100 protein-coding genes, 1 tRNA gene, 3 pseudogenes and 1 riboswitch (2 of these 105 only partly in view) are annotated in these 115,343 nt (G+C 66.9%); of the genes and pseudogenes, 42 read left to right on the top strand and 62 right to left on the bottom strand.

Annotation, left to right across the window (positions count from 1 at the left end; translation table 11 throughout):
* A protein-coding gene (locus G6N08_RS15085; RefSeq protein ID WP_163758578.1) for a universal stress protein crosses the window boundary here: on the bottom strand, positions 1–255 show its 5' portion. It extends 189 nt beyond the left edge of the window; 255 of the gene's 444 nt are visible here — the first part of the coding sequence; the start codon lies at positions 253–255; the stop codon falls past the left edge of the window.
* A gap of 310 nt (positions 256–565) precedes the next feature.
* Between G6N08_RS15085 and G6N08_RS15080 the strand changes: the two genes are divergently transcribed.
* Positions 566–2,143, top strand: a complete 1,578-nt coding sequence (locus G6N08_RS15080; RefSeq protein WP_163758577.1) for a mannosyltransferase — start codon at positions 566–568, stop codon at positions 2,141–2,143.
* A 24-nt stretch (positions 2,144–2,167) separates the two neighbouring features.
* On the opposite strand, the gene G6N08_RS15075 is transcribed toward G6N08_RS15080, so the two are convergent.
* Both G6N08_RS15075 and uvrB read right to left on the bottom strand, forming a co-directional pair.
* Positions 2,168–3,037 (bottom strand): SCO6745 family protein, encoded by an 870-nt coding sequence (locus tag G6N08_RS15075; RefSeq protein WP_163758575.1) that lies wholly within the window; start codon positions 3,035–3,037, stop codon positions 2,168–2,170.
* A 175-nt stretch (positions 3,038–3,212) separates the two neighbouring features.
* Positions 3,213–5,378, bottom strand: coding sequence for an excinuclease ABC subunit UvrB (gene uvrB / locus G6N08_RS15070; protein WP_176601044.1), 2,166 nt, complete (start codon positions 5,376–5,378; stop codon positions 3,213–3,215).
* A 156-nt stretch (positions 5,379–5,534) separates the two neighbouring features.
* Between uvrB and G6N08_RS15065 the strand changes: the two genes are divergently transcribed.
* Positions 5,535–5,993, top strand: coding sequence for a ribonuclease FAU-1 family protein (locus G6N08_RS15065; protein ID WP_163758573.1), 459 nt, complete (start codon positions 5,535–5,537; stop codon positions 5,991–5,993).
* A gap of 369 nt (positions 5,994–6,362) precedes the next feature.
* Positions 6,363–6,788, top strand: coding sequence for a hypothetical protein (locus tag G6N08_RS15060; protein ID WP_163758572.1), 426 nt, complete (start codon positions 6,363–6,365; stop codon positions 6,786–6,788).
* Between the two features lie 13 nt (positions 6,789–6,801).
* Here the strand turns inward: G6N08_RS15060 and coaE are convergent, their stop codons facing one another.
* The 3 genes from coaE to polA form a co-directional block, all read right to left on the bottom strand.
* Complete coding sequence (gene coaE / locus G6N08_RS15055; protein WP_163758570.1) at positions 6,802–8,019, bottom strand: dephospho-CoA kinase; 1,218 nt, start codon at positions 8,017–8,019, stop codon at positions 6,802–6,804.
* A gap of 10 nt (positions 8,020–8,029) precedes the next feature.
* On the bottom strand, positions 8,030–9,475 hold the full coding sequence (gene rpsA / locus G6N08_RS15050) for a 30S ribosomal protein S1 (protein WP_163758568.1): 1,446 nt from the start codon (positions 9,473–9,475) through the stop codon (positions 8,030–8,032).
* A gap of 175 nt (positions 9,476–9,650) precedes the next feature.
* Complete coding sequence (polA, locus tag G6N08_RS15045) at positions 9,651–12,377, bottom strand: DNA polymerase I (protein WP_163760696.1); 2,727 nt, start codon at positions 12,375–12,377, stop codon at positions 9,651–9,653.
* 127 nt (positions 12,378–12,504) lie between these two features.
* On the opposite strand from polA, the gene G6N08_RS15040 reads away from it, so the two are divergent.
* Together G6N08_RS15040 and G6N08_RS15035 are read left to right on the top strand one after the other, a co-directional pair.
* Positions 12,505–12,939, top strand: a complete 435-nt coding sequence (locus G6N08_RS15040; protein WP_163758566.1) for a Zn-ribbon domain-containing OB-fold protein — start codon at positions 12,505–12,507, stop codon at positions 12,937–12,939.
* Between the two features lie 29 nt (positions 12,940–12,968).
* Positions 12,969–14,132 carry a lipid-transfer protein gene (locus G6N08_RS15035; protein WP_163760694.1) on the top strand — a complete coding sequence of 388 codons (1,164 nt, stop codon included), beginning with the start codon at positions 12,969–12,971 and terminating at the stop codon, positions 14,130–14,132.
* A gap of 103 nt (positions 14,133–14,235) precedes the next feature.
* On the opposite strand, the gene G6N08_RS15030 is transcribed toward G6N08_RS15035, so the two are convergent.
* Complete coding sequence (locus G6N08_RS15030) at positions 14,236–14,862, bottom strand: ANTAR domain-containing response regulator (RefSeq protein ID WP_163758564.1); 627 nt, start codon at positions 14,860–14,862, stop codon at positions 14,236–14,238.
* A 104-nt stretch (positions 14,863–14,966) separates the two neighbouring features.
* Here G6N08_RS15030 and G6N08_RS15025 point away from each other — a divergent pair.
* From G6N08_RS15025 to G6N08_RS14985, 9 genes are all read left to right on the top strand, one after another.
* Positions 14,967–15,040: transfer RNA gene (locus G6N08_RS15025), tRNA-Leu, on the top strand.
* 44 nt (positions 15,041–15,084) lie between these two features.
* Positions 15,085–15,591 carry a DUF488 domain-containing protein gene (locus G6N08_RS15020; protein WP_163758562.1) on the top strand — a complete coding sequence of 169 codons (507 nt, stop codon included), beginning with the start codon at positions 15,085–15,087 and terminating at the stop codon, positions 15,589–15,591.
* 42 nt (positions 15,592–15,633) lie between these two features.
* Positions 15,634–16,965 (top strand): adenylate/guanylate cyclase domain-containing protein, encoded by a 1,332-nt coding sequence (locus G6N08_RS15015; protein WP_163758560.1) that lies wholly within the window; start codon positions 15,634–15,636, stop codon positions 16,963–16,965.
* Between the two features lie 72 nt (positions 16,966–17,037).
* On the top strand, positions 17,038–17,610 hold the full coding sequence (locus tag G6N08_RS15010; RefSeq protein WP_163758558.1) for an HdeD family acid-resistance protein: 573 nt from the start codon (positions 17,038–17,040) through the stop codon (positions 17,608–17,610).
* Between the two features lie 97 nt (positions 17,611–17,707).
* A complete protein-coding gene (locus G6N08_RS15005) occupies positions 17,708–19,180 on the top strand; it encodes a cytochrome ubiquinol oxidase subunit I (protein ID WP_163760692.1) in 1,473 nt (490 codons plus the stop codon).
* 16 nt (positions 19,181–19,196) lie between these two features.
* On the top strand, positions 19,197–20,237 hold the full coding sequence (cydB, locus tag G6N08_RS15000; RefSeq protein WP_163758556.1) for a cytochrome d ubiquinol oxidase subunit II: 1,041 nt from the start codon (positions 19,197–19,199) through the stop codon (positions 20,235–20,237).
* 32 nt (positions 20,238–20,269) lie between these two features.
* On the top strand, positions 20,270–21,898 hold the full coding sequence (cydD, locus tag G6N08_RS14995; RefSeq protein WP_163760690.1) for a thiol reductant ABC exporter subunit CydD: 1,629 nt from the start codon (positions 20,270–20,272) through the stop codon (positions 21,896–21,898).
* A complete protein-coding gene (gene cydC, locus G6N08_RS14990; protein WP_371869064.1) occupies positions 21,885–23,609 on the top strand; it encodes a thiol reductant ABC exporter subunit CydC in 1,725 nt (574 codons plus the stop codon). The genes cydD and cydC overlap by 14 nt, the downstream gene beginning before the upstream one ends.
* A complete protein-coding gene (locus G6N08_RS14985) occupies positions 23,593–24,180 on the top strand; it encodes a DUF4190 domain-containing protein (RefSeq protein ID WP_163758552.1) in 588 nt (195 codons plus the stop codon). The genes cydC and G6N08_RS14985 overlap by 17 nt, the downstream gene beginning before the upstream one ends.
* A 34-nt stretch (positions 24,181–24,214) precedes the next feature.
* Here G6N08_RS14985 and G6N08_RS14980 read toward each other — a convergent pair whose 3' ends face one another.
* From G6N08_RS14980 to G6N08_RS14930, 11 genes are all read right to left on the bottom strand, one after another.
* On the bottom strand, positions 24,215–25,654 hold the full coding sequence (locus G6N08_RS14980) for a bifunctional lysylphosphatidylglycerol flippase/synthetase MprF (protein ID WP_163758550.1): 1,440 nt from the start codon (positions 25,652–25,654) through the stop codon (positions 24,215–24,217).
* A 163-nt stretch (positions 25,655–25,817) separates the two neighbouring features.
* Positions 25,818–26,681, bottom strand: a complete 864-nt coding sequence (locus tag G6N08_RS14975; RefSeq protein ID WP_163758547.1) for an acyl-CoA thioesterase II — start codon at positions 26,679–26,681, stop codon at positions 25,818–25,820.
* Positions 26,682–26,750: 69 nt separating this feature from the next.
* Positions 26,751–28,169 carry a pyruvate kinase gene (gene pyk / locus G6N08_RS14970; RefSeq protein WP_163758545.1) on the bottom strand — a complete coding sequence of 473 codons (1,419 nt, stop codon included), beginning with the start codon at positions 28,167–28,169 and terminating at the stop codon, positions 26,751–26,753.
* A 243-nt stretch (positions 28,170–28,412) separates the two neighbouring features.
* The gene (locus G6N08_RS14965) at positions 28,413–29,858 is read right to left on the bottom strand and encodes a glycoside hydrolase family 183 protein (protein ID WP_163758543.1); all 1,446 of its coding nucleotides are present in this window, start codon (positions 29,856–29,858) and stop codon (positions 28,413–28,415) included.
* Positions 29,859–30,104: 246 nt separating this feature from the next.
* On the bottom strand, positions 30,105–30,545 hold the full coding sequence (locus G6N08_RS14960) for a DUF2752 domain-containing protein (protein WP_163758541.1): 441 nt from the start codon (positions 30,543–30,545) through the stop codon (positions 30,105–30,107).
* 42 nt (positions 30,546–30,587) lie between these two features.
* Complete coding sequence (gene lgt / locus G6N08_RS14955) at positions 30,588–32,090, bottom strand: prolipoprotein diacylglyceryl transferase (protein ID WP_163758539.1); 1,503 nt, start codon at positions 32,088–32,090, stop codon at positions 30,588–30,590.
* Positions 32,087–32,899: a tryptophan synthase subunit alpha gene (gene trpA / locus G6N08_RS14950; protein WP_371869035.1), complete on the bottom strand. Its 813-nt coding sequence runs from the start codon at positions 32,897–32,899 to the stop codon at positions 32,087–32,089. The genes lgt and trpA overlap by 4 nt, the downstream gene beginning before the upstream one ends.
* Complete coding sequence (gene trpB / locus G6N08_RS14945) at positions 32,896–34,155, bottom strand: tryptophan synthase subunit beta (RefSeq protein WP_163758537.1); 1,260 nt, start codon at positions 34,153–34,155, stop codon at positions 32,896–32,898. The genes trpA and trpB overlap by 4 nt, the downstream gene beginning before the upstream one ends.
* A 66-nt stretch (positions 34,156–34,221) precedes the next feature.
* On the bottom strand, positions 34,222–35,040 hold the full coding sequence (gene trpC, locus G6N08_RS14940) for an indole-3-glycerol phosphate synthase TrpC (RefSeq protein WP_163758535.1): 819 nt from the start codon (positions 35,038–35,040) through the stop codon (positions 34,222–34,224).
* Between the two features lie 74 nt (positions 35,041–35,114).
* Positions 35,115–35,729 (bottom strand): TIGR02234 family membrane protein, encoded by a 615-nt coding sequence (locus G6N08_RS14935; protein WP_163760687.1) that lies wholly within the window; start codon positions 35,727–35,729, stop codon positions 35,115–35,117.
* A 28-nt stretch (positions 35,730–35,757) separates the two neighbouring features.
* Positions 35,758–37,296, bottom strand: a complete 1,539-nt coding sequence (locus G6N08_RS14930) for an anthranilate synthase component I (RefSeq protein WP_163758531.1) — start codon at positions 37,294–37,296, stop codon at positions 35,758–35,760.
* Between the two features lie 51 nt (positions 37,297–37,347).
* Between G6N08_RS14930 and G6N08_RS14925 the strand changes: the two genes are divergently transcribed.
* The 5 genes from G6N08_RS14925 to G6N08_RS14905 all read left to right on the top strand — a co-directional run bounded on the left by G6N08_RS14925 (position 37,348) and on the right by G6N08_RS14905 (position 42,713).
* Complete coding sequence (locus G6N08_RS14925) at positions 37,348–37,806, top strand: peroxiredoxin (protein WP_163758529.1); 459 nt, start codon at positions 37,348–37,350, stop codon at positions 37,804–37,806.
* Between the two features lie 149 nt (positions 37,807–37,955).
* Positions 37,956–38,759 carry an SDR family NAD(P)-dependent oxidoreductase gene (locus G6N08_RS14920; protein ID WP_163758527.1) on the top strand — a complete coding sequence of 268 codons (804 nt, stop codon included), beginning with the start codon at positions 37,956–37,958 and terminating at the stop codon, positions 38,757–38,759.
* On the top strand, positions 38,755–39,987 hold the full coding sequence (locus G6N08_RS14915) for a CaiB/BaiF CoA transferase family protein (RefSeq protein ID WP_281352792.1): 1,233 nt from the start codon (positions 38,755–38,757) through the stop codon (positions 39,985–39,987). Before G6N08_RS14920 ends, G6N08_RS14915 begins: the two co-directional genes overlap by 5 nt.
* A complete protein-coding gene (locus G6N08_RS14910; protein ID WP_174813299.1) occupies positions 39,984–41,213 on the top strand; it encodes a cytochrome P450 in 1,230 nt (409 codons plus the stop codon). The genes G6N08_RS14915 and G6N08_RS14910 overlap by 4 nt, the downstream gene beginning before the upstream one ends.
* 9 nt (positions 41,214–41,222) lie before the next feature.
* Positions 41,223–42,713: a serine/threonine-protein kinase gene (locus G6N08_RS14905; protein WP_163758523.1), complete on the top strand. Its 1,491-nt coding sequence runs from the start codon at positions 41,223–41,225 to the stop codon at positions 42,711–42,713.
* Between the two features lie 197 nt (positions 42,714–42,910).
* Here G6N08_RS14905 and hisI read toward each other — a convergent pair whose 3' ends face one another.
* The 8 genes and pseudogenes from hisI to hisD all read right to left on the bottom strand — a co-directional run bounded on the left by hisI (position 42,911) and on the right by hisD (position 49,336).
* A complete protein-coding gene (hisI, locus tag G6N08_RS14900) occupies positions 42,911–43,258 on the bottom strand; it encodes a phosphoribosyl-AMP cyclohydrolase (protein ID WP_163758521.1) in 348 nt (115 codons plus the stop codon).
* Positions 43,255–44,040, bottom strand: a complete 786-nt coding sequence (gene hisF, locus G6N08_RS14895) for an imidazole glycerol phosphate synthase subunit HisF (protein WP_163758519.1) — start codon at positions 44,038–44,040, stop codon at positions 43,255–43,257. The genes hisI and hisF overlap by 4 nt, the downstream gene beginning before the upstream one ends.
* Position 44,041: 1 nt before the next feature.
* Positions 44,042–44,857: an inositol monophosphatase family protein gene (locus tag G6N08_RS14890; RefSeq protein WP_163758517.1), complete on the bottom strand. Its 816-nt coding sequence runs from the start codon at positions 44,855–44,857 to the stop codon at positions 44,042–44,044.
* The gene (gene priA / locus G6N08_RS14885) at positions 44,854–45,585 is read right to left on the bottom strand and encodes a bifunctional 1-(5-phosphoribosyl)-5-((5-phosphoribosylamino)methylideneamino)imidazole-4-carboxamide isomerase/phosphoribosylanthranilate isomerase PriA (RefSeq protein ID WP_163758515.1); all 732 of its coding nucleotides are present in this window, start codon (positions 45,583–45,585) and stop codon (positions 44,854–44,856) included. Before priA ends, G6N08_RS14890 begins: the two co-directional genes overlap by 4 nt.
* A gap of 82 nt (positions 45,586–45,667) precedes the next feature.
* Positions 45,668–46,288: an imidazole glycerol phosphate synthase subunit HisH gene (gene hisH / locus G6N08_RS14880; RefSeq protein ID WP_163758513.1), complete on the bottom strand. Its 621-nt coding sequence runs from the start codon at positions 46,286–46,288 to the stop codon at positions 45,668–45,670.
* On the bottom strand, positions 46,285–46,908 hold the full coding sequence (hisB, locus tag G6N08_RS14875; RefSeq protein WP_163758511.1) for an imidazoleglycerol-phosphate dehydratase HisB: 624 nt from the start codon (positions 46,906–46,908) through the stop codon (positions 46,285–46,287). The genes hisH and hisB overlap by 4 nt, the downstream gene beginning before the upstream one ends.
* Positions 46,906–48,023: pseudogene (locus tag G6N08_RS14870) on the bottom strand (histidinol-phosphate transaminase); the annotation flags it as partial. The gene hisB and the pseudogene G6N08_RS14870, both read right to left, overlap by 3 nt.
* Entirely contained in the window at positions 48,020–49,336 is a 1,317-nt protein-coding gene (gene hisD / locus G6N08_RS14865; RefSeq protein ID WP_163760683.1) for a histidinol dehydrogenase, read from the bottom strand. The gene hisD and the pseudogene G6N08_RS14870, both read right to left, overlap by 4 nt.
* A gap of 113 nt (positions 49,337–49,449) precedes the next feature.
* On the opposite strand from hisD, the gene G6N08_RS14860 reads away from it, so the two are divergent.
* From G6N08_RS14860 to G6N08_RS14850, 3 genes are all read left to right on the top strand, one after another.
* The gene (locus tag G6N08_RS14860; protein WP_163758506.1) at positions 49,450–49,860 is read left to right on the top strand and encodes a nitroreductase family deazaflavin-dependent oxidoreductase; all 411 of its coding nucleotides are present in this window, start codon (positions 49,450–49,452) and stop codon (positions 49,858–49,860) included.
* Positions 49,861–49,935: 75 nt separating this feature from the next.
* On the top strand, positions 49,936–50,247 hold the full coding sequence (locus G6N08_RS14855) for a hypothetical protein (protein ID WP_163758504.1): 312 nt from the start codon (positions 49,936–49,938) through the stop codon (positions 50,245–50,247).
* Between the two features lie 14 nt (positions 50,248–50,261).
* Complete coding sequence (locus G6N08_RS14850) at positions 50,262–51,329, top strand: hypothetical protein (protein ID WP_163758502.1); 1,068 nt, start codon at positions 50,262–50,264, stop codon at positions 51,327–51,329.
* 76 nt (positions 51,330–51,405) lie between these two features.
* Here the strand turns inward: G6N08_RS14850 and nadC are convergent, their stop codons facing one another.
* Genes nadC through nadA form a run of 3 tightly spaced genes read right to left on the bottom strand, consistent with a single transcriptional unit; the run spans position 51,406 to position 54,962 of the window.
* Positions 51,406–52,275: a carboxylating nicotinate-nucleotide diphosphorylase gene (gene nadC / locus G6N08_RS14845; protein WP_163758500.1), complete on the bottom strand. Its 870-nt coding sequence runs from the start codon at positions 52,273–52,275 to the stop codon at positions 51,406–51,408.
* A 51-nt stretch (positions 52,276–52,326) separates the two neighbouring features.
* Positions 52,327–53,904, bottom strand: a complete 1,578-nt coding sequence (locus G6N08_RS14840) for an L-aspartate oxidase (RefSeq protein ID WP_163758498.1) — start codon at positions 53,902–53,904, stop codon at positions 52,327–52,329.
* Positions 53,901–54,962, bottom strand: a complete 1,062-nt coding sequence (gene nadA, locus G6N08_RS14835) for a quinolinate synthase NadA (protein ID WP_163758496.1) — start codon at positions 54,960–54,962, stop codon at positions 53,901–53,903. The genes G6N08_RS14840 and nadA overlap by 4 nt, the downstream gene beginning before the upstream one ends.
* 47 nt (positions 54,963–55,009) lie before the next feature.
* Here nadA and G6N08_RS14830 point away from each other — a divergent pair, with 47 nt between their 5' ends.
* On the top strand, positions 55,010–55,714 hold the full coding sequence (locus G6N08_RS14830; RefSeq protein ID WP_163758494.1) for an NUDIX hydrolase: 705 nt from the start codon (positions 55,010–55,012) through the stop codon (positions 55,712–55,714).
* Positions 55,715–55,785: 71 nt separating this feature from the next.
* Positions 55,786–57,123 (top strand): lipase family protein, encoded by a 1,338-nt coding sequence (locus tag G6N08_RS14825; protein ID WP_163758492.1) that lies wholly within the window; start codon positions 55,786–55,788, stop codon positions 57,121–57,123.
* A gap of 2 nt (positions 57,124–57,125) precedes the next feature.
* Here G6N08_RS14825 and G6N08_RS14820 read toward each other — a convergent pair whose 3' ends face one another.
* The 7 genes from G6N08_RS14820 to G6N08_RS14790 all read right to left on the bottom strand — a co-directional run bounded on the left by G6N08_RS14820 (position 57,126) and on the right by G6N08_RS14790 (position 62,929).
* Positions 57,126–57,767, bottom strand: coding sequence for a DUF2567 domain-containing protein (locus tag G6N08_RS14820; protein WP_163758489.1), 642 nt, complete (start codon positions 57,765–57,767; stop codon positions 57,126–57,128).
* Positions 57,764–57,991, bottom strand: a complete 228-nt coding sequence (gene bsaP / locus G6N08_RS14815; RefSeq protein WP_163758487.1) for a biotin synthase auxiliary protein BsaP — start codon at positions 57,989–57,991, stop codon at positions 57,764–57,766. The genes G6N08_RS14820 and bsaP overlap by 4 nt, the downstream gene beginning before the upstream one ends.
* A gap of 14 nt (positions 57,992–58,005) precedes the next feature.
* Complete coding sequence (gene bioB / locus G6N08_RS14810) at positions 58,006–59,040, bottom strand: biotin synthase BioB (protein ID WP_371869034.1); 1,035 nt, start codon at positions 59,038–59,040, stop codon at positions 58,006–58,008.
* A 207-nt stretch (positions 59,041–59,247) separates the two neighbouring features.
* A complete protein-coding gene (locus G6N08_RS14805; RefSeq protein WP_163758485.1) occupies positions 59,248–59,757 on the bottom strand; it encodes a 2'-5' RNA ligase family protein in 510 nt (169 codons plus the stop codon).
* Entirely contained in the window at positions 59,757–60,437 is a 681-nt protein-coding gene (gene bioD / locus G6N08_RS14800; RefSeq protein WP_163758482.1) for a dethiobiotin synthase, read from the bottom strand. Before bioD ends, G6N08_RS14805 begins: the two co-directional genes overlap by 1 nt.
* Positions 60,434–61,600 carry an 8-amino-7-oxononanoate synthase gene (locus tag G6N08_RS14795; RefSeq protein ID WP_163758481.1) on the bottom strand — a complete coding sequence of 389 codons (1,167 nt, stop codon included), beginning with the start codon at positions 61,598–61,600 and terminating at the stop codon, positions 60,434–60,436. The genes bioD and G6N08_RS14795 overlap by 4 nt, the downstream gene beginning before the upstream one ends.
* A gap of 6 nt (positions 61,601–61,606) precedes the next feature.
* The gene (locus G6N08_RS14790; RefSeq protein WP_163758479.1) at positions 61,607–62,929 is read right to left on the bottom strand and encodes an adenosylmethionine--8-amino-7-oxononanoate transaminase; all 1,323 of its coding nucleotides are present in this window, start codon (positions 62,927–62,929) and stop codon (positions 61,607–61,609) included.
* 290 nt (positions 62,930–63,219) lie between these two features.
* On the opposite strand from G6N08_RS14790, the pseudogene ripD reads away from it, so the two are divergent.
* The 5 genes and pseudogenes from ripD to treZ all read left to right on the top strand — a co-directional run.
* Positions 63,220–63,708, top strand: a pseudogene (ripD, locus tag G6N08_RS14785) (NlpC/P60 family peptidoglycan-binding protein RipD); the annotation flags it as partial.
* 89 nt (positions 63,709–63,797) lie between these two features.
* Positions 63,798–65,957: an acetyltransferase SucT gene (sucT, locus tag G6N08_RS14780; RefSeq protein WP_163758475.1), complete on the top strand. Its 2,160-nt coding sequence runs from the start codon at positions 63,798–63,800 to the stop codon at positions 65,955–65,957.
* A gap of 24 nt (positions 65,958–65,981) precedes the next feature.
* Positions 65,982–68,153, top strand: a complete 2,172-nt coding sequence (gene glgX, locus G6N08_RS14775) for a glycogen debranching protein GlgX (RefSeq protein ID WP_163758473.1) — start codon at positions 65,982–65,984, stop codon at positions 68,151–68,153.
* A 3-nt stretch (positions 68,154–68,156) separates the two neighbouring features.
* Positions 68,157–70,454 carry a malto-oligosyltrehalose synthase gene (treY, locus tag G6N08_RS14770; protein ID WP_163758470.1) on the top strand — a complete coding sequence of 766 codons (2,298 nt, stop codon included), beginning with the start codon at positions 68,157–68,159 and terminating at the stop codon, positions 70,452–70,454.
* Complete coding sequence (treZ, locus tag G6N08_RS14765) at positions 70,447–72,177, top strand: malto-oligosyltrehalose trehalohydrolase (RefSeq protein ID WP_163758468.1); 1,731 nt, start codon at positions 70,447–70,449, stop codon at positions 72,175–72,177. The genes treY and treZ overlap by 8 nt, the downstream gene beginning before the upstream one ends.
* A 94-nt stretch (positions 72,178–72,271) precedes the next feature.
* On the opposite strand, the gene G6N08_RS14760 is transcribed toward treZ, so the two are convergent.
* On the bottom strand, positions 72,272–72,655 hold the full coding sequence (locus G6N08_RS14760) for a PIN domain-containing protein (RefSeq protein WP_163758466.1): 384 nt from the start codon (positions 72,653–72,655) through the stop codon (positions 72,272–72,274).
* A 10-nt stretch (positions 72,656–72,665) separates the two neighbouring features.
* On the bottom strand, positions 72,666–72,902 hold the full coding sequence (locus tag G6N08_RS14755; RefSeq protein WP_163758464.1) for a CopG family ribbon-helix-helix protein: 237 nt from the start codon (positions 72,900–72,902) through the stop codon (positions 72,666–72,668).
* A 133-nt stretch (positions 72,903–73,035) separates the two neighbouring features.
* On the opposite strand from G6N08_RS14755, the gene G6N08_RS14750 reads away from it, so the two are divergent.
* The gene (locus G6N08_RS14750) at positions 73,036–73,275 is read left to right on the top strand and encodes a hypothetical protein (protein ID WP_163758463.1); all 240 of its coding nucleotides are present in this window, start codon (positions 73,036–73,038) and stop codon (positions 73,273–73,275) included.
* Positions 73,262–73,594 carry a PIN domain-containing protein gene (locus tag G6N08_RS14745; protein ID WP_218033383.1) on the top strand — a complete coding sequence of 111 codons (333 nt, stop codon included), beginning with the start codon at positions 73,262–73,264 and terminating at the stop codon, positions 73,592–73,594. The genes G6N08_RS14750 and G6N08_RS14745 overlap by 14 nt, the downstream gene beginning before the upstream one ends.
* A gap of 75 nt (positions 73,595–73,669) precedes the next feature.
* On the opposite strand, the gene ilvA is transcribed toward G6N08_RS14745, so the two are convergent.
* From ilvA to fadD11, 3 genes are read right to left on the bottom strand one after another with little or no spacing between them, the layout of a single operon-like run.
* Positions 73,670–74,959, bottom strand: a complete 1,290-nt coding sequence (gene ilvA, locus G6N08_RS14740) for a threonine ammonia-lyase (RefSeq protein ID WP_163758462.1) — start codon at positions 74,957–74,959, stop codon at positions 73,670–73,672.
* 28 nt (positions 74,960–74,987) lie between these two features.
* Positions 74,988–75,425: a nitroreductase family deazaflavin-dependent oxidoreductase gene (locus G6N08_RS14735; protein WP_163758461.1), complete on the bottom strand. Its 438-nt coding sequence runs from the start codon at positions 75,423–75,425 to the stop codon at positions 74,988–74,990.
* Between the two features lie 35 nt (positions 75,426–75,460).
* The gene (gene fadD11, locus G6N08_RS14730; RefSeq protein ID WP_163758459.1) at positions 75,461–77,278 is read right to left on the bottom strand and encodes a fatty acid--CoA ligase FadD11; all 1,818 of its coding nucleotides are present in this window, start codon (positions 77,276–77,278) and stop codon (positions 75,461–75,463) included.
* A gap of 131 nt (positions 77,279–77,409) precedes the next feature.
* Here fadD11 and G6N08_RS14725 point away from each other — a divergent pair, with 131 nt between their 5' ends.
* A complete protein-coding gene (locus tag G6N08_RS14725; RefSeq protein ID WP_163758458.1) occupies positions 77,410–78,663 on the top strand; it encodes a metal-dependent hydrolase family protein in 1,254 nt (417 codons plus the stop codon).
* A gap of 146 nt (positions 78,664–78,809) precedes the next feature.
* Entirely contained in the window at positions 78,810–80,594 is a 1,785-nt protein-coding gene (locus G6N08_RS14720) for a beta strand repeat-containing protein (RefSeq protein ID WP_246216768.1), read from the top strand.
* A gap of 252 nt (positions 80,595–80,846) precedes the next feature.
* Here G6N08_RS14720 and dnaE read toward each other — a convergent pair whose 3' ends face one another.
* On the bottom strand, positions 80,847–84,389 hold the full coding sequence (dnaE, locus tag G6N08_RS14715) for a DNA polymerase III subunit alpha (protein WP_163758455.1): 3,543 nt from the start codon (positions 84,387–84,389) through the stop codon (positions 80,847–80,849).
* A gap of 66 nt (positions 84,390–84,455) precedes the next feature.
* Between dnaE and G6N08_RS21355 the strand changes: the two are divergent.
* A pseudogene (locus G6N08_RS21355) lies at positions 84,456–84,590 on the top strand (hypothetical protein); the annotation flags it as partial.
* Positions 84,591–84,764: 174 nt separating this feature from the next.
* Positions 84,765–85,520, top strand: a complete 756-nt coding sequence (locus G6N08_RS14710; RefSeq protein ID WP_163758454.1) for a class I SAM-dependent methyltransferase — start codon at positions 84,765–84,767, stop codon at positions 85,518–85,520.
* A gap of 21 nt (positions 85,521–85,541) precedes the next feature.
* Here the strand turns inward: G6N08_RS14710 and G6N08_RS14705 are convergent, their stop codons facing one another.
* A complete protein-coding gene (locus G6N08_RS14705) occupies positions 85,542–86,468 on the bottom strand; it encodes an RluA family pseudouridine synthase (protein WP_163758449.1) in 927 nt (308 codons plus the stop codon).
* Complete coding sequence (gene lspA / locus G6N08_RS14700; protein ID WP_163758446.1) at positions 86,468–87,070, bottom strand: signal peptidase II; 603 nt, start codon at positions 87,068–87,070, stop codon at positions 86,468–86,470. Before lspA ends, G6N08_RS14705 begins: the two co-directional genes overlap by 1 nt.
* A gap of 42 nt (positions 87,071–87,112) precedes the next feature.
* On the opposite strand from lspA, the gene G6N08_RS14695 reads away from it, so the two are divergent.
* Positions 87,113–88,036: an asparaginase gene (locus G6N08_RS14695; RefSeq protein ID WP_163758444.1), complete on the top strand. Its 924-nt coding sequence runs from the start codon at positions 87,113–87,115 to the stop codon at positions 88,034–88,036.
* Here the strand turns inward: G6N08_RS14695 and G6N08_RS14690 are convergent.
* The gene (locus tag G6N08_RS14690) at positions 88,001–89,404 is read right to left on the bottom strand and encodes a DNA polymerase IV (RefSeq protein WP_443093844.1); all 1,404 of its coding nucleotides are present in this window, start codon (positions 89,402–89,404) and stop codon (positions 88,001–88,003) included. The two genes, G6N08_RS14695 and G6N08_RS14690, sit on opposite strands and share 36 nt — an antisense overlap.
* Positions 89,405–89,436: 32 nt before the next feature.
* On the opposite strand from G6N08_RS14690, the gene G6N08_RS14685 reads away from it, so the two are divergent.
* Complete coding sequence (locus G6N08_RS14685; RefSeq protein WP_170301285.1) at positions 89,437–90,003, top strand: class I SAM-dependent methyltransferase; 567 nt, start codon at positions 89,437–89,439, stop codon at positions 90,001–90,003.
* Between the two features lie 61 nt (positions 90,004–90,064).
* Here G6N08_RS14685 and ileS read toward each other — a convergent pair whose 3' ends face one another.
* From ileS to G6N08_RS14660, 5 genes are all read right to left on the bottom strand, one after another.
* Complete coding sequence (gene ileS, locus G6N08_RS14680) at positions 90,065–93,181, bottom strand: isoleucine--tRNA ligase (RefSeq protein ID WP_163758442.1); 3,117 nt, start codon at positions 93,179–93,181, stop codon at positions 90,065–90,067.
* Between the two features lie 603 nt (positions 93,182–93,784).
* Positions 93,785–94,036 (bottom strand): Rv1535 family protein, encoded by a 252-nt coding sequence (locus tag G6N08_RS14675; RefSeq protein ID WP_163758440.1) that lies wholly within the window; start codon positions 94,034–94,036, stop codon positions 93,785–93,787.
* Positions 94,037–94,331: 295 nt separating this feature from the next.
* Positions 94,332–94,501, bottom strand: a riboswitch (M-box (ykoK) riboswitch).
* A gap of 139 nt (positions 94,502–94,640) precedes the next feature.
* Complete coding sequence (locus tag G6N08_RS14670) at positions 94,641–96,107, bottom strand: flavin-containing monooxygenase (RefSeq protein WP_163758438.1); 1,467 nt, start codon at positions 96,105–96,107, stop codon at positions 94,641–94,643.
* A complete protein-coding gene (locus G6N08_RS14665; protein ID WP_163758436.1) occupies positions 96,082–96,717 on the bottom strand; it encodes a TetR/AcrR family transcriptional regulator in 636 nt (211 codons plus the stop codon). Before G6N08_RS14665 ends, G6N08_RS14670 begins: the two co-directional genes overlap by 26 nt.
* On the bottom strand, positions 96,714–97,841 hold the full coding sequence (locus G6N08_RS14660) for an NAD(P)H-dependent flavin oxidoreductase (RefSeq protein ID WP_163758434.1): 1,128 nt from the start codon (positions 97,839–97,841) through the stop codon (positions 96,714–96,716). The genes G6N08_RS14665 and G6N08_RS14660 overlap by 4 nt, the downstream gene beginning before the upstream one ends.
* Positions 97,842–97,900: 59 nt before the next feature.
* Between G6N08_RS14660 and G6N08_RS14655 the strand changes: the two genes are divergently transcribed.
* Positions 97,901–98,329 (top strand): PaaI family thioesterase, encoded by a 429-nt coding sequence (locus G6N08_RS14655; protein ID WP_163758432.1) that lies wholly within the window; start codon positions 97,901–97,903, stop codon positions 98,327–98,329.
* Positions 98,330–98,455: 126 nt separating this feature from the next.
* Here the strand turns inward: G6N08_RS14655 and G6N08_RS14650 are convergent, their stop codons facing one another.
* Together G6N08_RS14650 and G6N08_RS14645 are read right to left on the bottom strand one after the other, a co-directional pair.
* Positions 98,456–99,031 (bottom strand): carboxymuconolactone decarboxylase family protein, encoded by a 576-nt coding sequence (locus G6N08_RS14650; RefSeq protein ID WP_371869033.1) that lies wholly within the window; start codon positions 99,029–99,031, stop codon positions 98,456–98,458.
* Complete coding sequence (locus tag G6N08_RS14645) at positions 99,028–100,128, bottom strand: zinc-dependent alcohol dehydrogenase (protein WP_163758430.1); 1,101 nt, start codon at positions 100,126–100,128, stop codon at positions 99,028–99,030. Before G6N08_RS14645 ends, G6N08_RS14650 begins: the two co-directional genes overlap by 4 nt.
* Before the next feature lie 556 nt (positions 100,129–100,684).
* On the opposite strand from G6N08_RS14645, the gene G6N08_RS14640 reads away from it, so the two are divergent.
* Positions 100,685–101,365, top strand: coding sequence for a TetR/AcrR family transcriptional regulator (locus tag G6N08_RS14640; protein ID WP_246216767.1), 681 nt, complete (start codon positions 100,685–100,687; stop codon positions 101,363–101,365).
* A 271-nt stretch (positions 101,366–101,636) separates the two neighbouring features.
* Here the strand turns inward: G6N08_RS14640 and metH are convergent, their stop codons facing one another.
* Positions 101,637–105,230 (bottom strand): methionine synthase, encoded by a 3,594-nt coding sequence (gene metH, locus G6N08_RS14635; protein WP_163758428.1) that lies wholly within the window; start codon positions 105,228–105,230, stop codon positions 101,637–101,639.
* Between the two features lie 81 nt (positions 105,231–105,311).
* Between metH and G6N08_RS14630 the strand changes: the two genes are divergently transcribed.
* Positions 105,312–106,190 (top strand): PAC2 family protein, encoded by an 879-nt coding sequence (locus G6N08_RS14630; protein WP_163758426.1) that lies wholly within the window; start codon positions 105,312–105,314, stop codon positions 106,188–106,190.
* A gap of 98 nt (positions 106,191–106,288) precedes the next feature.
* Here the strand turns inward: G6N08_RS14630 and G6N08_RS14625 are convergent, their stop codons facing one another.
* From G6N08_RS14625 to G6N08_RS14595, 7 genes are all read right to left on the bottom strand, one after another.
* Positions 106,289–107,167: an SDR family oxidoreductase gene (locus G6N08_RS14625; protein ID WP_163758424.1), complete on the bottom strand. Its 879-nt coding sequence runs from the start codon at positions 107,165–107,167 to the stop codon at positions 106,289–106,291.
* Between the two features lie 25 nt (positions 107,168–107,192).
* Positions 107,193–108,428, bottom strand: a complete 1,236-nt coding sequence (gene mshC, locus G6N08_RS14620) for a cysteine--1-D-myo-inosityl 2-amino-2-deoxy-alpha-D-glucopyranoside ligase (RefSeq protein ID WP_163758422.1) — start codon at positions 108,426–108,428, stop codon at positions 107,193–107,195.
* Between the two features lie 100 nt (positions 108,429–108,528).
* Positions 108,529–109,344, bottom strand: a complete 816-nt coding sequence (locus G6N08_RS14615) for an SCO1664 family protein (RefSeq protein ID WP_163758420.1) — start codon at positions 109,342–109,344, stop codon at positions 108,529–108,531.
* Complete coding sequence (locus G6N08_RS14610) at positions 109,328–109,915, bottom strand: DUF3090 domain-containing protein (protein WP_163758418.1); 588 nt, start codon at positions 109,913–109,915, stop codon at positions 109,328–109,330. The genes G6N08_RS14615 and G6N08_RS14610 overlap by 17 nt, the downstream gene beginning before the upstream one ends.
* Positions 109,916–109,973: 58 nt before the next feature.
* Complete coding sequence (locus tag G6N08_RS14605; protein ID WP_163758416.1) at positions 109,974–110,675, bottom strand: histidine phosphatase family protein; 702 nt, start codon at positions 110,673–110,675, stop codon at positions 109,974–109,976.
* Positions 110,672–111,502 (bottom strand): undecaprenyl-diphosphate phosphatase, encoded by an 831-nt coding sequence (locus tag G6N08_RS14600; protein WP_163760669.1) that lies wholly within the window; start codon positions 111,500–111,502, stop codon positions 110,672–110,674. Before G6N08_RS14600 ends, G6N08_RS14605 begins: the two co-directional genes overlap by 4 nt.
* 61 nt (positions 111,503–111,563) lie before the next feature.
* A complete protein-coding gene (locus G6N08_RS14595) occupies positions 111,564–111,881 on the bottom strand; it encodes a hypothetical protein (RefSeq protein WP_163758414.1) in 318 nt (105 codons plus the stop codon).
* 392 nt (positions 111,882–112,273) lie between these two features.
* On the opposite strand from G6N08_RS14595, the gene G6N08_RS14590 reads away from it, so the two are divergent.
* Both G6N08_RS14590 and G6N08_RS14585 read left to right on the top strand, forming a co-directional pair.
* The gene (locus tag G6N08_RS14590) at positions 112,274–112,525 is read left to right on the top strand and encodes a DUF5703 family protein (RefSeq protein ID WP_163760667.1); all 252 of its coding nucleotides are present in this window, start codon (positions 112,274–112,276) and stop codon (positions 112,523–112,525) included.
* A 2-nt stretch (positions 112,526–112,527) separates the two neighbouring features.
* Entirely contained in the window at positions 112,528–113,619 is a 1,092-nt protein-coding gene (locus G6N08_RS14585; protein WP_281352757.1) for a quinone-dependent dihydroorotate dehydrogenase, read from the top strand.
* A gap of 24 nt (positions 113,620–113,643) precedes the next feature.
* On the opposite strand, the gene G6N08_RS14580 is transcribed toward G6N08_RS14585, so the two are convergent.
* Positions 113,644–114,174: a YbhB/YbcL family Raf kinase inhibitor-like protein gene (locus G6N08_RS14580; RefSeq protein WP_163758412.1), complete on the bottom strand. Its 531-nt coding sequence runs from the start codon at positions 114,172–114,174 to the stop codon at positions 113,644–113,646.
* 20 nt (positions 114,175–114,194) lie between these two features.
* Positions 114,195–115,343 carry the 3' portion of a M20/M25/M40 family metallo-hydrolase gene (locus G6N08_RS14575; RefSeq protein ID WP_163758410.1) on the bottom strand. 207 nt of this gene lie beyond the right edge of the window, so the window shows 1,149 of its 1,356 coding nt (coding positions 208–1,356); the start codon falls outside the window, past its right edge; it ends in the stop codon at positions 114,195–114,197.

The following is a 115,343-nucleotide window of genomic DNA, read 5'->3' as shown; positions in this document are numbered from 1 at the left end:
AATGTCCGTGGCACCGGCGGCCTTCGCCCGATCCCGCGCTTCGCGCAGGATCGCGTAGATCGGAGCGGTGCCCGACACCTTGTAGCTTTCGTCTTTGAGGACGTCAGCGGCCCGTGAATCCTCAGGCTGGGGCAGGTACGCCGTCGCGATGACCAGTTTCGCGTTCGCCCCGGCGATGTTGCCTGCCCGGTCCACCGCGCGCAGCGATGAATCCGAGCCGTCGGTTCCGACCACCACGGTCCGATAGGCGTCCATGTACCCTCCCAAGTGTCGGTTGCTACGCCAACCCAAGACAGTATCGCTTCGCCCAATCCGGGTGGTGCGATTTACGCCACCCCGATTCGCCACCCGCGGGTGCCGCGCCGGGATCGACGTGTCGGACAGCGTCCGCGCTGAAACGTTCTGCGCCCTCAATGTTATGTGAAAAGCATTGCAGCTGAAGCAATTTCGTGTGCCACGCCGGTGACAACCGAATGGGCCGGAGTGGTGATCTTTTGCAGCCGGCCAGGTCGGACGCCGGTGACGCTGAGCAGGCTCACCCCAGCGCCCTACAGTGACATGCATCATGTCCACCCCGACAGTTGAACAGTCCGCACCCGCGACCGCCGCCACGACAGCTGCTCCGCGCCGTCGCGGCAGCGCGCTCGACGCGGTACTGGTGGCCGTGCTGGCCGCCGTGGTCAGTGGCGCGTGCGCTGGCCGGCCGTCGCTGTGGTTCGACGAAGGCGCCACAATCTCGGCGTCGGCGGGCCGATCACTACCGCAATTGTGGCGATTGCTCGGCCATATCGACGCGGTGCACGGCGTGTATTACTTGCTGATGCACGGGTGGTTCATGCTGTTTCCGCCAACGGAATTCTGGTCGCGTGTTCCCAGCTGTGTGGCGGTCGGGGCAGCCGCTGCGGGTGTTGTGGTTTTCACCAAACAGTTTTCGTCGCGAACAACTGCGCTATGTGCGGGTGTCGTTTTCGCTATCCTGCCCCGAACGACCTGGGCCGGGATCGAAGCCCGCCCCTACGCTGTGGAGGCAACTGCGGCTGTCTGGCTAACGGTACTGTTCATCACGTCGGTGCGGCGCAACAGACCGTGGCTGTGGTTGCTGTACGCACTGGCATTGATGCTGTCAATACTGGTCAGCATCAATCTGGCGCTGCTGGTGCCGGTCTACGCCGCGATGCTGCCGCTGCTCGGCCCCGGCACGTCGACGAAATCCACTGTCAGCTGGTGGACGGTCACCTCGGCCGTCGGGCTCGGGCTCATGACACCGTTCGCCGTGTTCGCCCATGGTCAGGTGTGGCAGGTTCGCTGGATCTCGGGACTCCACAGAAACCTGCTCCTCGACGTGGTGCACCGGCAGTATTTCGATCACAGCGTGCCGTTCAGCGTTCTCACCGGGCTGACGATGGTCGCGGCTCTCGTCGTCGCGATCACCCGGCGCCGATCCGGGCCGCCCAACCCTGCTACGCGCCGGCTCATGCTCGCGGGCGTAGCGTGGGTGCTCATTCCCACGGCGATAGTGTTGCTCTACTCGGCGCTCGCCGAACCGATCTACTACCCGCGCTACCTGATTCTCACCGCGCCCGCGGCGGCCGTCGTGCTTGCCGTCTGCATCGTCACCATCGCCCGCACGCGCTGGCGCATTGCCGCTGTCGTCATGCTTTTTGCCGTCGCCGCCTTTCCGAATTACCTTTTCACGCAACGCGGGCCATACGCCAAAGAAGGCTGGGACTACAGTCAGGTGGCCGATGTGATCAGCGCTCACGCCAAACCCGGAGATTGTCTACTGGTCGACAACACCGTGGCCTGGAAACCCGGCCCGATCCGTGCGCTGCTGGCAACACGGCCGGCGGCCTTCCGGGCGCTGGTCGACGTCGGGCGCGGCGCGCGGGGACCGGAGCACGGCACCCTGTGGGACGGTCACGTCGCGGTCTGGCTGGTACTCAACCGGCTCAACAAATGCAGCACCGTGTGGACGATTTCCAGCCGCGACAAGACGCTGCCGGACCATCAGAGCGGACCGTCACTTGCGCCCGGTCCCCTCCTGGGGCACGCTCCTGCCTATCAATTCGCCGGGGAGATCGGATTTCACATTGTCGAGCGCTGGCAATTCCATTTCGCTCAGGTCGTGAAATCAACCCGCTGACGGTCACCCGCTGCGGTCGCGCGGCTATCGGTGCTGGCCGTAGCGGGGCCCGAAAACCTCGGCGGGAAAGAATCCGGACGCTTGCACCGCCTCGCGGATCAACCGGGCCGCGCCGGCCAATTCGTCGGTGTGGTCGGCCGACAGCTTCCGCCACGGCGGGAACCCCAACTCGTCGGTGAGGTCCTCGATTGTTGACCTGATATCCCTGCCGGCGGATGTCAGCTGGCCGTCGCCGCCGAGGATTCCGCGAGCCTTCAAGCGCTCTTCCGCCGCACTCCACTCTTCGCGGCTCCACCCGCGAGATCGCCTGGCGAACTCCACGTTGAAACCGATTCCTGTTGCAGTGTGGGTGATTAACGCATCGAGGCCATTGAGTCCGTTGCTCATCAGCGCCGCAATATGCCCGTCACCGCGATATTCACGCAACAATGTGATCGCATGCCAAAGCCGGGCGTGCGGGGTGTCCGGCCACGCCAGTGCCGCATGCCCGGCATACAGCGGCCTGCCGTCACCGTCTGGTATCGACTCCGCGACCCGCTGCAACAGTTCAGCTGCGCGAGCCAGCTGTGGTGATTGGGTGAGCTGTTCGCCGAGCACGCGGGGCAGCGCCGCCGAAACGATTTCGTAGCGCACCTGGTTCACCATCGCGGGCGGCGCCAAATCCCACGCTGCGGGAATCGCCGATGCGACCAGCCGTGGATTGAAGTTATAGAACGTCGCCGCAACAACATTCGCTGATACTGCGCCCATCGGTGCCGAGCGGCTGGCGAAATAGTGCATGCGCCATTGCATGCCCAGTTCGCCGAATCTCTCGTTGGCCTCGGGCACGAAGTACACCATGGCGTGTAGCGGGTCGAGAGAGCGGGTCAGCTGGCCGGCGGTGAAAGCATCCATGCAGGGGACAGTAGCGTGGTGGCGATGCGCGCCGCGACGCGACTGGCCGGGTGATCGCACAGCGCCGGCGACGCCAACGTAGCGCCCGTTCGCATCCCCGGCGGCGATCGCGCCAGCGGCCCCGAGCATGTGTGAACACCGCGGACAACCACCGCGGCGCTGACAGCGGGTGAGCTTACTTCACGCCGGCGGCGTCCATTGCGCGCAGTTCCTTTTTCAGATCGGCGATCTCGTCGCGATACCGCGCGGCCAGCTCGAACTGCAGGTCCCGGGCCGCCGCCATCATCTGCTCGGTCAGATCCTTGATCAGATCGGCGAGTTCCGCGCGCGGCATATGAGCGGTGTCACGGCCCTCCAAGATTCCGGCGCTGACCGCGCGGCCGGGCTCGCCCTGGGCACGCCGACCGCGGGATATGCTGCGCCCGGAACCGATCTCGACGATCTCGGTGTCGTCGGCTTCGGTGTACACCCGGTCGAGGATGTCGGCGATCTTCTTGCGCAGCGGCTTGGGGTCGATACCGTGTTCTCGGTTGTAGGCGATCTGCTTGGCGCGTCGCCGTTCGGTTTCGTCGATGGCCTCGCGCATCGAATCGGTGATGGTGTCGGCGTACAGGTGCACCTCCCCGGACACATTGCGGGCCGCGCGCCCGATGGTCTGGATCAGGCTGCGCGACGAGCGCAGGAAGCCCTCCTTATCGGCGTCGAGGATCGACACCAGTGACACCTCCGGCAAATCCAGGCCCTCGCGCAGCAGGTTGATCCCGACCAGCACGTCGTACTCACCCAGCCGCAGCTGGCGCAGCAGTTCCACCCGGCGCAGGGTGTCGACCTCGGAGTGCAGGTAACGCACCCGGATGCCCATTTCCAGCAGGTAGTCGGTGAGATCCTCGGCCATCTTCTTGGTCAGTGTGGTCACCAGTACCCGCTCGTCGGCCTCGGCGCGTTTGCGGATCTCACCGATCAGGTCGTCGATCTGGCCCCTGGTGGGCTTGACCACGACTTTCGGGTCGACCAAACCGGTGGGCCGGATCACCTGCTCGACGAACTCACCGCCGGTCTGGCTGAGCTCATAGGGGCCGGGGGTGGCCGACAAATACACCGTCTGCCCGATCCGGGACACGAACTCCTCCCAGGTCAGCGGGCGGTTGTCACACGCTGACGGCAACCGGAAGCCGTATTCCACCAGGTTGCGTTTACGGGAGATGTCACCCTCGTACATGCCGCCGATCTGCGGCACGGTGACATGCGACTCGTCGATGACCAGCAGAAAGTCCTCGGGGAAGTAGTCCAGTAGCGTGGCCGGCGGCGAACCCGGCGGCCTCCCGTCGATGTGGCGCGAGTAGTTCTCGATGCCCGAGCAGAACCCGACCTGCCGCATCATCTCGATGTCGTAGTTGGTGCGCATCCGCAGCCGCTGCGCTTCCAGCAGCTTGCCCTGGCGCTCCAGTTCGGCCAGCCGGTCGGCCAGCTCCTCTTCGATGGTGGTGATCGCGTGCGCCATCCGCTCGGGGCCCGCCACATAGTGGGTGGCGGGAAAGATCCGCAGCGAGTCGACCTGGCGGATCACCTCACCGGTGAGCGGGTGCAGGTAATACAGCGCCTCGATCTCGTCGCCGAAGAACTCGATCCGGACGGCCAGCTCCTCATACGACGGGATGATCTCCACGGTGTCGCCCCGCACCCGAAACGAGCCCCGGGTGAACGACAGGTCGTTGCGGGTGTACTGCACGTCGACCAAAAGCCGCAACAGCGCGTCCCGGGGCACCTCGGTGCCCACCCGCAGCTCCACCGAGCGGTCCAGGTAGGACTGCGGGGTGCCCAGCCCGTAAATACACGACACCGAGGCCACCACCACCACATCGCGGCGGGACAGCAGCGCCGACGTCGCCGAATGCCGCAACCGCTCGACATCGTCGTTGATCGAGCTGTCCTTTTCGATGTAGGTGTCGGTCTGCGCGATATACGCCTCCGGCTGATAGTAGTCGTAGTAGGAGACGAAATATTCAACAGCATTGTGCGGCAACATCTCCCGCAGCTCGTTAGCCATCTGCGCAGCCAGCGTCTTGTTCGGCTCCATCACCAGGGTGGGCCGTTGCAGGCGCTCGATGAGCCACGCGGTGGTGGCCGACTTCCCGGTGCCGGTGGCGCCCAGCAGCACCACATCCTTCTCCCCCGCTTTGAGCCGCCGCTCCAGCTCGTCGATGGCGGCCGGCTGATCTCCGGCCGGTGGGTAGGGGCTGACCACCTCGAACCGGCCGCCGCTACGCACCAACCCCGCCACGGCCTCTCCGGCTGGGCGGTATTCCGAGTGCGCAACCACGTGCTTGGTAGCGAAAGCCATACCATCAGGGTAGGCCTCCGGAGACCGTGTCCCAGCTGTACCGGTCGATGTCGTCGCATCGCATCGTCCCCGGGCGGTTAAGCTGGCGTCATTCACGCGCCCAAGCATGAGACGTTCGACCTGATCGCCCGCACCAACACCGATCCCAAAGGCATCGTGCGGGATGTCGACGAGTACCTCCTGCGTCCATGGGGACTGTATGTGGCCAGGCCTACGCCCGGCCGCGCCGAGTTCCACTACCTCCAATCGTGGCTGTTGCCGTCATTGGGCCTGCGCGCTACCGTGTTCCACTTCAACCCCGGTTATGAGCAGGACCACGACTATTACCTCGACGTTGGCGAATACACCCCTGGTCCGGGTCTCTGGCGTTCCGAGGACCACTACCTGGACCTGAGGGTCCGCACCGGCAGAGGCGTTGACCTCTCCGACGTCGCCGAGTTGCTGGAAGCCGTACGCCACGGCCTGCTCACCCCGGAAGTCGCCGAGCAGGCGCTGCGGCGCGCCGTCGACGCAGTCGACGGCCTGTCCCGGCATCACTACGACCTGCAGGACTGGACGGCCGCCAACGGCATGGAGCTCACATGGCGCGACGCACAGCACCCGGGCACGCCGTGAGCGGTTGTCGTGAGCCACTGTGGCGTCTGTCCGTGGCTCACATCGCCGTTGGCTCGGAAAATATTGTGCCCGAGTAAAATCCGGCGTTATCGCACGAGATCGAACGAGATGGGCAACCCGTTGCGGTTTGGCGGGGTGGCTGCGCACCGGCAGGTTTGGTCATACCCACCTGTGCCCCAGGCGCCTCGGTGGTGGGCCGACGCCCACGGTATGCGCGCGGAGCGGTTCACGATGCGCGATAGTCCCCGGCGCTGGCCGGACAGCCCGGCGGCGGGCGCACCTCGGCACAGCACCCGTGCCGGCAGCCCGAGAGGCGGCAGCTGGCAACCACACAGTCCGCGGCCTGCGCCGGGCGTAAGGTCTTCAGTCATGAACTCCACCATGCGCAGATGGATGTCGATCGCCATCATGGCAGCTGCCCTGGGCGGCGCACAGTTAAGTCCAGGGACCGCGCAGGCACAAAACGAAAAGCACAACATCACCTATATCGCGCGCGTCGACGGGGTGGCTCCCGGTTCGGTTGCCACGTTCATGATCAACGACACCCAAACCAACACCGCGACCTTGAGCTCGCTGCCGGGCAGCACCTTCGAGGCCAATACCGTGCTCGCTGATCCCGCCAAGGCCGGTATGCAGGTGGCGCTCCACTGGCCGTATTCGGCCAATGTGCACTGCGAAATCGATGTCGACGACAAGGTCGCCGCGCAAGTCGACCAATTCGTCAGGCCGATGCCGGGCAGCACCGACCCGATGAACGGCGTGCTCCCGTGCGGGGCGCCGCTGCCCGGCGCCTGAGCCGGTATCGGCATCACGACGGCTCCCAGCTCACCGCATCGGCCCAGTCCCACGCCCGGCCGTACACGTCGGCGAACCATAGTTCCTTGACGGCGACGTAGCGGCCCATCATCCCGCCCGAGGCCTGCACCGCTGTCCGCTTGATGGCCAGATACTCAGCTCGTACTTCGGGATTGGCCCTCAACCAGTCCGTGAACAGCAGGGCGAACTGCTGGTTGGGCCAGCCGTCAACTCGAATATGAACATAGGTTGGACGGCCGGGATCTGCTGACGCGTGAGTTCGCTTGTGCCACAATCTCGGATCGCTATTGTGGTCATAGGCTTCAACGGTGCTGCGGGCATCGGCCTTGGCGGGGTCTTCAGTCATATCTTCGATGCGGACGTACCCGGCGGGCAGCAACTGCGCGGCGAGTTCGTCAGCAACGGCCAGCGACTCGACGGTGACCTGGATGTCGATGGCATCCCTGGCATCCAGCCCCGGCACCGCGGTTGATCCGATGTGGTCGATTCGTAACGCTTTTGCGCCGCACGCTGTCGCTATCCGGGCGATGATACGCTGCGCCTGCTGCAGCCAGGCCGGGTTGGCCGGCGACAGGTGTGTCGCGGGGCGGGCAATACGATGCGCGCTCAGATTGTGCGCAAACGGCAGTATCCGGTGATCCCACACCTTTTGGGCCCGCTGCGCCAAATCGTCCGGGCTGCCCGAGTTGTCCAGCCACACGTCGGCAACGGCGCGCCGCTGTTCGTCGCTGGCCTGCGCGGCGATACGAGCGCGCGCGTCATCTTCGGCCATGCCCCGCTGCTCGACCAGTCGCCGCACACGCAGTTCGGCGTCAGCGTGCACCACAACAACGAGCGGAAACAACGGAGCCATACCCGATTCCACCAGCAGCGGGATGTCTTCGACGACAACCGCGTCGTCGGGCACCGTCGCGATAATTTCCGCGCGACGCTTGGCGACCAACGGATGAATGATCTCGTTGAGAGTGGCGCGGGTTGCGTCGTCACGGAAAGCCTTGGCAGCCAATACTTGACGATCCAGCGTCCCATCTGGCCGTAAAATGTCGGTGCCGAACGCACCGACGAGCGCTGTCAATCCTTCGGTGCCGGGCTCGACAACCTCGCGCGCGATGACGTCTGCGTCGACAACCACCGCGCCGCGTTCGGAGAAGGTAACCGCTACCGCCGACTTTCCGGCTCCGATACCACCAGTCAGCCCGATCCGCAGCATCGGAGCGCGGTTACGCGCTGCCTGCGAGCTTCTCCCGCAGGGCCGCCAGTTGGGCGTCGCTCGCCAGCGCGCCACCCGTATTGTCCTCGGACGGGGAATCTTCGGCCGGCCGCTGACCGGTGTCGGCGGGCGCGGCGGCTTCGGCGGCAGCGAACTTCTGCATCTGTGCGGTGTGCATCTTGTGCCGCCGTTCGGCCTCGGCGTAGCGGGCTTCCCACTCGGCACGCTGCTTTTCGTATCCCTCGAGCCATTCGTTGGTCTCGGGGTCGAAACCCTCCGGGAAGATGTAGTTGCCGTGTTCGTCGTAGCTGTCGGCCATCCCGTACTTCGCCGGGTCGAACTCCTCGGTGTAGTCCTCGTTGGCCTGCTTGAGCGACAGCGAAATCCGGCGCCGATCCAGGTCGATGTCGATGACCTTGACCATCACGTCGTCGCCGACGCCGACCACCTGGTCGGCCACCTCGATGTGGCGCTCGGACAATTCGGAGATGTGCACCAGGCCCTCGATACCCTCTTCGACACGGACGAACGCGCCGAACGGCACCAGCTTGGTGACCTTGCCCGGCACGATCTGGCCGATCGCGTGGGTGCGGGCGAAATGCCGCCACGGGTCTTCTTGGGTGGCCTTCAGTGACAACGACACTCGCTCACGGTCCATGTCCACGTCGAGCACCTCGACGGTGACCTCATCGCCGACCTGCACCACCTCGGAGGGATGGTCGATGTGCTTCCAGGACAGCTCAGAGACATGCACCAGACCGTCCACACCGCCCAGATCGACAAACGCACCGAAGTTGACGATCGATGACACCACACCCTTGCGGATGGCGCCTTTTTGCAGCTGGTTGAGGAATTCGCTGCGTACCTCCGACTGGGTTTGCTCCAGCCACGCGCGGCGGCTCAGCACGACGTTATTGCGGTTTTTGTCCAGCTCGATGATCTTGGCTTCCAGTTCGCGGCCGATGTAGGGCTGCAGGTCGCGCACCCGGCGCATCTCCACCAGCGAGGCCGGTAAAAACCCGCGCAGCCCGATGTCGAGGATCAGGCCGCCTTTGACGACTTCAATCACGGTGCCCTTGACCGCTTCGTCCTTTTCTTTGAGGGCTTCGATGGTGCCCCAGGCACGCTCGTACTGCGCGCGCTTCTTGGACAGGATCAGGCGACCGTCCTTGTCCTCCTTGGTCAGTACCAGAGCCTCGACTCTGTCGCCGACCTTGACCACCTCGTGGGGGTCGACGTCGTGTTTGATGGACAATTCACGAGAAGGGATGACCCCTTCGGTCTTGTAACCGATGTCGAGCAGCACCTCATCCCGGTCAACCTTGACGATGGTCCCTTCCACGATGTCGCCATCGTTGAAGTACTTGATGGTTTTGTCGATGGCGGCGAGAAAATCCTCGCTCGAGCCGATGTCGTTGACGGCTACTTGGGGCGAGGTGACGGCGGGACTCGGCATATTGTTGGGTTGCTCCGGACAGGTTGGGTCGTAGGGACGATATGGTTTACCCGTCGAGGCTACTCGACGGGGCACACGCTGGCCAAACCGCACCCTTCTGCGCCGAACGTGAACTCAGGGCGAAAAACACGCCCAAATTCCGCCGCAGCTGCACGCTCGGCGTCACCACCGTCGGCTAATGCGCGGCTGCGTCCCAGCTGCGGCCGAAACCCACGGACACTTCCAGCGGCACGTCGAGCGGGTAGGCACCCCCCATTTTCGCACGCACCAGGGCTTCGAGTTCATCCCGCTCCCCGGCAGCGACTTCGAACAGCAGTTCGTCGTGGACTTGCAGCAGCATGCGGGAGGCGAGCCCCGCTTGTTTGAGGGCTGTGTCGACGTCGATCATGGCGACCTTGATGATGTCGGCCGCGCTGCCCTGGATCGGGGCGTTGAGCGCGGCCCGCTCGGCCGCCTCCCGCACCTGGCGGTTGCTGCTGTCCAGCTCGGGCAGGTAGCGTCGCCGGCCCAGCACGGTGGAGGTGTAGCCGTCCTTGCGGGCCTGTTCGACCACCGCCTGCAGGTAGTCGCGCACCCCGCCGAAGCGTGCGAAATAGGCCTCCATCTGGACCTTTGCTTCCTCCGTGGAGATCTTCAGCTGCTGGGCCAGCCCGTAGGCGCTCAGCCCGTAAGCCAGCCCGTAGGACATGGCCTTGACCCGCCGGCGCAGCTCGGGCGTCACCTCCTCGATCGGCACGCCGAAAGCTCGCGACGCGACGAACGAGTGCAGATCCTCGCCGGTGTTGAACGCCTCGATCAGCCCCTCATCGTGGGACAGATGCGCCATGATCCGCATCTCGATCTGGCTGTAGTCGGCGGTCATCAGCTCGGCGTACCCGTCGCCGACGACGAACGCATCGCGGATCTGCCGGCCCGCCTCGGTGCGGATCGGGATGTTCTGCAGGTTGGGATCGGTCGAGGAGAGCCTCCCGGTCGCGGCGATGGTCTGGTTGAAGGTGGTGTGGATGCGCCCGTCGGCAGCCACCGCATTCAGCAGCCCGTCGACGGTGACTTTGAGCCTGGTGGCATCGCGATGTGCAAGCAGATGCTCCAGGAATGGGTGCCCGGTCTTGTCGAACAGCGACTGCAGGGCATCGGCGTCGGTGGTGTATCCGGTCTTGGTCCGCTTGGTCTTCGGCATGCCCAGTTCGTCGAACAGCACGACCTGCAGCTGTTTGGGTGAACCGAGGTTGATCTGCTTGCCGATCACCGCGTAGGCGGCCTCGGCAGCGTCACGGACCTGATCAGCGAACCGGCTTTGCAGCTCGCTCAGCCGCTCCAGGTCGACGGCGATGCCCGCGGCTTCCATGCCCGCCAGTACCGCTTGGACCGGAAGCTCCATCTCCCCCAGCAACGCCGTGGAATCGATGCGGGCCAGCTCGGCGTCGAGGACGTCGGCCAGATCCGCAACCGCGCGGGCCCGCAAGATCGCGGTTTGCACCGCCTGGGCATCCACGCGGTCGGTGTCGTCGAGTAGCGAAAGCTGTTGTTGCTCAGAGCTTTCAGCACGAAGCTCGCGACGCAAATAGCGCAGCGACAGGTCGTCGAGGGTGAAGCTGCGTTGCCCAGGGCGAACCAGATACGCCGCCAGCGCGGTGTCGGAGGTGACGCCGTTCAGTGCCCACCCGCGCCCGGCGAGATCATGGATGGCCGCCTTCGCCTCATGCAATGCCTTGGGTTTGGCGGCGTCGGCCAGCCAGGAGCCCAGCGCCGCCTCGTCCTCAGGGGTCACCGTGGCGGTGTCAACGAAACCGCCCTCACCGTCGGCGGCGGCGATCGCCACCGCGGTGGCGTCCCCCCCGTAGGGCAAGTGGGTGCCGATCACCGCCAACCCGGATCGCCGCCCGTCAGCAGCATGTTCGGCCAGCCATTGTCCGACGGTGCCGGGTTCGAGTGCTCCGCCGCGCACGTCGAACCCTTGCTCGACTTCGGGTTCCACCGCGGCCAGCGTCTCGAACAGCCGGTCCCGCAGCACCCGGAACTCCAACTGGTCGAAGAGCCGATGGATCTGGTCACGGTCCCACGGCCGCAGCCGCAGGGTGTCGGGTGTGTGCGCCAGCGGCACATCGCGGATCAGGTCGGTGAGCTCCCGATTGCGCACCACGCTGGCCAGATGCGCACGCAGGGCGTCGCCGACCTTGCCGCGCACCGTGTCGACGTTGTCGACCAGCGCCTGCAGCGAGCCGTATTCGGCGATCCACTTGGCCGCGGTCTTCTCGCCGACTCCCGGGATACCCGGCAGATTGTCGCTGGGGTCGCCGCGCAGCGCGGCGAAGTCGGGATACTGCGCCGGGGTGAGCCCGTATCTGTCGACGACGGCCTCCGGGGTGAACCGGGTCAGCTCGCTCACACCCTTGCGCGGATAGAGCACCGTCACGTTCTCGCTGACCAGCTGCAGCGCGTCGCGGTCGCCGGTGACGACCAGGACCCGATAACCCTCGTCCTCGGCCCGGGTGGCCAGCGTCGCGATGATGTCGTCGGCCTCGAAGCCCGGCTCGGCGAGCACCGTGATCCCGAGTGCGGCCAGAACGTCCTTGGTGATATCGATCTGCCCGGCGAACTCGTCGGGGGCCGATATCCGGTTGGCCTTGTACGCGGGATAGCGGTCCGAGCGAAAGGTTTGCCGCGATACGTCGAACGCCGCCGCCACATGGGTCGGCGATTCGTCACGCAGCAGGTTGATGAGCATCGCGGTGAACCCATACACCGCATTAGTGGTCAGACCGCCAGCGGTTTTGAAGTTCTCCGCGGGCAGCGCGTAAAACGCCCGGAATGCCAGCGAATTGCCGTCCAGCAGCATCAATGTCGGCTTGCCGGTGCTGGCTGTCGGCCCGTCCGCGTCCGAGACGCCGGTAGCCGACATTTTGGCTGGACTCACCCTCTCAACTCTAGGCACCCGGCCTGATGCCGGTGTTATGCCGGGCAGCCGAGCGGCGCCACCGAACTGCAACACGTTTCAGTTTCGGGGGTGTTCCCGGTACGCTGGCCCAGTGCCAGCAGCAATCCGGCAAGCCCCCGCGATCGACGGGTGGTTCACCACTGACGATGTTCCGCACCTGATCGGCAGCAAGTGTCCCCGGTGCGGCACCTACGTCTTTCCGCCGCGCACCACCACCTGCCCCAACCCGGCGTGCGCCGCCGACAAGCTCACGCGGGTGCCGTTGTCACGGCGCGGCACGCTGTGGAGCTACACCGAAAACCGTTATGCGCCACCTCCGCCCTATCCGGCGGCAGATCCGTTCACGCCCTTCGCGATCGCCGCGGTCGAGTTGGCCGCCGAGGGGCTGATCGTGCTCGGCAAGGTGGCCGACGGGACCCTGGCGGCCGACCTGCGGATCGGCATGGAGATGGAGCTGACCACTATGCCGCTGTTCACCGACGACACCGGGGTTCAGCGGATCGTCTACGGCTGGAGGATCGCGTGAGCGAACCGGTCTACATCCTCGGCGCCGGGATGCACCCGTGGGGCAAGTGGGGCAACGACTTCACCGAGTACGGGCTGGTGGCGGCGCGCGCGGCGCTGGCCGACGCCGGACTGGACTGGCGCCAAGTCCAGCTGGTGGCCGGGGCGGACACCATTCGCCATGGCTATCCGGGCTTCGTCGCCGGTGCGACGTTCGCACAGCAGCTGGGCTGGAACGGGATACCGGTCAGCTCCAGCTACGCCGCGTGCGCCAGCGGGGCGCAGGCGCTGCAGAGCGCCCGCGCGCAGATCCTGGCCGGCTTCTGTGATGTCGCGCTGGTGATCGGTGCGGACACCGCACCCAAGGGCTTCTTCGCGCCGGTCGGCGGCGAACGCAAGAACGATCCGGATTGGCAGCGGTTCCATCTGATCGGGGCCACCAATCCGGTCTATTTCGCGCTGCTGGCCCGCCGGCGGATGGATCTCTATGGCGCCACGCCCGAAGACTTCGCGCTGGTCAAGGTCAAGAACGCACGTCACGGCCTGCAGAATCCGAATGCGCGCTACCGCAAGGAGGTGTCGGTCGAGGAGGTGCTGGCCAGCCCGGTGGTGGCCGATCCACTGCGGCTGCTCGACATCTGCGCCACTTCCGACGGCGCGGCGGCCCTCATTGTGGCCAGCGCCGAATTCACCCGTGCGCACCTGGGTTCGCTGCGAGGCGTGCCGTCGGTCCGCGCGATCAGCACCGTCACACCCCGCTATCCGCAACATCTTCCGGAATTGCCGGATATCGCAACGGATTCCACTGCGGTGGTGCCACCGCCGCAGCGCGTCTTCAAAGACCAGATAGTCGACGCCGCTTACGCGGAAGCAGGTGTCGGGCCGACGGATTTGAGCCTGGCCGAAGTCTACGATTTGTCCACGGCCCTGGAACTCGACTGGTATGAGCACCTCGGCCTGTGTGCCCGGGGTGAGGCCGAAGCGTTGCTGCGCAGCGGGGCGACGACCTGCGGGGGCGACATCCCGGTAAACCCGTCGGGTGGGCTGGCGTGTTTCGGCGAGGCCATCCCCGCACAGGCGATCGCACAGGTCTGCGAACTGACCTGGCAGTTGCGCGGCCAGGCCACCGGCCGCCAGGTCGAGGGCGCGACCGTCGGAATTACTGCAAATCAAGGATTGTTCGGGCACGGTTCATCGGTAATCGTCGCGCGATAAGGGGCCGGGCCGTCGGACGCTTTCATCGAGCGTGCAACCAGGGCGGGTGTCGTCGGCGTGTCGCCGCCGTGGTTGCACGCTCGGCGCGCGACACCAGGCCGGGCTAGCCCGGCGGCGTGTCTTTGGGGGTGTCCAGGGTTTCCAGCACGACTTCGGCTACGCGTTTCATGGTGGTCCGCCGGTCCATGGCCGCGCGCTGGATCCATTTGAATGCTTCAGGCTCGGTCATGCCCTGCTTGCTCTGCAACAGGCCCTTGGCTCGCTCCACCAGCTTGCGCGTTTCCAGCCGATCGGCCAACGTCGCCACTTCGCGTTCCAAGGCGGTGATCTCGGCGAACCGGCTCACCGCCAACTCGATCGCCGGGATGAGATCGCTGACGGTGAACGGTTTCACCAGATACGCCATCGCTCCGGCGTCTCGCGCCCGTTCAACGAGGTCGCGCTGGCTGAACGCGGTCAGCACGACAATCGGGGCGATGCGCTTGCTGGCGATCTCTGATGCGGCGTCGATTCCGTCGCGGCGCGGCATCTTCACGTCCATGATCACCAGGTCGGGTTTGAGGTGTTCGGCCAGTTCGACGGCTTCCTGCCCGTCACCGGCTTCCCCCACGATGTCGTAACCCTCTTCGCGCAGCATTTCGGCTAAGTCCAGCCGGATGAGCGCCTCGTCCTCGGCAATGAGCACCCGGCGCGGGCCGCCGGCCTCGGCGTCGGTGGTGGAGCCGGTCATGACGACATTGTGTCGCGGAACCCCGTGGTCAGCGAGCGGGGGGTTGTGCGCGTCCCACGATCGCACGCATCCTCTATCGTGGGAGGCCGTAGCCAGCGAGACCGGCCCTCGTATCCCAACTGGCAGAGGAAACGGACTCAAAACCCGTACAGTGTGGGTTCGAATCCCACCGAGGGCACCGTCCGGGGCGCCTTTCGGCGGCGCGACGGGCATACAGCGCCAATGTTATTCACCATCGGTCACGGTGCGAAGACCGCCGCGGAACTCATCGCCACCCTGCGCGACCACGACATCGGGCTGCTGGTCGACGTCCGGAGTTTCCCCGGCTCGCGCCGCAACCCCGAGGTGTCGAAACAGGTCATGCCGAATTGGCTGGGAGCCGCCGGGATCGACTACCGGCACGAGCCGGGCCTGGGTGGTCGGCGCAAACCGCCGGCCAGCCTGACGCCAGCCGACCGTTGGTGGGATAACCCGGCGTTCGCCAACTATGCTGCCCACACTCGCACACCTGAGTTCCAGGCCGCATACCGGCGGCTCCTCCAGGACGCGACCACCCGCAACGTCGCCATCATGTGCGGGGAGCCGCTGTGGTGGCGCTGCCACCGGCGCATGATCGCCGACCTGGCCAGCCGTGACGGACACGCGGTGGCGCACCTCATGCCCAACGGCTCGCTCTCACCGCACCGCATGTCGGACTGGCTGACCGGCACCGCGCCGGACCAAACCTGACACCGGCGGCAAACGTCCAGCTCACCGGCTAGGCTGTGTGCCGTGGCGGCGAGGAAATGCCCGGCCACGTCGTTGCGGGCCGACGGTTCGCCGCGCACCCCAGATTGCGTCGCGGCGGTACGGACCCAGCCGTACGCCCGCACCCAGCACTACACGGACAGCGCCGCCCGCCGCTCTCGGGTGTTGAACGTCACCACCTCGATCGCAGCGGTGGTGAGCGGGACCTTCGGGATCGTGTGGATCCTGACCGTTCCGGGCGGATGGCGCACCGGACTGATCAACAGCGTCACCGCGGCGGTCTTCGTGCTGATCCCGTTCCTGCGCCGCTTCGGCGAACTGGTTGCGCCGCTCACTTTTTTCTGCACCGCGTACCTGTCAATCTTCCTCGTCTGCTGGGACGTCGGTACCGACTCGGGCCTGCAGTTCTACTTTCTGGTCGCGGCCTGCCTGGTGGTGTTGCAGCTCGGGATTGAGCGCATCGCGCTGGCTGGGCTGGTGGCGGGTGTCGGCGCCGGGCTGGTGATCGTGCTGGAGTTCTGTGTTCCGCGCAATACCGGCGTTCAGCCGCCCTGGGCGCAGTCGATGGCCTTCGTCGCGACCACCGTTTCTGCGTGCGTGATGGTGGTCGTCACCGTGTGGTTCGCGCTGCGCGAAATCGCCCGCGCCGAAGCGGTGATGGAACGTGAATACGAGCGCTCCGAAGCCCTGCTGGCCAACATCTTGCCGGTCAGCATCGCGCAGCGACTCAAAGAGCCGGCGCACAATGTCATTGCCGACAAATACGGAGACGCCTCGGTACTTTTCGCTGACATTGCCGGTTTCACCGAGCGGGCCAGCGACCTGGCGCCGGATGCGCTGATCCGATTCCTCGACCGCCTCTACGGCGAGTTCGACGCCCTGGTGGACAAACACCGACTGGAAAAGATCAAAGTCAGCGGCGACTCCTACATGGTGGTCAGCGGGGTGCCCGAGCCGCGGCCCGACCACCTCCAGGCGCTGGCCGACTTTGCTCTGGACATGGCCGCCGCGGCAGCCACGCTGAAAGATCCGCACGGGGCGCCCGTCCCGTTGCGAATCGGCCTCGCGTGCGGACCAGTGGTGGCCGGCGTTGTGGGATCCCGCCGGTTCTTCTACGACGTCTGGGGCGACGCGGTCAATGTGGCGTCCCGGATGGAAACCACCGACGCGGTTGGGCGGATCCAGGTGCCCGACGGGGTCTATCAGCGTCTCAAAGACGATTTCGTGCTGCAGGAGCGCGGCATTGTCAATGTCAAGGGCAAAGGTGTCATGCGCACCTGGTATCTCATCAGCCGCAAGCCGGAGGCCGGCCCTGCCGGCCTGCGTGCGGAAAGGCCGCAACCGGCGGGTGTGTGAACCCCGCTTAGCGCACGACGACAGCGGTCCGATTGCCACCCATCAGCTATAGCCGTGTGGGACACTTCGGGCATGCAAAACACCGCTATTCCAAGCTTGTTGCCTCATCTGTGGAAATCCACCCTGGTGTCGGGCCTGGTGGCGCTCGCCCTGGGCATCGTGGTGTTGGTGTGGCCGGGCATATCGATCCTGGTCGCCGCCATCGTGTTCGGCGCCTACCTGCTGATCGCCGGCATCGCACAAGTGATTTTCGCCTTCAGCCTGCACGTGTCCGCCGGCGGGCGGGTGCTGTTGTTCATCAGCGGGGCAGCGTCCCTGGTGCTGGCGGTGCTGTGCTTCCGCAGCCTCTACGATTCGGTTCTTCTGCTGGCCATCTGGATCGGTGTCGGCTTTATCTTTCGCGGTGTGGCGACGTCGGTCTCGGCCATCAGTGACCCTACACTTCCCGGTCGGGGCTGGTCGATTTTCCTGGGTGTGATCAGTCTGGTCGCCGGGATTGTCATGCTGGCCTCCCCATTCGCCTCCCTGGAGATCCTGACACTGGTCGTCGGCATCTGGCTCATCGTCATCGGTGTGTTCGAGGTCGTGTCCTCGTTCGGGATCCGCAGCGCGTCCAAGACCATCGGGCGGGCGCTCCCGGAATGAGCGTCAGCACCGCCGTGGACCGGGGGGTGGCGTCGGCCGCCCCTGTCTACTACACTCTGTCGTACACTCTGTTGTGCCGAGGGTGTGGGAGATGACAATGGATGTCGTCGACGTGTCACGGTGGCAGTTCGGGATCACCACCGTCTACCACTTCATTTTCGTGCCGCTCACCATGGGGTTGGCCCCACTGCTGGCGGTGATGCAGACCGTGTGGATGCTCACCGGCAATACCGCGTGGTATCGGCTTACCAAATTCTTCGGCAAGCTGTTTTTGATCAACTTCGCGATCGGGGTGGCGACCGGGATCGTGCAGGAATTCCAGTTCGGGATGAACTGGAGCGAATATTCGCGGTTCGTCGGCGACATCTTCGGTGCTCCCCTGGCCTTTGAAGGGCTGATCGCGTTCTTCTTCGAGTCGACGTTCATCGGGCTGTGGATCTTCGGGTGGGGCCGGCTGCCGCGGTGGCTGCATTTGGCGACGATCTGGATCGTCGCGGTCGGGGTGGAAACGTCGGCGTTTTTCATCATCGCCGCGAACGCGTTCATGCAGCACCCGGTCGGCACCCGGTTCAACCCGCGCACCGGCCGTGCTGAGCTGACCGACTTCGGCGCCTTGCTGACCAACAACACCGCGATCTGGGCGTTTTTGCACACCCTCACCGCGTCGTTGCTCACCGCGGGCGTGTTCGTCGCCGGGATCTCGGCCTGGCTGATGGTCCGCGCGCATCGGCACACCGGTGCTGCTGACGCCGCCGAACAGGCCCGCACGATGTTTCGCCCCGCCACCATCGCCAGCTGCGTCCTCGTGCTCCCGACGGCAGTGGTGTTGCTGTTCCCCACCGGCGACACCCAAGGCAAACTGATGTTCCGCCAGCAGCCGATGAAGATGGCGTCGGCAGAGACGTTGTGCCACACCGAAACCGATCCAAGCTTTTCGATCCTGACCATCGGCACCCACAACAACTGCGACAGTGTCACTCGTGTGGTCACGGCTTTATACGTATTGCCGTTTCTGGCTGAAGGCAAGTTCAGCGGTGTCACTCTGCAGGGAGTGGAAGATCTGCAGCGGGAGTATCAAACCCGTTATGGCCCTGGCGATTACCGGCCCAACCTTTTCGTCACCTATTGGTCGTTCCGGATCATGATCGGTTTGCTGGCGATCCCGGTGTTGTTCGCGCTGACGGCGCTGTGGCTGACCCGCCGCGGCCGGGTTCCCGATCAGCGGTGGCTGGGCCGGTTCGGTGTGATCACCATTCCCACACCGTTTCTCGCCTGTTCGGCGGGCTGGGTGTTCACCGAGATGGGTCGCCAGCCCTGGGTCGTCGCACCCAACCCGACCGGCGATCAAGCCGTGCGCCTGACCGTGCAGGCCGGGGTATCCGACCACACGGCAGGCACTGTGGTGCTCTCCCTGGTGGTCTTCACGCTGGTGTACGGCGTGCTAGCGGTCATCTGGTTCTGGCTGATGCACCGTTATGTCGTCGAAGGACCCCAGGAGCACGATGCCGAGCCGGCACCGCCCAAGCCCCCTGCCGGCGATGAGGTGGCACCGCTCTCGTTCGCATACTAAAAGGGGTTGAGGCGCAGTGAGTTTGCAGCAACTGTGGTTCGTGATCATCGGGGCGCTGTTTCTGGGGTTTTTGATCCTCGAAGGTTTCGACTTCGGAGTCGGCATGCTGATGGTGCCGTTCGGGATGGCCCATGGCGGCGATCCCGAGGCGCGTCGCCGCGCCGCGCTCAACACCATCGGCCCGGTGTGGGACGGCAACGAGGTGTGGGTGATCACCGCCGGTGCCGCCATGTTCGCCGCATTTCCGAACTGGTATGCGGCGCTGTTCTCGGCGCTGTATGTACCGCTGCTGGCGATCCTGTTCGGGATGATCGTGCGCGCGGTTGCGATCGAATGGCGCGGAAAGATCGACGACCCGAAATGGCGGGCGTGGGCCGATTTCGGCATCGCTGCCGGATCCTGGCTGCCCGCGGTGCTGTGGGGCGTGGCGTTCGCGATCCTGCTGCGCGGGCTTCCGATCGACGCAGCGCACCGGGTACACCTGGCGGTCGGCGATGTGCTCAACGCCTACACGCTGCTCGGCGGGTTGGCGACCGCAGCGCTGTTCCTGTTCTACGGCGCGGTGTTCGCCGCCCTGAAAACCCGGGGGTCGATGCGCGAGACGGCGTTTGGGTTCGCGCGGTGGCTCTCCGCACCGGCCGTGGTGCTGGCGGGCGGTTTCGGGTTGTGGACCCAGCTGGCCCACGGAAAGCCCTGGACGTGGCCGGCGGTGGGCATCGCGGTGGCCGCGCTGCTGGCCGCGGTGGCACTGATGCGGGCCCGCCGCCGGGAGGGCTGGGCGTTCTTCGCGATGACGGTGGCGATCGCCGGGGTGGCAGTGCTACTGTTCGGCTCCCTATACCCGAATCTGTTGCCGTCCACGCTCAACCCGGACTGGAGCGTGACGATCTACAACGGTTCGTCGACCGGCTACACACTGAGGATCATGACGTGGGCGTCGCTCACCTTGGTTCCTCTCGTGGTCGTTTATCAAGCATGGACGTACTGGGTGTTCCGGCAGCGGATTTCGGCTGAGCAGATACCACCGTCGGCAGGTTTGGCGAGGCGCACACCCTGACTAGCAGCGGTCGGGCGCCCCTGGACCCGCGGCTGTGGCGGGCGTCAAAAGCATCGCACCGGTTCCTGGCGGCCACGGTGGGCTGTGGTGTGGTGATTTCGGGCTGCGCGATCGCCTCGGCGATTGTGACGGCCCGCATTGTCGCAGGCGTCATCACCGTTCCCTCCGCACGCAGCCTGCAACACTGGTCCTCATCGCTGCTGCTGTTGTCGGGATTGTGGATGGTTCGCACCCTCACACAGGGGCTCCAGGCACGGCTGAGCCAGCGCGGCGCCAGCGCCGTGATCGCCGATCTTAGCGCTGACGTGCTGCGCGCGGTGACCGCTCGCGACCCTCGGGACCTGGCAGCTCAGCGCGATGCTGCCGCAACGGTGGTGACCCACGGTCTGGACCGCCTGCGCCCGTATTTCACTTCCTACCTGCCCGCTGTGCTTCTTGCTGCCATCCTCACCCCGGCCACCGCCGCCGTGATCACGGCCTACGACCTGAAATCGGCGGCCATTGTTGCGATCACGCTGCCGCTGATACCGGTCTTTATGGTGTTGATCGGTGTAGCGACCGCAAACCGGTCAGCAGCCGCACTCGAGGCGATGACGACATTGCAGTCGCGACTACTGGACCTGATGGCCGGCATTCCGACGCTGCGAGCGCTCGGCCGGGTCAGCGGACCCGAACACCGCATCGCCGAATTGTCCGCCGCCCATCATCGTTCGGCGATGGCGACGCTGCGGATCGCATTTTTGTCGGCACTCGTGCTGGAGTTACTGGCTACGCTGGGGGTTGCGCTGATCGCAGTTACCATCGGCCTGCGCCTGGTGTTCGCGCAGATCAGCCTGACAACCGGGTTGACGGTGTTGTTGTTGGCACCGGACGTCTACTGGCCGCTGCGCCGAGTCGGCGTGGAATTCCATGCCGCCCAAGATGGTAAAGCCGCAGCCAACAAGGCCTTCCGGCTCATTGGCGAGCCGGCTTCCGCCGCACCGCATAAAGCACGTGTGGTGTCGGCGCGCGGTGCGCAGATCCGCATCGAGAAGTTGAAAATCGCCGGCCGCGAAGGCTATTCGCCTTGTGATCTGACGGCGGTGATCGAACCCGGTCACGTGACGGTGCTGACCGGCCCGAACGGCGCCGGGAAGAGCACGACCTTGCAGGCCATCGCCGGACTGACCGTGCCGGCCTCCGGGCGTATCACGGTGGCCGGGATCGACATCGCCGAGCTGAACCCGACAGCGTGGTGGCGCCAGCTGTCCTGGCTGCCGCAACGACCGGTGTTGTTACCGGGAACGATCGCTGACAATTTGGCGCTGTTCGGCGATCTTCAGAATATGGAAATGGCCTGCGCAGCATCAGGATTCGATGTCGTGCTACAACAGTTGCCCGACGGGCCGCACACCGTGGTGGGGCGCGGTGGCGTCGGACTGTCGCTGGGCGAGCGGCAACGGCTCGGTTTGGCCCGCGCCCTCGGCTCGCCAGCGCCCGTGCTGCTGCTCGACGAGCCGACCGCGCATCTGGACGCCCGCACCGAGGCCCGGGTACTCCAGGCCATCGTCGCGCGCGCCCGGGAAGGTGCCACCGTGGTGGTGGTCGCTCATCGCCGGGATGTCATGGCGATCGGCGACCGTGTGGTCGAGGTGACCGCCGACCATGATGTCCTGCTCTGACCCGCTGCTGACGGCGTCACTCCTGTTGCGCCCCCGATTGCCCCGCTTGCTGCTGGCCATCACGCTGGGGGTGGTGTCGCTGGGCAGCGCGCTGGCACTGGCCGGTGTTTCGGCGTGGCTGATCACCCGGGCGTGGCAGATGCCGCCCATCCTGGATCTGACGGTCGCGGTGGTCACGGTACGGGCGCTGGCGATTTCCCGGGGCGTGACGCACTACTGCGAGCGGCTGGTCGCCCACGACACCGCGCTGCGCGCCGCCGGGACCGCCCGCGGGCGGATTTATTCCCGGCTGGCCCACGGACCGGCGCACCGCGCGGTCCGGTTGCACAGCGGTGAACTGGTGGCCCGGGTCGGTGCCGATGTGGACATGCTGGCCGACGCGCTGGTTCGGGCCCTGCTGCCGATCGGCGTGGCCGCCGTGCTGGCTGTGGCAGCGGTGGCGATCATTGCCGTCATCTGCTTGCCGGCGGCGGGCGTCGTGGCCGGGTGCTTGCTGATCGCGGGTGTTGTGGCCCCCTGGCTGGCCGCCCGGGCGGCCGCCGCACAGGAAGCGGTCGCCCGGCGTCACCGCGCCGACCGCGATGTGTCCGCGCTGGTCGCGCTCGAGCACGCGCCCGAGTTGCGCGTCAGCGGCAGGCTGCCCGCGGTCATCGCCGAGTCACAACGCCGACAACACGATTGGGCGGAAGCCTCTGATATCGCGGCGAAACCCGCTGCTGTCGCCGAGGCGATCCCGACCGCGGCAATCGGGGTCAGCGCCCTGGCAGCGCTGGTGGCCGGCATCGGGCTGGCGCCCACGGTGGCGCCCACCACCCTGGCGGTCCTGATGTTGCTGCCGCTGTCGGCTTTCGAGGCGACGGTCCCGCTGCCCACCGCCGCGGTGCAGCTGACCCGCTCACGTATCGCAGCGCGGCGCCTGCTCGACGTGGCCCCGCCCGGGCCGGCCTGTCGAGCTGCGCCTGAGGTGGCGACGGCGTGCGCACCGCAAACACCGGTCCCGGGCGCGGGTCACCTCCGCGCTGACATCCGCACCGGGCACCGCACGGCGGTCAACCGCGTCCGCATCGACCTTCCACCGGGCGCCCGGCTGGCGGTCACCGGCGCCAGCGGTTCTGGCAAAACCACCCTGCTGATGACCCTCGCAGGCCTGCAGCCGCCGCTGAGCGGGCAGGTCACCGTGGACGGCGCTCCCATCAACCTGCTCAGCGAGAACGAGTTGCGCAGCAAAGTCACGTTTTTTGCGGAAGATGCACACATCTTCGCCACCACCGTGCGGGACAACCTGTTGGTGGCTCGCGGGGACTGCGACGACGACGAGCTGACCACCGTCTTGGAGCGGGTCGGCCTTGGTCAGTGGCTGGACGATCTGCCACACGGTCTGGCGACAGTGCTCACCGGCGGGGCGCAGGCGGTGTCGGGTGGTGAGCGCAGACGGCTATTGCTGGCCCGGGCCGTGCTCTCACCGGCCGCGATAGTGCTGCTCGACGAACCCACCGAACACCTCGATGCGGCCAGCGCCGCGCTCATCCTGCGTGATCTGCTCGACCACGACGGCGTGCTGATGGGCCCCCAACGATCAGTCGTGCTCGCGACCCACCACCTGCCCGGCGACTTACACTGCCGAGAACTGCGCCTGCGCCCCGCCGGGTACGCTGACTTGCGACCGTCCCCGTCGCCGACCTGGAGCGCGAGTCATGACAGAACCGGCTGACACGCCCGCGGACAAGACCTCAGAAGTGTCCGCCGACACGCCGCACTCACCCGCGGAGGCGCCGGAAACCCCGTCGCCACCCGGGCAGCCGGCAGCCGCTCCCCCCTTCCCGCCCCCCTTTTACCCCTACGGCCTGTATCCCGGCGGTTATCCGCCCCCGTATCCCGGCTATCACCGGTCGCCCACCGCGCCGAAAAACGACCTGGGCATCGCGGCGCTGGTGCTCGCCATCGTGGCGCTGGTCGTGTTCTGGTCGGTACTGGGCGGTGTGATCCTGGGCATCATCGCTGCGGTGCTCGGATTCGTCGCGCGCGGACGTGTCAAACGGGGTGAAGCCGACAACGGCGGCGTAGCGGTCGCCGGGATCGTGCTGGGCATCGTGGCGATCGCTGTCAGCCTGAGCTTCGTCGCGATCGTGATGAGTGTGTTCTGGAATCAGGGCGGCGGCAACGACTACATCCATTGCTTACAGCGGGCCGGATCCGATCCGGTCAAGCAGCAGCGGTGCGCGGACCAGTTTCGCGAGCATATCCAGGAAAAGTTCAGCGTGACGCTGACACCCTCGCCGTAACCCTGCCGGGCTTTCGCCGGAAACCGGGCGTGGTTCAAAGTCTTCGCCGCCGCGGCAGGAACTCCAGCGACAACAACACGTACAGCAACGGGACCAATTGGGTCAGCGACGCCAGCGCGTAACGCCGCTCACCGGGCGAGTGGAATTTCCGCAGGTACCGGTAGAGCGACTCAAGCGCGATCAAGGGGTCCAGCAGGTGGATTAACACGTAGAACACGCTTTGCATCCGGCTTCGCTGCTTAGCGTCGAAGATTTCCGGAAACGCCGCGAACGCTAGCGACAACCGCTGTGCTCCAGCCTTTTTGGCTGCCATCACCATGTCGACGCTCAGGCGTTCGTCGATCCCGTTGGGGGCCCCGCGCCGCCGCCACGGCGTATCGAGGCTGACATCGCTGCCGCCGCCGGCAACCGCGTAGCGGTGGAAGCCCTGGACTCGCCCCGTTGCGTCTCTGGCGAGGATGAGCACTATCCCCGGGTAGCGCCCTTCCAGCGCACCGTCGACGTTCATGCAGAACCCGCGCTCGGTGTGGGCGCCGCTGGGGGACTCCCGCAGCACCTGGGTGAGCTCCGCCAGCAGCTTCTCGTCGAGTTCTTGTTCGGCGACGATCTCGGTCGTGATACCGAAGTTGTGCGTGCGTTGGACCGCCTGACGCAGGTTGCGGAACTTGCGCCCGACCATCTGGAAGCTGGCCACATCGATCACGACATCACGGCCGATCGGTATCGGCCGCAGCGATTGCCCCAGCACCGCCGGATCACTCCACAGGCCCAGCCTCCGCTCACTGCACGCCAACACCACTATCCGCCATCCGCGGGTGTGACACATCGCGGCGAAATCGGCGACCAACTGCGGGAATTTCGCCTCATCACCGATCGGATCACCGCTGACCACCGCGTAGCCGATCCGTGTCCGATACGCCAAAGCGGCAGAACCGTCCGCGCTGAAGTGGTAGCACTTGCCCGTTTGCATCGCGAACGGGGCCAGCGGATCCCCGCTGGTGACCTCGATCAGTTTCCATACCCGGGCCAAATCGCCGGGTTGCGGGCGGGCCGAGGTGGGCCACATCAACACCAGACCCGAGCCGGCGATCAGCAGATCACCAAGGACATCGAAGGACAGCACGTGCGCGCCGAGCCCCGCGATGACGAAGAGCGCGGCGCCGGCCGCGTGCACCGCCGTCACCGGGCGGCCCAGGAAGATGCCGCGGGCGATCAGGGCCACCGCCGCCAACACGGTCAGCGACCAGCCCAGCCGGCCCGCGGCCTGCCAGTGGGTGTGGCGATGGTCGTGGGCGAGCAGGGCAATCAGCCAGCACGCCGCGCACAACAGCGCCAACGCGCTGATCCAGCGGGCGGCCGGCGAATCCACGTGAACGACGACGCGTTCGCGGGCGCGCAGCCGCGGGGCAACATCAACTGACGGCTGGTTCACACCCACCTCCAGTTGCCCCTGTCTACCACCTCGGCGGCACACCTGGCCGGCTTTTCAGAGAAGCGCCCGCCAGGGGCCACGGCCCTGGTGTTCGGCCACCCGGCCACCCTGGAACGTTACGCTTGATCGCCGCCGTCGTCGCCGGTCAGCGGCGGCCCGCAATCGAATCGTTGCCGCACGGTTACCGTCGACCGTCGCACCGGACTTATCGGCGGGAGTGCGGAAAGTACTTCACGATCCCCTCCTGCACCACTGTCGCGACGAGCCGACCGGAGCGGTCGAAAAAGTGCCCGGTCCCCAGCCCGCGCGAATCCGCCGCGACCGGCGACGAGGTCGAATACAACAGCCAGTCACCGAAATTGACCGGCCGGTGCCACCACACCGAATGGTTGGTGGTCGCGGCGAAGATCCGGTCATAGCCCCAGGACAAACCGTGGGTCGTGATGATCGAATCCAGCACGGTGGTGTCCGACGAATACACCATTGCCGCGGTGTGCAGCACCGGGTCGTCGGGCAGCACACCGCCGGCTTTGACCCAGACCCGGTTATAGGGCAGCCGCCCGCCCTTGTCGCGCATCACCCAGGCCGGGTCGTTGGTGTACCGCCACTCGATCGGTCGCAGTGCGTGGACAAACTGCGGCACCGTCTGCTCATAGCCGCGTAACAGCTCCGTGACCGGCGGCAGCGTTTCCGGCTCGGCCACCTCGGGAGGGTCGATCCCATGCTCGAGGCTGCGGCCGCCCGACAGATACGAGATCATCGCCGAGGCCAACAATGTCCCGCCTTGCACCGCGTCGACCCGACGGTTGGCGAAGCGGCGTTCGTCGCGTAACCGCACGACGCGAAACTCGATGTCCTTGCTGGTGTCGCCGCCGTTGATGAAGTGCACTGACAGCGCGTTGGGCGGTAGGTCGCGCACCAGCGTGCGGCTGGCCGCGACGAACGATTGCGCCATGAGCTGGCCCCCGAACGTCCGCGACGGGTTCTTGCTGGGATGAGACCCCAGGAAAAGGTCGTCGGCGACGCGGTTCAGCGCAAGAATTGCGAGCAGTTCGTCGAAGTCAGACATCGAGCCTTTCTCGGATTCTTTCTCGCGCCGACGGTGTGTCAGTGGCGGACACAGCCCCCCAACTTTCGCTTAGACGTCGTCCTCGCCGATCCGGTGCACGTGGATCAGGTTGGTCGAGCCTACTGTGCCCGGCGGCGCCCCCGCGACGATGACGACCAAATCACCGCGCTTGTAGCGGCCGAGTTCCAGCAGCGCTTTGTCGACCTCACGGATCATGCCGTCAGTCGAGCGTTGATGCGGCACGATGAACGTCTCGGTGCCCCACGTCATGGCCAGCTGGCTGCGGACCTCGGGCAGATCGGTGAAGGCGAGCAACGGCAGCGGGGTATGCAGCCGGGCCAGCCGCCGCACGGTGTCGCCAGATTGTGTGAACGCCACCAAAGCCTTCGCATCGAGCCGCTCGCCGATGTCGCGGGCCGCATAGGAGATCACCCCGCGTTTGGTGCGGGGTATGTGCGTCAGCGGTGGTGCCGCGGTGGAATTCTCTTCGACTGCGCAAATGATCCGCGACATCGTCCGCACCGCCAGGACCGGGTATTTCCCGACGGCGGTCTCCCCCGACAACATCAGCGCATCGGCGCCGTCGAGCACCGCGTTGGCGACGTCGGAAGCCTCCGCCCGGGTCGGACGCGGGTTTTCGATCATCGAATCGAGCATTTGGGTGGCCACGATCACCGGTTTGGCGTTCTCCCGCGCCATCTGGATCGCCCGCTTCTGCACCAGCGGGACCTCCTCCAACGGCAGCTCGACACCCAGGTCGCCGCGCGCCACCATCACGGCGTCGAATGCCAGCACCACGGCTTCCAAATTGTCGACGGCTTCCGGCTTTTCCAGCTTGGCGATCACCGGCACCCGCCGCCCGATGCGGTCCATCACTTCATGAACCAGTTCGATATCGGATGGTGAGCGCACGAACGATAGCGCCACCATGTCGACCCCGAGGTCCAGTGCGAACCTGAGGTCGTCGATGTCCTTGTCCGACAAGGGCGGAGCGGACACATTCATACCGGGCAGCGACATCCCCTTGTTGTCGCTGACCGGGCCTCCCTCGGTGACGGTGCACACCACATCGTCACCGTCGACACCGTCGACGACCAGCTCGATGTTGCCGTCGTCGACCAGGACACGGTCACCGGCCACCGCATCTTTGGCGAGCTGCTTGTAGGTGGTTGACACCCGGTCGTGGCTGCCCTGGCACTCGGCGACCGTGATCCGTATCGTCTCACCTTCGGCCCAGTAGGTGGAGCCCTCCGCGAAGCGGCCCAGCCTGATTTTTGGGCCCTGCAGATCGGCGAATACGCCCACCGCGCGGCCGGTGGCATCCGACGCGGCCCGCACCCGCTCATATGCGAGCTTGTGCTCGTGGTAGTCGCCGTGGCTGAAGTTCAATCGGGCGACGTCCATTCCGGCCTCAACCAGCGCCCTGACCGACTCGTCAGTATTGGTGGCCGGGCCCAGAGTGCAGACGATCTTCCCGCGTCGCGCCACGACGACACAGCATAGTCGCGGTTACGCGACGTTCTCGACACATCCAGCTTGGCTGGCGCTCCGCGCCGCCGGGCCGTTTCCGGCGCGGGTGTGGCTCAGCGCCTCGCTCGATGTGAAATCTTTTGCGGGCGGCTCAAATCGAAGCCGCGCCCGGCCACCTCCGGTGATGCTCGCAATGCTGACACGTGTCGAGCGGGGTGCGCGCCATGCTGACACGACCGTGGCCGCACCGACCAGTTCCCGTTAGGGCAAGACGGTGTGCATCAACATCACGTCGTATGCCGACCACAGCGACAGGTTGAAGTACAAATCCTTGCCTGAGGACCAGGGATGGATCATCGGCGCATAGATGCCTCCGGGCATCTGGAATGACGAGACCAGCAGTTGCTCTGGTCCCCACGGTCCTTGCGGCGCCGGCGCAGTTCTGGCGACCACGTCGTTGGCGCCGTTGGTGTACAGCACCAAATATTGCTTGAGATAGTCGTTATATTGGGCCGACATTTCGCCCACCGGGCCCGGGATAACCGGTGTGGCCGCCTTCGGATTGTTCGGCACCCAGGAGTTCGAGTCGGCGTTCCAATATTGGTATTTGGTGAGATCGGGAACAAAGTTCTGGGGAACTCGCGCCAGATACGCCGAGCCGCCGCGCCCGGACGGGGTCCCAAACGAGTAGATATAACCGTCGCGGGCGCGCAGGAATGCGCCTTGCTGGAAGTTCTCGTTTCCGGGAATGTACCGGACTCCCGGGACGCTGTCCGGGGTGGATGCGCGGATGCTGCCCGGATAGATTCCCCAATTCTGGCCGTTATCGGGGGACATCGCGATCGCTGAGTAGTTGGTCGACCACTCACCGTCGCGGATCCATTGCTTGATCGACATGAAGTTGAGGTATTGGGTTCTGCCAACGGAGACGCCGGCGGTGGGAATCATGCCCTCCTGGCGCGCCCACTTAACGCCGGGAAGGATCTGTTTGGAAAAATTGGGCTGTCGCACAGGTGAGCCGGAGTATTTGTCGTTCGGCACACCGTTGCTCACGCTGATTCCGTCTGATAGCTCATGGTCTGCGCTGCGGAAGAGTGTGTTATACCGCCACTGCTGACCGTGGAGCTTGCAATAGCCGAATGTGTCACCGAAGGCCATAAGCACCTGATGGTTGACGGGATCACCGTTGTCCCAGAGGATTCCGAGGTCGGTTCCCGAGATGCCGAACCGTTGCAGGGTTTTGTTCGGGCTGTTCGGCCCGGTTACCCATTCGACCAGCGACGTCGGCGCCCCTGCGATAGCGGCCGGCGGCGCCGGCTCCGGCGCCGGGGCCGCGTTCGGTGCCAACTCAGGAGCAGCGGCCGGCTGCTGGTTGGCTGCGCCGGGAGGATTGGGCCCCGGGGGTAGCACCGCCGCCTGCTGCCGCACTGGTGCGGAGTAGCGGTTCGGGTTGAGCAATGCCGAGATCAGCGGGCCCAGCCTGGGCAGCGGCGCCTGCTCATTAGCACCGCGCGGCCGGCGCCCGGTCGGCGGCCGGACCACCGGCGAGGGCGGGGTCACGACCGGCGGGGATGCGGCCGGAGGGTCGACGTTCGCTTCGGGCGCGTTGCAGGTCGCGGCGTTCGCTGGAGGTGCCAGCTGGACGGTCAGGGGCAGTCCGAGAGCCACAGCCAACGCCACCGATACGATTCGAGGAATCGCCGACATGTCACACCTTTCCAGGGCAGACTTCGCGTTGACCGTCCGTGCGTTGCTAATGTGACGATAGTGATCCGTGCGACTTCTGTGACCAGGGATCGATCGATAGGTATCCAACCGTGACCGCACTGCAACCGGGTCTCACCCCGGTGAGTCGTTTGCTGGCGGCCGCCCGGCGAACAGTTGTCCGGCCCGGTCGCGCGCACCGGCGCACCACGTAACGCGCTGCGCAGGCCCCGGCCTGGCCCCTACCGGTCAGGTGGGAGGGGCCGGGATCAACGGAAAGCCCGGCAGATTGCGCAGCAGTGTCCAGACCGCCGCGGCCACCGCGATGGTCACCACCGCCGCGGTCGGCAGCGCTGGTTCCCCCCGGTGGCGCCGGCTGAGCAGCCATCCCGCCAGCACCGGGATGCCGAGCAACAGAAAGCCGTTATCGGCCAGGGCAGCGACTAGTTCGCCGTGCAGCAGGTCATGAACCATCCGAAGCCCACCGCAGCCCGGGCAGTCCCAGCCGGTCAGCAACTTGAACGGGCACCGCGGGTACAGCCAGCGCTGCGCGTGGGGGTCGGCAACCCCGATATAGCCGATCACTCCCGCCAACAGCGCGCCCCCGCTCAGCCCAATCCACCGCCGGCACCGGTCCGCCGAGGTGCCCTTGGGCCCGGCCCGCCCCGGATTGTTCACGCTTGTCAGCATGACAGATCGACTCGGGGGTGCGCGCAGCGTGTGGTCATCCCGTCAGCGTGGCATGTCGCGGTGCTCTGAGCTGTCGGCTGCGCTGCTGTCGTCACCGGCTCCGGGTGACTCGGTTTCGGCGGCCTGGCCCTGGTTGGACTCCCCGACTGACCCGGCCGGGGTCTCGCCGGCCGGGGGCGTGTCCGCGCTGGACGGCGCTTCGGGGTGCCGGGGGGCCGGTCGCGCTGGCGCCTCACCGTCGGAGGTGAAGCGGTCACCTGTCTTCGGGTCGTCCGGTGCAGCGGCCTCACCGCATGCCGCGTCATCGCCGCCGGGCTCAACCGCCCCGGTCGATGTGTGCGGCTCCGCCCCGGCGCTCGCCCCATGCGTGTGCCCCGCTGCCGTTTCGGCCGTTGCCGACGCGGTTTCGGCCCCGTTTTCCGGGGCGCCCGGTTCTGCGCCGGCCTGCTGCGCCAGCTGTTCGGCCCCGCCCGGCTCGGGTGCGGATGCTGTGGTCTGGGCCTGCTGCGGCGTCATCTCCTGCGTCTGGGCGGATTCGCCTGTTGCGGCGTCATCTACCGTGTTGTCACCCCCGGCAGCGGAGGCGTGCGCCGCTGCCCCGTCGCCACCGGAACCATCGCCAGTGGAGGGCGGCGCGGCGGTCACCGGCTCAGGCGCCGGCGCCTCGGCTTCCGTCGCAGCTGCGCCGCGCAGAGTCGCCGGGTCTTCCCGGCCCTTGGGCGCCAGGATGAAATACACCATCGCCCCGATGAACACGAAAGTCGATGTGAACGAGTTGATCCGGATCCCGGCAATATGTGTGGCGGGGTCGGCGCGCAGTAGCTCGATGCCGAACCGCCCGACACAGTAGCCGGCGACGTAGAGGGCGAACAATCGGCCGTGCCCGATCACAACTCGTTTGTCGATAGCGAGCAGGATGAGGAATATCAGCACGTTCCAAAGCAATTCGTAGAGGAACGTGGGTTGCACAACGAACGCCACCTGCCCGGTTGACACCCCGTCGAGGGAATGCACGTCGACGAAACCGCTGGAGTCGCGCCGATAGAAGACCTCCATCCCCCACGGCATCGTCGTCTCGCGGCCGTAAAGCTCTTGGTTGAAGTAATTACCCAGCCGCCCGATGGCCTGGGCGAGGACGATCCCGGGAGCCACCGCGTCGGCGAAAGCCGGCAGGGGAATGCCGCGACGCCGGCAACCAATCCACGCCCCGACACCACCCAGGGCCACGGCACCCCAGATGCCCAAGCCACCGTCCCAAATGCGCAACGCCGCCCCGGGCCCGGCGCCGCCCGCGCCGAAATAGGTCCGCCAATCGGTGGCCAGATGATACAGCCGGCCGCCGACCAATCCGAATGGGACGGCCCACAGGGCGATGTCATAGATCACGCCGCGCTCCCCGCCGCGGCGCTCCCAGCGCCGGTCACCGATCAGCAGCGCGGCGACGATACCGGTGATGATGAATAAGGCGTAGGCGCGGATAGGCAGCGGACCGAGGTGCCACACCCCCCGCGGGGGACTCGGGAAATACGCGAGAAAGGTTGTCATGAGCCGGATATCCTCTGACGCACACCGGCAGCGAGTTCGACGGCCAATGCCCGCAACACGGGCATCCCGTCGGTCAACGCCGACACCAGCGCGGAGCCGACGATAACACCGTCGGCGTAGCTGCCGATCTGGGCGGCTTGCTCTCGGGACCGGACCCCCAAGCCTACGCCCACCGGAATGCCGGACACGGCCTTGACCCTGCGCACCAGCTCGGGTGCGGTCTGCGCCACCGCATCACGGGCACCGGTGACACCCATGAGCGACGCTGCGTAGACGAATCCCCGCGACGCCTCGACGGTCATCGCCAGCCGTTGCGGTGTCGACGACGGTGCGACCACAAAGATGCGATCCAAGTGGTGCTCGTCCGACGCCGCCAGCCACTCGCCGGCCTCGTCAGGTATCAGGTCGGGCGTGATGAGGCCGTCGCCGCCCGCCCCGGCGAGGTCGCGGGCGAACGCGTTAATCCCATAACGCAGCACGGGATTCCAGTACGTCATCACGACGGCGCGACCGCCGGCGGCGCTGATCGCCTCGACCGCGGTCAGGGCGTCGCGGACCCGCACACCGCCGCGAAGTGCCACTTCTGACGCCCGGGCGATGGTCGGACCGTCCATGCTCGGATCCGAATAGGGAACACCGACTTCGACGATGTCGCAACCGGAGTCGATGAGCGCGGTCATCGCCGTCACCGAGGTCGGCACATCGGGGTAGCCGACGGGCAGATAGCCGATCAGAGCCGCGCGGTCATCCTGGCGGCAGGAGTCGAAGAGCGGGGCCAACCTGCTCATTTCGCTGTGACCGATAGTCATGATCCATCGCGGAGCAGGCCGAACCACTTCGCGGCGGTCTCGACGTCCTTGTCGCCGCGGCCGGACAGACTCACCACGATGACAGCATCCCGGCCCATCTCGGCTCCCAGTTTGAGAGCACCGGCCACCGCGTGCGCGGATTCGATGGCGGGGATGATGCCCTCGGTGCGGCACAACAGCCGGAAAGCCTCCATCGCCTCGGCGTCGGTGATCGGCTGATACTCAGCCCGCCCGGTCTGTCTGAGCCACGCATGTTCCGGACCCACTCCCGGATAGTCCAAACCCGCAGAGATCGAATGTGATTCGATGGTTTGGCCGTCTTCGTCCTGCAGCAGATAGGAGAAGGATCCCTGAAATACCCCGGGTGAGCCGCCGGTGAACGTGGCCGCATGCCGGCCCGTGTGGACACCGTCCCCGGCGGCCTCGAACCCCACCAGCCGAACACCGGGGTCATCGAGAAACGCGTGGAAAATCCCGATGGCGTTGGATCCTCCGCCTACGCACGCCACAACGGCGTCGGGTAGCCGTCCCGTCTGCTCCCGGATCTGCGCACGCGTCTCCAACCCGATAATGCGCTGAAAGTCACGGACCATCGTCGGAAAAGGATGCGGTCCGGCCGCGGTGCCGAAGCAGTAGTAGGTGGTCTCAGCGTTGGTGACCCAGTCGCGAAACGCCTCGTTGATGGCGTCTTTCAGTGTTCTCGAACCGGCCTCGACCGAAATCACGTCGGCGCCCAGGAGCCGCATGCGCGCCACGTTGAGCGCCTGCCGGGCGGTGTCGACCGCACCCATGTAGATGACACAGTCGAGGCCGAGCAGCGCGCACGCGGTCGCCGTGGCCACCCCGTGCTGCCCGGCGCCGGTCTCGGCGATCACCCGGGTCTTACCCATCTGCCGGGCGAGCAGCGCCTGCCCGAGCACGTTGTTGATCTTGTGGGAACCGGTGTGGTTGAGGTCTTCTCGCTTGAGGAAGATCCGCGCCCCGGCAGCATGCCGGCTCAGCCGCGCCGCTTCGTACAGCGGCGAGGGCCGGCCCGCGTAATGGGCTTGCAGGTGATCGAGGGTGTCCAGAAACTCGGGGTCGGTGCGTGCTTTCTCGTAGGCGGCGGTGACCTCCTCGATCACCGCCATCAACGCCTCGGCGACATAGCGGCCGCCGTACACCCCGAAATGGCCCCGGGAATCGGGATCGTGGCGGGTGGGTTCGGCGACGGCCGCGCTCGTGCGGGGAAGATCCGGGCCGGACAGATCTGCCATCACGACTGCTTAACGCGCAGGCGGTGTATCGGGTTCAACGTCGTAGCCTATGCCGGTCATTGACCGCTAGCGAGCCGGTTTCGGACAGGACGGATGCGTGCCCGCGGTGACCAGATCAGCGACCGCCGCGCGGGGGTCGGCGCTGGTGACCAGACCTTCACCGACCAGTACCGCGTCGGCGCCGGCGCCGGCATAGGCCAACAAGTCTGCGGTGCCGCGCACTCCCGACTCGGCGACCCTGATCACGTCGGTCGGCAGTCCCGGCGCGATTCGGGCGAAGCAGTCCCGGTCCACTTCCAGCGTCGCCAGGTCGCGCGCGTTGACGCCGATCACCCGCGCCCCGGCCTTCAGCGCCCGGTCGGCTTCCTCTTCGGTATGCACCTCCACCAACGCCGTCATGCCCAGTGACTCGGTGCGGTCCAGCATCGACACCAGGGCAGGCTGATCCAGCGCCGCAACGATGAGCAGCAGCATATCGGCGCCATGTGCGCGGGCCTCATGGATCTGATACGGGTGCACCACAAAGTCTTTCCGCAACACCGGCACCGACACCGCTGCCCGCACCGCGTCCAGGTCGGCCAGACTGCCGTGAAAACGTCGTTGTTCGGTGACGACGCTGACCACCCGCGCGCCGCCGTCTTCGTAGGCGCGGGCCAGTTTGGCAGGGTCCGGGATAGGCGCCAGCGGGCCGGCCGACGGACTGGCGCGCTTGATCTCGGCGATGACGCCGATCCCGGGGGCGCGCAGAGCGGCCATCACGTCCAGCGGCGGAGGAGCCGCCTCAGCGGCCGCCTTGACCTCCGACAGGCTCACCACAGCCTCGCGGGCGGCAACATCGGCGCAGACTCCCTCGATGATGGAGTCGAGCACAGTTGCCGGACTCATGGCCGCCGGTTTCCTTCCCACCCGTGTGTGCGAGGACGCTCATCGAAGGGTAGCCGCCGTCGGCGCGTGGCCCGTCACCGACCCTCGGTGTTCGAATCGTGATCTTGCGGTGCGCCCGGCTCGGATACGTGATCGGTCGGGTCACGGCCCTGGTCGAGCGCGTCCCAGATCATCCGCTCCGACATTTCGGCGTCGTCGCGGCCAGCCATCGACCGGCGCAGCGCGGGCGCCGCGTATTTCGCCGCCGACGCTGACGCCGACCGCATCAACACCGCGGCGGCGGCCACCGTACACACGGCCGCCGCCAGCGCCGCCGCCGCCCCCGCATAGCGGCGCTCGCTGCCCACCAGTGTCAGCAGTGGGACGTGGGCGAGGTCGGCTGCTCGCGCCGCGACGTCGGGAACCGCCCACAGGCTGACCGCCAGATATCCCACAGCCAGGCTGGCGCCGGCCGCCAGCACTGCGAGCATCCGCAGCGGCCAGCCCCGCACCGCCAGCGCGGCCGCCGCGGTGGCCAGCAACAACAGCGCCACCGGGCGCAATGCCGTGGACCACGCCGCCCCGGTGAGAGTGACACTCGCGGGTGGGCCGAGACCGTCGAATGACCGCACGATCACCCAGGGCAGCCGCGCCGCCGCCCACAGCGCCGCGGCCGCTGTCACCAGCAACACCTGGGCGATCCCGATCATCAGCCGGGTTCGGCGATCCGGCCGTGGATCAGCCATGGCACCCCGACTTAGGCGGGGTCAAGGTCTCCGCGGCGGCAATCGCGTTGAGCACTGCGCGTGCCTTATTGGCCGCTTCGGTGTACTCGTAAGGGCCGTTGGAGTCGGCCACCACACCGCCGCCGGCTTGCACATAGGCCGTGCCGCCGCGCATCAGGGCAGTGCGGATGGCGATCGCGAAATCGGCGTTGCCGGCGAAGTCCAAATAGCCGATCACCCCGCCGTAGAGGCCGCGACGGGTCTTTTCCACCTCCTCGATCAGCTCCATGGCCCGCACCTTGGGTGCACCCGACAGCGTGCCGGCCGGAAAACAGGCGATCACCGCGTCCAGGGCGGTACGGCCCTCGGCGAGCATGCCGGTCACGGTGGACACCAGGTGCATGACGTGGCTGTAGCGCTCGATGTGGCTGTAGTCCTCGACGCGAACCGTGCCCGGCACACAGACCCGTCCGAGGTCGTTGCGGCCCAGGTCGACCAGCATCAGATGTTCGGCGCGTTCCTTATCGTCGGCGAGCAGCTCCTTTTCCAGCAGCTGGTCTTCTTCCTCGGTCTGGCCGCGCCACCGGGTTCCGGCGATCGGGTGCGTCGTCGCCCACCGCTCCTGCACGGTGACCAACGCTTCGGGACTGGATCCGACGATCGAAAAGTCGGTTTCCCCAGCATCATTGGGCACGTGCAGCAGATACATGTACGGGCTGGGGTTGGAGACCCGCAGAATCCGGTACACATCGATCGGCGCGACGTCGGTGTCCATCTCGAAACGCTGCGAAGGCACCACCTGAAACGCTTCACCGGCCTCGATCTGACTCACCAGATACTCGACGATCGCGCCGTATTCCTCGATGGTGCGCTGCGCACGGTGCTTCGGCTCGGGCCGGCTGAACGTGGCCACGGTGGACGGCAGCGGCTGGCCCAGCGCCGCGGTCATCACATCCAGCCGCGCCAGTGCGTCGTCGTAGGCCTCATCGATCCGCTCGTCGGTGCCGTTCCAGTTCACCGCATTGGCGATCAGTGTGATGGTGCCCTCGTGGTGGTCGACGGCCGCCAGGTCGGTGGCCAGCAGCAACACCATGTCCGGCAAGTTGAGGTCGTCGACGGCGAGCTCGGGCAGCCGTTCGAGCCGCCGCACCAGGTCGTAGGCGAAAAATCCCACCATGCCGCCGGAGAGCGGGGGCAGGTCCGGCAGCGCCGCAGTGGCCAGCAGCTCCAGGGTCGTGCGCAGCGCGGCCAGCGGGTCCCCGCCGGTAGGAGCGTCCTGGGGCACCGCCCCCAGCCACACCGCCTGCCCGTCACGCACCGTCAACGCCGAGGGGGCCCCGGCGCCGATGAACGACCACCGTGACCAGGAGCGCCCGTTCTCGGCCGACTCCAGCAGAAAGGTCCCCGGCCGGTTGGCGGCCAGCTTGCGGTAGGCCGACAGCGGGGTTTCGGCGTCGGCGAGCACCTTGCGCGTCACCGGCACCACCCGGTGTTCGGCGGCCAGCGCGCGGAAATCCTCCCGTGACGTCGTGGCCGCGATATCGGCGTGCACGCACCCATCTTCCCAGACCCGCCGACCGGCGCGGGGAGTAGCGTGACGGCCATGAAACCCGGTGACACCGTGCCCGACTTCGAGCTTCCCGACCAGACCGGAACACCCCGTAAGCTCAGCGCCCTGCTTGCCGACGGTCCGGTGGTGCTGTTCTTCTACCCCGCCGCGGGAACCCCGGGCTGCACCCGGGAGGCGTGCCATTTTCGCGATCTCGCCGCGGAGTTCGCCGCCATCGGCGCCTCGCGGGTCGGCATCAGCACCGATCCGGTGCCCAAACAGGCCACATTCGCCGACCAGCATGGCTTCGACTACCCGCTGCTTTCCGATGCCGACGGTGCTGTCGCGGGCATGTTCGGCGTCAAACGCGGGCTGCTGGGCAAGCTCATGCCGGTCAAGCGCACCACATTCGTCATCGACACCGACCGCACCGTGCTCGACGTGATCGGCAGCGAGCTCAACATGAACGCCCACGCCGACAGGGCGCTGGCGACGCTGCGGGCCCGCGGCTAGCCCACAGCGCATCCAACGTTTACAAATCACTGCGGAAATGTCACTCTCTTGGTTGTGTCAGTCTCGGCGCCCTGCGGGCCTTCGAGGATGCATTCGACAGCGACGGTCGTCCCCGCCGATGAAGCCGGCGAATGCGATTGGAGCGCGCCGTGACCACCGGACACACACCATGGCCCGGCGACGACGAAAACCCGCCCCGTGCGGTCGTCATCACCGGCGCATCCTCGGGCATAGGTCTGGCCACCGCTGAGCGTCTGGCGCGGGCCGGCCACCTGGTCGTGCTGGGGGCGCGCCGCACCGACATCTGCGAGGACGCCGCCGCCCGGCTGCGGGCGGAGGGTGCATCGGCGTTCGCCGTGCCGCTCGATCTGGCCGACACCCGTTCGATCGGGCAATTCGTTGACGCAGCCCGGTATCTGGTGGGCACGGTGGACGTGCTCGTCTCGAACGCGGACGCTTCCCGGCCGCTGCTGCCCGCCGCGGCAGACCCGACGACGATCCGGTCGATTGTCGATCTCGGCCTGCTGGGCGCCCAGCAGCTTACGGCGCAACTGATTCCGGCGATGATCGACAAGGGTGGCGGCGATCTGGTGTTCGTGAGCGCCGAAACCGTCGGCGAGCGGCCGCGTCCCGGGACCGGTGCCCACCCGGCGTGCCGGCACGCGCTTCAGACCTGGGCCGCGGTGCTGCACACCGAGCTGGAAGGCACCGGCGTTCGAGTTTCGGTGGTACGGCCCGGGCCCGCCGGTTACCCCAGTGGCTGGAATTGGGCGGATGCGGTTGAGATGCCGGGAGTCTGGCAGCGCGAGGGCATCACGCGCCACCGGAACCTGTGGGAGCCCGGTGAGATAGCACGCGTCGTCACAAGCATTCTCGGCTGTCCGCAGCGGATGCCGCTGCGGTTGGTTGAGGTGGTCCCGCCGGGGCCGCGAACCAAGGAGGTGACACATTAACGCCAACCCGCACACCAATGACGTCCTGGCCGGGGTACGGGTGCTGGAGGTCGCCGCCTGGACCTTCGTGCCCGCGGCCGGTGCCGTTCTCGCCGAGTGGGGCGCCGAGGTGATCAAAGTGGAACCCCGCGACGGCGGTGACCCGCAACGGGGCCTGATCACCAGCGGTTTGGTTCCGGCGGGCGCGGGCGGGGTCAACTACATGATCGAGATGCCCAACCGCGGGAAAAAATCGATCGGCGTCGACCTGACCACCCCGGGCGGCCGGGAGGTTGTGGCCGAGCTGGCGAAATCCTGCGACGTGTTTGTGACGAGCTATCTGCCGAGCCGGCGCAAGCGGTTGGGTATCGACGTCGACGATATCCGCGCGGCCAACCCAGAGATCATCTATGTGCGCGGATCAGGTTACGGCCCGCGCGGACAAGACGCCGACCGACCCGGCTACGACGGGGTGTCCTACTGGTGTCGCGGCGGGGTGGGCAGGGCCCTGACTCCTGATGACACCGCGCCCATCCGCCAGCGCCCCGCGTTCGGTGACCTGCTCGGCGGCCTGACCATCGCCGGCGGTGTTGCGGCAGCGCTGTACAAGCGCAAGGCCACCGGGGTGACCTCGATCGTGGACGTGTCGCTGCTGGGGCTTGCCGCCTACAACCTCACACCGGATGTCATGGTCAGCAAACTGTATGGATCCCAACCGCTTCCAAGCTTCGGCCACAGCGACGCGCCCAATCCATTGGTGGGCGACTACCGCACGAAGGACGGCCGGTACATCACGTTGATGATGCTGCAGTCCGATCGTTACTTTCCCGAGGTGATGAACCTGATCGGCCGCCCGGACCTGGTGGCGGATCAGCGTTTCGCCGACGCCGCATCCCGGTTTCACAACCGTGCCGAGCTGATCCGGATCATGGACGACGTGTTCGCGCAACACACCCTCGCCGAATGGCGGGAAATCCTGCGGCCGCTCACAGGAGCGTGGGGAGTGGTCCAGGCCCCCGGCGAGCTGCCGGACGACCCTGCCGTCATCGCCAACGGCTACATCCCGACGGCCACCACCATGAGCGGCGCCCCGTATCAGCTGCCGGTCAACCCGGTGCAGTTCGACGAACAGCAGGTGGTGCCCGCCGGCGCGCCCGAACACGGCCAGCACACCGAACAAGTGCTGCTGGACGCCGGAATCGATTGGGAAAGAATCGAAAAATACAAAAACGAGGGAGCTGTGCTGTGAGTGTGTCGACCCCGGAGGTTTCGCGCGGCCCGGTCGAATTCGACCCCTATTCCGATGATTTCTTTAACTCGCCGTTCGAGACCTACCGCCGTATGCGCGACGAGGCCCCGGTCTACTACAGCGCCAAATACGATTTCTGGGCGCTGACCCGCTACGAAGACGTCGCAGCGGCCTACAAGGATTTCGCGACCTTCTCGTCGGCCAAAGGCGTCACCCTCGACATCATCAAAGCCAAAGATCTGCACATGCCGGCCGGGAAGTTGATCATCATGATGGATCCGCCCGAGCACGAGCGGATGCGCAAACTGGTGAACCGGGTCTTCACCCCGCGGGCGATCGCGGCGCTCGAGCCGATGATCCGCGACAAGATCCACGACGTCGTCAAGACTCTGGATCCGGCCGGATTCGACGCCGTCGCCGACTTCGCAGCGTTGTTCCCGGTGGAGATCATCACCACGATGCTCGGCGTGCCCGCCGAGGACCGTCAGCAACTGCGGATCTGGCTGGACAAGGGCCTGGAACGCGCCCCCGGCTCGATGAGCCCGTCACCGGAAGGTATCGACGCCATGATGCAATCCGGTGCGTACTACTACGACCTGATCCAACAGCGTCGCGCCCATCCGCAAGACGACATGATCAGCCGGCTGATCGAGTCGGAGGTCATCGAGGACGGAGAAGTGCGGCGGCTCGATGACATCGAGATCGCCGGATTCGCCAACATGCTCGGCGGCGCCGGCGCCGAAACGGTCACCAAACTGGTCGGCAACGCGGTGGTCGTGTTCGCCGACAATCCCGACCAATGGCACAAGCTGCGCGAGGACCGCAGCAAGATCGGCGCAGCATTTGAGGAGTTGCTGCGCTACGAAGGCCCGTCGCAGTACAACGTGCGCACCACCACCCGCGACGTGACCCTGCACGGCACCACCATCCCCGCCGATAGCGCCGTCTTGCTCATCAACGGTTCGGCGCTGCGTGATGAGCGGGTCTTTCCCGACCCCGACCGGTTCGACATCGACCGGGAGCGAAAATTCGGCTACAACATCGGTTTCGGCTACGGTATCCACAGCTGTCTGGGGGCGGCGCTGGCACGCATGGAGGGCCGGATCGCCCTGGAGGCGCTGCTGGACCTGATTCCCCGCTATGAGATCGACCGCGCCGGTCTGCGCCGGGTGCATATGACCAACGTGTGCGGTTGGTCCAACGTGCCGGTGCGCGCTCTCGATTAACATGCTCGCATGCCGCCCAGCGAAGGCCTCGTCGAAGGCCTTAACGAAGGCGATGTGTTCGCCGGGTACACCATCGTGCGGCTGCTGGGATCCGGGGGGATGGGCGCGGTATACCTCGCCCAGCACCCGCGGTTGCCCCGTCGCGACGCCCTGAAGATCCTGCCCGCCAATCTGACTGCGGACCGGGAGTTTCGGCAGCGATTCATCCGTGAGGCCGACTTAGCCGCACAGCTCTCGCATCCCAATATCGTCAGCATCCACGATCGCGGCGAATTTGACGGGCAGCTGTGGATTTCGATGGACTATGTGCCGGGCACCGACGCCGCGCAGCTGCTGCGCAGCCACTACCGGTTCGGCATGCCGCCCGCCGGGGTGGTCGAAGTCGTCGCGGCGGTAGCCGATGCGCTCGACTACGCGCATTCGCGCGGATTGCTGCATCGTGACGTCAAACCCGCCAACATCCTGCTGGGTGAGCGCACCGCGCGTGGACAGCGGACCTTGCTCGCTGACTTCGGGATCGCCCGCCAGCTCGGTGATATCAGCGGTTTGACCGCGACCAACATGCTGGTCGGCACCACCGGCTACTGCGCGCCCGAGCAGCTCAGGGGTTCAGACCTCGACGGCCGAGCTGATCAATATGCACTCGGGTGCACCGCTTTTCACCTGCTGACGGGGTCGGCCCCGTTTCAGCATTCCAATCCGGCGGTGGTCATCACCAGCCACCTGTCCGAGCCGCCGCCGCTGATTGGCGCGCGCCGGCCCGAATTAGCCTGGCTCAACACTGTTTTTGCCCGGGTACTGGCCAAAAACCCCGACGACCGGTATCCCAGCTGCTCGGATTTCGCTGCCGCGCTGGCCGCGGTTTCACCCGACGCATGGGCCCCCACCCTGGCCGCCTCCCGTGCCGCTGCGGCACCGGCGCAGACCACGCCACCGCGCCGGCACCGCGTGCGGGCGGCGGCACTGATCCCGGTGGCCGCCGCCGTCGTGCTGATCGCAGCGGCCGCGCTCGCCGGCACGCAACTGCTCCGCGCCCATTCACCCCAGCAGGGCGCGGTAGCCCCGTCCGCGTCTGTGCCGGCGCCCGGCAACGCTGCTCCGCCCGTACCAGCCCCCACGGTGCAGCTCTCCCGCTATATCACCGATCAGTCCGGTGTACTGACCGATTCCGGGCGCGCCGCGGTGCACAGGGCCCTCGACCGGCTCTACGCCGAGCGCAATGTCCACCTGTGGGTGGTCTATGTCAACAATTTCTCCGGGGAGAGACCGCTGCGATGGGCTGAAGAGACCATGCGCACCAATGGATTCCCTGATACCGACGCCCTATTGGCTATCGCCACCGACGAGCGCCATTTCTCGTTCCGGGTGCCCGCTACGGTGATCCCTCCCCTCGACGCCGAGGCGATCCGCAGGGACCGCATCGAACCCGCGGTCCGCCGCGGCGAATGGGCCCGCGCGGCGATAGCCGCAGCCGACGGGTTGGCGGCCGCGGGCGGCTGAAGAGCGATACCCGGTTTCGATCGGCGATCCCGGCAGCGTTGAGTCGGCGTTCGGCGTCGATGTGGCAAGCCGTGGTTCCTTCCCGGGTTGTTACACCGCTGCGGCAGGGGACAATCCGCCGGTGCACAGACACGCGAGCGTAAACGACAGGCGACCGCCGGCTATTTGCGGCAGCCTGGAGCCCAGGGTGTATTGCGCTACTCCTCCGGTTCCAGCAGCACGTCGGCGTCGAAACAGCTGTGATCTCCGGTGTGACAGGCCCCACCGACCTGGTCGACCACCAGCAGCACCGCGTCGCCGTCACAGTCCAGCCGCACCGAGTGCACGTACTGGGTGTGCCCGGAGGTGGCGCCTTTGACCCAGTGCTCACCGCGGGTGCGTGAAAAGTACGTCGCTTCCCGGGTTTTCAGGGTACGCGCCAGCGCTGCGTCGTCCATCCAGGCGACCATCAACACGTCACCGCTGCCGCGCTCCTGCACGACGGCGGTGAACAGTCCCTGAGCGTTTCGCTTGAGCCGCGCCGCGATCGCGGGGTCCAGTGTCATCGCACCGTGATCCCTTCCGCCGCCATCGCCGCCTTGACCTGCCCGATGGTCAGCTGCCGGAAGTGAAAGACGCTCGCCGCCAACACCGCGTCGGCGCCGGCGAACACCGCGGGCGCGAAATGCTGCACCGCACCCGCTCCCCCGCTGGCGATCACCGGCAGGCGCACCGCAGCGCGCACCGCACGCAGCATCGCCACGTCGAAACCGGATTTGGTGCCGTCGGCGTCCATCGAGTTCAGCAGGATCTCGCCCACTCCGAGTTCGGCGCCGCGGGCCGCCCATTCGACCGCGTCAATGCCCGTGCCGCGCCGGCCCCCGTGGGTGGTGACCTCCCAGCCCGACGGTGTGGGCGCCGACCCGGCCGGCACGGCGCGCGCGTCGACCGACAACACAATGCACTGGGAGCCGAACGAGCGGGCCAGCTCGGCGAGCAGGCCGGGCCGCTCGATGGCGGCGGTGTTCACCGCGACCTTGTCGGCCCCGGCGCGCAGCAGCGCGTCGACATCGGCCACGCTGCGCACCCCGCCGCCCACGGTCAGCGGGATGAACACCTGGTCGGCGGTGCGGCGCACCACTTCCAGCATGGTGGCACGTCCCGACGACGACGCGGTCACATCCAGGAAGGTCAGCTCATCGGCGCCCTCTGCGTCATAGGCGGCGGCCAGCTCGACGGGATCACCAGCGTCGCGGAGGTTTTCGAAGTTGACACCCTTGACCACCCGCCCGTTGTCGACGTCCAGACATGGGATCACCCGCACCGCGAGACCGTTACCGGCATACACGCTAGTAATCCTCCGGCTTGCCGGTGCTGCGCACGATCTCGAGCATCTCAGCGTGCACCCCCGGCGCCGCGGCCACGGCCGATCCGGCGTCGGGAGTCCAGGGTTCTCCGGCCAGGTTCGTCACGACTCCGCCGGCGGCCCGCACCAGCGCCACCCCGGCTGCATGATCCCACACGTGATCACCGAAACTTATTGCTCCGCCGAGGATCCCGTCGGCGACATAAGCCAGGTCGATGCCGGTGGCGCCGTGCATACGCAGCCGCGATGAGACCCGGCTCAGGTTTTCCAGCACGGCGAGCCGGTAGCGTCCCGGGAAGCGTCCCCGCCAGTCGGCGTTGAAGGTGCCGATACCGACAATCGAGACGGCCAGGTCGCTGGATTCCAGTGGTGGCTGCGGTGCACCGTTTTTCATCAGCGGACCGCCGGCCACCGCGGTGTAGCGCTGGCCGGTGAACGGCACCCAGGTCAGTCCCGCCACCGGCTCACCGTCGCGCAAGAGTGCCAACAGGATCGCCGCCAGCGGCGACCCGGCCGCGTAGTTGACCGTCCCGTCGATCGGATCGAGCACCCACACCAGTGACGAGTCGATCGCAGGACCGCCGAACTCCTCGCCGTGCACCTCGATTCCGGTGGCCGACACCAGCGCGTCGACGACCTGATGTTCGATAGCGAGATCGACCCGGGTCGCGAAGTCACCACCCTTCTTGGGGACCGCCGAATCAGCTCGGTGCCCAGCGATGAACGGCTCAACAGCGGCGTCGAGGATGGCCGACGCCTCGGCCACCAGCGCATCCAGGTCGGTCGAGTCCACTCTCATCGCACCGCCGCCAGCGCCTGGGGCAGGGTGAATCGCCCGGCGTATAAAGCCTTGCCCACAATGACGCCCTCGACTCCGCATCCCGTCAAGGTCGCGATGGCACGCAGGTCGTCGAGGCACGACACTCCGCCCGAGGCGATAACCGGGGCGTCGGTGCGTTCGGCGACTCCAGCGAGAAGCTCGAGATTCGGACCTTTCAGCGTGCCGTCTTTGGTGACATCGGTGACGACGAACCGCGGACAGCCTTCGCGGTCAAGACGTTCCAGAACTTCCCACAGATCGCCGCCGTCGGTCTCCCAGCCGCGACCACGCAACCGGTGCTGCCCGTTGATGATCCGCACGTCCAGACCGACCGCAATCTTGTCGCCGTGCTCCGCGATCACCCTCGCGCACCAGGACGGGTTCTCCAGCGCCGCGGTTCCCAGATTGATCCGGGCGCAGCCGGTGGCCAGCGCCGCAGACAGCGACTCGTCGTCGCGGATGCCGCCGGACAGCTCCACCTGCACGTCGAGGCGGCGCACGACATCAGCGAGCAGTTCGCGGTTGGAGCCGCGGCCGAAGGCGGCGTCGAGATCGACCAGGTGAATCCACTCGGCGCCGTCACGCTGCCAGCTCAGGGCCGCGTCCAGCGCCGAACCGTACTCGGTTTCGCTGCCGGCCCGGCCCTGCACCAAGCGCACCGCGCGGCCCTGGACCACGTCGACCGCGGGCAGCAGGGTCAGCGCCACGAGTCACCCCTTCGCACGAGCGTGGCACCAGCGACGCGTTGTCCGGGCGTTCGCGTCGCGCACTGCACTGTCGCGGCGATGCTCACAGGCTCTCGACCCAGTTGCTCAGGAGGGCAGCCCCGGCGTCTCCGCTCTTTTCGGGGTGAAACTGCGTGGCGGCCAACGGTCCGTCCTCAACAGCGGCCAGGAACGGCACATGATAACTCGCCCAGGTCAGCAGCGCATCGGGTGCACCGTCCCAGCGTTGCGCAGCATACGAGTGCACGAAATAAAAGCGGGTATCTGAGCTCAGTCCCTTAAACAGTGCGCTGCCCGGTGCGGGGTTCACCACGTTCCAGCCCATATGCGGGATCACCGGCGCCTCCAGCCGGGTCACCGCGCCCGGCCACAATCCGCACCCGGCCGATTCAGCGCCGAACTCCACACCGCGCGCGAACAGGATCTGCATGCCCACACAGACCCCCAGCACCGGGTGTCCGGCCGCGACCCGCTCACCGATGACCCGCTCGCCCCCGATGCCGCGCAGGCCTTTCATACAGGTGTCGAAGGCGCCGACGCCGGGCACCACGAGCCCGTCGGCGGCCAATGCCGCGCCGGGCTCCGCGGTGACGTCCACCGAAGCGCCAACCCGCTGCAGCGCGCGTTGCGCCGAGCGCAGATTGCCCGACCCGTAGTCGAGCACCACGACGGATTTGGTTCTCACAGCACACCTTTGGTGGACGGCACCCCAGTTGCGCGGGGGTCGGGTTCGACGGCTTGACGTAGCGCTCGAGCGATCGCCTTGTACTGCGCCTCGGTGAGGTGATGCGGATCGCGCCCATAGAGCACCCGCACGTGCAACGCGATTCGGGCATTGGCGGCCAGGGTCTCAAACACATGCCGGTTGATGACGGTGTGGTAGGGCACCGTCCCGGCGATCGTGACGTGTCGCAGGTGATCCGGTTCGCCGGTGTGCACGCAGTAAGGTCTGCCGGACACGTCGACGGCGGCGTGCACCAGCGTCTCGTCCATCGGGACGAAGGCGTCGCCGAACCGGCGGATTCCGGTTTTCTCCCCAAGGGCTTCCCGCAGCGCCTGCCCGAGCGCGATCGCGGTGTCCTCGACGGTGTGATGCGGTTCAATGTGCACATCGCCCTTGGCGTGCACTGTGAGATCGAAGCTGGCGTGGCTGCCCAGCGCGGTCAGCATGTGATCGTAAAACGGGATACCGGTGTCCACCCGGACCTGCCCGGTACCGTCGAGGTCAAGCTCGACGACGATTTCGCATTCGCGGGTGCTGCGTTCGACACGTGCGCGCCGGCCGCCGGCCACAAGACTGGTCACGGTGCTCCTAGTGATTGGGCTAATTGGGTGACAGCGACCTGGGCGCTGGCCTGCAAAAACGCGTCGTTCTCCGGGGCCAGTCCGATGGTGGCGCGCAGATATCCGGGGATGCCCACGTCGCGGATCAAAACGCCGGCCTTCAGGTAGTGCTGCCAGGCGGTGGGGGCGTCGGCGAATTCTCCGAACAGCACAAAGTTGGCGTCGCTGGGGATGACCTGAAACCCCATGCGGCTCAGCGCTGCCGTCACCCGCTCGCGTTCAGCGATCAGGGTGGCCACGCTGGCCAGGGTGTCGTCGGCGTGCCGCAGCGCGGCGCGGGCCGCGGCCTGGGTGAGCGACGACAGGTGATACGGCAACCGCACCAGCAGCATCGCCTCGACAACCGCGGGTGCGGCGATCAGGTAACCGACCCGCCCGCCGGCGAAGGCAAAGGCTTTGCTCATGGTGCGGGTGACGACCAGCGTGGTCGGGTACTCGTCGAGCAGTGTCACCGCACTGGGCTGCGACGAGAATTCACCGTAGGCCTCGTCGACAATCAAGATCCCGGGCGCCGCATCCAACAGCCTCCGCAGCTCCGTGAGCGAAACACTTTGCCCAGAAGGGTTGTTGGGACTGGCGATGAACACCACATCGGGCTGGCGGTCGCTGACGGCGGCGACGGCTGCGTCGACATCAAGGCCGAAGTCCGCCGCGCGCACGGCCTGCATCCACGTCGTGTGGGTGCCGTCGGAGATGATCGGATGCATCGAATAGGACGGGACGAAACCGATCGCGCTGCGCCCGGGTCCGCCGAACGCCTGCAGCAGATGTTGCAGGACCTCATTAGAACCATTGGCGGCCCAGATATTTTCGGCACCAAGTTGCACACCGGTTTGCGCCGACAGGTAGGCGGCGAGATCGGCGCGCAGGGCCAGCGCGTCACGATCGGGATAGCGGTGCAAACCGACGGCCGCGTCGCGCACCGACCGCACGAGATCGTCCACCAGCGCTTGCGTGGGCGGGTGCGGATTCTCATTGGTGTTCAACCGCACCGGCACCGCCAATTGTGGTGCACCGTAGGGTGTTTTGTTGCGCAGGTCCGCACGCAGCGGCAGGTCGCCGAGCCCGGGCGTCATCGTTCGAACCTCCGCCGTATCGCCTCCCCGTGCGCAGGCAGGTCTTCAGCCTTGGCCAGCGTGATCACATGGCCGGCGACATCTTTAAGGGCCGCCTCCGTGTACTCGACGACCTGTATGCCGCGCAAGAAGCTCTGCACCGACAACCCGCTGGAATGCCGGGCACCACCGCCCGTCGGCAGCACGTGGTTGGAGCCGGCGCAGTAGTCACCGAGGCTGACCGGGGCGTAGGGCCCAACGAAAATTGCTCCGGCCGAACGGATCCGGGCCGCCACCGCGGCCGGGTCGGCGGTCTGGATCTCCACATGCTCCGCGGCATAGGCATTGACCACCAGCACCGCGGCGTCGAGATCGTCGACCACAATGGTCGCCGACTGGCGTCCGCGCAGCGCCGCGGTCACCCGTTCGCGGTGCGCCGTGGTTCGCAGCTGGGAAGCCAATTCAGCGTCGGTGGCGTCGGCCAGGCCGGTGCTCGGGGTCACCAGCACACTGGCGGCCGCTTCGTCGTGCTCGGCCTGGCTGATCAGATCGGCAGCCACATGGGCCGGATCGGCGGTGTGGTCGGCGAGTATGGCGATCTCCGTCGGCCCCGCCTCGGCGTCGATGCCCACCCGGGAACGGCACAGTCGCTTGGCGGCGGTGACGTAGAGGTTGCCGGGCCCGGTGATCATGTCAACGGGCGCCAGGTCGGCGCCGTCGGTGTCGGTGCCGCCACAGGCCAGCAGCGCCACCGCCTGCGCGCCGCCCACCGCCCAGACCTCGTCAACCCCCAGCAGCCGGGCGGCGGCCAGGATCGTCGGGTGCGGCAAGCCACCGAAGGCCCGCTGCGGCGGGCTGGCGATCACCAGCGACTCAACGCCGGCGATCTGCGCGGGCACCACGTTCATCACCACGCTGGACGGGTACACCGCGGCACCGCCGGGCACATACAGGCCCACCCGCTGGACGGGGACCCACCGCTGGGTGACGACGGCGCCGGGCCCGACCTCGGTGGTGAGGTCGGTGCGGCGCTGGGCGGCGTGCACCGCGCGAACACGCTCGATGGCGACGTGCAGCGCATCGCCCACGCGGCGGTCCAGCGCGGCCAGTGCCGCGTCGAGCTCGGCGGAGGGCACCCGCACCGCCGGGGGCCGCACACCGTCGAACGCTTCGGTGTGATCCAGTGCGGCGTGCGCGCCGCGTTCGGCGACCGCTTCCACGATCGGGCGCACGGTCGGCAGCACAGCGTCCACGTCGCCACCACCGCGCGGCAATTCGGCCCGCAACCGGGCCACAGACAGCGCCACGCCCCGCAAATCGATGCGGGTCATCAGCGGAGACGACGTGTTCACCGGACCATTGTCCCAGAACGGCTCATCCCGATATCGTCGCGCATCGGTGCCGCAACCGATATTCGCCCATACTCGCGCAGACGAACGGAGCCGTCATGTCCGCTAAGGATCATCCCAATCACGCACCGGGTGTCCCGATGCTCTTTCCGCCCTGGTTGGAGCGTTTTCAGATCAGATATATCAACCCGATGCTGAAACCGGTCGCACGCTATCTGCCCGGCACCGCGATCATCAAACACCGCGGCCGCAAGTCCGGCACACCGTATGAAACCATCGTCACCGCCTATCGCAAAGGCCCGCTGCTGGCCATCGCGCTGGCACACGGGAAAACCAACTGGGTGAAGAACGTGCTGGCCGCGGGTGAAGCCGAGGTGCAGTTCCTGCGAACCACTGTGCATCTGACCAACCCCCGGGTATTACCCGCGGGCACCGCGAGTGCGGAGCTGCCGCTCATGGCCCGGCTGCAAGCACCCCGGGTCGGGATATTCGTGGCCGACATCAGCTGAGCGCGCTGCGTTGGGCGCGACCGGGGCGTGATCAGCGCGGCCACGCCCGTTATCCTGAATGGGCGGGGCGCAGGCATGACTCGTGATGAACTCGTCGCCTCGATCGTGGCAGCACGCCCCGGTCGCGATGATGTTGTGTACATCGAGCGCCGCGGCGGGGACTATCAGTGGCGGGTGATCGCCGCCCCCGGTGACGATGCCCCGGATTCCGCGCGGCCCGCCCCGTCTGCCGACGTGTGGATGTCGTTGTCGGCGGCGTGGCCGTTTGACGACCCGGCGCGGCTGCCCGCATTCTTCGAGGATCTGCTTGCCGAACTGGAGTCGATGGCCGACACGGCAGACCGGTGCCGCTGGCCGCTCGACCAGCCCTGGCCACACCAGCACTGATCGGCAGGTACGTCATGGACTATCGGATCACCGCCGACGAGCGCACCCGGTTCAAACGCTGCCGGCGGCAGTGGGATTTCGCCTCACCGCACCGACGCAACCTGCAGCCGGCGGGATTCGCCCCGCCTGCGTTGCCCACCGCGCTCAAGGACGCCCTGGCGGTCTACTACTACCCCGGCACCTGGGACTGGCAGCATGAGGTGACGCAGCCCTTGGTGCACAAGGCGCTCAAGCGCTCCCTCGACGATTGCGGCGCCGCCGACCAGTTCGAGCAGGGCGCGGCGGTGCTCGACTGTTATGACGCGTGGGCGAGCACCGTCGATGACTTCGCACCCGTCAAGGTCAACTGTGAGGTGCAGGCGATCGTGCCGGATCCCGCCGAGCCGGAGCGGGGCCTGGTGGTGCACGACGGATCGGCGGTCGTCTACCCGTGCCGGATCGATGTGCTGGCGGTGGACGCCACCGACGAATACTGGGTGGTCCGTCATCAGATCGTCGAGGACTGGCAGGAGCTGCACGTGTTGGTCCGCGACGAGGAGACGGTGGCCGCGTGCTGGGCCTTGGAGCAGGACTATCTCGGCTTGCGGATCGCCGGCACGATCCACAACGAAGTCCGCGTCACCGGCCCGCTGGACCGTCCTCCCGCCGGCTCGGTGACGACGCGCGTGCGCAAGATGGTCGCCCAGCACGAACCCAGCGGTGGCGGCCGGTCCCTGCCGCAGCATCAACGCGTCGCGGCGCAGACCGCCCGCAGCGGCGCGGTGAATCGAACCGAGCAGCGCACCGCGGGCATTCTGCGCCGGACCCGGATCCGCCGCAGCCGCCACGAGATCACCTCCGTCGGAGCGCTGATCGCCGCGGAGGCCCGGGAGATGACTGGCTGGCCCACGATCTATCCGACGCCGGCTAAGCACTGCCTCGACTGCGAATTCGCGGCACCATGCCTTGCTATCACCGAGGGCGCCGATCCAGAACCGGTGCTAGCGGCCAACTTTGAGTCCCCCGCCCCTGCTACGCCGAAACCTCGGCTGGGGCAGTCGACGTGGGGTTTCGGCCGGGGGGCCGCACCACCGCGCTGGTGAACACCGCCGTCGAGTCTGCGCTTCCAGTCGGGCTGATCGTCGCCGGCCTTCGCCGCCACCAATCATGGTGGCGGACCTACATATCCAAGCCGATGTCTAATACCCGCGCCGAATGCGTGAGCGCACCGACAGCGAGGTAGTCCACACCGGTTGCGGCGTAGGCCGCCGCGTTGTCGAGCGTGAGCCCCCCGGAGGACTCCAGCCTGACACGCGGTGCGCGGGTGTTTCGGCGCTGCACGGCCGTCTGAGTGTCCGCCACCGCGAAATTGTCCAGCAGCACCAGCAGGCCCTCCCATCCCGCGGCCTCGGTCAGCACCTCGTCGAGCTGGTCAAGCGAGTCCACCTCCACCTCGCACGGCAGATCCGGTGCGGCGGCGCGCACGGCGTGCAGTGCGGCGGCCACCGAGCCCGCGGCGGCAACGTGGTTATCCTTGATCAACACCGCGTCGCCGAGCCCAAACCGGTGGTTGACCCCCCCGCCGACGCGGACCGCGTATTTCTGCAGCACCCGCAGGCCCGGCAGGGTCTTGCGGGTATCACGGACCTGGGCCCCGGTGCCCCGCACGGTATCCACCCAGGCCGCGGTCACGGTGGCGATCCCCGACAGGTGGCACACCAGGTTGAGCATGGTGCGCTCCGCGGTGAGCAGCTCCCGGGTCTGGGCGTGCACCGTCAACAGCGGCGCACCCGCCGCCAGCCGGGTACCGTCCTCGACGCGGTGCACCAGGCGGTAACCGCCGGCGCCGAGCAGCTCGTCGAGCACCACCAGCGCGATCTCCACGCCGGCGATCACGCCGGGCTCCCGGGTGACGAGTGAGGCGGTTGTTGTCGCACCGGCGGGCACCGTCGCCCGGGTGGTGACATCGGGCCCGTACCGCAGGTCCTCGTCGAGGGCTCGGGTGACGACAGCGCGCGCCTCGGACAGCTCGCCCTCGGACAGTGGCATCAGCGCCGCTCCTTCTCATCGCTTGGCTGGGCAGCGTCGCCGCGGCGCCGGTCAGCACACCGGCACCGGCGTTTCGACGCGCACCGTATCCGGGTCACCGGCCAGTCGCACCACCGTGCTGCGGGCCTGGTCCGGGTCGGCATCCGGGTACTCTGCGCGGCGGTGACATCCCCGGCTTTCCTCGCGGGCCAGGGCCGCGGCCACCACCGCCCGAGCGGTCAGCGTCAGGGCCACATCCTCGAAGTCGGCCCGGCTCGCCGGGGTGCGACTCTGCCCGGCCCGCAGCGTGTCCGCCAGCCGCCGCAACCTGCCGGCCTCGCGGATCGCCGAGGCGTCCCGGCTCATCGCCGACTGCAGCTCGGCCCGCGCGAGCGCGGTCGGGGTGAACGGGTCGGGCACTCTCGCTCGTGCGTACCCCTCCGCCGCTGCGTGTGCGGCCGCCGCGCGTCCGGCTCGGCCCCCGACCACGAGACCTTCCAGCAGGCTGTTGGACGCCAGCCGGTTGGCGCCGTGCATTCCGGTACGCGCCACCTCGCCGGCGGCGAACAGGCCGGGCAGCTCGGTGTGCCCCCACACATCGGTGACGACGCCGCCGCAACTGTAATGTGCTCCGGGAGCCACCGGAATCGGTTGGCGCACAGGGTCGATTCCGGCAGCATGGCAAGCGGCGGTGACCGTGGGAAACCGGGACTCGAATCCTGCGATACTGCGGGCGTCCAGGAAGACACACGGGTCGCCGGTCGCCTTCAGCCGCGCGTCGATGGCCGCCGCGACCACATCACGCGGCGCTAAATCCCCCATCGGATGGATCCCGGCAGTGACTGGATCGCCTTCGGCATCAACTAATTTCGCGCCCTCACCGCGAACAGCCTCGGTGATCAGGGGGCGCCGGCCGCTGGTATGTGCGCTGAAGAGCATGGTCGGATGAAACTGGATGAACTCGATATCACTGATCGCAGCACCGGCCCACAGCGCAAGAGCGATACCGTCACCGGTACAGCCTTCGGGGTTGGTGGTCGTCCCGTACAGATGTCCCAGCCCCCCGGTGGCCAAAACGACTGACGGGGCGTGAATAACGCCGAGCCCATCGGCATTGACCACCACAACCCCCGACACCGCACCACCGTCGTGCAGCACCCGCACGACCACATGGCCGCCCCGGATGTCCAGCGCGGCCGCCGCGCGGTCGAGCACACGCTGGACCTCTGCCCCGGTGGCGTCACCGCCGGCGTGGATGATGCGCCGGCGCGAATGCCCGCCTTCCCGGGTCAGCACAAAGCGGCCCGGTGCCGATTCGTCGAACCGCGCGCCGGCACCGACCAATTCCGTCACGGCGCGATAGCCGTCCGCCACAATTGATTCCACTGCATCCGGGTCGCACAGCCCGGCTCCTGCGGCCAGCGTGTCCGCGATATGGGCTTCCACCGAGTCCTCTGTCTCGGGTAGCACCACCGCGATCCCGCCCTGGGCGTAGCAGGTGGCGGTTGCCCCGCCGGTCTGCTCGGCCTTGCTGAGCACCACGACATGACGGCCCGCCCGGTGGGCGGCCAGCGCGGCGGCAAGCCCGGCGACCCCGGTGCCGACGACGATAACGTCGGCCTGCTGCTGCCAGGCCACCCCACCGGTCATTCGCCGCCGCCCGGGTGCCCGATCTCGACCATCCGCTGGACGCTGCGCCGCGCCAGCCGCGCGGTCTGCGGATCGACATGGACCTCGTCGACGCCCTCGACCAGACAGCGCAACAGCGCCGCCGGCGTGATCATCTTCATGTACCTGCAGGAGGCGCGCTCATTCACGGCCCGGAAGTCGACCCCGGGCGCGGCATGGCGCAACTGGTAGAGCATCCCGACCTCGGTGGCGACCAGCACCTGCCGGGCCTGCGTCGCGCGGGCGGCGGCGAGCATACCGCCGGTCGACAGGATCTTCACCCGGTCCTGTGGGACGGCGCCTTCGTCGGCGAGATACAACGCGGAAGTGGCGCAACCGCATTCGGGGTGCACGAATAGTTCGGCGTCGGGATGGGCGCGGACCTGCTCGGTGAGCTCATCGCCGTTGATCCCGGCGTGCACATGGCATTCGCCGGCCCACACGTGCACATTCGTGCGGCCGGTGACGCGCCGGACATGCGCGCCCAGGAACTGGTCGGGACAGAACAGCACTTCGCGGTCGGGATCGATGGAGTTGACCACGTCGACGGCGTTGGAGGAGGTGCAGCAGATGTCGGTAAGCGCCTTCACCGCCGCGGTGGTGTTGATGTAGGACACCACCACCGCACCCGGGTGCTCGTCCTTCCAGGCTTGCAGCTCCTCGGGGGTGATCGAATCGGCTAATGAACAGCCGGCGCGCTGATCCGGGATCAGCACTGTTTTGTCCGGACTGAGGATTTTGGCGGTTTCAGCCATGAAATGCACACCGCAGAACACGATGGTGTCCTGGGGCGCTTGGGCGGCGATGCGCGAGAGCGCCAGCGAATCACCGACGTGATCGGCAACCTGTTGGATGGCCGGCAGCTGGTAGTTGTGCGCGAGCACGGTGGCATTGCGCTGCTTGGCCAGCCGGCGAATCTCAGCGGCCCACTGCTCGTCGCCAACCACCCCGGTGTAACCGGTGGGCGAATCGATGATGCCGGGAACGACGTCATCTGCCTGGTCATCGGCCCGTGTCCGCGTGCGATTCAGAACCGTCATCCGTGTTCCTTTCGCCCCGAGGAGGTTTTCGACTTACAATCGAAAACATGGCCCATGGTAGCACTGGCCATGAAGTGCTTGCGGTCGTATTCCAGGTTCGGCGCACCGAAACGGCGCCCGGGCCGCAGAAGCCGCAGCTCAACGTCCTGTTGTGGCAACGCGCACGTGAGCCCCAGCGCGGGGCGTGGTCGCTGCCGGGCGGGCGGCTGCGCGACGATGAGGACATCACCACGTCGGTGCGTCGTCAGTTGGCCGAAAAGGTGGATCTGCGAGAACTCGCTCACCTCGAGCAGCTTGCGGTGTTCTCCGATCCCGATCGGGTGCCCGGTCGGCGGGTGATCGCATCCACCTTTTTGGGCCTGGTGCCCTTTCCCGCCACCCCGGAGTTGCCGCCGGACACCCGGTGGCACCCGGTGACCGCGCTGCCGACGATGGCGTTCGACCACGGTCCGATGGTGGCTCACGCCCGCACCAGGCTGATCGCCAAGATGTCCTACACCAACATCGGGTTCGCGCTGGCGCCAAGAGAATTCGTCGTCTCCACCTTGCGCGACATCTACGGTGCCGCCCTGGGTTATCAGGTCGACGCCACCAACCTGCAGCGGGTCTTGGCCCGCCGCGGTGTCATCACCCCAACCGGCACCTTCGCCCAATCCGGGCGCAGCGGTGGACGTCCCGCGGCGCTGTACCGCTTCACCGAGTCGGCGCTGCGCGTCACTGACGAGTTCGCCGCGCTGCGCCCGCCGGGCTGAGCCCACACCGTGTGGACCGCCATCGCCACCCCGACTGGATTCTTAACCCTCTCTTAAGTAAGAATGCCCCGATGGACCTTGGCAGCCTGGCGGGAACCACCGGCGCGGAATGGATCGGCAAACCGCCCCATGAGGACTTGGACCGCGCCGCTCGCCCCCTGCTGCCCTCGGAGGACCCCTTCTACCAACCGCCCCCCGGCTACCAGCACGCCCTGCCGGGAACGGTGCTGCGCTCGCGCGAGGTTGAACTCGCGTATCTGGGCCTGATACCGCAGCAGCTCACCGCCATCCAGTTGCTGTACCGAACAACCGGGGTACACGGCCAACCCGGGGTCGCGGTGACGACGGTGCTCAGCCCCGCCGACGTCGCACCGGGCCGGGCCTGCCCGCTGCTGTCGTATCAGTGCGCGATCGACGCGATCACCTCACGCTGCTTTCCCTCGTACGCGTTGCGGCGGCACGCCAAAGCCCTCGGGGCTTTGTCGCAATGGGAGTTTGTGCTGATCAACGCCGCCCTGGCCGAGGGTTGGGCGGTCGCGGTTCCCGACCACGAAGGTCCCGAGGGACTGTGGGGTGCCCCCTACCAACCCGGCTACTGCATCCTCGACGGTGTCCGGGCCGCGCTGAACTCGGAGCGCACCGGGCTGACCGCGTCTGCGCCGGTCGCGTTGTGGGGCTACTCAGGTGGCGGGCTGGCTACTGCCTGGGCCGCGGAACTGTGCGCCGATTACGCACCCGAACTGGATGTGGTGGGCGCGGTGCTGGGGTCACCGGTCGGCGACTTGGCCCACACTTTTCGCCGGCTCAACGGCACCTTTTTCGCCGGCCTTCCGGCGCTGGTGATCGCCGCGCTGGCACATATCTATCCCGAGCTGGACCGGGTGATCCAGCAGCACACCACCGAGGAGGGCCGTGCGCTGCTGCGCAAGCTGGAGACCATGACCACGGTCGGCGCGGTCATCCGGATGGCCAAAAAAGACGTGGCCCGCTACCTGGACCGCCCCCTCGAGGAGATCCTGGCGATGCCGGAAGTCCAGCACGTCTTCGACGACATCAGACTTGGCACCGCGGTGCCGGCCCCGCCGATATTGATCGTGCAGGCCGTGCACGACTACCTCATCGACGTCGCCGATATCGACGCCCTGGCGAAGACCTACGCGGCCGGCGGGGCCGCCGTCACCTACCATCGGGACGCCTTCTGCGAACACGTGCTGCTGCATCCGCTGTCTGCGCCGATGACGCTGCGGTGGCTGAAGGACCGGTTCGCCCGCCGGCCGCTGACCAAACACCTGGTCAAAACGACATGGCCGACCATCTTCAACCCGGGCACCTATGTCGGCGTGGCGCGGCTGGGTGTGATCGCCGCACGGGTTCTCACCGGTCGGCGCGTGCACCGCCGCCCGCTGTGACCTCAGCCGCGGCTGTCCGCGCTGCTCGGCGCCGCGCTCGCGGCACTACTCGGCTGGGGCTCGGCGGCAGGATGTCCGCCGAGGTCATCGCGCGTGGCCGCGGCGGCGAACCCGGCGTACACCAACGCGGCCGCAGAGGCGGGCAGCAGCAGGGTTGCCGCGATCTGCAGCGGACCGCGACCGAAGAACACCGGTGGCGCCTGGGTGAAGTAGAACACCGGTTTGGCGTCGGTCAGCGGCGCTCGGCCAAAGTCCACCGCACCATAGCGCAGACGTACCAGTGCCGCCCCCACCGCCGCCGCCGCCGCGGCAGCGGCCACCAACCCGATCGTGAGCCCCGCGACCATAGCCGGACCCCGGTGTGCGCTCCACTGCCACACCAGCACCGGGGCCACCACCGCGACCACACTCAACAAGCCGAGCATCAGGACCGCCGCCACGAAAAAATGCTCGGGCTCGCTGCCCGGGTAGTCGTGCAGCAACTCACCAGTGTGATCACGTGCCACCACACCGTGGATCGGTGGAGCAATCCACGCCCACAGGCCGCCGATGAGCACACCCGTGACTAACAGCCCGATCACCACCACCGCGACCGCCCGAGTGCGCGACACGGCGGACACCCCATCGCGGGGGCGCGCCGTCATGACCGGGCCTCCAGATCGGTCGAGTCCACCCGCCCGTGCCGCGAACAGTGCGCCCACCAGCCATCAGGGCGGACCTGAACCACCATCCGGCGCCCGCACGCCGCGCAGAAGCGGGGCGGCTCCAGACCCAGCTGGGCCGCAGTCGGTACCGACGTGCCCGCGGGCGCCCCGGTGTAGACGTTGTAGACGCCCGCGCCGACCGGAGCCGGGAGATCTCGGACCACGGTTGTGAAAGTCCCTACAGGCTTGCGTTGAGCGCTTTGATCGGCATCCGCAGCTCGTCCAGCAGTTCCAGGTCAGCCTGTGCGGGGCGGCCGAGCGTGGTCAGGTAGTTGCCGACGATCACGGCGTTGATGCCGCCCAGGATGCCCCGTTTGGCGCCCAGGTCACCCAGCGTGATCTCGCGGCCGCCGGCGAACCGTAACACCGTGCGCGGCAGCGCCAAACGGAAAGCCGCCACCGCCTTGAGCGCATCGCTGGCCGGCATCAGTTCCCGCTCGCCGAACGGTGTGCCAGGCCGCGGGTTGAGGAAGTTCAACGGCACCTCATCCGGGTCGAGCTCAGCCAGCTCCGCGGCGAATTCAGCGCGCTGCTGCACTGTTTCGCCCATCCCGAGAATGCCGCCGCAGCACACCTCGATGCCGGCGTCGCGCACCAGCGACAACGTCTGCCACCGCTCCTCCCAGGTATGGGTGGTGACGACCTTGGGAAAAAACGAGCGGGCCGTCTCCAGATTGTGGTTGTAGCGGTGCACTCCCATCGCCACCAACTGCTGCACCTGCTCGGCGGTCAGCATGCCCAGCGAGCAGGCGATCTGGATGTCGACCTCCTTGCGGATCGCCTCGATACCCGCCGCAACCTGGGCCATCAACCGGTCATCGGGTCCGCGCACCGCGGCGACGATGCAGAACTCGGTTGCACCGGTTTTGGCGGTCTGCTTGGCGGCCTCGACCAAGCTCGGAATGTCCAGCCACGCGCTACGCACTGGTGATTCGAAAAGCCCCGACTGCGAACAGAAATGGCAATCCTCCGGGCAGCCTCCGGTTTTCAGGCTGATAATGCCCTCGACCTCGACCGCAGGACCGCACCAGCGCATCCGCACCTGGTGAGCCAGGGCCAACAGGTCTTCGAGCCGCTCGTCGGGCAGCTGAAGAACCTGCAACACCTGGTCGCGGGTGAGCCCCTTCCCGAGCTCGAGCACCTGTCGGCGCGCCACCGCGAGGACGTCGGTGTTGCTGTCATCGGCGGCCGGCCGGGTCATCGCCTGCGTCACGGGGCTACTCCCTCAACGTCTGGTGTGTTGTCGCGCGTCGTGAGCCAACCGGCTGGCGGCAGTCTGACGCGGACCGTGCTCAGGTTAGGGTAGCGGCGCGCGGTGGCGCGCAGGCGGCGTGGTCGGGCCGATGGCGGCCGTTTCGGAGGTCGAGCCGCCCATCCGGCCGTGGCGCGACGCCGCCGCTCGCCCATGCACACCCGCCCTTCAGCTGATCAGATTCTCGGTTTTGTTGTTGCCGTCCCAGCGGCGCAAACCGTCGATGCTGCCGCGGATCTCAGCGGGCCGTCCGGCCACCCGCAGGGCCCGCCCGAGTTGGGCGCCCTCGACGCGACGGGCCAGCGTGACGTGCGCTGTCCACTGACCGGGCAGACAGTTGGGCATCGGCGCGGGCGCCAGGTGCGGAAGACACCGCCGATAGACCTCGGCCTGTAACGCCAGCAGCTCGCTGCTGGGCACCACAAGCCGGGCGAGCACGACCTTGGTTCTGCCAAACACCAGCGGCGCGCCGACCACACAGGCCAGTGGCAGCCGCCGGGTGAGCGACGCCAGCAGAACGTCAACGTCGGAGTCGATGTGTTCGGCCACCACCATCGTCGCGTGGGGCCGACTGGCCGGCGCCTGGCTGGGTATGCCAGCCGCGGCAAGGTCGGCCCAGATGCGCCGCACAGCGGCTTCGGTGTCCGGGTCGAAGACCAGCTCGATCGAATGCACCATCAGCCGACCAGCGACGACACCCAGGCCGAGTCAAAGACCCGTGCGCTCATCGCGGCAAACTCGGCAGCCGCCATCGAACCGGCGCCCGCGGGCAGCGCGGCGCGCAGGGGCGCCAGCCGGGCCAGCGCGCACCGGTTGGACAGCTCGATCATTCCCGGCTGCGTTGGCCAGCTGCCGATGACCACTCCGGCGCACCCAACTCTCCGGTTGGCCAGCGCTTCCAGGGTTAACGCGGTGTGGTTGAGGGTGCCGAGTTCGGCGGTGGCCACCACCAGCATCGCGGCACCGAGATCCGCGGCGAGATCCCGCACCGTCACACCGCCGGCCGCCACCTCGACTAACAGCCCGCCCGCGCCTTCGACCAGCGTCAACCGGCCGGGCCCGTCCAGTCCCCGGATGAGCCGCAGGACCTCGGTACGGCCCGGCAATGCCCTCCCGGCCAACTGGGCCGCAGCCGCCGGCGCCATCGGCTGCGGGTACCGCGCCAGCCCGGCCAGCGTGTGCACATCGGACAACCGGGCCACCTCGGCCAGGTCGTCATCACCAACGGCGGTGCCGGTCTGCACCGGTTTGCACACCGCCACGTCGATCCCCGCCTGCAGCGCGTGGCAGGCCAGCGCAGCCGTAGCCACTGTCTTACCTACGCCGGTACCGGTACCGGTGATGAACAGCAGCGTCACCGGCGGGCCGCGGCGAGCACCCGCGTCAGCACGTGTCGGGCCAGGTCGAGATCACCGTCGTTTAGCGAGGCGCGTGCGGTGAGACGCAGCCGCGAGGTGCCCGCCGGCACGCTCGGGGGGCGGAAGCAGCCCACCCGGATGCCGGCGTCCAGGCATGCGGTCGCGGCCCGCAGCGCCGTCTCCGGCTCCCCGAGAATCACCGGCACCACCGCCGATTGCGGTGTCTGGGGCACGTTGCAGATCTCGGCCAGTGTCCGCGCATGGCGCAGCACCGCAGCCGGCCGCCAGGGCTCGGACTCGAGCACCCGCAGTGCGGCCATCGCGGCGCCGACTGCCGCCGGTGCCAAACCGGTGTCGAAGATGAGCGGGCGGGCGGTGTCGATGAAGTGCTCACGGACGGCTGGCGGCCCCAGCACAACACCGCCCTGGCTGCCGAGGGCTTTCGAGAGTGTGGCGGTGATCACCACGTCGGGCGCGCCCACCAGCCCCAGCTCCTGCAGCAGGCCGCGTCCACCCGCGCCGCGGACCCCGAGCCCATGCGCCTCGTCGACAATCAGCACGGCGCGGTGACGGCGGCACACGTCCGACAGCTGGCGCAGCGGCGCCAGCGCACCGTCGGCGGAAAACACCGAATCGGTGACGACGACGGCGCGTTCTTCGGACCGGGACGCCAGCGCGGCTTCCACGGCGTCCACGTCGCGATGCGGCGTCACCACCACCCGCGCCCGCGACAGCCGGCAGGCGTCTACCACAGACGCGTGCGAGCAGGCGTCGGACACCAGCAGCGCGCCCGGACCCGACAGGCCCACAACCGCCCCCAGGTTGGCGGTGTATCCCGAAGAGAACAGCAAACCTGTTGCGGCGCCCACGAACTCGGCCAGCGCCGCCTCGAACTGCTGGTGCAGCTCGGTGTCACCGGTGACCAGCCGCGAGCCGGTGGAGCCGGCCCCCCAGGTGCGCAGCGCCTGAACACCGCCCTCGATCACCTCGGGATGCTGCGACAGGCCCAGGTAGTCATTGGAGGCCAAATCCAGCTCGGTGCCGACAGCGGGGCGGGGCCGCAACGCACGCCGCAGCCCGGCCCGGCGGCGCTGCCGGGCCGCCGCGTCCAGCCAGGCCAGTGGTGAGGTGTCGACCGGTGTTCCCGAGAAAAGCTCCGTCATCGGCGTTCAGCCTACGAGGCGCGCAACCTCGACCATCGCGGAGGTGATCTGCGCGATCTGCTCCGGCGGGCAGATAAACGGCGGCATGGCGTACACCAGGTTGCGAAACGGGCGCAACCACACTCCGCGGTCCAGTGCCGCCGGGGTGGCAACAGCCAGGTCGACCGGCCGGTCGCATTCGATGACGCCGATGGCCCCGCACACCCGGACATCGGTGACATGCGGCACCGTTTGCGCGGGTCGCAGTCCCGCTGCCAGCCCATCGCTGATCTCGGCAACCCGCGACCGCCAGTCCTGCCCGAGCAGCAGCTCGATGCTGGCCACTGACACGGCGCAGGCCAGCGGATTGGCCATGAAGGTGGGACCGTGCATCAGCGCACCGGCGGGACCCGAGCTGATGGTGTGCGCGATCTCGAGGCTGCACAGGGTCGCGGCCAAACTCAGGTACCCGCCGGTGAGCGCCTTGCCGACGCACATGATGTCCGGGCTCACACCGGCATGGTCGGCCGCGAACAACTCCCCGGTGCGGCCGAAGCCGGTGGCGATCTCATCGAACACCAGCAGCACCTCGTGACGGCGGCAGATCTCCCGCAGATCAGCCAGATAACGCGGGTCGTGGAAGCGCATCCCGCCGGCCCCCTGCACGACGGGTTCCACCACCACGGCCGCCAGTTCGCCGGCGTGCCGGGCCAGTTGGGCCTCGAACGCCGCGCTGTAGGCGGGCTCATAACCGGCCGGCACCTGGGGCGCGAAGACCTGCCTGGCCAAGACGTCGGTCCACAGCGAATGCATGCCGCCGTCAGGGTCGCAGATACTCATCGGCGTGAAAGTGTCACCGTGATAGCCCCCCCGCCAGGTCATCAGCCGATGTTTGTCCGGCCGCCCGCGGCTGCGCCAGTACTGCAGCGCCATCTTCACCGCCACCTCCACCGCCACCGATCCCGAGTCGGTGAAGAACACCGTGTCCAGGCCGGCCGGGGTGATCTGCACCAGCAGCTGGGCCAGCCGGGCCGCCGGCTCGTGGGTCAAACCGCCGAACATGACATGGTTCATCGCGGCCAGCTGCCGTGTCAGCGCGGCGTCCAACATGGGGTGCCCATGGCCGTGGATCGCGGTCCACCAGGAGCTCATCGCATCGAGGACCTCGATGGGTGTGCCGTCGCGAACCACGGTCAGCCACGCGCCGCGGGCGCCGAGCGCTACCACCGGGGATACGGGTTCAGCGCCGATCGTGCTATACGGATGCCACAGATGGGCAGCGTCGATCGCCCTGATCTGCTCGGGGGTCAGCGCCGGCACGGAGTTTGAGCGTAATGCAGCCGGTCTCATCGGCCCGGCCGTGACGCTCGCCGGCTCTGCACCCACGGTGGGCTCCAGCGTGCCAGGCGCTCACCCACCCGCATGCCGGTCACCGCGCGTGACGAGGAAATCACGCGTGGGCCTTGCGGCTTGGGTTTTGGCCCCGGTCACCTTTGCGTCACGGTTCCACACCCAACCGACAACTGATCGAGAACTAATCGACAACTAATCGCCGCCCGACTCCCGCGTTGCTAGCAAATCCAGCTCTGTGTTGCCAAAGTGACTGTAGTGGCAGACGTGAATTGGAGGATGGAGTTCGAATGAGGCGCATTTACGCGGTCGCAGCTGGCCTGATCGCGTTGTTACTGGTGGCCGGGCCGGCCCCGGCGACTGCCGACACCACCTACTGGCCGGCTGGTTACCAGCAAGCCGTCGACTATGTGATCGCGCGTGCACTGTCCCAGCGGGGCGTGCCGTACTCCTATGGCGGCGGCAACGCCTTCGGCCCCACTCGCGGTATCGGCCCGGGCGTCACCACCGTCGGATTCGACGCGTCGGGCCTGATTCAGTACGCATTTGCCGGCGTGGGAATCAAGCTGCCGCGGTCGTCGGGCGAACAGTACAAGGTCGGTCGCAAGGTGCTGCCCGCGCAGGCGCGCCGCGGGGATCTGATCTTCTACGGCCCCGGCGGCAGCCAAAGTGTCGCGCTGTATCTGGGAAACGGGCAGATGATCGAAGCCACCGAACCCGCGGTCATGGTCTCAGCGGCACGCACCGCGGGCATGACGCCCTACCTGAGCCGAATCCTCGAGTCGTGACCGGAGGCGGCGAGCCGCACCGGCTGGTAGGCGGCCAGCGGCTCCGGTGACCCGCGCCGGGTTGGGTACATTGTCTGTCGATGCTGACCCTGTCCCCGACCAGTCCACCGGCGGCCACTGTGGAGCAGGCCGCGACGGGGAGCCGGAAGACGGGTTTTTATCGTCACGATCTTGACGGCCTGCGCGGTGTCGCGATCGCGCTCGTGGCGATGTTTCACGTCTGGTTCGGCCGTGTTTCCGGCGGCGTGGACGTGTTTTTGGCGCTCTCGGGTTTCTTCTTCGGCGGCAAGATCCTGCGCGCGACACTTAGTCCCGACTCGTCGCTGGCGCCGCTGCCGGAGGTGGTCCGGTTGGTCCGCCGGTTGCTGCCGGCCCTGGTCGTGGTGCTGGCCAGCTGCGCTCTGCTGACCATCCTGATCCAACCGCAAACCCGTTGGGAGACCTTCGCTGACCAGAGTCTGGCCAGCCTGGGCTACTACCAGAACTGGGAGCTGGCCAGCACGGTCGCCGACTATCTGCGCGCCGGGGAAGCGGTCAGCCCGCTGCAGCACATCTGGTCGATGTCGGTGCAGGGCCAGTTCTACATTGCTTTTCTGGCACTGATTTTCGGGTCCGCCTCTCTGGTGCGACGGCGGCTGGGCAGTCGGCTGCGGATCTTTTTCGTGGTTCTGCTCAGCGCTTTGACCGTGGCATCGTTCGGGTACGCGATCTGTGCGCACCAGGCCAACCAGGCGACCGCCTACTACAACAGCTTCGCGCGGGCCTGGGAGTTGCTCGTGGGAGCGCTGGTGGGTGCGCTGGTGCCCTACATCCGCTGGCCGATGTGGCTGCGCACAGTGACGGCGAGCGTGGCACTGGCGGCGATCTTGTCCTGCGGCGCGCTCATCGACGGGGTCAGACAGTTCCCCGGGCCGTGGGCGCTGGTGCCCGTGGGGGCCACCGTGCTGATGATCCTCGCCGCAGCCAACCGGCACGCACATCCCGGCACCCGCGACCGGATGCCGCTGCCCAACCGGCTGCTGGCGACCGCACCGCTGGTGACACTGGGTGCGATGGCCTACTCGCTGTATCTGTGGCACTGGCCGCTGCTGATCTTCTGGCTGTCCTACACCGGCCACCGCCACGCCAACGTCGTCGAGGGCGCGGCCATCCTGCTGCTCTCCGGGGTACTGGCCTATCTCACCCTGCGGCACGTGGAAGATCCGCTGCGGTACCGCGGACCGCACACCGCCGGCCGGCCGGAGCCGACGATACCCTGGCGACGGCGCCTGCGCCGGCCCACGATGGTGTTGGGGTCAGTGGTGGCGCTGCTGGGTGTGACCCTGACCGCCACGTCGTTCACCTGGCGTCAGCACGTCACCGTTCAGCGCGCCAGCGGCAAGGAACTCAGCGGGCTCAGCTCTCGCGACTACCCCGGCGCGCGCGCTTTGGTCACCCCGGTGCGGGTGCCCAAGCTGCGGATGCGGCCCACCGTGCTGGAAGCCAAACGCGATGTCCCGCCGTCGACCCGAGACGGATGCATCAGCGACTTCACCAATACCGCGTTGATCAACTGCACCTACGGCGATCACGACGCGCGGCGCACCATCGCGCTGGCCGGCGGGTCGCACGCCGAACACTGGCTGACCGCACTGGACCTGCTGGGCCGCATGCACCACTTCAAAGTGGTGACCTACCTCAAGATGGGCTGCCCGTTGTCCACCGAGGAAGTTCCGCTGATCATGGGCAATAACGCCGCCTATCCCCAGTGCCATGACTGGGTGCAAAAGACGATGGCCAAACTCATCGCCGATCGCCCCGACTACGTGTTCACCACCTCCACTCGGCCCTGGAACATCAAACCCGGCGATGTGATGCCGGGAACCTACATCGGGATCTGGCAGGCGTTCTCCGACAACAACATTCCGGTCCTGGCCATGCGGGACACGCCGTGGCTGGTCAAAGACGGCAAACCGTTCGAGCCCGCGGACTGCCTGGCCAAAGGCGGTAACGCCTCCTCATGCGGGATCAAACGCTCCGAGGTGCTCTCTGAGCGCAATCCCACCCTGGACTTCGTCGACCAGTTCCCGTTGCTCAAACCCCTCGACATGAGTGACGCGATCTGTCGCGCAGACATTTGCCGCGCAGTCGAAGGAAACGTGCTGATCTATCACGATGCTCATCACATCTCCGCCACCTACATGCGCACCATGGCCGGCGAGTTGGGCCGTCAGATCGGCGCGGCCACCGGCTGGTGGTGACCGGATGCGGATAAGGTCACACTAATGCCGTCGAATAAAGCCGTTTCCGCACCGGGTTATGCGCGCGACACTCCCACGCGGCCCACCGTGTGGCCGGGCAACGCCTATCCGCTCGGCGCCACCTACGACGGCGGTGGCACCAACTTCGCGCTGTTTTCCGAGGTCGCCGAGTCCGTCGAGTTATGCCTGATCGACGAGGACGGCACCGAGTCGCGGATCGCCCTGGACGAAGTCGACGGCTATGTGTGGCATGCCTACCTGCCGAGTGTCCACCCGGGTCAGCGCTACGGGTTCCGGGTGCACGGGCCGTTCGACCCGGCCGCCGGACACCGCTGCGACCCCAGCAAGCTGTTGCTGGACCCGTACGGGAAAGCCTTCGACGGTGATTTCGACTTCGGGCCGGCGCTGTTCTCCTACGACATGGCGGCTCCCGACTCCGATACCCTGCCGATGATCGACTCGCTGGGCCACACCATGACCAGCGTGGTGATCAACCCGTACTTCGACTGGCAGTCCGACCGCGCACCGCGAACGCCGTACCACGAAACGGTGATCTATGAGGCCCATGTCAAGGGCATGACCCAGACCCATCCCGGTGTGCCTGAGGAGCTGCGCGGCACCTATGCCGGGTTGGCGCATCCGGCGATCATCGACCACCTCAAGTCGCTGAACGTCACCGCGATCGAGCTGATGCCGGTGCACCAGTTCATGCACGACCAGCGACTGCTGGAGATGGGACTGCGAAACTACTGGGGGTATAACACGTTCGGGTTCTTTGCCCCGCACAACCAATACGCGTCGCAGCGCCAACCCGGTGGTGCCGTCGCCGAATTCAAGACCATGGTGCGGACCTTCCACGAAGAAGGTATCGAGGTCATCCTCGACGTGGTCTACAACCACACCGCCGAAGGCAATCACCTCGGGCCGACGATCAACTTCCGCGGTATCGACAACGCCGCCTACTACCGGCTCGACGACAACGACCCGCGGTTCTACAAGGATTTCACCGGAACCGGCAACAGCCTCAACGCCCGCCACCCGCACACCCTGCAGCTGATCATGGACTCGCTGCGCTATTGGGTGACCGAGATGCACGTCGACGGGTTCCGTTTCGACCTGGCCGCTACCCTGGCCCGCGAACTGCACGACGTCGACCGGCTGAGCGCGTTTTTCGACCTGGTGCAACAAGACCCGATCGTCAGCCAGGTCAAGTTGATCGCCGAGCCGTGGGATGTCGGCGAGGGCGGCTACCAGGTCGGCAACTTTCCAGGTTTGTGGACCGAATGGAACGGGAAATACCGCGACACCGTGCGCGATTACTGGCGGGGAGAACCCGCAACCCTGGGCGAGTTCGCGTCCCGGCTGACCGGGTCGTCGGACCTGTACGAGGCGACCGGGCGGCGTCCCAGCGCCAGCATCAACTTCGTCACCTGCCACGACGGCTTCACCCTCAACGACCTGGTGTCCTACAACGAGAAACACAACGAAGCCAACGGCGAGGACAACCGCGATGGGGAGAGCTACAACCGCTCATGGAACTGCGGTGTCGAAGGGCCCACCGACGACCCGGACATTCTCGCGCTGCGCGCCCGGCAGATGCGCAACATCCTCGCTACGCTGATGCTGTCTCAGGGCACCCCGATGATCGCGCATGGCGACGAGATGGGGCGCACTCAGCAGGGCAACAACAACGTCTACTGCCAGGACTCTGAATTATCCTGGATGGACTGGTCTTTGGCAGACAAGAACGCCGACCTGCTGACGTTCACCCGCAAAGCGACCCGGTTGCGCCGGGATCATCCGGTTTTCCGCCGGCGGCGGTTCTTCGAAGGCGAACCGATCCGCAGCAGAGAGCAGGTCTGTGACATCGCCTGGCTGACACCGAGCGGCCGGGAGATGACCCATGAGGACTGGGGGACGGAGTTCGGCAAGAGTATCGCCGTCTTTCTCAACGGGGACGCCATCCCCGAGCCGGATGCACGCGGAGAACGGGTAGTCGACGATTCGTTCCTGTTGTGTTTCAACGCCCATGATGATGTGGTGGAGTTCATCGCGCCGCACAGCCGCTACGCGGCGGAGTGGACGGCCGAATTGGACACCACCCACCCGACCGGCGACGGCGGGCTGGTCGTCGGAGCCGGGCAGAAAATCTCGTTGCCGGCCCGCTCGCTGCTCGTGCTACGCAAGACCGCCTGATATATGCCGTTACCGGTGCTGTCCACCTACCGGTTGCAACTGCGCGGGCAGTCGAGCGGGTTCGGGTTCACCCTCGCCGACGCCGAGAGTCTTCTGGACTACCTCGGCGCGCTGGGGATTACCCACCTCTACCTGTCCCCGGTCATGACCGCCGTCCGCGGATCCACGCACGGCTACGACGTCACCGACCCCACAACGGTCGCTGCGGAACTCGGTGGCGCTGATGGTCTGGCCCGCCTGTCGGCGGCGGCGCGGGCACGCGGTATGGGCCTTGTGGTCGACATCGTTCCCAATCACCTCGGGGTGGGAGCACCCGAGCAGAACCCATGGTGGTGGGATGTGTTGACCCATGGGCGGTCGTCTCGCTACGCGAACTTCTTCGACATCGACTGGGATCTCGGTGACGGTCGAATCCTATTGCCGCTGTTAGGTTCCGACGCGGATGTGGCGAATCTTGCGGTCGACGGCGACGTGCTTCGGCTCGGTGAGCTGATCTTGCCGATCGCCCCGGGCACCGGGCACGGTTCAGGGCCGGAGGTGCACGAACGCCAGCATTACCGGCTGGTGGGCTGGCGACATGGGCTGTGCGGCTATCGCCGGTTTTTTTCGATCACCTCCCTGGCCGGGCTACGCCAGGAAGAGCGTGCGGTGTTCGAGGCCACCCATGCCGAGATCGCTCGCTGGTTTTCCGAAGGGCTTATCGACGGTGTGCGGGTCGACCACCCCGACGGGCTGGCCAATCCGGGCGGGTATCTGGCCTGGCTGCGCGCACTGCTCGGGCCGAACGCCTGGATCGTGGTCGAGAAGATCCTGGCCGTCGACGAGGCGTTGGAGCCCACCGTGCCGGTCGCCGGCACCACCGGCTATGACGTGCTGCGCGAAGTCGGCGGCGTCTTCATCGACCCCGCCGGCGCACCGGCCCTGACGAGGCTGGCCGAATCCGCGGGTGCCGACCACGCCGGCATGCCGGCGCTGCTGCGTGAACTGAAGACCCGCGTGACCACCGATACCCTGGCCAGCGAACTGCACAGGCTGCGACGCTGTATCGCGGCCGCCGCGGGCGCCGATCACCCGCAGCTGCCCGAGGCGCTGGCTGCGCTGCTGGCGCATATCGGTGTCTACCGCTGCGACTATCCCGGCCTGAGCGCCGTCCTGCCCACGGCATTAGCCGAAACACAAGCGGCGGCGCCGCAATTAGGGCCGCCGCTGCAAATCGTCGCCGCTGCCCTGGCCGCCGGGGGTGAGCCGTCGGTCCGGTTGCAGCAGCTGTGCGGTGCGGTGACTGCCAAGGCGGTCGAGGACTGCCTGTTCTACCGGGATCCCCGCCTGGTGTCGCTCAACGAGGTGGGGGGCGACCCGCAGCGGTTCGGGGTCGGCGCCGCCGAATTCCACCACCGCGCCGCTGCCCGGGCCCGGCTGTGGCCGCACACGATGACCACACTGACCACCCATGACACCAAACGCGGTGAAGACGTACGAGCCCGCATCGGTGTGCTTTCACAGGTTCCCTCGTTGTGGATCGAATTCGTCAGGCGGGGGGAGGCTTTGGCGCCCTCCCCTGACCCGGCCACCGGGCTGTTTCTGTGGCAGAACATTTTCGGTGTGTGGCCGGTGGACGGCGTAGTCACCGCCGAGCTGCGCGAGCGGCTGCACGGGTACGCGCACAAGGCGGTGCGGGAAGCGGCTACGCACACATCCTGGACCGATCCGGACCCCGATTTCGAAAACGCCGTGCACCGCTGGCTGGACGCTGTACTCGACGGCCCGGTGGCACGCGAGCTGACCGGTCTTGTCCGCGAGCTCAATCCGCATGCCGAAAACGACGCGTTGGGTCAGAAACTGCTGGCGCTGACCTGCCCCGGCGTGCCCGACGTCTACCAGGGCACCGAACTGTGGGACGACAGCCTGGTCGACCCGGACAACCGGCGCCCGGTGGACTATGCGACCCGCCGTGCGGCGCTGGCAGCCTTCCGGCACCCCAAGATCCGTGTTGTGGCTGCGGCATTGCGGCTGCGCCGGGCTCGCCCGAATACCTTCCTGCACGGCGGCTATTACCCGGTGCTCGCCGAAGGGCCGGCCGCTGATCATGTGGTGGCGTACCGCCGCGGAGACGATGTGCTGGTGGCCGTCACCCGCTGGACGGTCCGGCTGCGGAATTCCGGCTGGGGCGCCACCGCACTGCCCCTGCCCGACGGATCGTGGGCCGACACGCTCACCGGCGCGGTGTTCAGCGGGACTGCCCCGGCCGCCGCGCTGTTCGCGGAGTTGCCGGTGACGTTGCTGGAGCGCGCCGATGCGTGAATTCGCGGTCTGGGCACCCAAACCCGCGGTGGTACGCCTCGACGTCGAGGGCACGATACATGCGATGACCCGCGGCGATGACGGATGGTGGCGCGCCACCGTCGAGGCCGCGCCGGATGCCCGCTACGGCTATCTGCTCGACGACGACCCGCAGGTGCTGCCCGACCCGCGCTCACCCCGCCAGCCCGAGGGCGTACACGCGCGCTCACAGTTGTGGGAACCCGCCGCCACGGCCCGGACCGATGAGCACTGGGATGGCCGGTCGGTCGAAGGCGGGGTCATCTACGAACTGCACATCGGCACCTTCACCCCTGAGGGCACCTTCGACTCCGCGGTGGAAAAGCTGGACTACCTGGTCGATCTCGGGATCGACTTTGTCGAACTGATGCCCGTGAACGCGTTTTCGGGGACCCACGGCTGGGGATACGACGGCGTGCTGTGGTATGCGGTGCATGAACCCTACGGCGGCCCCGACGGGCTTGCCCGGTTCGTCGATTCGTGTCATGACCGCGGACTGGGGGTGCTGATCGACGCGGTGTTCAATCATCTCGGCCCGTCGGGCAATTATCTGCCGCGGTACGGACCGTATCTGTCTCGGGGCAGCAACCCGTGGGGCGAAAGTATCAACATCGCCGGCCCCGACTCCGATGAGGTGCGCCGCTACATCATCGACTGCGCGCTGCGCTGGATGCGGGATTTCCGCGCCGACGGGTTACGGCTGGACGCGGTACACGCCTTGGTGGACACCACCGCGATCCACATCCTGGAAGAACTGGCACGCGAGACAGAGGCCCTCGCTCAGCAACTCGGCCGCCCGCTGTCGCTGATCGCCGAAAGCGACCTCAATGACCCACGGCTGATCACTCCCCGCGACAAGGGGGGTTACGGGCTGACCGCGCAGTGGAATGACGACATCCACCACGCCATCCACGCTGCCGTCTCCGGGGAACGCCAGGGCTACTATGCCGACTTCGGCTCGCTGGCCACACTGGCGAAAACGTTGCGCCGTGGCTTCTTCCACGCCGGCACCTATTCGTCGTTCCGCCGCCGCCGCCACGGGCGGCCGCTGGACACCGCAGAGATACCGGCCACCCGGCTGTTGGCCTACACCTGCACCCACGACCAGGTCGGCAACCGCGCCCTCGGTGATCGCCCGTCGCAGAACCTGACCTTTGGCCAGCTGGCGATCAAGGCCGCCTTGGTGCTCGGATCTCCTTACACTGCAATGCTTTTCATGGGTGAGGAATGGGCCTCAACGCGCCCGTTCCAGTTCTTCAGCTCACACCCCGAACCCGAGCTGGCCCGCGCCACCGCGGAGGGACGCAAAAAGGAGTTCGCCGACCACGGTTGGGACGCGGACGAGATTCCCGACCCGCAAGACCCCCAGACGTTTTACCGCTCCACGCTGAACTGGGATGAGGCCGACACCGGCGAGCACGCGCGGCTACTCGGTGTCTACCGGGATCTCATCGCATTGCGCCGCAGCGAACCCGATCTGGCTGACCCGTGGCTGGATCACCTCAGCATCGACTACGACGAGCAGCACCGCTGGATCGTCGTGCACCGCGGCCGGCTGGCCATCGCCTGCAACCTCGGCACCGAGGCGGTGGCGGTGCCGGTGCACGGCGAGGTGGTGCTGGCCTGGGACGAGCCGACGGTGACCGCCGGACACACGGTGCTGCCCGGACATTCGTTTACCGTGCTTCGGGCTGCGGATAACTGATGAGCCAGGACGCGCAGGGCCGCGCCAACGACGGTTCGCTCGCGCAGGTACAGCCGCTGTAACCGGTTGGCGCGGCGCCGGTGGCGAATCACCGTCAGCGCCCGACCGGCCAGTGCTCGACCGTGATCTCGGCCATCGGGAAGTCGCCGGGATTGCCCGTCGCCAACCGTGCTTCGATACCAGCGGCCGCGGCGGCAATCAGACAGTCGGCCTGGTGAAGGGTGATCCCTCGGCTGGCGAACTGGCCGCGCCACTGTCCCGCGCGAATTCCTTCGGACGGACCCAGCGGGGCGCACCGTAAGCCCCGCACCAGCCGTTGTGCTGCGACTTCTTCGCCGGGAAGCAGCCCGCGCCAGATCTCCTCAATCGAGATCGCACACGTCCATGGCTCGTCGCCCTGGCGGCGCAGGGCGCGGAGGCGCTCGCCGGCCGGCCGGCCACGCAGGGCGTCGATGAGTACGGTCGAATCGAGCAGCACACGCGCCATGTCAGCCGACGCGACGCTGGTCGGCACGTTGGCGGCGGACCCATTCACCGGGATCGTCGTCCCATTCGTGCCCCTCGTCGGGGATGGCCCCGAGCGCTGCCTCGATATCGTCCCATCGCCGCTCGTCATCGAGTCCGCGGCGAATCAACTCGGCGATGAATGCGCTCCGTCGCCTGCGTCCGGCCCGCTGGTCGAGCTCGGCTACGAGCTCGTCGTCCACGGTAATGTGCAGTCGCATGGGCTGATCATAGCCCACTAACCGACCCCCGTGCCGCCGAGGAAAACGCCGACGCCGCCGATGAGTCATCACCGTCGGCAAGCTCGAGCGGCTACCCGGTCACATGCCGCAGAAACTGTGATACTGTGAAGCTGTGAAAAATATCACGGTCTCCGTTCCCGAAGACGTCTACCGCAATGCACGGATTCGGGCCGCGGAACTCGGCAAATCCCTCAGTGCCCTTGTCGCAGAGTTTTTGAACTCGCTTTCCGAGCGGGAGGCGGAGTTCGCCCGACTCGAGGCGAAGCAGCGCCAGGTCCAGCGTGAAATCCGACGCTTCCGTGCGCGCGACCGCCTGGGCCGCGACGACATCCACGACCGTGCGGTTCATTGACACCAATGTGCTGCTCTACGCGATCTCGCGCGATCCCGACGAGCAGCACAAGGCGAAGCGCGCCAACGAAATCCTGACCGCCCGCGACCTGGCGCTGTCCGTCCAGGTCCTGCAGGAGTTCTATGTCCAGGCGACTCGCACCAGTCGGCCGGACGCGCTCACCCATCAGCAGGCCGTCGACCTGGTGGTCGTTCATGCGGTTTCCCGTCGCCGCCATCACAACCCGGCTGATGCTCGCCGCCCTTGCGGCACATCGGCGCTTCGGCTTGTCGTACTGGGACGCCGCGATCCTGGAAGCCAGCCGCTCGCTGGGGTGTGATGTCGTGCTCTCCGAGGACCTGAGCGACGGCGAAGACTACGCCGGCGTGCGCGTGGAGAATCCGTTCCGCCCCGGCTACAGCAAGTAGCGGTAGGCCGGCGATCCGGGCTCGAGGACTTCGATGTGCAGCCCGGTGCCCCGCATCCGGGCCAACAGGCCGTCGATATCCGCGGCCGACCCCAATTCGATACCGACCAGGGCCTCACCGGTCTCCCGGTTGTTGCGCTTGACGTACTCGAACAGCGTGATGTCGTCGTTGGGTCCCAGCACCTCGTCGAGGAACCGGCGCAGCGCACCGGGCTCCTGCGGGAAATCGACCAGGAAGTAGTGCTTGAGCCCGAGGTGCACCAGCGAGCGCTCCAGCACCTCCCCGTAGCGGGAGACATCGTTGTTGCCGCCGGAGATCAGGCACACCACCGTGGAGCCGGGCTCGATGTCGGCCTCCAGCAGACCGGCGACCGACAGCGCCCCCGCCGGCTCGGCGATGATCCCTTCGTGCTGGTACAGGTCCAGCATCGCGGTGCAGACCGCGCCCTCGTCGACGCTGATGATCGACACCATGTCACCGGCGGCGGCCAGCGCGGCATACGTCAGCGTGCCCGCCCGGTTCACCGCGGCGCCGTCGACGAACTGGTCGACGTGGTCCAGGGTCACCGGCCCGCCCGCGGCCAGCGCGGCCATCATCGCGGCCGCCCCGGCCGGTTCCACCCCCAGCACCGCGGTGTTGGCCGTGCGCTCGGCCAGGTAGGTGGTGACGCCGGCGATGCAGCCGCCGCCGCCCACCGGGACCACCACCAGGTCGGGTTCGGTGTCGAGCTGATCGAGCACTTCCACGGCAATGGTGCCCTGACCGGCGATGGTGCGCACGTCGTCGTACGGGGGAACCAGCGTCGCACCCGTGCGGGCCACGTCCTCCAGCGCAGCCGCAGCCGCCAGGTCATAGGTCGACCCGCCCACGATCAGCTCGATGAACTCCCCGCCGTGGTAACGGATGCGGTCCTTCTTCTGCTTGGGCGTCTTGGCGGGCACGTAGACGCGGCCCTGAATGCCCAGCGAGCGGCATGCGTAGGCGAAGCCCTGCGCGTGGTTGCCCGCCGACGAGCACACCACGCCCGCGGCGACCTCCTCGTCGGAGAGCTGAACCAGCAGGTTGTAGGCGCCGCGCAGCTTGTAGGACCGCACCGTCTGCAGGTCTTCGCGTTTGAGGTACACCCTCGCGCCGGTGGCCGCGGACAACCGCTCGCAGTACTGCAGCGGCGTGGGCGTGACCACCGGTGCGATCCGCTTCGCCGCCGCCTCGACGTCCGCTGCGCACAACGGCCCGGCACCCGGCGCGGCCGGGGTCTGACTCGGTTCAGCGGACACCGGATAATCGTGCCATCCAGCAGGGCGTTCAGTGCACCGGGGTGAGCACGAACACCGGAATCTCCCGCTCGGTGTTGGCCTGATACGTGGCGTAGTCGGGCCAGACCTGCACGGCGCGTTGCCACCAGACGGCCTTCTCGTCGCCGAACACCTCGCGGGCCTCGTACTCGCCGGTGACCGGACCGTCCTGCAACTCCACCCGCGGGTTCTTCTTGACGTTGTGGTACCAGGCCGGGTGCTTCGGGGCGCCGCCCATGGAGGCGACGATCGCGTACTGCCCGTCGTGCTCGACCCGCATCAGTGGGGTTTTACGCAGTTTGCCGGTTTTGGCGCCGACCGTGGTCAACAGGATGACGGGCTTTCCCTGCAGCTCGGTACCCTCGGTTCCGCCGGATGCCATGTACTTCTCGGCCTGTTCGCGGGACCAGTCCAGCGGGCTGGGTGCGTATTCACCTGATAGCGGCATGCGCCCACTGTAAGGGGTCGGGCGCCCGCCGCGCGTCACACGGGTTGTGCCGTCTGCCACCCGGCAGGTTCGTGGACCTCGGGGCCGGGATTGTCGGCGTAAAGCTCCTCGATTTCGGCGGCGTACTTCTCGGCGATGGGCCGGCGCTTGAGTTTCATCGTGAGCGTCATCTCGTCGCCGCCCGGCTCCCATACCGTGGGCAGCACGCGGAAGCGTTTGATCTGCTCCACCCGCGACAGCCTGGTGTTGCCCTTGGCCACCCCGGCCGCGATCTCCGCGATCACCTCCGGGTCAGCGGCCAGTGCCGCGGGGGAGGCTTCGAGTCCGTGCCGGGCGGCGTACGGCCCGACCGAGTCGGCGTCGAACACCAGCAGCGCGGTGTTATACGGCCGGGCGTCGCCGATGGTGACCATCGCGCCGATCATGGGGCAGGCGGCCAGAATAGTGTTCTCAATGTTGGCCGGTGACATGTTTTTTCCAGCCGCGTTGATGATCAGCTCCTTCTTGCGGTCGACCACCCGCAGATAACCGTCGGCGTCCATCTCGAGGATGTCGCCGGTGTGCAGCCAGCCTTCTTCGTCGATGGCCTCCGCGGTCTTCGCCGGTTCCTTGCGGTAGCCCTTCATCACCAGCGGGCCACGCACCAAGAATTCGCCGTCGCCGGCGATCCTGGCCTCCAGCCCGGGCAGCAGTTTGCCGACGGTCCCCAGCAGCGCATCACGGGGATGGCTCACCGAGGCAACGCAACTCAGTTCGGACATGCCCCACACCTCGGCGATCGGAATGCCGATGCCGGCGAAGAACGCCAGCGTCTCCTTGGGAATCGGGGCGGCGCCCGAGACCGCCCAGCGCAGCTGATCCAAGCCGATCCGCTCCCGCAGCGCCGAGAGCACCAGCTCGTCGGCTTTGGCCCACTCGGCGGCCAGCTCATCGGGAACAGGTTCACCGGCCAGCAGCGCGGCGCCGCGTTTGGCGGCAACCGATAGCCCCCACTGCAGCGCCTGCCGCTTGACCTCGTCGGCCTCATGTGCGGCGGCGAATTCGATTGCGGCCTTAAGCTTTTCCCATACCCGCGGCACCGCACCCCAGATGGTGGGCCGAACGTCGGGCAGGGCGGCCGCGATCGCCTTTGCGTCGGACACCACGGTGACCTGGGTGCCGAACACCTCTTGGTTGTAGAGCCCCATCATCCGGTCGGCGATGTGCGCCGAAGGCAGAAACGACGTGATCCGGTCACCGAATCGCACCCCCAGGACGGCGTCGAGGGCAAACGCCTCGAACAGCAGATTGGCGTGCGTCATCTCTACCCCCTTGGGGTTCCCGGTGGTGCCCGAGGTGTAGATGAGGGTGACAACGTCGTCGGATTGCACTGCTCGCCAAGTGGATTCGAAGTCGAAGTCATCGGGGGCGGCGGCGTATAAATCGTCCACTGACAGGGCGCCCGCCGGTGAGCCGTCGATGCAGACGATGTGCTCGATGGCCGCGCCGCTGGCGCGGATACGATCGACGTACTGCTCTTCGCAGATCGCGACCTTGGTGCCGGCGTTGGCGAACAGGTAGGTCAGTTGCTCGGCGGGCAGCGTGTTGTACACCGAGAACGAGGTGGCCCCGACGTGTTGCGCACCCACTTCCAGCGGATAGAACTCGATCCGGTTGGCCATCATCAGCGCAACCGTGTCGCCCCGCCGGACCCCCAGCCCGGCCAGGCCGGCCGCGGCCTGACGTACCTGGGCCGCGTAGTGTCGCCAGGTCAGTGTCTGGGTCGCGCCCGGTGTACGCAGCGCGACCGCGTCGGGATCGATCGCGGCCGTGCGCTGAAACGCCGCGCACAGGGTGGCTGGCTGTTCGTTCATCACCGTTCTCCTTCGCGGCTTGTCTGACCAGGACACCGCCGTGGCAGCGGTTGCGCAAGTTCGCAGATTAGCCGGTGCCCGCGCGCCGGTTCGGCTGAACGATGTGAGCGCCCGGCGATAAGGTGGCGGCAATGGCGATTTTGATCACCGGTGCCAATGTCTGGGACGGGATCTCGGAGACGGTCACGCCGCGGCAGGTGCTCGTCGGCGACGGCCGGATCCAGCGGATCGGCGACTCGCTGGAGGCTCCCCCGGAAGCCCAACTGATCGACCTGTCCGGCCACACGCTCACACCGGGGTTCATGGACTGCCATGTCCATGTCACGGTGCACCCGCCGTTCGGTCCGGGTGCGGCCGCGGACTCCAGCGTCGCGAAAGCGCTGAAGTCACTGCCGGTGCTGCGGGCGTTGCTGATGAACGGGTTCACCACGGTGCGCGATCTGGCGTGCGCAGACGTGGACTACCCCACCATCGACCTGCGCGACGCGGTGGCGGCCGGGATCGTGGTGGGCCCGCGGATGCTGGTCGCGCCGCACATGATCTCCGCGCGCGGCGGTCACGGTGATTTCAGCGGCATGGTCGCCGACGAATACCAGGGCCCCTCGCGGGCGCTGGAACTTGCGGCCGCCGATGGGTGCGACGAGATCCGAACCCGGGTCAGACAAGAGATCCGCGCCGGCGCCGACTGGATCAAATTCGCTGCGACCGGCGGATTCGCCTCCCCGTCAGACGATCCCGGCCAGGCCACCTACAGCCAGGAAGAGATGGACGTCTTGGTCGCGACGGCAACCGACCTCGGGGTTCCGGTCACACCGCACAGCTACGGCGACGAAGGCATCCGGCGTGCAGTGCGGGCTGGAGTCCGCAGTATCGAACACGGAAACCTCGCCTCGGCGGAGACCCTGCGCATGATGGAAGACGCCGGCGTGTTTCTGGTGCCGACACAGTATGCGATCCTCTCCGGTGCCCGCCGCGACGAAGACGACCCCATGTGGGCGGCCATGCCGGAATACGCTCGGCGCAAAGCCCAAAAGTACCGCAACGCCTTGCTGGACGCCGCAGAACGAGTCGCGGCGAGCAACGTCCGGATCGCGTTCGGGACCGATGCGGGCATGTTCCCCCACCACGAGAATTGGCGGGAGTTCCCGACCATGGTGTCAACCGGCATCACCCCGCTGCGCGCCCTGCAAGCCGCCACCAGCGTCGCCGCCGAACTACTCGGGCTTGACGATCTGGGCGTGATCGCTGAAGGCAAGGTCGCGGATCTGATCGCGATGCCCGGTAACCCACTCGCCGATATCGAAGTGACCGGTCAGGTCGACTTCGTCATGAAAGACGGGGTGATCTACCGAAGTCCGGATTCGGGGGTTGTTGTCTCACCCTGATCGACCGGGCCAAAGCGCGGGCGCGGAACCGGCGGGGCGCACCCTGGCCGGCCGGGCATCGCGACGGCCTCATTCGAGCGGGTGATCTGGCTCCTTGTCGGCGCAACGAATACGATCCGGGAGACCGGGACGATTGGAGCCCTGCCGTGAGCCGCCGTGACCGCAAAGCCCGCGTCAGCGGTCGGTGCCGCCGCGCGGGCCCAGGTGCCGTCGGTGCCGCGGCAGCTGTCGGCGCGGTGCTGGCTGGCGCGACGATCGCCGTGGCCAGCGCACCCGAGGCTGGCGCCGATATCGGTGAGCTCATCGACGTCATCATCGACCCCGTCATGGTCGTTGGCGCGATCGGTCATGCTCTGGCCGGGGGTGGTATGCCCGGTGCCGATGCCGCGTTGAGACCGGATTGGGCTGCGGCCATCAACCCCCCGGCTGGCGTGTATCCGGGCGCTGACGGCGCTCTGGCTGTCTGGGACCCGATAGGCGGCCCTACCACCGCCACCCCGGATTTGAGCATCAACGCGGGCTTGGGTAACAGCGGCGCCGTCAACCTCGGCAGCGGAAACACCGGCGATGCCAACCTCGGCAGCGGAAACATCGGTGATCTGAACCTGGGCAGCGGCAACGTTGGCAGCGTCAACCTCGGCAGCGGCAACACCGGGGACGCCAACCTCGGCAGCGGAAACATCGGTGATCTGAACCTGGGCAGCGGCAACGTTGGCAGCGTCAATCTGGGCAGCGGAAACACCGGGGACGCCAACCTCGGCAGCGGCAACACCGGCGATGCCAATTTCGGCAGCGGCAACACCGGCAATCACAACGTCGGCAGCGGAAACACCGGCAATCACAACGTCGGCAGCGGCAACACCGGCGATGCGAACTTCGGCAGCGGCAACACCGGCAATCACAACGTCGGCAGCGGCAACACCGGCAATCTGGACATCGGGTTCGGCAACGCTGGTGATAACGATATCGGCTTCGGGAACAGAGGTGACAACGACATCGGCTTCGGGCTATCGGGCAACGACCAATTCGGATTCGGCAGGTTGAACACGGGTAGCGGAGACATCGGTCTGTTCAACTCCGGTGACGACGATATCGGTTTCTTTAACTCGGGCAACGGAAACATCGGTGGCGCGAACTCGGGCACCGGGGTTGGGCCCGCAAGCATAGAATTCGGCGACTCGGGTTACCTCAACACAGGCATCGGTAACTCCGGTTACCTCAACACGGGTATCGGAAACTCGGGTTACCTCAACACGGGCATCGGAAACTCGGGCGGCACCACCACGGCGGGCGGTATCAACACAGGCTACGGTAATTCGGGCTACCTGGACACGGGTGTCGGAAACTCGGGCCGCATCGACTCAGGCTGGTTCAACGCGGGCAGCGGTAACACCGGGTTTTTCAACTCGGGCGAGACAAATTTTGGCAGCTTCAATGCGGGCAGCACCAACACATTCGACTTCAACTCGGGCAACACCAACACCGGTTTCGCGAACTCGGGCAACACCAACACGGGCGTTTTCAACTCGGGCAGCCTCAACACGGGGCTGGGCAGCTCACGCACCCCGTCGGGAGTTCTGAACTCGGGCTGGGATAACTCGGGCACCGATCAATCCGGCTACGCGAACAACGGCACCGACAATTCGGGTTTCGATAATGACTTCCACGAAGCCGGTGTTACCGGTGACGCGGGCCTTGAAAACGAGGGCAGCCATGATTCGGGCATCATCAACGCGGGCGACGACAGCTCGGGCTTCAGAAACACGGGCACCACGGGCATGCCCAGCTTTAACTCGGGCTTCGCCAATACCGGAAACGACAATTCGGGTCACTTTAACTCGGGTGCCAATATCTCGGGAGCCGGAAACTTCGGCGACCAGATCTCGGGCTACCTCAACGCGGATGACCAATCGTCGGGTTATCTGCACTAGCGTCGCCATATCGAACGGGCCTCGTGCGCCAGGTGAGACCTGCGCTGCGGCTGTGTATGCTGCGCAGGCCCCGTCGTCACCCATGTTCGGGCCCGCGTGCAGCACAACGTCTGGTTTCCGGGTGGCTACGTGCTGCGCTCGGCGCTGTCGCCGGTGCTGATGCTGGTTTGTCGCCCACCGGCGAGCCGGCGCCGCGTCGCGGAGGCTGCGCACGGGCCGCGACACCGCGTCTCCCGCGGGCGTATTCCGGTGCTAGCCGCCCACGCAGCCCGGCCCCAGCAGCGCCTTGAGATCTCCCATCAGCGCCGGCGAGGGTGTCACCCGCAGTGACGGGTCCAGCTCCAGCGTGGTGACTCGGTCCCCGCTGACCAGCCGCAGATGCACCTGCGCCGTGCCGGGATGGCGCGTCAGCACCTGTTTGAGCGCATTCACCTTGTCGATCGTGCACTGGCGCGTAGGTAAATTGACCGCCAGCGGGCGATTCGTCTGGACTTTCGAAAAGTCCGGGACGACAAGCTCGGTGGCGATCAGCACTGTCCGGTCGTCACGAGCCGACACCCTCGCGTTGACCACCACGACCGCATCATCGATGATGTCAGCCCCGTACGCGGAATAGGTCTGTGGGAAAAACATGACCTCGATAGCGCCGGTGAGATCCTCTAATTGCGCTGATGCCCAAGGCATTCCGTTTTTGTTGACTCGCCGGTTCACCGACGCCAGGATCCCGCCCACCGTCACCGGAGTGTCATTGGGTACATCACCGTCGAGAATCGCCGGGATGGCGGTGTCGGTCTGAGTCGCCAGCAGATGTGCGACGCCGTTGAGCGGATGACCGGACACGTACAGGCCCAGCATCTCACGCTCCAGCGCCAGCTTGTGCTTGTCATCCCACTCTTCGTCGGGCACCTTGATGCTAAACACTTTGTCCGTGACGGTATCCGGCCCGCCGAACAAGTCGAACTGGCCCATCGCCTCAGCTTTTTTGGTGCCCAGTACCGAGTCCACTGCGTCGCTGTGCACCAGAAACAAGCCTTTGCGGGGGTGCCCCAGCGAGTCGAAAGCGCCGGCCTTGATCAGCGACTCGGTGACCTTCTTGTTACAGGCCGAGATGTCGATCTTGTTGAGATAGTCGGAGAAGTCGGTGAATTTGCCTTTCTCGGTCCGCGTCTTGATCAGGGACGCAACGACATTGGCACCCACGTTGCGCACGGCGCCGAGGCCGTAGCGGATGTCGGTGCCGACCGAGGCGAACGTCAACCCGGATTCGTTGACATCGGGTGGCAACACTGTGATACCCAACTTGCGGCAGTCCGCCAGATAGACTGCTGCTTTATCCTTGTCGTCGCCGACCGAGGTCAACAGCCCCGCCATGTATTCGGCCGGATAGTTGGCCTTCAGATACGCGGTCCAGTACGAGACCATGGCATACCCGGCGGCGTGCGATTTGTTGAACGCGTAGTCAGCGAACGGCAGAATGGTATCCCACAACACTTTGATCGCACCCGGCGAAAAACCGTTGTCCCGCATGCCCGCCGCGAAGTTCTCGTATTCGGCGGCCAGCACATCGGCTTTTTTCTTGCCCATGGCTTTACGCAGAATGTCGGCTTGGGCCAGTGAATATCCCGCGACCTTCTGCGCGATGCGCATGATCTGTTCTTGGTAGACGATCAGCCCATAGGTCTCGGCGAGGATCTCCTCCAACGGTTCAGCAAGCTCGGGGTGGATGGGGGTAATGGGCTGGCGCCCGTTCTTGCGGTCAGCGTAGTCATTGTGCGCGTTCATCCCCATCGGGCCCGGGCGGTACAACGCGATGACGGCGACGACGTCATCGAACCCATTGGGCTGCATGCGCCGCAGCAGATCACGCATCGGCCCGCCGTCGAGTTGGAAAACACCCAGCGTCTCGCCCCGGGACAGCAACTCGTAGGTGAGCTTATCGTCGAGGGGCACTGATTCCAGGTCGAGGTCGATGCCCCTGTTGGCTTTGATGTTCTCGATCGCGTCGCCGATGATGGTGAGGTTGCGCAGCCCGAGGAAGTCCATCTTCAACAGGCCGATGGCCTCACAGGAGGGGTAATCCCAGCCGGTGATGATGGCGCCGTCCTGGGGACGCTTCCACAGCGGGATGGCTTCGGTCAGCGGCTCACTGCTCATGATGACCGCGCACGCGTGGACACCCGCGTTACGGATCATCCCCTCCAGGCCACGGGCGGTCTGGTAGATGGTGCGCACATCGGGATCGGTTTCGATGAGGCTACGGACTTCAGCGGCTTCCTTGTAGCGCTCATGGGTGGGGTCGGTGATTCCCGACAGCGGAATGTCTTTGGCCATGATTGGCGGGGGCAGCGCCTTGGTGATCCGGTCAGCAATGGCAAAACCCGGCTGCCCGAAGTGAATCCGGGCCGCATCCTTGAGCGCCGCTTTAGTTTTGATGGTGCCGAATGTGATGACTTGGGCGACCCGGTCATGGCCCCACTTTTCTGCGGCGTAACGCACCATTTCACCGCGGCGCCGGTCGTCGAAGTCGATGTCGATATCGGGCATCGAGGTGCGTTCGGGGTTGAGGAAACGCTCGAAAAGCAGACCATGCGGGATCGGATCGATATCGGTGATGCCCAGGGCGTAGGACACCAGCGAACCCGCGGCCGAACCTCGGCCAGGGCCCACCCGGATCCCCACCGACCGGGCGTGGTTGACCAGGTCGGCAACGATCAGGAAATAGGAGGGGAACCCCTTGGCGCAGATGACGTCGATCTCGTAGGCGGCGCGTTCGGCGTAGCCGGGCGGCAGGCCGTTCGGGAACCGTCGGCGCAGGCCGGCGTCCACCTCGTGGCGCAGCCAGGAGGCCTGGTCGTGTCCCGCGGGCACCGGGAACACCGGCATGCGGTCCCGCGGTGTCCACACGTCGGCGTAGGAGCCCACCCGTTCGGCGATCACCAGGGTGGTGTCGCAGGCGCCGGGGACGACATCATCCCAGATCGCCCGCATCTCGGCGGCCGACTTCAAGTAGTAGCCGTCACCGTCGAACTTGAACCGATTCGGGTCCGACAGCGTCTTGCCGGTCTGCACGCACAGCAGTGCTTCGTGGTTGTGTGCGGCGTCCCGGGTCACATAGTGGCAGTCGTTGGTGGCCAGCGGCGGGATACCGAGGGCGCGGCCGATGTCGAGCAGCCCGTCACGCACCCGCCGTTCGATCGTCAGCCCGTGATCCATCAATTCGAGGAAATAGTTGTCGGCCCCGAAGATCTCCCGCCATTTGGCGGCGGACTCGAGCGCCTCGCGGTACTGACCCAGCCGCAGCCGGGTCTGCACCTCCCCGGATGGGCAGCCGGTGGTGGCGATGATGCCCTCGGCGTGCTGGGCGATGAGTTCGGCGTCCATCCGCGACCACTTGCTCAACTGGCCCTCGAAGGAGGCCAGCGAGGACAGCTTGAACAGGTTGCGCAGCCCGGTCGCGTTCTCCGCGATCATCGTCAGGTGGGTGTAGGCGCCGCCGCCGGACACGTCGTCGGCCTTCTGGCTGGGGTCTCCCCAGAAAACCCGACGGGTGTCGAAGCGCGAGCCGGGCGCGACATAGGCCTCGACCCCGATGATCGGCTTGATCCCGGTGCGGGTGGTGGCGCTATAGAACTCGCTGGCGCCGAACAGGTTTCCGTGATCGGTCATCCCGATGGCGGGCATTTCCAGCCGCTGCGCCTCCGCGAGCATCGGGGTGATCTTCGCAGCACCGTCGAGCATCGAGTACTCGGTGTGGTTATGCAGGTGCACGAAGGACCGCGAAGAAGAACCGCTCATCGCAGGCCAGTCTAGGGCCGCCCGCCGACGTGTCTCGGCGTGTCGCCGAATGTGTCTCAACGCCCGGTGCCTTGCTCATCCCGGCGGAGCCAGGCATCACCGATCTTCGGCCGGATCGGTGGCCATGCGGCGATCGAGGTCGTCGTCGAGGACGTCTCCGCGCGGGTACTTGCCGACGAGCAGCTGGCAGGCTTGTTCTCGGATGCGCCCGGCACTTCGGGCTCCTCGGCGCGAGCACCAACAGCACGTGAAGCGCCCCGCGGACGGCGCTTCGATCGCCGCGCCCGCCGGCGGCAGGTGTCTTTTCGGGTTGACGGTGTGACGGCGATGACGATCAACGCGGCACCAAACCGGCATTGGCGTCACAATGCGTGCGTGCCTCGAACGTTTGACGATCTGGTGGCGGAGGCCGACAGCGTACCCGTCGAGGGCTGGGATTTCTCCTGGTTGGACGGCCGCGCGACCGAGGAACGCCCGTCGTGGGGCTACCAACGGCTGCTGAGCCGACGGTTGGCGGGCGTGTCGGCCGCGCTGGATATCCAGACCGGTGGCGGGGAGGTGTTGTCCGGCGCGACGACGTTCCCGCCGACGATGGCGGCCACCGAGTCGTACCCGCCCAACGCCGCGCTGGCCACCAAGCGCTTGCACCCGCGCGGTGTGGTGGTGGTCGCAACCCGGGACGAGCCGCCGTTACCGTTCGCCGACGAGGCGTTCGACCTGGTCACCAGCCGGCACCCGGTCACCGTGTGGTGGAGCGAGATCGCCCGCGTGCTGCGCCCGGGCGGCACCTATTTCGCCCAGCATGTCGGACCCGCCACGGTGCTCGAGCTGGTCGAGTACTTCATGGGACCGCAGCCGCAGCGGCGCACCGAGCATCACCCAGACGTCGAGACAGCGCAGGCAAGAGCCGCCGGGCTGCAGGTCGTGGATCTGCGCATGGAGCGGCTACGCGTGGAATTCTTCGACATCGGCGCGGTGGTCTACTTTCTGCGCAAGGTGATCTGGACGGTGCCGGACTTCACCGTCGACGCCTATCGTGAGCGGCTGCGTGAACTGCATGAGCGCATCACCACCGACGGACCCTTTGTCACCCACTCCACGCGAGTCCTCATCGAAGCCCGCAAGCCGTAGGGCCACGCTCGACACCGGTGATCACCCTTCGGCGCGCAGCACGTCGAGGGCATGCTGGAGGTCAGGCGGGTAGGGACTGACGATTTCCATGCCCCGCCCGTTCACCGGGTGCGTGAACGACAGCGACCGGGCATGCAGCCATTGGCGTTGTAGCCCGAGCTTTTGCGCCAGCTTCGGGTCGGCACCATAGGTCAAGTCGCCGCAGCAGGGGTGACGCAACGCGGCGAAATGGACCCGGATCTGATGGGTGCGGCCGGTTTCCAGGTGCACGTCAAGCAGGCTGGCGGCGACGAAGGCTTCCAGGGTGTCGTAGTGGGTGAGGCTGTGTCTGCCGTGTTTGGTCACCGCGAACTTCCACTCGTGGCCGCGGTGCCGGCCGATCGGGGCGTCGATGGTTCCGCTGGAGGGATCCGGGTGCCCCTGCACCAGCGCGTGGTAGCGCTTATCCACGGTGCGCTGCTTGAACGCCCGCTTGAGCACGGTGTAGGCACGGTCGGAGATCGCCACCACCATCACCCCCGAGGTGCCCACATCGAGACGATGCACGATCCCCTGCCGCTCGTGCACCCCGGACGTGGTGATCCGGTAACCGGCGGCCGCGAGCCCGCCGAGCACCGTCGGGCCGGTCCAGCCGACCGACGCGTGCGCCGCCACGCCGGCGGGTTTGTCGACCGCGACGATGTCGTCATCGGAGTACAGGATCGTCATGCCCTCGATATCGACCGGCTTGTTCTCCGGCGGCGGCGGCGTTTCGGGCAGCCGCACCTGCAACCAGGCGCCGGGTCTTAGCCGATCCGACTTGCCGGCCGGCACTCCATCAAGTTCCACACCCCCGTCCTCGGCCAGCGCGGCGGCCGTGGTTCTCGACACACCCAGCAGGCGCGCCAGGCCCGCATCGACGCGCATCCCCGCCAACCCTTCAGGAACGGGCAGCACACGCTCAGCCATCAGCGCGGCTCGGCCGGTTCCGCCGGGGACCCCTCCCGGCCGCGCGTACGTCGGCCGACGGTGTCAAAGTCGAAGCCCAACAGCGACAACGTGACGAGCAGGATGGCCCCACCCACCACTGACGGGTCGGCGACATTGAACACCGGCCACCACCCGATCGACAGGAAGTCCACGACATGTCCGCGCAGCGGACCGGGTGAGCGGAAGAACCGGTCCACCAGATTGCCCATGGCCCCACCCAGAATCATCCCCAGACCGATCGCCCACCACGGCGACACCAGCCGTCGTCCCATCCAGACGATGCCGAAGACGACGGCGCTGGCGATCAACGTCAGCACCCAGGTGTAACCGGTCGCCATCGAGAACGCGGCCCCGGAATTGCGCACCAACGTCCAGGTGACGGTGTCGCCGATGATTGGCACCGGCTGGCCAGGGGTCAGCAGGGCGACGGCAAGCACCTTGGTGACGATGTCGAGCACCAGCACGACCGCTGCAACCGACAGCAGGAGGCGCAATCGGCGCGGCGGCACAGGGGCGGCGCCATCCCCGGCCTCCTGGGCCTCAGTCACCGATTCAGTCGATCGTGTTGGTTCCTCAGGCACATCTCCATCATCCCTTACCTCGCGCGGGGGCATGATCGCAGCATGGACCGTCTGACCGTGATCAGCACCGGCGGCACGATCGCCAGCAGCACCGATGCTGACGGGATACGACGGCCCACCCGGGGCGGTGCGGAGCTCGCCGCGGGCCTGGATGTCGATGTCGTGGACCTGATGTCGCTGGACAGCTCCCAGCTGACACCCGCCGATTGGGACCGCATCCGCACGGCGATGCAGACCGCGGTCGATAGCGGAGCCGGCGGCGTGGTGATCACCCACGGCACCGACACCCTGGAAGAGACGGCACTGTGGCTGGAGCTGACGTATCGCGGTGCCGCGCCGGTGGTGATCACCGGTGCGCTGCGCAGCGCCGACGCGCCCGACACCGACGGTCCGACCAATCTGCGTGATGCGGTGGCGGTGGCGGGCAACGCCTCCGCGCGCGAGGCGGGGGTCCTGGTGTGTTTCGCAGGCCGGGTCTTGCAGCCGTTAGGGCTGCGGAAGATGGGCACCCGCACCGGTTTCGCGGCCGACGTGCTCGGCACCGTCGACAACGGTGTACTCACCCTGACTCACCCCAAAACCAGACCGTATATGGGCGAGCTGAGCGCTGCCGCGGCACCTCGGGTCGATATCGTCGCGGTCTACCCGGGAAGCGATGCGGTGGCATTGGATGCCTGCGTGGCCGCGGGTGCGCGCGGCATTGTGCTGGAGGCGCTGGGATCGGGTAACGCCGGAGCCGCGGTGATTGAGGGGGTGCGCCGTCATTGCCGCGCGGGGGTGGTGATCGCGGTGTCCACGCGGGTCGTGGGCGCACGGGTCGGCGCCGGGTATGGCCCCGGCCGCGATTTGGTCAATGCGGGCGCGGTGATGGTGCCGCGGCTGGGCCCGCCGCAGGCCCGGGTGCTGCTGATGGCGGCGCTGGCGGCGCAGCTACCGCCCGGCGAGGTCCTCGACCGGTGGGGCTGATGCCGACTGCTCCGCCCGCAGAGCGGTGACATAGTCCGGCCAGTCCAGGCTGTCGACCGGGTTGGCCCTGGTGATCTCGCGGCTGTCGGCGGGAAAGGTGCGCACCGGTCCCGGCCCCGAGCTGCGGGTCTCGAACCGGATGGTGACCACGCCGTGGCCGGCGCCCTGCACCCAGCCGTGCCCGAAGTCGGGGTGGGCGATGTCATCGCCCACCCGCCACCGCGCGGTGTCGCCCACCGCACCGGCCACGGCCTGCGGCGCCCCGACGGTTCGGCGGGCCTCCGGGGTCTCCGGCACCAGCTCCAGGTCGGGGAACAAGGGCTGTTGCCACACCTCGGTCAACCCGGAAAATCCCACCCCGAGCAGCCGGACCGGCCCGATCTGCCGCGGGTCCAACAGCAGCCGCCGGGCCACCCACACCAGTGTGGCCGCATCGACGGTGGCGAACGGCAGCGTCGCCGAGCGGGTCAGGATACCCATATCAGCTTTTTTCACCTTCACGGTGACTGTGCGGGCGCCCCGGCCGTCGCGCAGCAGCCGCTGATGCGCGTGTTCGGCGATCGGGCCGACTGCTTCCCGCAGCTGCTCGATCGTGGTCAGGTCGCTCGCGAAAGTGGACTCCGCGCTGATCTGCTTGGCTTCGGCGCGCTCCACGACCGGGCGGTCGTCGATCCCCTGGGCCAGCCGGTGCAGCGCGGGACCGGTCGTCGCCCCCAGGATGCTGGCCGCCTCGGTGTCGGTGAGCGCGGCCAGCTCTCCGACCGTCTCGATGCCGAGCCGGTGCAGTTTTTCCTCGGCAACCGGGCCGATACCCCAGAGCCGTCGCACCGGCAGCCGGGCGAGCAGTTGCCGCTCCTCGGAGCGCCGGATCACCCGAACACCGTCGGGTTTGGCCAATCCCGACGCGATCTTGGCGATCTGCTTGCCGGAGCCGGCGCCGACCGAGGCCACCAGGCCGGTCTCCTCGCGCACCCGCTGGCGCAGGATCTCACAGAACAGCTCGGCGTCCTCGGCTGACGCGCCGGCCAGCTGGGCCGGTTCCCCGAACGCCTCATCGTAGGAGAGCTGCTCGACGAGGGGCACCAGGCTTCGGACGGTGTCGAACACCCGCCGGCTGGCCACGCCGTACACCACGCCGCGGGGCGGCAGCACGACAGCGTGGATCCCGACCAGCCGGCGCGCCTGGTGCATGGGCATGGCCGATCGGGCGCCGAACGCGCGCGCTTCATAGCTGGCGCCGGCCACCACGCCGCGGCCGCCCAGACCGCCCACCAGCACCGGCCGTCCTTGCAGGGTGGGACGGGTGAGCTGCTCGACGGAGGCGAAAAACGCATCCATGTCCAGGTGCAGCACCCATCGGGCATCCACACGCCAATGCTATTGATATAGCGTCGGAAACTGTGACGATGAACCTCTGTCACCGGTTGTGTTGCAGTTCGGGTTACTGGGCGAGGGTGGTACGCGACCGGCTGGTGCCGTGGGTTCTCGCCGACGTGGACTTGGGCGACAGCACACTGGAGATCGGCCCCGGCTACGGCGCCAACATGGGCGCCCTCCTCGACAAGACACCGCGTCTGACAGCCGTAGAGATCGACGGGCCGATGGCGCGGCAGTTGCAGGCCGCCTACGGGCACCGCGCTCGCGTCATCCACGGCGACGGCACCGACACCGGTCTTCCCGCTGACGAATTCAGCTCGGTGGTGTGCTTTACGATGCTGCACCACGTCCCGACGGCGCGGCTGCAAGACAAACTGTTCGTCGAGGCGTTTCGGGTACTGGCCCCCGGCGGGGTGTTCGCCGGCAGCGACAGCGTCGACTCCCGGTGGTTCCGGATCGCGCATTTTCGCGATACCTGCAACCCGGTCTCGCCTACCACGCTTCCAGAGCGCTTGCGCCAGGCCGGGTTTCACAACGTCCACGTCGATGTGAAAGGCAGCAACCAACGATGGCGCGCGGTGAAACCCTAGTACATGAAAGTACGACGACTGACGAATCGGCCCAGGAAACGCATAGGAAGGCGTCAACGGGTTAAGCCTTAGCGATGCGGACACGGACGCCGTCGCCGATCGCGACGGCGTCCGGCGGCGGCTCCGCGAATTCGAAACTGGTGGCAAGGATTTCGCGAGCAATCATGTCGCGGTGGGTGCGCGCCCAATCTGCTCGCTCAGCGGGCACCGCCATCACCACACTGATCCGGTCCGACACGTCGAGCCCGGCCGACTTGCGCAGTTCCTGCAGTTCGCGGATGCGGTCCTTGGCCCAACCCTCGGCTTCCAGTTCAGGGGTCACCGTGCCGTCCAGCACAACCAAGCCGTCGCCTCCGGGCAGCGCGGCCGTGTATTCCGGATCAGCGGCAACCAGGCGGGAACTGAACTCGTCGGGTTGCAACACAGCCGGACCCGCGGTCAGCGTGCCGTCCGGGTTCACCACACCCTCACCCGCCTTGACCGCCTTGATGGCCGCCTGCACATCTTTACCCAGCCGCGGCCCGGCGACTCGCGCGTTCACAGTGAGCTCGAAGCGGCCGTAGGTGGCGATTGCGTCGGTGAGTTCGACTGTCTTGACGTTAAGTTCATCGGCGATCAACTCCGTGAACGGCTCCAGGCGTCGTGGATTCTCCACCGCCACCGTCAGTTTGGGAAGTGGCAGCCGCACGCGCAGCTTGTGCGCCTTGCGCAGCGATGACGCCACCGAGCACACCTCGCGGACCTGATCCATCGCCGCGGCCAATTCCGTATCGGCGGGCACATCGTCGGCGGCCGGCCAGTCGGTCAGGTGTACCGACCGTTGGCCGGTGATACCACGCCAGATGATCTCGGTGATCAGCGGCAGCAGCGGCGCGGCCAGCCGTGCGGTCACCTCCAGCACGGTGTGCAACGTGTCGATGGCGTCGGCGTCTTCGTCCCAAAACCGCTGGCGGGAGCGTCGCACATACCAATTCGTCAGTGCTTCGGTGAACCGGCGCAGCTGCTCGCAGGCACCCGAGATATCGCACACGTCCAAATCAGCTGTGAGGCCCTGGCGCAGTGCGGCGAGCTTGGCCAGGATATAGCGGTCCAGCACATGCGGGGAGTCAGTCCGCCAAGTACCGACTTGTGGTGCATACAAAACCAAAAAGCTGTAGGTGTTCCACAGCGGCAGCAGCACCTGCCGCACCGCCTCGCGAATACCCTGCTCGGTGACGATCAGGTTCCCGCCGCGCAGGATTGGGGAGGACATCAAAAACCAGCGCATAGCGTCCGATCCGTCCCGGTCGAACACCTCGGTCACGTCGGGATAGTTGCGGCGCGACTTGCTCATCTTTTGTCCGTCGTAACCCAGCACAATCCCGTGGGCCACACAGGTTTTGAATGCCGGACGGTCGAACAACGCGGTGGCCAGCACGTGCAGGGTGTAAAACCAGCCTCGAGTCTGCCCGATGTATTCGACGATGAAGTCCCCCGGGTAGTGGTGGTGGAACCAGTCGCGGTTCTCAAACGGGTAATGCACCTGCGCATAGGGCATCGACCCGGAATCGAACCACACGTCGAACACATCCGGGATGCGCCGCATCGTCGACTGCCCGGTGGGATCGTCGGGGTTGGGCCGGGTGAGTTCGTCGATGTAGGGTCGGTGCAGATTATCGGGACGCACCCCGAAATCACGCTCGAGTTCGTCGAGGCTGCCGTAGACGTCGATGCGCGGATAAGCCGGGTCGTCGGATACCCACACCGGAATGGGAGTGCCCCAGTATCGGTTTCGCGAGATCGACCAGTCGCGTGCACCCTCCAGCCACTTACCGAACTGCCCGTCTTTGACATGCTCGGGATACCAGGTGATCTGCCGGTTCAGCTCGACCATACGGTCCCGGAATGCGCTGACCTTCACAAACCATGAGGACACCGCCCGGTAGATCAGCGGGTTGCGGCACCGCCAGCAGTGCGGGTAGGGGTGCTCGTAGGTTTCCTGGCGCAGCAGCACCGCGCCGTTGGCTGCGGCCGCTCCGCTGCCGTTCTTCAAGTCGCGGATGATATTCGGGTTAGCCTCGAAAACGTGCTGGCCCTGATAGTCGGGCACGGTGGCGTCGAAGCGGCCGGTGCAGTCCACGGGTGTGACCGGAACAATGCCGGCCGCATCGGCGGTCTCCATGTCGTCCTCGCCGTACGCCGGCGCTAAGTGCACGATACCGGTGCCGTCCTCCGTCGTGACGAAACCACCCGCCAGTACCTGAAAGGCGTTGGCAGAGTTCATGAAATACGGAAACGGCGGCAGGTAGCGCAGGCCCACCAGGTCAGCGCCGCGGTAAGTTCCCAAGATCTGGGGATGCTGCCCGAGCTCGCGGGTATAGGCGCTCAGCCGGGCCTGGGCCAGGACGAAACGCCGCTGCCCTGCCCGCAGGTGCACGTAGGTGACGTCAGGGTTGACGGCAACCGCCTGATTCGACGGCAACGTCCAGGGTGTCGTCGTCCACACCAACAGATACGCACCGGCCACTTCGCCGTCGAGCACGCGGAAACCGACCGTGATCGCCGGATCTTGGCGATTTTGGTAGACGTCGTCGTCCATCCGCAGTTCGTGGTTGGACAACGGGGTTTCATCGCGCCAGCAGTACGGCAACACCCGGTAGCCCTCATAGGCAAGACCCTTGTCCCACAATTGTTTGAACGCCCAGATCACCGACTCCATGTAGGAGAGATCCAGCGTCTTGTAGTCGTTGTCGAAGTCGACCCAGCGGGCCTGGCGAGTCACATAAGCGCGCCACTCGTCGGTGTAGCGCAGCACCGCCTCCCGGCACACCGCGTTGAACGCGGCGATGCCCATCGCGTCGATCTGGGATTTGTCGGTAATCCCGAGCTGTTGCTCGGCTTCGATTTCGGCGGGCAGGCCGTGGGTGTCCCAGCCGAAGCGGCGCTCCACCTGGTAGCCGCGCATGGTGCGGTAACGCGGCACGATGTCCTTCACGTAGCCGGTCAGCAGGTGCCCATAGTGCGGCAGGCCGTTGGCGAACGGCGGGCCGTCGTAGAACACATACTCCGGGGCACCGGCACGCCGCCTGATGCTGGCGCGGAAGGTGTCATCGCGGGCCCAGTACTCGAGCACCTCGAGTTCCAGCGCCGGGAAATCGGGTGCCCCGCCGGCCAGCTTCGGGTAGGTGTGCGCGGCCACTGTGTCGTCTCCTGTGCCAACTGCCGGGCCCGGGGACGACGACGCGCCGGTGCGCGAGCGCCGCGGTACCACCCCGCTTGCCGCGCGTGCACGCGGCCGCTCAATTGAGGGCTGTGACGGGCCTACCCGTTCGGGTCTACTGGGCCTGGCTGGCTGTTCTTCCGAAGGCTCCCCGGTGATGGCCGGATCGACGCCGTTGTGCCAATTCTACGGGCAGCCACCGCCCCACGCCCGCCGGCCCGGACCGGTGCGCCGATATCGTCCACACCCCAGCTATGCCCACGGGTTCTGCGGCGATCTCGGTGCGGGGGCTCCGCCGGTGGTCAAGCGCGCACCGACCGGCGATGTTGACACCCGCCTCGGCGAGCACGCAGCCGCCCCCGTCAGCGCGAAGCGCACCGCTCGCCGCGGCGTTTTCCCGGCACGGGTCGCCGTTGGTGAAATCCCCTCAGCGAGGGTCACCGTCGCCGAGTGCGGTGCGCAGCGTGATCAGCCCAGCCACGCCAAGGGGTTGCCACACGGCAGCACGACGGCTGCCGTGTGGCAACCCCTTGGACGTCTGATCACTCAACGCGCCGGCGGGGAGCGGTGACTCGGCGGTCATCAAGCCAAGACCTCTAGCACGCCCACGCGCAGCAGGGCGGCGTAGAGCTGGCGCAGCGGGATGCACAACAACCACGCGGCACCTTCCACCAGCGGGTCTCCTCCGACACCAAACGGCTGGGTGTCGCGCCGCTTGACCACTTTCTTCGGCGCTGCCGCCGACTCCGGCGCCGGAACGGCCCTGAGCTGCGGTGCACGGGCAGCAGGGGCGGGCACTCTCGTGTCTACGTCGTCCCACAGAACAGCAGTCATGGTTGCCTCCTCTACACGGAAATCAATCGGACACTGACGTGACTGACTGTTCCGCCCCGTAAACGGTTCCCGGCGCCAGGCAGACCGCCTGGCCGTTGAGGCAACTCGCGTGTGTGCTAGCCCCGTCTAGCTGGAAACGCCGTGCCGGAGACCGGATCGGGACGAAACCAGGCCCGGATATCGACCCGGACTAGAACTGGAACTCATTAGTCCCTCACCTCCTCGCAGCACCAGTGCGGCAACCCGCACAACGTCCCAGCACGCAAAGGAGCACAGAATCCGGCAAGAGCCGAAGACCGCACCCCACTCGTCAGAGCTTCGACACCACACGCCGTATCCGGAAACCCGGAAGCCACTTGGGCTCAACCCTTAAGCCGGGAGGAGCTGTCCTGACCCTGGGCGTCTCTCGACGTTCGGGGTCAGTGGCCTATATCCGTGTGGCCGCCTCGCCTAACGAGGTGCTACCTCTCCGATGATGCACGAACAACGTGAGCAGGTCAATTTAGTCCCGGTCGATGTCGCTGATTCTTTACGGATTCATGACCTCTACCCAGGTCGCCACAGGCCCTGTGGTCGACGCGGGACTACGCGGGACTACGCGGGACTAGATGAGTTCGTAGTCGGCCAGGTCTGGGCGAGCCATGGCCTCCTGGAAACGGGTGAAACTCCAGGGCCAGGCCACCGGCACCCCGCGGTCATCGAGGTACCAACTGCGGCACCCGGTCACCCACACCGTTTTGCGAGCTGCTTCCACCCGCTCGGCCTCGAAACGGGACGTGGCGTGGTGGCTGGCGCTGATCTGGGAATACCGGCCGCGCGCCAACAGCTCGATGAGCTGTATGAGATAGCCGAACTGGGCCTCGGCGACATCGATCAGCGAGAAGTTCCCCACCGGGCCGTTGGGCCCGTTGAGCATGAACAGGTTGGGAAAATCGGGCACTGACACCGACAAGTACGCGTAGGGACGCGGCGTCCACATCTCGTCGAGGCAGACACCTGCGCGCCCCCTGACCTGCATCGGCCGCAGGAAGCGATCCACCTGGAAGCCGGTGGCCAGCACCAGCACGTCGAGCCGATGCAGCACGCCGTCGGCGGTGCGCACCCCCTCGGGCTCGACGCGCTCGATGGGCTCGGTGATCAGATGGGCGTTGGGCCGCTGGATGGCCTGGTAGAAGTTCGCCGAGATGATCAACCGCTTGCAGCCGGCCCGGTAGTCCGGACGCAGTTTCTCGCGCAGCCCGGGATCGGTGACACTGTCCTCCAGATTGGCGCGGGCGGCGTTTTCCAGCTTTTTCAACGCTGCCGAATCGGCGTCGACGACCGCGTTGGCGAAGCTTTGGATGAAGCCGGCGTTGAGTTCGGTGCGCAGCGCGGTCAGCGCCGACGGGTCGGCCCGGTAGCGGGCCCGGTCGGCTTCCGGGATGGGGGGGTTGTCCACCGGCAAAATCCACTGCGGAGTGCGTTGAAACAGAAAGAACTCAGCGACGACGTCGGTGACCGCGCCGGTGATCTGCACCGCCGATGACCCGGTGCCGATCACCCCCAGCCGCGCGCCGGCCAGGGGCACACTGTGGTCCCAGCGGGCGCTGTGGAACACGCGGCCGGCGAACTCGTCAAGCCCGTCGATGTCGGGATAACGCGGGTGATGCAGGACACCCGTGGCGGCGATCACCACATCGGCCGCGTCCTGTTCACCGGTCGAGGTCGTCACGCGCCAGCGAGTTCCGTCGTGGTCCAGGCGGCAGACTTCCTGGCCGTAGCGGATCAATCGATCGACACCGTGACGGCGCGCGACGGCCTCGAAGTAGGCCAGAATCTCCGGGCCCGGCGCAAACGTGTGGCTCCACTCCGGGTTGGGGGCGAACGTGTAGGTGTACAGGTGCGACGGTACGTCGCAGGAGATGCCGGGGTAGGTGTTCTCGCGCCAGGTGCCGCCGAGGCGGTCGGCCTTCTCGTAGACGGTGATGTCACTGAAACCCGCCTCGCGCAGCTTGATGGCGCTCAGTATTCCCGCCATCCCGGCCCCGATGACGACGAAACGCACCTCAGTCCCTCCGGGGTCGTAACCCATTGAGCGCCAGCGAGACGACGAAGTCTGCGACTTCGGCGGCCGAGACGCCGTCGTCGGTGTTCAACCGGCGGTGGGCCAGCTGACCGATCAGCGCCGCCAGCGTGTAGGCCACCATCCGCGGCGGAGCGGCCACTACCTCACCGCGTTCCTGGGCGGCGGTGATGAAACTTTCAATATCGTCGATAAAACGCTCATAGATGCCGCCGAGGTGCTTTTCGAAGCGATCGCCGAGCGCATAAGCGTCCCGAAACAGCAGTTTGACGGTCGCCTTGTCCGCTTCGAAGAACTCGAACGTGGCCCGCACCGCGGTGCGAAACAACGCCTCCGCGCTGCCGGCTGGTTCGTCGAGCGCGGCCAGCGCCGCGGCCAGATGAGTGCGCAGCGCCTCTTCTTCGCCGGCCATCAACGCGTGAAACAACTCGTCTTTGGAGTCGAAATACCAGTAAATCAACCCGTAGGCGAGGCCGGCTTCTTTGGCGATGTCGGCGATGGTGGTGGCGTGAAAACCCTTGCGCGCGAACACCTCTTTGGCCGCACCCATAATCTGGTCACGACGCAGAGACTTGTCTTCGTCGCTGACCGCGCGACGCCGCCGGGCCGGCGCGGTCATCGGTCCACCAGGTGTTCGAGACGCCCGACCGCGTCGATGAACTCTTCGACCATGTCCAGCACCACCGATCGGACCGGCCGCACCTTGTCCAGTGAGCCGACAACCTGCCCGACGAAGTAGGTGGCCAGTTCGCGGGCCTTGGCGCCGGGCTGGCTGGCGGCCTGGTTGATGCGCAGCTGCGGTTCGGCCACCAGCGCGCTTTGCAGCGGCATACCCAGCGGGCCGGGACTGTCGGGGCGCTCCCACTCGTCGGTCCAGGCGGTGCGCAGCATCCGGGCCGGCTTGCCGGTCAGGGAGCGCGACCGCACGGTGTCCGACGAGGTGGCGGCCAGGAACTTCTCCTTGACCACCGGGGGGGTCTCGGCTTCCTCGGTGGTCAGCCACACCGACCCGCACCACACGCCTTCGGCGCCCAGCGCCAGGGCCGCCGCGATCTGGCGGCCGCGCGCGATTCCGCCCGCGGCCAGAACCGGTATCGGCGACACCGCATCGACAACCTCGGGAACCAGCACCATCGTCGCCACCTCCCCGGTGTGACCACCGGCCTCGGTGCCTTGCGCGACGATCAAGTCCACGCCGGCGGCGGCGTGCCGCAGCGCATGCTGCCGGGTGCCGGCCAGGGCGGCCACCAGCACGTCGTGGTCATGGGCGCGTTCGACCAGGTCGGGTGGCGGGGGGCCGAGCGCGCTGGCGATCAGCCGGATGTCGTGGGCGAAGGCGACGTCGAGCAGCGGCTCGTACCCCTTCGGGGAAATGTTCAGCCCGGCGGTGGGCGGCAACAACCTCTCGTCGCTGGGCGTTGCGATCCCGTACCGGCCCAGCATGTCCTCGACGAACGCCCGGTGCTCCTGGGGCAACAGCGCCCGCACCTGTTTGGCGTCGATACCCCCCTGCTCGGCACCCACATATTTGGGCGGCAACAGCAGATCGACACCGTAAGGCTTGCCGCCGGTCTGCTGCTCGATCCAGTCCAGTTCGGTCTGCAGGCGCTCGGGACTGTGCGCGACGGCGCCGAGAATCCCGAAGCCGCCGGCATGAGACACCGCGGCCACCACGTCCCGGCAGTGGCTGAAGGCGCAGATCGGGAACTCCACCCCGAGCAGTTCGGCGACTTTTGTTCGCATCGATTCGACGCTACGAGTTATTGATTGACCTGTCAATCGAATCAGGTAGGGTGCGGACCATGGCGCTGACCGAGAAACAGCAGCACGAACGCCGCCAAGCCGTGCGCGACCTGATGCCCACGACGCCGTTTCTCGCCGGTCTCGGCATCGTTTTCGAGCGGTACGAGCCCGACGATGTCACCCTACGGCTGCCGTTTCGCGAAGACCTCACCAACGACGGCACGTATTTTCACGGCGGGGTGATCGCCTCGGTGATGGACACCGCCGGCGCCGCGGCAGCCTGGTCCAACCACGACTTCGACAAGGGCATGCGGGCCTCCACCGTCGCCATGAGCATTCAGTACACCGGCGCCGCCAAACGCTGTGACCTGCTCTGCCACGCCCGCACCGTCCGGCGCCGCAAGGAGCTCACCTTCACCGAGATCACCGCGACCGACGCCGAGGGCACAGTGGTCGCGCATGCCGTGCAGACCTATCGCATCGTGTGAGGGCGCCGCGGGTCACCCGCCGCCGGCTCACGCAGGCCACCGGCCGCCGAAGGCGCAGCGGGGGCCCAACGCAAATGACGTGGTGCCGGGTTGCCGGCAGCTCCGCGACGGTCGCCGCCGAGTCGCTCACACCGGTGCTCGCCCGTCGGGCGGCCAGCTTTCGACGCCGTCCTCCAACGGCACCTCGAGGCTGTGCAGGATCGAGGCGATCATCCGCCAGGCGCCGATGGCGGTCACCAGCTCGATGAGCACCGCTCGGTCGCTGAGTTCGCGTGCGCAGGCCGCCCAGCTCTCGGCGCTCACCGCGCCGTCGCGCACCACATCGTCGGTGGCGGCCAGCACCGCGCGTTCGACCGGGCCGAAACCGCGGTATGCCCGCCAGTCGCGCACGCCGAGCAGATCCTCGGCCGACACACCCAGGCCCAGCGCGACACGCCAATGCTGGGTCCACTCGTAGTCGGAGGCGGTCAGCCAGCCGATGCGCATGATGACCAACTCGCGCAGCCGCGAGTCAAGAGCGCCGTGCCAGAGCATGGTGGCCAGCAGGTCGTTGACGGCACGGGCCAGGCTCGGGTGGTTCAGCAGCACCTGGAAGATGGCCAGCTCGGCCATGTAGTTCGGTACCCCCGCCTCATCGGCGGCGGCCTTGGCCTCGTCGACCGGCAGGCGCGGCACCCGGGCTTGTCTGATCGGTGGGGTCATGGTGTGAGCACTCCGTGGACCGGCGGGACATCGTCGCGCTCACCAGCCATGCTGGCGAGCAGCTCCTCGGCATCGTCAAGCCGAACGCAGCGCCGCGGCAGGCTCTCGAACGGGTAGCGTCCCGATGCCAGCAACTCCAGTGCCGCCCGGTAGGCGGTGACGTCCACACCAAGGGCGCCAAGGATACGCAGCTCCTTGAGCACCACCATGTCGGGCGAGAACCCCGGAGCGCCAACGCCGAAGCCCCGGGTACCCGCGACGACGACGGTCCCGGCGGGACGGGCCAGACCGATTGCCTGCGCGAATGCTGTTGGCGCCTTTGAGGTGACATCGATGACGATGTCAGCCAGCCCGCCGGTCGCAGTCGTCAGCGCGCCAATCGGGTCGTCGTGCGCAACATCGACGACGAGATCGGCGCCGAACTTGCCGGCCAGCGCCAGTCGGTCGGTGTCACGGGGACCCACGCCGGTCACCATCACGAACCCGGCGCCGGCCTCTTTGGCCGCCGCGGCAGCACACAGCCCGCGGATACCCGGCCCGAGCACCGCGACAACGTCTCCTCTGCTGGTACCGGGAACTGTTGCCCCCCAGCGGATCCCGGCACCGAGTGGATTGAACAACGTGGCCACTGTCGCGTCGAGCGCGTCGGGCACCCGCAGCACCATCGAGTCGGGGGCCAGGTACTGGTACTCGGCGTAACCACCCCACAGGCTGGGCGCGCGGTCCACGGGGATGAAACCATACATGTCGGCAAGGCCGTGACGCTCACAGCGCCGGTATTCTCCCGCAAGGCAATTCGCGCATTCGCGACACGACTGGAATACCTCGACCGCCACCCGGTCACCGACGGTCACACCCCACCGCTGCGCTGCGCGGTCGCCGATGGCGTCGATGACCCCGACCGTCTCGTGGCCGGGGACAAACGCGAAACCGCCGGTGAGTTCTCCGGTGTACTGCTCATGGTCGGTCCCGCACAGTCCGCAGGCCGCCACCCGCACCAGCGCATCGTCGTCACCGACCGGCGGCAGCGGAAACTCCCGGACCACCAGCCGCCGTGGCGCCTCCAGCACCAAGGCCCGCGCCACCGCTCGCGACATACCCGCACCCTACGGAGTTGTTGACTGATGAGTCAATCTCGAAAATGGGCGAGCCGGTCCGCCGACAGCCGCCGTGCCCGTTTCACCGTGTCCTTCGCCGCGTGTGGCACAAAGCCCCCCGCAGTGCATAGGCCCGCTGCGCCGATGAGAGCACCATGAGAGCACCGTTGCGCCGACGCCCGAGGTGTAATGCCAGCCCGGGACGCCGGTCATTTCTGTCGCGGCCGGGGCCGCCGGTGTGCGTCAGCGGATGCCCAACACCCACGACCACGTCCGCGTCCGTCTCAGCAAGCGCGGCACGAGTTCGTCGATCGGAGTCTTCCGATCGGGCTTGTACCGCCCCGGGCGGTGCTTTCGCTGCGGCCCGGGGCGGCACCGCGGACCACAGCCACCCGTTGCGCCGGCCCCGGCCGGAGCCGGCGGTGCCGGAGCCGGCGGCCATATCGGCCAGGTTGAAAGCCGTTGTCACGCGGTCGGAAACGAGTCGCCTTACCGGCAGCGTACGGCCCTTGCCACCAAACCGATAGGTTGTTTGACTGATTGATCAGATAGTATCGTGGTGCGCCGGGAGGTGGTGCTCACGACAGTCTCGACGGTTATCGACGGCGAAGATTCCGCGCGTGCTGCCAGCAGCACGCGGGAGCGTATTATGCGCGCGACCGTCGAGTGTTTCCGCGAGTACGGCTATGAAAAGTCGTCGATGAAAAAGATTTCCGCCCGGGCCGGGGTGTCTCAGGCATTGCTGCACTATCACTTCGACACCAAGGCGAAACTGTTCGAATCGACGATGGCGAACCTGGCCCAGACGTTGTTCGCCGCGGCCGCAGCCAAGCTGCCGCACGGAAAATCGCTGCGGGAAAGCCTTTCAGAGGCGGCTGATCTGCTCTACACGCTGTTCATCAACAACCTCGATGCGGTCACATTCATGGTTGAATTCGCCGCGGCGGCCAACCACAACGAGTTTTTGCGCGCCGCATACATAAGCTATCGCGACACCCAGCGTCAGGAACTTGCTAATATGCTGCGCGGTATCGCCGGTGATCGGGCACCGGCCAGCCTGATCAACGAAACCGTTCATTTGGTCGAGACCGGGCTGCTCGGCATGTCGATGCAGCGCCCGTTCGTTTCCGACGAGCCCAGCTTCCGGGCGGATTTCGACGCCTATTTTCAGACGGTCACTTTGCGCTTCATCGACAAACTTGAATCGGCGTCGGGGATGAATGCTGCACCATTGTGACGAGCGTGCCGGGGTCACAGACATCAGATCGGGGTTGGCCACGGCACCCGGTTGCCAGTTCTCCCTAATTTTAAAGGGGCGGCTGTGATTTCATCCTCATGGGCAGGCGCGCGGATGCATTGGCTCTGATCTGGGCCTCAGGCGTCCCGGCTGAAACCGCACTCAGGTCGGTCGGTAAGCGGCTCTGGAAACCGGTATCACCGGCCACGCGATTGTGCGGCACACGTTGCCGCGGGTGGCGCAATCCGGTGCAGGTACTATAAAGCGTTTCTCAGACGTTGAAATACTTGGCTTCTGGGTGGTGCAGAACAAACGCGTCAGTGGACTGTTCGGGGTGTAACTGAAATTCCTCCGAGAGGGTCACACCGATGCGTTCCGGCTGTAACAGCCCGACTATCTTGGCCCGGTCCTCCAGCTCTGGACAGGCGCCGTAGCCGAGCGAGAAGCGGGCACCGCGGTAGCCGAGTGCGAAGTAGTCTTCGACCGCCTCGGGGTCCTCGGCTGACATCGCGCGGTCCCCGGAGAACTTCAGTTCCTCGCGGATACGTCGATGCCAATACTCGGCCAGCGCCTCGGTGAGCTGCACCCCGATACCGTGAACTTCCAGATAGTCGCGGTAGGCATTGGATGCGAACAACTCGTTGGCGACGTCGGCGATGGGCTGGCCCATCGTGACCAGCTGAACCGGCAGCACATCAACCTGGCCCCGGGCGACGGCCAGCGCCCGCGACCGGATGAAATCGGCGATGCACAAAAACCGGCCACGCTGCTGACGCGGGAAAGTAAACCGGAAACGTTCGGGCGCATCGGGTTCGGGGTCGGTGAGCACGACGACGTCATCACCATCGGAAACTGCCGGGAAGTAGCCGTACACCACGGCTGCGTGCGCCAACACGCCGTCGGTGGACAACCGGTCCAGCCAATAGCGCAGCCGCGGGCGTCCCTCGGTCTCAACCAGCTCCTCATATGACGGACCGTCGCCGCCGCGGGCACCCCTCAGTCCCCACTGCCCCAAGAACAGCGCGCGTTCGTCGAGCAGCCTGGCATAATCGGCCACCGCCAGGCCTTTGACCACCCGCGATCCCCAGAACGGGGGCATCGGAACCTCGACATCGGCTGCCACATCGGAACGTTCCGGCACGTGCACCGGCGTCTCAGCGGCTTTGCGTTTTTCGGCAATGCGTTTCGATCGCTCGTGGCGAGCCTTGCGTTCGGCCTGCTTTTGGCGGGCGGCAAGCGCCTCCGGGCTGTCGGTGTCGGGAGCTTCCCCTCGTTTGACACTCATGATGGTGTCCATCAGTTTCAGCCCTTCGAAAGCGTCTCGCGCATAGTGCACTTCGCCTTCGTACAGTTCGGCCAGGTCGTTTTCCACATAGCTGCGGGTCAGTGCCGCACCACCAAGCAGCACCGGAAACCTGTCAGCAACCCCGCGGGTGTTCATCTCCTCGAGGTTTTCCTTCATCACCACGGTGGACTTGACCAGCAGCCCGGACATCCCGACCACATCAGCGTTTTTCTCCTCGGCCGCCTCCAGAATGGTCGATATCGGCTGCTTGATCCCGAGGTTGATGACCTCATATCCGTTGTTGGTCAAGATGATGTCCACCAGATTCTTGCCGATGTCGTGCACATCGCCCTTGACGGTGGCCAGCACGATCCGGCCCTTGCCGGCGTCGTCTTCCGATTTCTCCATATGCGGTTCGAGGTAGGCGACGGCGGCCTTCATGACCTCGGCGGACTGCAGCACAAACGGCAGCTGCATCTGCCCCGACCCGAACAGGTCACCGACGGTCTTCATTCCCGCCAACAGGTTGTCGTTGATGATGTCCAGCGGCGGCTTCAGCATCATGGCTTCGTCGAGGTCGGCTTCCAGGCCGTTGCGTTCACCATCGATGATGCGCTGCGCCAACCGTTCCAGCACCGGCAGTTTGGCCAGCTCGGCAGCGCGTGACTCTTTCGAGGACGCGGCGGAAACCCCCTCGAAGAGACGCATCAGCTCTTGCAGGGGGTCATAGCCGTCGCGGCGGCGGTCATAGACCAAGTCGAGCGCGGCCTGGCGCTGGTCATCGGGAATCCGGTTCATCGGCACGATTTTTGACGCATGCACGATTGCCGAATCCAATCCTGCTTCCCGGCATTCGTTGAGGAACACCGAGTTGAGCACCTGGCGCGCCGCAGGGTTCAGGCCGAACGAGATGTTGGACAGTCCCAGGGTGGTCTGCACGTCCGGGTGACGTTTTTTGAGTTCACGGATCGCCTCGATGGTCTCGATGCCGTCGCGGCGCGACTCTTCCTGCCCGGTAGCGATAGTGAAGGTCAAACAGTCGATCAAGATCGACGATTTCTCCACGCCCCAGTTCGTCGTGATGTCGTCGATGAGCCGCTCGGCGATGGCCACTTTCTTCTCGGCGGTGCGGGCCTGCCCCTCCTCGTCGATGGTCAGCGCTACCACGGCAGCACCGTGTTCTGCCACCAGCTCCATGGTCTGGTGAAAACGGGACTCCGGGCCCGCACCGTCTTCGTAGTTGACCGAGTTGATCGCGCAGCGCCCCCCGAGATGTTCCAGACCGGCCCGCAGCACAGCGGTTTCGGTGGAGTCCAGCATGATCGGCAGGGTTGATGCGGTGGCGAGGCGGCTGGCTAACGCCGTCATGTCGGCGACGCCGTCACGACCCACATAGTCCACGCACAGATCCAGCAGGTGCGCCCCGTCGCGGGTTTGCTCTTTGGCGATATCAAGGCATTTCTGGTAGTCCCCGGCGATCATCGCTTCACGAAAAGCCTTGGAGCCGTTCGCGTTTGTTCGCTCACCAATCATCAGTACCGAGGATTCCTGCGCGAACGGCACCGCGGTGTACAGTGACGAAACCCCCGGCTCATAGGTCACCTGCCGTTCGCCGCGCGGTGCCTCACCCGCGTTGAATCCGGCCACCACAGCCGCGAGCCGGCGGATGTGCTCCGGGGTGGTGCCGCAGCACCCGCCGACCAGTGACAGCCCGAATTCGGCGATGAAACCAGCCAGAGCTTCAGCGAATTCTTCAGGCTGCAAAGGATATTCGGCGCCATTGGCTCCGAGCACCGGAAGTCCGGCGTTGGGCATGACCGACACCGGGATACGGGCATGCTGGGACAGATACCGAAGGTGCTCAGCCATTTCGGCGGGCCCTGTCGCGCAGTTCAGGCCGATCATGTCCACACCGAGCGGCTCGATGGAGGTCAGCGCGGCGCCGATCTCGCTGCCTAGCAGCATCGTTCCAGTGGTCTCCACAGTGACGTGGGTGAAAATCGGAATGCGCCGTCCAGCCTGCGCCATCGCCCGTCGCGACCCCAACACCGCGGCCTTGAGCTGCAGCAGGTCCTGACAGGTCTCCACCAAAATAGCGTCGGCGCCGCCGTCGAGCATGCCGAGCGCAGCCTCGGTGTAGGCGTCACGGATCACCGCATACTCGGTGTGCCCGAGCGTCGGCAGCTTGGTGCCCGGTCCCATCGAGCCCAGCACGTAGCGTTTGCGCCCGGGTGTGCAGAGCTCGTCGGCGACGCGGCGCGCGATCGTGGTGGCCTGCGCTGAGAGATCCCTGATCTTGTCGGCGATGCCGTAGTCGCCGAGGTTTGACGCATTGCACCCGAACGTGTTGGTCTCGACGGCGTCGGCGCCGGCTTCGAAGTAGTCGCGGTGGATGCGGGCGATGATGTCGGGACGAGTCTCGTTGAGGATCTCGTTACAGCCCTCCAGTCCGCGGAAGTCGTCGAGTGTGAGATCCGCAGCCTGCAGCTGGGTACCCATCGCGCCGTCGCCCAGCAGGATCCGCTCAGCGAGAACATCCAACAGGTCGGTGTCGTAGCCGGCATCATTCGCGACGCTCATCCCCACAAGCATAGCTGTTCTATCCAAATGGCTGCGGCCGTCACTGCGCCGACGCGCCACCTCACGCCGTAGGCTGATCCTGTGATCTCCCCGGACGCCGACGCTGCGCTGCCCCGACTGCACAACACCATCGCCGTCGCAGCCTTCGAGGGATGGAACGACGCCGGTGACGCCGCCAGTGACGCGCTGGAGCACCTGGACGCCATCTGGGAAGCCGATCCGATCGTGGAGATCGACGACGAGGCCTACTACGACTACCAGGTGAATCGCCCGGTGATCCGCCAGGTCGACGGGGTCACCCGCGAACTGGTGTGGCCCGCGATGCGGATTTCACACTGTCGCCCACCGGGCAGCGGACGCGACGTCGTACTGATGCGCGGTGTGGAGCCGAATATGCGCTGGCGCACGTTTTGCGCTGAGTTGCTGGCCATCGCCGACAAGCTCAACGTCGAAACCGTGGTGATCCTGGGTGCACTGCTGGCCGACACGCCGCACACCCGGCCGGTGCCGGTCTCGGGCGCGGCCTACTCCCCCGAGTCGGCCCGGCGATTCGGCTTGCAGGAGACCCGCTATGAGGGCCCGACCGGGATCGCCGGGGTGTTCCAGAACGCGTGTGTAGCGGCCGGGATCCCGGCGGTGACGTTCTGGGCGGCGGTACCGCACTACGTGTCGCAGCCGCCGAACCCGAAGGCGACCATAGCCTTGCTGCGCCGTGTCGAGGATGTGCTCGATGTCGAGGTTCCGCTGGCTGACCTGCCGGCGCAGGCCGAAGAGTGGGAGCAGGCTATAAGCGAGATGATCGCCGAAGACGACGACCTGGCCGAATACGTGCAGTCGCTGGAGCAGCGCGGCGATGCCGAGATCGACATGACCGAAGTGCTGGGCAAGATCGACGGTGACGCGCTGGCCGCCGAGTTCGAGCGCTATCTGCGCCGTCGCCGCCCTGGTTTCGGGCGCTGATCCATCGCCGCCGGCGCAGACCCCAGGACCGCCCGCCCAGTGTGCACCCGGTGTCACGCCGCCGCGGCGTGTCGCGGACAACCACGCACCCTCGCGGATCAGCGCCGCTCAAGTGATTCGGTGTGCGCGCTGGTAGAGCGACCCAGCGCGGCAACTTCGGCGTCCATCCGCGGCAAGAGGTCAGGCACAAACCGCAGCACCGGCGCTTCTCCTGCCGGGGTGGACAATAACGGCCGCAGCCAGCGGAACGCGCCCACCCAGCCCGGGCAGTTGATGCGGCGTTTACGCCCTTCGATGCCCTTGAGGAAGGCCCGCCCACAGGCGCGCACCGATGTGGTGCGGTTGAGCGGATAGGGCAGTTTGGCGAGCATCTCGGTGAAGGTGGCCAGGTCGGCCTTGCTGTCTCGCACCATGGCTGTGTCGATCCAGGACATGTGCGCCGAACCGACGTCCACGCCGAAGTGCGCGACCTCCAGGCGCAGCGCGTTGGCGAAGTGCTCGACGGCGGCCTTGGACGCGTGATAGGCCGCCAGCCCCGGCGCGGCAGCGTAGGCGGCCAGCGAGGACACGATCAACACATAGCCGCGACGCTCGATAACCGACGGAAGAGCCGCGCGCACCGTGTAATACACACCGAGCACATTGATATCGATGAGCCGCCGGAACGCCTCCGGGTCAACCTGAAGTACCGAACCGTAGCTGATGATCCCGGCGTTAGCGATCACCGTGTCGATGCCGCCGAACCGTGCGACAGCCTGATCGGCGGCGGCTTGGATGGCCTCCCTGTTGCGCACATCGGCGACCACGGTCAGCACCCGTTCGTCACCAAGCTGGTTGCCCAGCCGTTTGAGCTGCGCCTCGTCGAGGTCGGTCAGCACCAGTTTGGCGCCGCGCTCATGCAGCCGCAATGCCACCTCTGCACCGATCCCGCCGGCAGCGCCGGTGAGGAACACCACTTGAGAGTTGAGTGCTGTCATGGCTGAAACCTCCCGCGCCGAGCCGTTACAGGGCCACCCCGAGCAGGGCGTCGACCGCCTTGGCCACCAATGCCGGTGCGTCCTTGTCATCACCGCCGTATTCCAGTGCATCGGCAGCCCAACCATCAAGAGCGGCAAGTGCTTTAGGGGTGTCGAGGTCGTCGGCCAAATACCGGCGCACTCGGGCGATCACATCCTCAGCGGCCGGGCCGGCGGGCAGGGCGGTCGCGGCGCGCCACCGGTGCAGCCGGCCGCGGGCTTCGTCGAGCAGCTGGGTGCTCCACGACCGGTCCGCGCGGTAATGCCCGGCCAAAAGTCCCAGCCGGATCGCTGACGGCTCGACACCCTGTGTGCGCAACGTCGAGACCAGCACCAGGTTGCCGCGGCTTTTGGACATCTTGTGACCGTCCCAGCCGATCATCCCGGCGTGCACGTAGTGACGGGCGAATCGCCGTTCACCGCTGATGGATTCGGCAAGCGCGGCAGTGAACTCATGATGCGGGAAAATCAGGTCGGTGCCGCCGCCCTGGATGTCGAGACCGGTGCCGATACGGCTGAGCGCTATCGCCGCGCACTCGATGTGCCAGCCCGGCCGGCCGGGGCCGACAGGCGACGGCCAGCTCGGTTCGCCGGGCCGCGCTGCGCGCCACAACAGGGCGTCGAGTTCATGGTGCTTGCCTGGCCGCTGCGGATCCCCGCCGCGCTGCGCCGACAGCCGCCGCATGGTGTCGAGGTCATACCCTGACTCGTAGCCGAATTGCGGCGTGGCATCCGCCCGGAAGTACACATCGGGGTAGTCACCGTCGAGGATGTACGCTGCCCCGGAGGCCAGCATTTTTTCCACGGCCTCGACCACTTCGTCGATGGCTTCGGTGGCGGCGACGTACTCATGCGGCGGCAGCACCCGCAGCGCCGCCATGTCCTCGCCGAACCCGGCCACTTCGCGTGCCGCTAGCTCGCGCCAGTTGACACCGTCGCGCTCGGCGCGCTCGAACAGCGGGTCGTCGACGTCGGTGATGTTCTGCACGTAGTGCACCTCTTGACCACTGTCCAGCCACAGCCGGTGCACCAGGTCGAACGCCAGATAGGTGGCGGCATGCCCCAGATGAGTGGCGTCATAGGGCGTGATCCCGCAGACGTACATGGTGGCGGTGCGACCGGGCGCCACCGGGCGCAGCTGCCGATCGGCCGTGTCGTAGAGCCGTAACCCGGGGCCCCGTCCCGGTAACGCCGGGATGGGGGCGGCCGACCACGAGTGCATACCGTCGACTGTAGGTGCGCTGCCCGCTCGGCGAGGACGCAGGCCACGCGTCGGTTCTCACCCGCCGGCCGGACGGCGCCCACCAGCGCCGCTGCACGCGCTAAAACGCCGGCCAGGGAATGGGGCGGTGCCGGTTGGGGCCGGGCATCACCGGGTGGTCCAGCAGCGCGTGGGCGCGTCGGCGTAACGCCGCGATCTCCCGGCCGGTGATCTGTTCGGCCAGCGCGTCGCCCAGCGGGCCGCCCAGCGCGTCGGCCAGCCCGGCAACCGCCTCCAGCGTCTGCGCGTCCACGGGTTTACCGGCCCAACCCCACAGCACAGTGCGCAACTTGTCCTCCACATGCAGACACACCCCGTGGTCGACCCCGTAGATGTGCCCGTCGACCCCCTGCAGGATGTGACCGCCTTTGCGATCAGCGTTGTTGATCAGCACGTCGAACACCGCCATGCGGCGCAACCGGATGTCATCGGCGTGGCTCAGCATGACCTCCTCGCCGGCATAGTCGTAGGCCCGCAAAACCGGCAAATAGCCTGGCGGCACCTTGCCCGCGGGGAAGACGTCGACGAGGTCAGGGCCGGGCCCGGGGTCGGTATCGGCGGCGTCGCCGGGTTGGTCCACCCACAGCTGCAGCATCCCGGTCCCTGCAGGCCCGTCACGAATGATGGTGTAGGGCACGATATTCCAACCCAGCTGCGTCGACACCAGATAGGCGCCCAGCTCCCGGCCGGCCAGGGTGCCGTCGGGGAAATCCCACAGCGGCTGCTCCCCGGCGATTGGTTTGTAGACGCAGTGCACCCGGCGCTCGCCCAGCGTCGACTCACACAAAAATGTGGCGTTACTCGCCGAGCGGATGCGCCCGAGCACCGTCAGCTCGCCACACCGCAATACCTCACGCTCGTCAGGCCTCGAGGTCATCGTCAGACCCGAGCAACGCGCTGCGCCGGTAACCGTTGGTGCGCGCGCAGATGTGTCCCTCGGGGTCCAGCGGTTCGTCGCACAGCGGACAGGGCGGACGCCCTGCCGAGATGACCCGGTAGGAGCGGTTGGCGAACTGCCGGGCCGACTCGGGGGTCAAGAACACCCGGACCGCGTCGGGGCCTTCCTCGGTGTCGTCGAGCACCACCGACGCGTCGAACTCGTCGTCGGTGGCGGCGAGCAGTTCGACCACGACCGTCTGGGCCTCCGCATCCCAGCCCAGGCCCATGGTCCCGACCCGAAACTCTGCGTCGATCGGGGTGACCAGCGGGCTGAGGTCTTCGACCTCGGTGGTCTCAGGCGGTATCGGGGTGCCAAATCTGCGGTGCACTTCATACAGCAGCGCGCCGATACGCTCGGCGAGCACCGCGACTTGCTGCTTTTCCAGCACCACCGACACCACCCGCGACTCATGGACCGCCTGCAAGTAGAAGGTCCGGTTTCCGGGCTGGCCGACTGTCCCGGCAACGAAGCGGTCGGGTGTGCGAAAGACGTGGATTGCACGCGGCATGGCATCTCCAAAATACCGGCAGTTGCTGTCGCTTCGTAGTTCCTCGGCGGGTACCCGCTCACCCGGTGGAGCCACCGACCACCGCGTCGCCGGGGGGTATCTCACTGTCCGGCTCACCGTCGGAGGGCGGCGCCGTCAGCATAGCCGTCAGTCGTGCGCCGGTGTGGTTGACGTGCAACACAAACGGGCGCAGCTGCGTGTAGCGGATCACGCTCAACGACCCCGGATCCACGGTGACGCGCTGGAAGCTGTCCAGATGCATCCCGAGGGCGTCGGCGACCACCGCCTTGATGACGTCACCGTGCGTGCAGGCCAGCCACAGCACATCCGCGCCGTGCTGTTCGGCCAGCCGCCGGTCATGCTCGCGGACGGCGGCCACGGCCCGCGACTGCACCTCTGCCAACCCCTCACCGCCGGGGAACACCGCTGCGCTGGGATGAGCCTGCACCACCGCCCACAACGGCTCCTTGGCCAGGTCGGCGATGGCACGGCCGGTCCATTCGCCATAGTCAACTTCAGAAAGCCGCTCGTCGACGACGGGCTGCAGGCTCAAGGCGCGGGCCAGTGGTTCGACGGTGCGCCGACAACGCAACAGCGGCGAGCAGACCACCGAGCGGATCGGCAGCTCACCGAGCCGAGTGATGAGGTCGGCAGCTTGTTCACGGCCCGCGTCATCGAGGTCGACCCCCTCGGAGCGCCCGGCGAGAACCCGCGCGGTGTTCGACACCGAGCGGCCGTGGCGCACCAAGATCACGGTCATGTGGCGGCCAGCGTGCCCGAGCCGAGCAGAATGAACACCCCGACCCCCACGGCCACCCGGTAGGCGACGAACCAGTACATGGCGTGGCGCACCAAAAATCGCAGCAACCACGCCACCGCGGCGAACCCGACACCAAACGCGATCAGGGTGGCGGTCAGCAGCTGGGCACCGGTCGCGCTCATACCCTCGCGGACCGGGTGAAACGCGTCGGGCAAAGAAAACAATCCGGAGGCGAAAACCGCCGGGATGGCGAGCAGAAAGCCGAACCGGGCGGCCAGCTCACGGTCCAGACCCAAGAACAAACCGGCGCTGATGGTGGCACCGGAGCGGGAGACGCCCGGTACCAGCGCCAGCGTCTGCGCCAGGCCCACGACGAACGCGTCTCGCCACGACAGCTGCCCCGCGTGGCGGTTTTGGCGGCCGAGGTACTCGGCCAAAGCGATCACCCCCGAGAACCCCACCAGCGCCGTTGCCACCACCCACAGGCTGCGGACGCCCGCCCGTATGGCGTCGGTGAACACCAGGCCCGCCACACAGATCGGTATGGTCCCGACGATGACGTACCAGCCCAGGCGGTAGTCGGCGGTGCGCCGACGGGGCCGGAATACACCCGCTAACCAGGCTGTGACGATGCGGGTGATGTCCCGGCCGAAGTAGACCACAATGGCAGCCTCGGTGCCTAATTGGGTGACCGCGGTGAACGAGGCGCCGGCGTCACCGCCGAAGAACACCCGCGATGCGATCGCCAGGTGTCCCGAGGACGATACCGGCAAAAACTCGGTGAGCCCTTGCACCACGGCCAAACCGACAACCTGCCACCAAGACATCGCCGGGGCCGCAGTCACGACGACGACCGTACCTGGTGTGCGCGCCGGTTTCGGAGCGGATCTAGCGTGACACCGGCTCCGCTGCGGCTACCGCGTCGCGCACCGCCGCCGCCAGACTGCGCTTATCGCTGACGTCAACGTGGACCAGCGTTCGCCTCGACGTCGCCACCACGTCCTCGGCGCGCGGCACCGGGCCGCTGAGCCGGGGCCGGTAGATCTCCACATGGAGCCAGTGCTGGTCAACACGAAACGCGAAACTGCGGCCGTCGCCGACCTGGCCGAACCCACTGGCGAAGAGCCTGCTGGAAAAGACGCCGGTCCACATGTCTTCAATCGCGAAATTCCGGTCGGCGAGCTGGCGGCCTTCTGCGACGATCATGCGGTGAACATACCCTCTACCCATCCCCGGGTGTCGCTGACAGGGCCGAGGCGCGGCAGACCGCGTTTGTGTGATACCGGCCCGCCACCGGCGCGAGGCGGCTGCGGGTGTGCGGTGTCGACCCGCTGCTGCCGGCCTGCCCGGCCCGTCGGGCAGGCTCCCTACTGTCGTCTCGTCCTGTCTAGCCGGGTCCGCGAGCGAGTATGGGTATCCCGAACCGGGTCGACTATCGTGACGGGTTACCATCGGAGCACCGGGAACCCTGTCGAAAAGGTACATGACCCAACCGTGCGGCAATCCAACTCGCTGGCCTTCGACGATGCATCCGAAACGCTCTCCGTCGCGAGGCCGGGCGCCGAGGTCGAGGTCGTCGAGTGTGCGGCGGGTTCTCGTTGACCGCGGCGCGGTGGAGCAGGCTGCCCGCGGACTGGCACGCCGATCTGTCCGACGACTATGAGTGGGTGCCGTTGCGGCTGCCGCCGGAGATGACCGGGATCAGCGCCTCCACCCGGCTGTCCATCGAGGCGGAGTACCGCGGCTGGGAACTGACCAGGGTACGCCTCTACAACGACGGCAGCAGACGAGTGTTGCTGCGCCGCAAGAAGTCTCCCGTCAACCGGTGCGCTGACCAACCCCAGCTGTGACGGTGAGCGATCCTGCCGGGCACCGGTTCTACGGCGTGCTGCGCCGGCTGTTGTTCATGGTGCCGCCCGAACCCGTCCACACGCTGGTTTTCGCGGCGCTGCGCGCCGCCACCGCGGCAGCCCCGGTACGCCGGCTCCTGCGCCGGTTATTAGCGCCGCGGGATCCGGTGTTGGCCAACACGGTATTCGGGGTGCGCTTCGCCGGGCCGCTGGGGCTGGCGGCCGGCTTCGACAAGAACGGCACCGGGCTAGACACCTGGGGCGCACTGGGTTTCGGTTACGCCGAGGTGGGCACCGTCACCCCAAGCCCCCAGCCGGGCAATCCCCGGCCGCGACTGTTCCGGCTGCCCGCCGACCGTGCCCTGCTCAACCGGATGGGGTTCAACAACGACGGGGCGGGCGCCCTGGCGGTCCGCCTCGCCCGCCACCGCCCCGATGTGCCGGTCGGGGTGAACATCGGCAAGTCCGGCACCACCCCACCCGCACACGCCGTCGACGACTACCGGACCAGCGCCCGGCTGCTCGGCCCGCTGGCGAGCTATCTGGTGGTCAACGTCAGCTCGCCCAACACGCCGGGGCTGCGCGATCTGCAGACAGCCGACGCGCTGCGCCCGATCCTGTCGGCCGTGCTGGCCGAGACCTCTACCCCGGTACTGGTCAAGATCGGGCCGGATCTGCCCGACGCTGATATCGACGACATCGCCGATCTGGCGGTCGAACTAGGGCTGGCCGGCATTGTCGCCACCAACACCACCGTGTCACGCGCCGGGCTGATTACTCCCGGAATCGACCGGTTCGGCGACGGTGGTGTCTCGGGCGTACCGCTGGCCCACCGGGCCAGCGAGGTGCTGCGCCGGCTCTATCACCGCGTCGGCGATCGGATCGTCCTGGTCAGTGTCGGCGGGATCGACACCGCCGACGATGCCTGGGAACGCATCACCGCGGGCGCGTCACTGCTGCAGGGCTACACCGGTTTCGTCTACGGAGGAGGCTTGTGGGCCAAGCACATTCACGACGACATCGCCCGGCGTTTGCGTATGGGCGGTTTCGCTTCGCTTGCCGAGGCGGTCGGCTCGGCCGCGCATCAGAACTAGACACCGGTACCGCGCCCGGCCCGGCTAGCGCTGCTCGTACGTCCCGTAGATGACTGCCCGCGCAATGGCATGCTGGAACAGCTGAAATCCCAGATACGCGGGGCTGGCGTCCTCGTTGAGCTCGAGCTTTTCGACGCCCACCGCATGCACCGTGACGTAGTAGCGGTGCGGACCGTGCCCCGGTGGCGGCGCGGCACCGACATAGCGTCGCATCCCCGCGTCGTTGACCAGTGTCAGTGCCCCGCCGGGCAGCTCACGGCCGTCGCCGACCCCCTCGGGCAACTCGGTGACCGATGCGGGCAGGTTGGCGACCGCCCAATGCCAGAAGCCGGACAGGGTCGGCGCATCAGGGTCATAGACGGTGACCGCGAAGCTGCGGGTCTCCTCCGGAAATCCCGACCACCTCAGGTGCGGGCTGACATCTTGGCCTCCGGCGCCCATGATCCCGCTGATTTGCGGACTGGCCAGGGGCTGACCGTCGGTGATCGAGTCGGAGGTCAGGGTGAACGACGGCAGCTTGGGCAGTCTGGCGTAGGGGTCGGGCGGCGCGATCATGATCAGTCCTCTCGTCTCGATCAGCAGTGTGTCAAGAAGTGTGCCAGCACCTGGGTGCCGAACCTCAGCGCGTCGACGGGTACCCGCTCGTCCACACCATGGAACAGGCTGGCGAAATCCAGCTCCGGAGGCAACCGCAGCGGCACGAAACCGAAGCAGCGAATACCCAGCCGAGCAAAGGCTTTCGCATCCGTGCCCCCGGAAAGCATGTAGGGCACCGTCCGGGCGCCGGGGTCCACGGCCAGCACCGCGGCGTTCATGGCGTCGACCAGATCGCCGTCGAAGCCGGTCTGATACGGCGGCAGGTTCCTGATCCACTCACGGGTCACGTCGGGACCGATCAGCTCGTCGACTTCGGCCTCGAACGCCGCTTGCCGCCCGGGCAGCACGCGGCAGTCCAGCACGGCTTCCGCTGTCGCCGGCACCACGTTGGCTTTGTAGCCTGCACGCAGCATCGTCGGGTTGACGGTATCGCGCAGTGTGGCTTTGACGATGCGCGCGACGGGACCCAATTTGTCGATCTCCCCCTCCACATCGGAGGATCCGCTGTCCAGCCGGTGGCCGGTCTCGTCGCTGACAGCGGCGAGGAACTGGACAACGGTGTCGGTGAGCACCAGCGGAAACCGATGCCGGCCCAGCCGGGCCACCGCCTCGGCGACATCGGTGACCGCGTTGTGATCGTGCACCATCGAACCGTGGCCCGCCGCCCTGCGCGCGGTGAGCCGCATCCACTGCAGCCCCTTCTCAGCCGTCTCGATCAGGTACAGGCGCCGCTCGCCGCCGTCGCGGCACGGCACCGTCAGGGAAAACCCGCCGACTTCTCCGATCGCCTCGGTAACCCCCTCGAACAGGTCCGGCCGGTTGTCGACCAGCCACTGCGACCCGTACTTGCCGCCGTGTTCTTCATCGGCGAGGAACGCGAACAGCAGGTCGCGGGGTGGCACGATACCGGCCCGCCGGAAATGCCGGGCCACCACGATCATCATGCCGACCATGTTTTTCATGTCGACCGCACCACGCCCCCAGACGTAGCCGTTTTCGATCGCGCCGGAGAACGGGTGTACGCTCCACTCGGCCGCCTCGGCCGGCACGACGTCGAGGTGACCATGGACCAGCAGAGCGCCGCGGGATCTGTGTTCGCCCGGCAGCCGGGCGAACACATTGCCGCG

This window comes from Mycobacterium botniense (assembly GCF_010723305.1).
Lineage (GTDB): Bacteria > Actinomycetota > Actinomycetes > Mycobacteriales > Mycobacteriaceae > Mycobacterium > Mycobacterium botniense.
The sequence above is the reverse complement of the archived record's forward strand: the minus strand, read 5'-3'. Positions and strand labels throughout refer to the sequence as shown.

Excerpts from the sequence above, each read along its gene's own strand:
- G6N08_RS15080 (WP_163758577.1), top strand. The coding sequence starts at position 566 with ATGTCCACCCCGACAGTTGAACAGTCCGCACCCGCGACCGCCGCCACG.
- G6N08_RS15075 (WP_163758575.1), bottom strand. The coding sequence starts at position 3,037 with ATGGATGCTTTCACCGCCGGCCAGCTGACCCGCTCTCTCGACCCGCTA.
- uvrB (WP_176601044.1), bottom strand. The coding sequence starts at position 5,378 with ATGGCTTTCGCTACCAAGCACGTGGTTGCGCACTCGGAATACCGCCCA.
- G6N08_RS15060 (WP_163758572.1), top strand. The coding sequence starts at position 6,363 with ATGAACTCCACCATGCGCAGATGGATGTCGATCGCCATCATGGCAGCT.
- coaE (WP_163758570.1), bottom strand. The coding sequence starts at position 8,019 with ATGCTGCGGATCGGGCTGACTGGTGGTATCGGAGCCGGAAAGTCGGCG.
- rpsA (WP_163758568.1), bottom strand. The coding sequence starts at position 9,475 with ATGCCGAGTCCCGCCGTCACCTCGCCCCAAGTAGCCGTCAACGACATC.
- polA (WP_163760696.1), bottom strand. The coding sequence starts at position 12,377 with ATGTCGGCTACCGGCGTCTCGGACGCGGACGGGCCGACAGCCAGCACC.
- G6N08_RS15035 (WP_163760694.1), top strand. The coding sequence starts at position 12,969 with ATGCACCCGTGGGGCAAGTGGGGCAACGACTTCACCGAGTACGGGCTG.
- G6N08_RS15030 (WP_163758564.1), bottom strand. The coding sequence starts at position 14,862 with ATGACCGGCTCCACCACCGACGCCGAGGCCGGCGGCCCGCGCCGGGTG.
- G6N08_RS15020 (WP_163758562.1), top strand. The coding sequence starts at position 15,085 with ATGTTATTCACCATCGGTCACGGTGCGAAGACCGCCGCGGAACTCATC.
- G6N08_RS15010 (WP_163758558.1), top strand. The coding sequence starts at position 17,038 with ATGCAAAACACCGCTATTCCAAGCTTGTTGCCTCATCTGTGGAAATCC.
- G6N08_RS15005 (WP_163760692.1), top strand. The coding sequence starts at position 17,708 with ATGGATGTCGTCGACGTGTCACGGTGGCAGTTCGGGATCACCACCGTC.
- cydC (WP_371869064.1), top strand. The coding sequence starts at position 21,885 with ATGTCCTGCTCTGACCCGCTGCTGACGGCGTCACTCCTGTTGCGCCCC.
- G6N08_RS14985 (WP_163758552.1), top strand. The coding sequence starts at position 23,593 with ATGACAGAACCGGCTGACACGCCCGCGGACAAGACCTCAGAAGTGTCC.
- G6N08_RS14975 (WP_163758547.1), bottom strand. The coding sequence starts at position 26,681 with ATGTCTGACTTCGACGAACTGCTCGCAATTCTTGCGCTGAACCGCGTC.
- G6N08_RS14965 (WP_163758543.1), bottom strand. The coding sequence starts at position 29,858 with ATGTCGGCGATTCCTCGAATCGTATCGGTGGCGTTGGCTGTGGCTCTC.
- G6N08_RS14960 (WP_163758541.1), bottom strand. The coding sequence starts at position 30,545 with ATGCTGACAAGCGTGAACAATCCGGGGCGGGCCGGGCCCAAGGGCACC.
- lgt (WP_163758539.1), bottom strand. The coding sequence starts at position 32,090 with ATGACAACCTTTCTCGCGTATTTCCCGAGTCCCCCGCGGGGGGTGTGG.
- trpA (WP_371869035.1), bottom strand. The coding sequence starts at position 32,899 with ATGACTATCGGTCACAGCGAAATGAGCAGGTTGGCCCCGCTCTTCGAC.
- trpB (WP_163758537.1), bottom strand. The coding sequence starts at position 34,155 with ATGGCAGATCTGTCCGGCCCGGATCTTCCCCGCACGAGCGCGGCCGTC.
- trpC (WP_163758535.1), bottom strand. The coding sequence starts at position 35,040 with ATGAGTCCGGCAACTGTGCTCGACTCCATCATCGAGGGAGTCTGCGCC.
- G6N08_RS14935 (WP_163760687.1), bottom strand. The coding sequence starts at position 35,729 with ATGATCGGGATCGCCCAGGTGTTGCTGGTGACAGCGGCCGCGGCGCTG.
- G6N08_RS14925 (WP_163758529.1), top strand. The coding sequence starts at position 37,348 with ATGAAACCCGGTGACACCGTGCCCGACTTCGAGCTTCCCGACCAGACC.
- G6N08_RS14905 (WP_163758523.1), top strand. The coding sequence starts at position 41,223 with ATGCCGCCCAGCGAAGGCCTCGTCGAAGGCCTTAACGAAGGCGATGTG.
- hisI (WP_163758521.1), bottom strand. The coding sequence starts at position 43,258 with ATGACACTGGACCCCGCGATCGCGGCGCGGCTCAAGCGAAACGCTCAG.
- G6N08_RS14890 (WP_163758517.1), bottom strand. The coding sequence starts at position 44,857 with ATGAGAGTGGACTCGACCGACCTGGATGCGCTGGTGGCCGAGGCGTCG.
- G6N08_RS14860 (WP_163758506.1), top strand. The coding sequence starts at position 49,450 with ATGTCCGCTAAGGATCATCCCAATCACGCACCGGGTGTCCCGATGCTC.
- G6N08_RS14855 (WP_163758504.1), top strand. The coding sequence starts at position 49,936 with ATGACTCGTGATGAACTCGTCGCCTCGATCGTGGCAGCACGCCCCGGT.
- G6N08_RS14850 (WP_163758502.1), top strand. The coding sequence starts at position 50,262 with ATGGACTATCGGATCACCGCCGACGAGCGCACCCGGTTCAAACGCTGC.
- nadC (WP_163758500.1), bottom strand. The coding sequence starts at position 52,275 with ATGCCACTGTCCGAGGGCGAGCTGTCCGAGGCGCGCGCTGTCGTCACC.
- G6N08_RS14840 (WP_163758498.1), bottom strand. The coding sequence starts at position 53,904 with ATGACCGGTGGGGTGGCCTGGCAGCAGCAGGCCGACGTTATCGTCGTC.
- nadA (WP_163758496.1), bottom strand. The coding sequence starts at position 54,962 with ATGACGGTTCTGAATCGCACGCGGACACGGGCCGATGACCAGGCAGAT.
- G6N08_RS14830 (WP_163758494.1), top strand. The coding sequence starts at position 55,010 with ATGGCCCATGGTAGCACTGGCCATGAAGTGCTTGCGGTCGTATTCCAG.
- G6N08_RS14825 (WP_163758492.1), top strand. The coding sequence starts at position 55,786 with ATGGACCTTGGCAGCCTGGCGGGAACCACCGGCGCGGAATGGATCGGC.
- G6N08_RS14820 (WP_163758489.1), bottom strand. The coding sequence starts at position 57,767 with ATGACGGCGCGCCCCCGCGATGGGGTGTCCGCCGTGTCGCGCACTCGG.
- G6N08_RS14805 (WP_163758485.1), bottom strand. The coding sequence starts at position 59,757 with ATGGTGCATTCGATCGAGCTGGTCTTCGACCCGGACACCGAAGCCGCT.
- G6N08_RS14795 (WP_163758481.1), bottom strand. The coding sequence starts at position 61,600 with ATGACGGAGCTTTTCTCGGGAACACCGGTCGACACCTCACCACTGGCC.
- G6N08_RS14790 (WP_163758479.1), bottom strand. The coding sequence starts at position 62,929 with ATGAGACCGGCTGCATTACGCTCAAACTCCGTGCCGGCGCTGACCCCC.
- sucT (WP_163758475.1), top strand. The coding sequence starts at position 63,798 with ATGCTGACCCTGTCCCCGACCAGTCCACCGGCGGCCACTGTGGAGCAG.
- glgX (WP_163758473.1), top strand. The coding sequence starts at position 65,982 with ATGCCGTCGAATAAAGCCGTTTCCGCACCGGGTTATGCGCGCGACACT.
- treY (WP_163758470.1), top strand. The coding sequence starts at position 68,157 with ATGCCGTTACCGGTGCTGTCCACCTACCGGTTGCAACTGCGCGGGCAG.
- treZ (WP_163758468.1), top strand. The coding sequence starts at position 70,447 with ATGCGTGAATTCGCGGTCTGGGCACCCAAACCCGCGGTGGTACGCCTC.
- G6N08_RS14755 (WP_163758464.1), bottom strand. The coding sequence starts at position 72,902 with ATGCGACTGCACATTACCGTGGACGACGAGCTCGTAGCCGAGCTCGAC.
- G6N08_RS14735 (WP_163758461.1), bottom strand. The coding sequence starts at position 75,425 with ATGCCGCTATCAGGTGAATACGCACCCAGCCCGCTGGACTGGTCCCGC.
- fadD11 (WP_163758459.1), bottom strand. The coding sequence starts at position 77,278 with ATGAACGAACAGCCAGCCACCCTGTGCGCGGCGTTTCAGCGCACGGCC.
- G6N08_RS14725 (WP_163758458.1), top strand. The coding sequence starts at position 77,410 with ATGGCGATTTTGATCACCGGTGCCAATGTCTGGGACGGGATCTCGGAG.
- dnaE (WP_163758455.1), bottom strand. The coding sequence starts at position 84,389 with ATGAGCGGTTCTTCTTCGCGGTCCTTCGTGCACCTGCATAACCACACC.
- G6N08_RS14705 (WP_163758449.1), bottom strand. The coding sequence starts at position 86,468 with ATGGCTGAGCGTGTGCTGCCCGTTCCTGAAGGGTTGGCGGGGATGCGC.
- G6N08_RS14695 (WP_163758444.1), top strand. The coding sequence starts at position 87,113 with ATGGACCGTCTGACCGTGATCAGCACCGGCGGCACGATCGCCAGCAGC.
- G6N08_RS14675 (WP_163758440.1), bottom strand. The coding sequence starts at position 94,036 with ATGACTGCTGTTCTGTGGGACGACGTAGACACGAGAGTGCCCGCCCCT.
- G6N08_RS14670 (WP_163758438.1), bottom strand. The coding sequence starts at position 96,107 with ATGGGTTACGACCCCGGAGGGACTGAGGTGCGTTTCGTCGTCATCGGG.
- G6N08_RS14665 (WP_163758436.1), bottom strand. The coding sequence starts at position 96,717 with ATGACCGCGCCGGCCCGGCGGCGTCGCGCGGTCAGCGACGAAGACAAG.
- G6N08_RS14660 (WP_163758434.1), bottom strand. The coding sequence starts at position 97,841 with ATGCGAACAAAAGTCGCCGAACTGCTCGGGGTGGAGTTCCCGATCTGC.
- G6N08_RS14655 (WP_163758432.1), top strand. The coding sequence starts at position 97,901 with ATGGCGCTGACCGAGAAACAGCAGCACGAACGCCGCCAAGCCGTGCGC.
- G6N08_RS14650 (WP_371869033.1), bottom strand. The coding sequence starts at position 99,031 with ATGACCCCACCGATCAGACAAGCCCGGGTGCCGCGCCTGCCGGTCGAC.
- G6N08_RS14645 (WP_163758430.1), bottom strand. The coding sequence starts at position 100,128 with ATGTCGCGAGCGGTGGCGCGGGCCTTGGTGCTGGAGGCGCCACGGCGG.
- metH (WP_163758428.1), bottom strand. The coding sequence starts at position 105,230 with ATGAGCGTCGCGAATGATGCCGGCTACGACACCGACCTGTTGGATGTT.
- G6N08_RS14625 (WP_163758424.1), bottom strand. The coding sequence starts at position 107,167 with ATGACAGCACTCAACTCTCAAGTGGTGTTCCTCACCGGCGCTGCCGGC.
- mshC (WP_163758422.1), bottom strand. The coding sequence starts at position 108,428 with ATGCACTCGTGGTCGGCCGCCCCCATCCCGGCGTTACCGGGACGGGGC.
- G6N08_RS14615 (WP_163758420.1), bottom strand. The coding sequence starts at position 109,344 with ATGACCTCGAGGCCTGACGAGCGTGAGGTATTGCGGTGTGGCGAGCTG.
- G6N08_RS14610 (WP_163758418.1), bottom strand. The coding sequence starts at position 109,915 with ATGCCGCGTGCAATCCACGTCTTTCGCACACCCGACCGCTTCGTTGCC.
- G6N08_RS14605 (WP_163758416.1), bottom strand. The coding sequence starts at position 110,675 with ATGACCGTGATCTTGGTGCGCCACGGCCGCTCGGTGTCGAACACCGCG.
- G6N08_RS14600 (WP_163760669.1), bottom strand. The coding sequence starts at position 111,502 with ATGTCTTGGTGGCAGGTTGTCGGTTTGGCCGTGGTGCAAGGGCTCACC.
- G6N08_RS14595 (WP_163758414.1), bottom strand. The coding sequence starts at position 111,881 with ATGATCGTCGCAGAAGGCCGCCAGCTCGCCGACCGGAATTTCGCGATT.
- G6N08_RS14580 (WP_163758412.1), bottom strand. The coding sequence starts at position 114,174 with ATGATCGCGCCGCCCGACCCCTACGCCAGACTGCCCAAGCTGCCGTCG.